A 97,700-nucleotide genomic window follows, 5' to 3' on the forward strand; every position below is an offset into this window, starting at 1 on the left:
CACGGATCGGGTACGCCAGGCCGGCGCCCTTGCTGATCAGTTCGGTCTTGTCGGCGCTGAGCTTGAGCGGGCCTTTGCAGACCGGGCAGGCGAGGATGTCGAGCAATTTGGTGTCCATGAACATTCCCTGGATAAAAACGGTTTAAGGCAAAAGACGATCCGGCAACAGGCGCATCAGCTGCGTGTCGAACCAGGCCACGAAGGCCGGCGACGGCACGGCATCAACCGCCAGGTACCACCAGTCGGCGGCAGCGAAGGCGCGGCACTTCACCGCGTCCTTTTCGGTCATCACCAATGGCAATGACGGCGTGAAACTCAAGGCCTGCACGCTGTATTCGGCGTGGTCGGCAAACGCGTGGGGCACAGGCCGCCAGTCTAGCGCTTCGAGGGTATTGAAGAAACGTTGCGGATTGCCGATCCCGGCGACCGCGTGCAGCGACTGCCCGGCTGGAAAATGTTCGAGGGGCTGGCGTTCGCCGCTGAGCAGATTGACCAGCGCCGTGGGTTGCAGGCGGAAAGCGAAACCGTCTTCGCGATCCTCAGGGGCGCCGTTGAACAGCACGCCATCGACGCTTTGCAGGCGCTCGACAGGTTCGCGCAAGGGGCCGGCGGGCAGGCAGCGCTTGTTGCCCAGCCCACGGGCGGCGTCGATCAACACCAGCTCAAGATCCCGTGCCAGTCGATAGTGCTGCATGCCGTCATCGGACAGGATCAGGTCCAGCGGTTCACTGGCCAGCAAGGCTTTGACGGCAGCGCCGCGGTTCGGGTCGATCATCAGCGGCACACCGGTGCGCTGCACGATCAGCAGCGGCTCATCACCCGCAATGTCGGCGCCTTGATCGGCTTCGACCCGCCACGGCAACTGCGGCGGCTTGGCGCCGTAGCCGCGACTGACCACACCGACTCGCAATCCGCTGCGCCGACAGTGTTCGATCAGCCACAGAATCATCGGGGTCTTGCCGGTGCCACCTACCGTGATATTGCCAACCACGATCACCGGCACCGGCGATTGATAGATCTCGCCCTCTCCGTCGAGAAAACGCTGACGCTTGCCGGCCACCACGCGGCGATACAGCCACTCCAGCGGCCGCAACAGCGTCAGGGCCGGATGCCCCTGATACCACGCGGCGAGCAGACGATCGGACATGGCCATCAGGATTTGGGCGCCGCCTCGACCGTGGTCATGCGCAAATGGCTGAAACCGAGCTTGCCGGCCGCGTCCATGGCGGTGATCACGGATTGGTGCTGAGTCTTGCCGTCAGCACTGATCGACAACGGCATATTGGTGTCGCCGTTGGCTTCTTTCTGCATGGCTTCCATCAGGGTCGCCAGGTCGTTTTTCGGCAGAATCTTGTTGTTCACCGAAAACACGCCTTCAGCGCTGATGGCGACGTCCAGTTGTTTGACCTGCTGATCCTCGGCCGGCGAGCCGCTGACCGCTTCCGGCAGATCGACGCGCAGCTGGGTTTCGCGGGTGAAGGTGGTGGTCACGACGAAAAACAGCAACAGAATGAACACCACGTCGATCAGCGACGCGAGGTTGATGTCGATGGTTTCCCGGGGCTTGCGACGGAATTTCACGCTTTGCCCCCGGCCAGATCGACGTCACGGTCGCCCTGCACCACTTCCACCAGTTTGATCGCTTCCTGCTCCATGCCGACCACCAGTTCATCGATGCGGCGTTGCAGGAAACGGTGGAAGAACACCGACGGGATACCGACCATCAGGCCCGCCGCCGTGGTGATCAGCGCCTTGGAGATACCACCGGCCAATACCGACGCGTTGGTAGTCATGCCGGAACCGGTGAAAGCGCTGAAAATGTCGATCATGCCCAGCACCGTGCCCAGCAGACCCAGCAGCGGCGACATGGCGGCGATGGTGCCCAGCGCGTTGACGTAGCGTTCCAGCTCGTGGATGACCCGGGCGGCGGCTTCTTCAATGCACTCTTTCATGATCTCGCGACCATGCTTGGAGTTGGCCAGGCCCGCGGCGAGGATTTCACCCAGCGGCGAGTTGGCGCGCAATTCCTTGAGTTTTTCCTTGTTGAGCTGCTTGTCCTTGATCCAGACCCAGACCTGACCCAGCAGATGCTCAGGGGTGACGCGACTGGCGCGCAGCGTCCACAGGCGTTCGGCGACGATCGCCATGGCGGCGATGGAACTCAGAATGATCGGCAACATCATCCAGCCGCCGGATTTGACCAATTCCCACACAGTGACAGCCCCCTCGAAAAAGTGCGCCACTTTACCATACCGGTTCGCGATAAAGACCCGTCGCCCCGACGACCGTACTCAACGGTGCGTCGCCCCCGGCTGCGGCGGGTCGCGCCAGAACCGGCGTTGCTGACGCATCGACCGGGCCGGCTGGAATCGGCCCAGTTGCAGATGAATGGCACCCTGCTCGGCGCTGTCATGGATGCGCAAACCCTGCTTGCGGTAACGGGCGATAACGGTCGGATGCGGATGCCCGAACGAATTGCCCTGCCCCCGGGAGATCAGCACGTCCCGGGGCTGCAAAACCTTGAGCAGCGCCATCGAGGAAGAACTGCGGCTGCCATGGTGCGGAGCCTGCAGCCACTGGGTCGGAACCGCCAGTGAGCTGTTGAGCAAATCCCGTTCGGCAGCGACGTCGATATCGCCGGTCAGCAGCAGTCGCTCGCCGTTGGCTTCAACCTGCAGGACACAGGAACGCTGATTGCTGTCCTGAGCGTCGGCCCATTGCCATAGATGGAAGGCAACACCGTCCCACTGCCATTGCCGGCCGCTTGCACAGGCTTCAGCATTCAGCGCTTCGGGCAGCCCCAGCGGATCGCCGCTGATCACCCGACTGACCGGCAAGCCGTTTGCCACAGCCAGAGCCCCACCGGCATGGTCGGCGTCGGCATGGCTGAGCAGCATCAGATCGAGTCGTTCCACACCCAGTTTGTGCAAGGCTGGCAGCACCACTCGCTCGCCGACATCGAAATCGCCGAAGCGCGGCCCGGTGTCGTACAGCAATGTGTGGTGGCGGGTGCGGATCAAAATCGCCAGCCCTTGGCCGACATCGAGTTGCCAGACATCCGCCACGCCTTCGGCCAGCCGCTCCCGGGGCGGAAATGCCAGCACCAGCAGCAACGGCCAGCCCAGGGGACGCAATGGAATGCCTCGGGGCAGCAATAACAACACGGTACCGATGCAGCCCAGCACCAGGATCCATCCCGGCATCGATGGCGCAACCCACGCCGGCCAGCGCCCGGCGATCAGGGCCAGGGCCCGGAACAACCCATCGACCAGCCCGCCGGCCATCCACAACAGGCCTTCGCCGACATAGGGAATCGGCAAAAACAAAGTGCCAAGCAACGCCGGCGGCAGCACCGCAAAACTGATCCACGGCACCGCCAGCAGATTGGCCAGTGGCCCGCTGAGGCTGATCGGCAAGCCCAGGATCAGCAACACCGGGCACAAACCGATTGCGATCAGCCATTGCGCTCGCGTCCAGGTCTGCCACCAGCGCCAGGGCCCCAGTCGACCGCCGAACGTGAAAATCAGCACCGCCACCGCCGTGAAGGACAACCACAATCCCGGGCGCAGACTGGCCAGTGGATCCATCAACAACACCCCGTTGAAGGCCAGCAACAACGGCCACCAGGCACCGAGATGGCGAAAGCGCAATCGCCACAGCAACACCAGCGCAACCATCACACAGGCCCGTCGCACCGGCACATCGAACCCGGCCAGCAGCCCGTAACCCAACGCCGCCACGAACGCCAGACCACAGGCCCACGGCAGCCATGGCCAACGCAACGGCCACACACCGAATCGCGCCAGCCCGGCGATCAGCCCGTACATCACCGCCGCCAGCAGACCGATGTGCTGCCCGGAAATCACCAGCAGGTGCACGGTGCCGGTGTCCTGCAGGATCTGCCAGTCCTCGCGACTGAGCCCCGAGCCATCGCCCAGCACCAACGCCGCCAGCGCCGCGCCCCGGCCCTGAGTGTCCAGCGCCAGCAGACGCTGTCGGATGCCGTCCCGCCAGGCCCACTGCGCCGCCGCCAGCCTGTTGCCGTCCTTCACCGTGCCGGTGGCACCGATGCGTTGCGCCAACAGCCAGGCCTCGTAATCGAAGGCATCGGGATTGAGCAGCCCGCCGGGACGTTTGAGTTTGACCGCCAGCCGCCAGCGCTCGCCGCTGTTGACCGCTGGCCCGTCATACCAGGCCAAACGCATCAGCGACGGCAGTTTCCTGTGACGCGAACGGGCATCGGCCAACTCAAAGCGCACAACCCCGTCGCCGCTCTGCGGCAGGCCGACTATCCGTCCTTCCACCCAGCGCGTCTCGCCGTCCAGCTCCACCGGCAGTCGATCATCCAGCGCCCACTGCGCACCGATGCACGACCAGGCGAAGCCGAACAGCAAAAATGCCAGCGGATAACTGCGAAACGGTAACAACATCAGTGCCACCACCGGCAGCCACAGCATCCACCCGACCGGCGGCAAGGCCGGCAAAAAAACCGGGGCCAGCAGACCGACTGCCAGCGCCATCATCCCTGTGCGCATACGCCCGTCCTTGAGAGTCCCCTCTTCAGGCATAGCGCTTGTGGAGCGCAGGCGTCGTCAACAATTGTCACAAAGTCTGAATGGGCGCTTCGTAGAATCCAGACATACTTGCCGCCTTAACCGACCGAGAAGCCTTATGCCCCGGCGCTTATTCAAACGTTACATGCCCGACCCGACGAGCATCAGGGAACACAAATCCTTACGCTTTCTCGGCAAGTTGCTGCATGACCCGAACCTCTGGCACCTGAACCGGCACTCGGTGGCCCGAGCCATGGCCGTCGGCATTTTTGCGGCTTTCCTGCCGATTCCCGCGCAGATGCTGGTGGCCGCCGCACTGGCCATCACCGTGCGCGGCAACATGCCGATTGCCGTCAGCCTGGTCTGGCTGACCAATCCGGTCACCATGCCGCCGGTGTTCTACTGCACCTACAAAGTCGGGGCGTGGCTGATGGACATCCCCGCCCGCACCCTGCCGGAGTCGTTGACCTGGGAGTGGATCAGCGGCGAACTCTCGACCCTGTGGCAACCGTTCCTGCTCGGTTCGGTGGTGGTCGGGCTGGCGCTGGGGGCCCTCGCCTATTGCCTCGTTATGTTGTACTGGCGCTGGTGGGTCGCCCGGCAATGGGCCCGGCGCAAGAAAAGTCGCCAGTCGTGAATGCAAAACGGCCTCCGCAGTGGGAGGCCATTTTTTATTGCAGCGCCGGATGGATCAGGTACGCATCCCGCGACCGCTCACCAGCAACCGCGCGCAACCGAAGTACAGCACCACGGTTGCCACCAGCATGAAGGTGATCGCGATACCGATACGGATGTCCGACACACCGAGGATGCCGTAACGGAAAGCGTTGACCATGTGCAGCACCGGGTTCGCCAGCGACACGGTCTGCCAGAACGGCGGCAGCAAGGTGATCGAGTAGAACACGCCACCGAGGTAGGTCAGCGGCGTCAGCACGAACGTCGGGATGATCGAAATATCATCGAAGTTGCGCGCAAACACGGCGTTGATGAAACCCAGCAGCGAGAAGATCGTCGCCGTCAGCACCACCACCAGCACGGTAACGCCCAGGTGATGCACCTGCAGGCTGGTGAAGAACAGCGACAGGATCGTCACGATGACGCCGACCATCAGGCCGCGCAGCACGCCGCCGAGGGTGTAGCCGATCAGGATCGTGTGCGGCGACACCGGCGACACCATCAGTTCTTCGATGGAACGCTGGAACTTGCTGCCGAAGAAACTCGACACCACGTTGCCGTAAGAGTTGGTGATCACCGACATCATGATCAGCCCCGGCACGATGTACTCCATGTAGGAGAAACCACCCATGCCGCCGATCTGTTTGCCGATCAGGTTACCGAAGATCACGAAGTACAGAACCATGGTGATCGCCGGCGGCAGCAGGGTCTGCGGCCAGATCCGGGTGAAACGCCGGACTTCGCGGTAAACGATGGTGTTGAGGGCGACGAGGTTGGGGCGCAGTTCGGAACTCATACCGCCACCTTCGACAGATTTTTCTCCACCAGGGACACGAACAGCTCCTCGAGGCGATTGGTTTTATTGCGCAGGCTCAGCACTTCGATGTTCTGCAGGGCCAGCTGGCCGAACAGCGCGGTGATGCCCATGGACTTGTCGACCTGGACTTCCAGGGTGTGCGCATCCACCAGACGGGACGGATAACCGACCAGTTGCGGTGCAAGCGCCAGATCGCTCTTCAGGTCGAGCAGGAAGGTTTCCACATGCAGTTGCCCGAGCAGCTGACGCATGCTGGTGTTCTCGACAATGGTGCCGTGGTCGATGATGCCGATGTTGCGGCACAGCTGCTCAGCCTCTTCCAGGTAGTGGGTGGTGAGGATGATGGTGATGCCTTTCTGGTTCAGCTCGGTAAGGAACGTCCACATCGAACGACGCAGCTCGATATCCACGCCGGCGGTCGGTTCGTCGAGGATCAGCAGACGCGGCTCGTGCACCAGCGCCCGGGCGATCATCAGACGGCGCTTCATGCCGCCGGACAACGAACGCGACGGCACATCGCGCTTGTCCCACAGGCCGAGCTGGGTCAGGTACTGCTCGGCGCGTTCCTTGGCGATTTTCGCCGGAATGCCGTAGTAGCCGGCCTGGGTCACGACGATGTCGAAGGTCTTTTCGAACTGGTTGAAGTTGAATTCCTGGGGCACCACGCCGATCGAGCGCTTGAGCGCCGCGGGGTTCTTGTCCAGGTCGTGACCGAAGATATTCACCGTGCCGCTGGTCTTGTTCACCAGGGTCGAGAGAATGCCGATGGTCGTGGATTTGCCGGCGCCGTTGGGGCCGAGCAACGCGAAGAAGTCACCTTCGGCAACGTCCAGATCGATACCACTCAAGGCCTGGAACCCGTTGCCGTAGGTTTTGGTTAGCTGCCGGATGGACAGAGCGGAACTCATATCGGATTACGCACCAAGAAGAGAAAAAGGACTGAATGACGGCGGGCGGCGAGGGAGACAACCGCGGCGCACAAGCGCAATGGTGCTTGCCGCCGCCGCACAAGTACAGTCAAGTGTGTCGATAGTAGGTATTAAGTCAACGCGGTCATGACGGCTTTGCGATACGCCGGACGCTGCCTCAGTCGCGCGTACCAGGCTTCCAGATGCGGCATCGGCGCACGCTCGATCGGCATCTCGAACCAGGCATAAATGAAACTGCCGAGCGGAATGTCGCCCATGCCGATTTCACTGCCGGACAGGTATGGCTGGTTTTTCAGGGCCTGATCGGCCATGGCCAGCAAACCTTCGCATTCCTTGATCGCGGCATGGATCGCCGGCCAGTCCTGCTTGTCCGCCGGGGTGCGCAGAACGCCCCAGAACACCGTGCGAAACGGCCCGGCAAAACTGGATGTGGTCCAGTCCATCCACTTGTCGGCGATTGCGCGGGCCTGCAGATCCGCCGGATACCACGAGGTGTTCGCCGCATGCCTGGCCAACAGGTAGCGAACGATGGCATTGGATTCCCACAACACAAAACCGTCGTCTTCGATCACCGGCACCCGACCGTTCGGGTTCATCGCCCGGTACTCCGGCGTATCGACCACGCCGAACGCGCCACCGGCATCGATCGCCTCATAGGCGAGCCCGAGCTCTTCGGCCGCCCACAACGGTTTTCTGACATTCGACGAATTCTTGCGACCCCAGATCTTCAGCATGACCGCCTCTTTTCCATTGAGTGGGCGAGCAGCATACGCCGGATCAGCGGCTGCCGACATCACCGCGCAGGTCACTGGACAGTGGCTTCTGCTGATCGTTGAACAGGTGCGGATAGCATTTCTGCAGATGTTCGAAGAAAAAGGATTCCGGTACATCGGCGAACTGGCCGTGATCGACCAGGTACTCCATCAGCAGCGCGCCATCGCTGTTGTACGGGTGGAAAACGCTGTCGTTCATGCCGTCGAACTCCAGCGGCGCAACGTTGAACATTTCGCAGAGTTTCTGGTTGAACGCGGGGGTGGCTTTCACCCAGCGATCGTTGAGAAACAGCTCGGTATAACCATGCATGGCGAACACTTCGCTTCTCAGCAGTTCAAGCAGGCGCGGCGTCGACAGGTGATTTTTCACATCCGCCAGACCGATGCGTGCGGGGATCCCGCAATGGCGCGCGCAACCGGCGAGCAGCGTGGCCTTGGGCACGCAATAACTTTCACCCGCTGCCAGCGCGTAGCTGCCGCGCAAGGTCTGCGGGTCGCGGCTGAAGGTGTACATGTTGTAACGCACCGCCTCGCGCACGGCGTAATAAAGACTGATCGCCTGCGCGCGGGGGTCGCGGCTGGCACCACGGTGCCGTTCTGCGAACTCCACCACCGAGGGGTGGTCACTATCGATGAAGCGGCCGGGGCTCAGATACTCGCGCATGACGACATTCTCCTGGGTGAACCCGGAGTCTAGCGAGAGGATCAGCACAGAGATAACGACGTTTCGGCCAAACATGGACGCAAAGCCGCGGAGTCTGCGAACGATTTCCTACGCGTGTTGCCCACCGAAACTACAAAAGCCATCCAGGGTTTCCCACGATTCAGATCAGCTTGCTCTGACCGCCCCGTTTTGCAGATGCCGTCTAAGCTCTGGAGGGTCGTTCGCCCTGGTTCACGGAGGATTGAATATGCTGTTGTTGTGGATACTGGTTCTGATCGTCGGCGTGGCGTATCTGGCCCACCGGCGCATCGCCCCGCTGCCGGCACTGGGCATCGTTGCCGCTTACCTGTTGGCGATGGGGATTTTCAGCCACGCACCGGGCTGGTTGCTACTGATCTTCTGGGTCGTACTGGCCATCGTCGCGGCTCCGTTGCTGCTGCCGGATCTGCGCCGCAAACACTTCAGCGCGCCGCTGTTCAGCTGGTTCCAGAAAACCCTGCCGCCAATGTCGCAGACCGAGCGCGATGCGATCGATGCAGGCACGGTGTGGTGGGACGGCGAGCTGTTCAACGGCCGTCCGGACTGGGAAAAACTGCTGTCCTACCCCAAGGCGCAACTGAGCGACGAGGAACAGGCCTTCATCGACGGCCCGACCGAAGAACTCTGCGCGATGGTCACCGACTGGCAGATCGGCCAGTCGATGGACTTGCCACCCGAAGCCTGGACCCACATCAAGGAACACGGTTTCTTCGCCCTGATCATTCCCAAGGAATTCGGCGGCAAGGGCTTCTCCGCCCACGCCCACTCCCAGGTGGCGATGAAACTGGCAACCCGCAGCGGCGACCTCGCCTCCACCGTGATGGTGCCCAACTCCCTCGGCCCGGCCGAACTGCTGCTGCATTACGGCACCGACGAACAGCGCAATCATTACCTGCCACGACTGGCCCGGGGCGACGACATTCCGTGCTTCGCGCTGACCGGCCCGCTCGCTGGTTCCGACGCCGGCGCCATGCCCGACACAGGGATCATCTGCAAGGGTGAATGGGAAGGCCAGGAAACCCTCGGCCTGCGCCTGAACTGGGAAAAACGCTACATCACCCTCGGCCCGGTCGCGACCCTGCTCGGCCTCGCCTTCAAGGCCTATGACCCGGATCACCTGCTGGGCGACAAGGAAGACCTGGGCATCAGCCTCGCACTGATCCCTACCGATACTCCCGGCGTGGAAATCGGCCGTCGCCACCTGCCGTTGGGCGCCGCGTTCATGAACGGCCCGAACTCCGGCAAGGACGTGTTCATCCCGCTGGACTTCCTCATCGGCGGCCAGGACATGCTCGGCAAGGGCTGGATGATGCTGATGAACTGCCTGTCCGTCGGGCGTTCGATTTCCCTGCCGGCAGTAGGCACCGGCGCGGCCAAGTTCACCAGTCTGGTAACCGGCCAGTACGCGCAGATCCGTGAACAGTTCAACGTTCCACTATCGGCATTCGAAGGCATCCAGGAAGCCATGGCCCGCATCGGCGGCAACGCGTGGATGATGGACGCCGCCCGGATGCTGACCGCCAACGCGGTGGATCTGGGCGAGAAGCCCTCGGTGCTCTCGGCGATCCTCAAGTATCACCTCACCGAACGCGGCCGCGAGTGCATCAGCCACGCCATGGATGTGCATGGCGGCAAGGCGATCATCATGGGCCCGAACAACTACTTGGGCCGCAGTTGGAATGGCGCGCCGATCTTCATCACCGTGGAAGGCGCGAACATTCTTTCGCGCAACCTGATGATCTTCGGCCAGGGCGCGATCCGCTGCCATCCGTTCGTCCTCAAGGAAATGGCCCTCGCCGGACGCGAGGACAAGGATCAGGCACTCAAGGAGTTCGATGGCCTGCTGCTCAAGCACATCGGATTTGCCGTGAGCAACGCCGCCAGCACGCTGGTGCTGAACCTTGGTTTCGGCCATTTCGAACATGCGCCGGGCGACAAGCTCAGCCAGGCTTACTTCCGCGCGCTCAACCGGCAGGCTGCCGCGTTTGCCATGCTGGCAGACCTGAGCATGATGCTGCTGGGCGGCGAACTGAAACGCCGCGAGCGGCTGTCGGCCCGTTTGGGCGATGTGCTGAGCAACCTGTATCTCGCCTCCGCAGCGCTCAAGCGTTATCACGACCTCGATTCCCCGGCGTACATGGAACCGCTGTTCAGATGGGCCATGGAGGAAAGCCTCGGTCAGTCGGAAAAAGCGCTGGACGAACTGCTGACCAACTTCCCGAACCGGGTTTTCGGCTGCCTGTTGCGGGTGATCGTGTTCCCGTTCGGTCGTCGTCACAAAGGCCCGTCGGACAGACTCGGTGCCGAAGTGGCGGCGGTCATCTGTCGGGCCAAGGGCGATCCGGCGCTGGAAGAACTGCTTGCCGGATGCTATCGCCCGCAATCGGCGGACGATGCGGTCGGCGCACTGCAACACGCCTGCGATCAGTTGAACGCAGCGCAATCCTTGCACAAAAAGCTGCATACATCGCTCAAAAGTGGCCAGGTCAAACCGGTCGCCGGCGAACACGCCATCGATGCGGCGCTGGAAGCCGGGGTGTTGCAGGCGGTGGAAGCCCAGACCCTGCGCGATGCCGAAGCCGCGCGGCGCAAGGTGATTGATGTCGATGACTTCGACAAAGAGGAGCTGAAACAGGCGGAAGGCAAAATCCGCTGATCCCTTCAATCAGTGAAAAACGGGCGCAGGGGCTTTATACTCCCGCGCCCGTTTTGCTCTTGAGGACTTATCTCGTGTCCAACGTCGTTGCCGATCATCTGGTTTTGCTCGACCACCTGCGCAGTATCCTGGTCGCCGTAGGTGAGGCCGATCAGGTTCCCGAAGAAAGCCATGCCCTGTTCCTGGAGCGTTTCGACGAACTGCTGGCGTCACTGCCGATCGAGCCGATCGAAAGCCAATACCTGGGCCAGGACATCCTGACTCAAGTGATTACCCGTTACCCGCAAATTGCCCACCTGATCCCGCGGGATCTGCTGTGGTTCTTCGCCGGCGACTGCCTGCATTACCTGTCCGATGAAGAAATCGACATGTATCAGGCACTGGAAGAACGTCGCTACGAAGCTGAACAGAACGACGAACCGTTCGACTGGAATCAGGAAAAACAACTGCTGGCGATGTCCGCCCAGGACAGCAAGCACTGATTTTCGCCAGACAATGAAAAGGCCCGCATGGTGATCCATGCGGGCCTTTTTTTGCGTCGCCGTTACAGCAGCCCTTCCCCCTCCGGCAATTCGTACTCGGCCAGCGATTTTGCAGCATTGGGTTTACCCGGCTTGCTCAATGTCGGCTCTTTCTCCAGGCACTCCACCAGATAGTCGATGAACACCCGCAACTTCGGTGGCAGATAGCGCGTTGGCGAATGCAGCAACCACAGTCCGCCGTGGTAGGACGCCAGGAATGTCCAGTCCGGCAGAACCTGCACGACCAGCCCCTGCTCCAGGGCATAGCGAGCCGTGAAATACGGCAGGCTGCCGATACCAATGTGCTGCAACACAGCGCCCAGGCGCACGCCGGTGTGATTGGCGGCATACCGGCCACGCACGCCGACCGTCACTGCTTTGCTGCCCTTCTTGAATTTCCAGCGCGCATCGCTGGGGGTTTCGCCCAGGTAGATGCAGCTGTGATTGAGCAAGTCATGTGGATGCGTAGGCGTGCCATGCTCGGCCAGGTATTGCGGCGTTGCACAGAGCAAATGGTCGATGGTCAGCAACTGCCGGCCAACCAGCCCCGCCGGCGGCCTATCCGTGATGCGAATCGCCAGATCGACATGATCGTCGATCAGGTCCACTTGCCGGTCTTCCAGCAGCAACTCCACATCAACCTTCGGATAACGGCGCAGAAATTCCGGCATATGCGGATGAATCACAAAGCGCCCGACCGCTTTCGGCACGCTGACCCGTACCAGGCCTTCGGCTTCGTGGGTGAACTGACCGCTGATTTCCATCACCGACCGGGCCGCGCTGACCATTTCCTGACAGCGCTTGAACACTTCTTCCCCGCCATCGCTCAAGCGCAATTTGCGCGTGGTGCGCTGCAGCAGCCGCGTGGCCAACGCCTTTTCCAGCCGGGAAATACTGCGGCTCACCGCCGAGGGTGACGAGCCCAATTGACGAGCGGCCTCGGAGAAGCTGCCGGTCTCCACGACCTTGACGAAAATCGCCATTTCACCGAGCAACGGCAGAGGAAGATTTATGCTCACAGCGCAACAGTCCTTTGATGTTTGAACGGATTATCACGTTATTGCACGATTCATATAATTAAAAAAGAAACTTTAATAAGGGCATGGAATATGACGCTTCGCCTCTTTTTCCATAGTGATGACCTCAAGGCCAATGTGGAAGTCCTCGACTGCACGCCCCAAGAGAACGAATTCGCTGTGGTGCTGCGCGCCACTCTGTTTCACCCGCAAGGTGGCGGGCAGCCTTGCGATACGGGCTGGATCGGCGACAGCCAGGTCTTGCGTGTCGTACAGGAACCGGACCGGATCATTCATTTCGTCGACCAGCCGGTGCCACTGGGCATGACCCAGATCCGCATCGATGAAGAGCGTCGCCGCTTCAACACCCGCATGCATTCCGCCGGGCATTTGATCGGCCACTTTGTCCAGGCCATGGGCTGGATGCCGATCAAGGCACACCACTGGCCGGACGAAGGCCGGGTGCAATTCAAGCCCGGGGATTGTGCTCAGGAAGTCGATGCGCAAACCGTTCAATACGGCATCGGGCAATGGATCGAACACGACCTGCCCCGCCTGACGTCCCTGCGCGAAGGCGCGCGGGAAATCGGCTTCGGTGAACTGCCAGCCTACGGCTGCGGTGGCACCCATGTACGCAGCCTGAAGGATCTGGGCACAGTCACGATCGCGTCCCTTTCGCAGAAGAAGGGCACGCTGTCCGTCCACTACAACGTGGATTGAGGATTTCGGACGCTGCCGGTTGCAGCGTCCGACGCCGGGGGAACCGCATTCGCCGGTTCCGTTGACTACTCGTTAGATGGACCTGAAACCATGATGCTTGACGTCGAGCGTCTCGATGAGACGTGCATAAAAAAACTGGCCAACGAAGAAGTCCTCGCTATCCGTGTCAAAGGCTTTTTGCCTGAAGACCAGGCGATCCGGATTGGCGACAAGATCCTCGAGCCCGGCTTCGAGGGTTACATCAACGCTCCCAGCATTGGCCGCATCGGCATGGCGTTCTACGAGGCGGAAAACCAGCCGTTGCTGATCGAGGATTACTTCGAACGCGCCACCGGCAACATTGCCGAACTGCGCAATCGCTGCGCGCCCTACTCCTCGCCGATCGATACCCTGCGCTGCATGCTCGACGAATCCTGGCCGGCAGGCGCCCATCTGGAAAACCTGTACGGACGCAAGATGTATGTCGGTCTGTCACGGGTAGTCAAACCCGGCGTCTGCTTCCTCGCCCACCACGACATCTTCGCCAAGGACGCGCCGGAGAGTTTCCAGGCCCGAAGCCTGGAGGCGCAATTCGCCTGCAACGTCTACCTGAACATGCCGACCGAGGGCGGCGCGTTGCAGATGTGGGAAGACGACATTTCACCGGACCGCTTCGACGAAATGCGCGGCGACAGCTACGGCATCGACCCGGCACTGCTCGGCCCACCCGCCCTTGAAGTCCGCCCGGAACCGGGGGATTTCATCATGTTCAATTCGCGTCGCATGCACTCGGTAACGCCGGGCGTGGCAGATCCGCGCTTGAGCCTTTCGTTTTTTGTCGGCTATCGCGGCAATGCATCACCCCTGACTTTCTGGAGCTGAAATGACATCGAATTACCTGGGCGAGTTTCTGGCGCTGGCCACCATCCACTTTCTCGCCGTGGTCGCTCCCGGCCCGGACTTCGCCGTGACCATTCGCCAGAGTGTGCGTTTCGGGCGGCTGGTCGGCATCTGCACGGCACTGGGCATCGGCGCGGGAATTTCCGTGCACGTGCTGTATACCCTGCTCGGCGTCGGCGCCTTGATGCACACCACGCCGTGGCTGCTGACGGTGGCCAAGGTCGTGGGCGGCGCTTACATTTTCTACCTCGGTATCTGCCTGATCCGCAGCGAACCCAAGACCACGCTGGAAGGTGAAAAGACCAGCGATGAACCGCTGGTCGAGCAATCGCTGTTCAAGGCGTTTTCCACCGGTTTCCTGACCAACGCCACCAACCCCAAGGCCACGCTGTTTTTCCTGGCGATCTTCACCACGATCATCAGCGCCAGCACGCCGCTGGAAATCCAGGCCCTGTACGGACTGTGGATGTGCAGCGTGAACGCGTTGTGGTTCGTGATTGTTGCGTTGTTCTTTTCGAGCAGCAAAGTGCGGCTGTTGTTCATGCGCATGGGCCATTGGTTCGAGCGCAGCATGGGGGTGATTTTGATCCTGTTTGCCGGGCGACTGGTGTTGTCGATGTAAACATGCTGATCGGAGAAGCCCGTTCCAGACAGATTGGACGGGCTTTTTCGATTCTGCGCCGCTTTTGCATTTCTGTGCGACGCGTCCCACTTCGGGGGCTCCCCTATCACTCGCTTGCAGTGTTAGTTTGCGAAACCGTCTGACGCATCGATCAGACACTTCCTACTCACTGCCTGCAAAGGAATGCCCTTAGCAATGGATTTTTCACTCAAGCAACTGGCCGCGTCGACCCTGATTCTGGCCAGTCTTTCGTCCGTGACACTGCCCGCCCACGCCAACATCACACCGCAGCAAAGCGCGACCATCCTCAAGACATTCAGCGATGCCAAGGTCAGCGATTTCCGCCAGTTCCTCGGCGAAGTGGCCAAGAGCGACCTGAGCAAGACCGACAACCTGCGCCCTTCCATCAGCGCGTTTCTCGACAACAAGACACTGACTGCCGAGCAGCAAAACGAAATCTATCGCCTGCTCGGCCTCTATACCCGGGCGAAATACGGTAAGGCCGCACTCGAAACCCTGCGCGAACTGGTGGAGATCCCGACTGATCGCAAAGAGGGTGTTGCCCAGCACGAGAATCCTGAATTCATCAAGATCGCCGCCAAGATCAAGGACCTGGCCGAGTCCTTTGGTTTGAACTACCGAAACATCGACAACCGCGTCTACGAAATTTCTCTCGATGGCAGCGGTAAGGAAGTCGTGGGCATTCACGCGCACGCCGATGTCGTACCCGTGACACCGGAAAACTGGGTGCTGAAGGACGGCACCAAACTCGACCCGTTCAAGGTCACGCTGATCGGCGACCGCATGTACGGCCGTGGCACCGAGGACGACAAGAACGGGATCGTGGTGACGCTGTATGCGATGAAGGTGATCAAGGAAGAAAAGCTGCCGCTGGCCCGCAATTTCAAACTGCTGGTGGACACCACCGAAGAAACTACTGGCGACGCGATTCCTTACTACTTCGAACGCAACCCGACGCCCGAATACAACCTGGCGCTGGATGGCGGCTACCCGGTGGTGATCGCCGAGAAAGGCTACGGCACGGTCATGGCCAAATTTGCCAAGCGCAAGGCCGAGGGCAAAGGCGCGGAGCTGATCTCGATGACCGGCGGCATGGCAACCAACCAGATTCCATCGGTTTCGGTCGTGACTCTGGTGACAGACAAGCCTGCCGAGCTGGCCGCCAGTCTGCAAAAGGCCGGTAACGAATACGCCAAACAACATGGCGGCGATTTCGAAGTGAATGCCAAGGTCGATGGCAAGGACGTGAAACTTAGCGTAACCGGCGTTTCCGCGCATTCGTCCGAACCGGAATCCGGCGTCAACCCGGTCGCCCGCATGCTGGACTTCATCCACAGTGTGGATGGCAAGATCGCGCTTAAACACAACCACATCACCGATGCCGCCCGTTACGCCGCCGACAACTGGGGCCTGGACTACAAGGGTGGCAAGCTGGGCGTCGGTTTCGCCGATGACTTCATGGGCCCGCTGACCACCTCGCTGACCTATGTCGGGATGGACGACAAGACCTTCAAACTCGCGGTCAACCTGCGTGTGCCAAAGGGCAAGTCGCCGGAAGTGCTCAAGAGCGAAATCGCCGACAAACTGGCGGCCTGGAGCAAGAAAACCCGCGTCGCGGTCAACTTCGATTATTCGATCGCCGAGCCGATGTACCGCAACCCTGAAGGCGAGTGGGTCAAGGCGCTGCTGGCCGTGTCCACCGAAAACCTGGGCATGAAACACGAGTTCGGCACCTCTGCCGGCGCCACCTCGGTGCATGAACTGCCTAACGGTGTGCAATTCGGCCTGGCCCGACCTGAGGTCAAATACACCGGTCACACCGACGGCGAGTTCAAGACGGTTGACCAGTTCCTGCTGGACCTGCAGATCGTCACCGAAATGATGGGGCGCATCGGGCAACTGCCGAAGCTCTGATCGCGACACCGGCCCGCCAAGGTGGCGGGCCCACAAAAAAGGACCGTGAGGTCCTTTTTTGTTGCGCGACAAATAATGCACAAACAAAAACGCCGCTCATCACTGAGCGGCGTTTTTGTTGAATATGGAGCGGGAAACGAGACTCGAACTCGCGACCCCGACCTTGGCAAGGTCGTGCTCTACCAACTGAGCTATTCCCGCAATGGCGTCCCCTAGGGGACTCGAACCCCTGTTACCGCCGTGAAAGGGCGGTGTCCTAGGCCACTAGACGAAGGGGACAGGCTACAACTTTCACTAATAAAAACGCCGCTCATTGCGGAGCGGCGCTTCTTGAATTTGGAGCGGGAAACGAGACTCGAACTCGCGACCCCGACCTTGGCAAGGTCGTGCTCTACCAACTGAGCTATTCCCGCAAATGGCGTCCCCTAGGGGACTCGAACCCCTGTTACCGCCGTGAAAGGGCGGTGTCCTAGGCCACTAGACGAAGGGGACACGCTACCCGGAACACATGGTGTGTGTTTCGGTGTCCAGATCCGCATCCGAAGACTTGGCTCTGGTTTCACTCAGCACCGCCCGAAGGCACTGCCGTTTAAAATTGGAGCGGGAAACGAGACTCGAACTCGCGACCCCGACCTTGGCAAGGTCGTGCTCTACCAACTGAGCTATTCCCGCATTGGCGTCCCCTAGGGGACTCGAACCCCTGTTACCGCCGTGAAAGGGCGGTGTCCTAGGCCACTAGACGAAGGGGACACACTACAACATTCACTCCCTGCCGCGTTTCGCTGTGTGCTTTACGCTGCAAGTGGCGCGCATTCTATGGATGGATTGGAAGGTCGTCAACCCCCTGATATAAATTTATTTAAATCAATGACTTCGCCCTGCTTTACGAGCCGATTCGGACTTTTCCGTCGCCCGACGATTGACGCCTATATTCCGACACTCGCCAAGGCGTTATAGTCCACGGCACAGGTGATGGCAATCTGTACCCCAAGGGCCAGCATTTATATAAGCAGGCTTGCGGCCGATACAGATGAAGCTTCGCTGATCCAACCCGTCGAGCGGCGCTAGGCTCCCATATGCCGAGCTACTACACTCGCACGCGAACCCTATTAAGAGGTCTTACCGGTGACACCACTCATGATCACCCTGCTAGTCATAGCCGGGATCGCAATCTTGATCGCCATTGGCTACATGAACCATGTGGTGGAAAACACCAAACTGGAGAAGGCCCGCACCAAGGTCGAACTCAACGACCGCCTGCGCCGTTGCGGCGAACTGACCGAAACCTTCCCCGGCCAGTTCATGACCCCGGCCCTCAAGCTGTTGATGACCCGCCTGGAACTGAACGTCTGCCAGCGCCTGCTGAATCTGGAAAAAACCAGCGCCACCACCAAGGCCCGCATCACCGAACTGAGCGCCCTCGTCGCCCAGGGCGAATCGATCCCGGTCAACAACCCGCCGGCGCCGATCCAGACCGAAGCCAAGGCCAAAGACGTGCGCTTCCTGCTCGAAGCCCTCCACGGCCAGATCACCCGCGCCGCCCAGGACGGTTTCCTGCCACCGAACGAAGCCAAGCACTGGATCCGCGAAGTGCGCCATATCCTGGTGCTGCTGCACATCGAGTTCTTCAACAACCTCGGCCAGCACGCCCTGCAACAAAACCAGCCTGGCCAGGCCCGCCTCGCCTTCGAACGCGGCGTGCAATACCTGCGCAAACAGCAGGACCCGCAGATCTACGCCGAACAGCTCCAATACCTGGAAAAACTCCTAGCCCGCGCCAACGCCCAGGTCATGGACAAAATCGCCCCGGTCGAAGGCGAAGAAAACCAGCTGACTGCCGGCCTCAAGGATGTCGAGGCTGATGCGGACTGGAAGAAGAAAGTGATTTACGACTGAGTGCTGATGTTGAGAGAAGCCACCGAGAGGTGGCTTTTTTATTGGCTGCTGGAAAGATCAAAATCAAAAGCGCCCTCACCCCAGCCCTCTCCCGGCGGGAGAGGGAGCCGACCGAGTTGATTGGGAGAAGTACGCCGACGTGAAATACCGAATCGCACTCGGGTTTTAAAAAGCATTCAACTCGACTCCTGCTTTGGCTTTGGCTTTCACCACTCAACACGATGAGCGTTAGCTCGAGTACCGCTTTTGACGTACCGGCCCCATCGGAAGGCTGAGTGGAGGGATTCATTCGGGGGTAGGCGCGCAGCGCCGTTCGACGAAGTCGAACACATCGAGAGGAGGTGCAGCGAAGCAAACCGGAGGCGATGCCCCCCGGATGAATCCCGGAACGAAGGAACACCGAGCCAAAGCGAGGTGCCGAACGCAGGGGCCTAGACCTTTTGGTTCCTTTTGGGGCGTTTGCCAAAAGGGACTCGCCGTAAGGGCGAAACCGCCAGCCGCAACACCCAAAAAAACGGATATTCACCCAAAACAACCCAAAACCTGGTCGGCCCAAAGGCCGCCAAGGTCAAACCCAAATCAAAGCCTGAAGTGCCCCACCATCCCCCGCAACTCACTCCCCAACTGCGCCAGCTCAACACTCGAAGCCGCATTCCCGCGCATCGCAATCGACGACTGATCCGCACTCGCCCGAATACTGGTCACACTGCGATTGATCTCCTCGGCCACCGAACTCTGCTCCTCGGCCGCCGCTGCAATCTGCTGATTCATCTGCTGAATCAACGAAACCGCCGCCGCAATACTCCCCAGCGCACTTTCAGTCTGCAATGCGTCGCTCACCGCCAGCTTCACCAGCTCGCCACTGCTCTGAATCTGCTGCACCGACGAGTGCGCCGCCGAGCGCAAGGCACTGACCAGCCGCTCGATCTCTTCAGTCGACTGCTGCGTACGCCGGGCCAGCGCCCGCACCTCGTCGGCAACCACAGCAAAGCCCCTGCCCTGCTCGCCCGCCCGCGCCGCTTCGATCGCGGCGTTGAGTGCCAGCAGATTGGTCTGCTCGGCGACGCTTTTGATGACTTCGAGCACCGTGCCAATGTTCTGGATTTCTGCGCTCAGGCTTTCGATGCTCGAACTGGCCGACGTCGCCGAATCCGCCAGTTGCTCGATCCGCGCCATGCTCTGGCGCACCACCTGCTGACCGCTCTCGACCTTGTCGTCGGCGGTCTGCGCCGCCAGTGCGGCCTCTTCGGCATTGCGCGCCACATCATGGACGGTGGCGGTCATCTGGTTCATCGCCGTGGCAACCTGCTCGGTTTCCTCTTTTTGGCTGCTGACTTCAAGGTTGGTCTGCTCGGTCACCGCCGACAGTGATTGCGCGGAGCTGGCCAACTGTTCAATGCCAGCCTGCAACCCGCTGACAATGCTGCTGAGGCCCGCTCCCATCTGCTGCATGGACTGCATCAACTGGCCGATCTCGTCTCGACGAGTCACTTCCACCGTTGCACTCAAGTCACCGGCGGCGATCCGCTGAGCGACAAGCATCACGCTGCGCAACGGCGCGACGATCAACCGCGTGATCACCCAGGCCGCAATCAGCCCGACCAGCAATGCCAGCGCCGACGAGCCGATGATCAGCACCGAGTTCTTCTTCAACTCCCCCTGCATCGCGACGTCCTGAGCGACATAGGCCTGATCGACCCGTTCCACCACCTGAGCGGCACGCTGATGCAGTTGCTCGTAGACGGTTTTTTCCTGAGCCAGAAGCCCGGTGTACTCGGCGAGCTTGTCATTGAAACCGGCGATGTGCCCTGACACCTCATTAAGAACCGTCAGATAACCTTCGTCCTTGACCGTGGATTTCAGTTGTTCGGCTTGCGTCTGGGCCTGTGCGGCCTGTTCGATGTTGCCCTTGGCGCTGTCGTCGCCCTTGCGACTCTGATCCAGACGCACCCGCGCTTCGTTCATGGCTTGCAGCATCAGGCGCGAAACCTGGCTGACCTGACTGGCCTGCTCGATGAACTGCGCTCCGTCCTTGCCCTCGCTGTCTTTCAGCGTGTAGGCGCCGTCATCGGCAAGCCCGGCCTGCAGGACGTCGAGGTTGTTGGCGACACTGGACACCGACCAACTGGCCATTTCCAGCGCCAGATCCTTGGCCTGGGTCAGCGACACGAACTCATCGAACGCCTTGCGATAAGCGCCCAGCGACTGCTGGACGTCGCTCATGACCGACTCATTGCCCGGCGATTGAGCCTTGAGCTGATCGGCCATGGCGATCAGGCCATCCACACCCTCGTGCAAGGCATCGGCGGTTTTCGGATTGCCATGCAGGGCGTAATCCTGCTCCAGCAGGCGCACTTTCAGCAGGCCACTGTTGAGCGAGGACATCTGTTTTAGCCCGTCGAAGCGCTGACTGATGGTCTGCAGGGACCAGACGCCGATGGCCGCCACCAAGGCAGTCAACAGCAATACCAGCACAAACCCGATACCCAGTTTTTTCGCCATACCGAGGTTGGCAAAACGTCCTTGCACGGCCGAAATCATTGCGCGTAGTCCCCTGCCAAAGTCTGTTGCCGAAGAGTCGCAACGGCCATGAACCAGCACAAGACTCTGGCGTCGGAATAATGGCAAAAAGCTAGGCCTGCGTCGTTTTCAGAACATTTGAGGTCGATCCACGGCCGTACTGCGAAAGAACTGCCGCGCCCTCGGATCGCACGCATAGGCCACATTGATCCGCTGCCAGTCACTGGTTTCGCCACTGGGACTGAAGGAAGAAGCGCATGACAATTGCACACCATGACGCAAGGCCTGCCTGCGCAGGTGTTCATCATTCGCCAGCGGCGAACGGGCCCAGATGAACAGGCCGCCGGTGGGTTTGCCGAACACCTCCCAATCGGCATCCTCCAGCGCCTGCAGGGCCGCCGCGCGATCGATATTGAGCCGCTGGCGCTGGCGCTGCACCAGTTTGCGATACGCACCGCTGGCCAGCAGCGCCGCCAGAACGGCCTCGCTGAACCTTGAAGTGCCCATGCAACTGATCATCTTGACCCGCGCCAGTTGCTCGATCACCTCGTGGCCGGCCAACACGAAGCCTGCCCGCAACGAGCTGCTCAGCGTCTTGGAAAAACTGCCGACGTAAATCACCCGTCCGTCTTCATCCAGCGCCGCCAGCCGCGCACCATTGCCGTTATGCAGATCGGCGTAGACGTCATCTTCGATCAGCCGCAGGTCGTAGGTTTTGCTCAATTGCAGAATGCGCCGCGCCACTGTTGGCGCCAGGCAGCTCCCCGTGGGATTGTGATGGTGACTGTTGATGAACAGCGCCACCGGCCGGAACTGCTGCAACAATGCCTCAAGCTCCTCAACGTCCGGCCCGCCAGGTGTGCGACGAACTTCCAGCATGCGCACGCCGTGCAACCGCAAGAGATCGAACAGCGGCGCATGACCCGGCGTCTCCACCACCACACAATCCCCCGCTCGAAACAGCGTACGCACGATCAGATCAAGCCCGTGGCTGGCGCCGGCCGTTGTCAGCACACAACTCTCATCGGCGGTGATATCGAGCATCCCGAGCCGTTTGACAATCTGTTCGCGCAACGCAGGGAGCCCCAGGGGCGTGTTGTAGTTGAACAGGCTGGCCATGTCGGTGCGGGCCACCTGACGGATCGCGTAGGCAAGATCATCGGGTTCTCGCCAGCTCTCGGGTAAAACCCCGTCGCCCAGTTTCAACCCGCCGCGCCATTGCGGATCCGTATCACAGCCATGGCGCTCGCCCTCAAAGGCTTTGCAACATTTCGGCAATGTGCTCGCGACCATGAACCCCGACCCTTGCCGCGAGGCCAGAACGCCCTGTGCCACCAGACGTTCGCAAGCCTCCATGACGTACGACTGGCTGAGCAGATTCAATCGCGCAATCTGTCGAATGGATGGCAGGCGCGTGGCAGGCGGCACCTGTTCCTGCACGATCCACTCGATCAATCCGTCAACAATCTGCTGTACGACCGGCACCATTGCCTGTCGGTCAATTCTCAATTCCATGAGTGCACAAACTCCTGTCCGTTTTGCCCGCAGCAGTAAATCACAGCCGCGCCGGTCAGGCTGTGCGACAACGCCGTCAAAAGCCACAGTTCTAACTATTTGAAACACATTGTTTATCAATGACATGGAACCTGGCACAGACGAAAAAACCCGCTGGCAGGCGGGTCTTTTCCTGCATCGACAGATGCCTTTTCAGAACGCGGTCACGCCTCCGTCCACGGCCAGCGAATGGCCAGTGGTGAACGCTGCGCCATCGCTGCACAAGTACAGCACCGCGCTGGCAATTTCCTCGACCTTGCCGATGCGACCCACCGGGTGCATGGCATTGGCGAATTCGCCCTTCTTCGGGTCGGCCTCGTAGGCGCGACGGAACATGTCGGTATCGATCACAGCCGGGCAAACCGCGTTGACGCGGATTTTCTTCTTGGCGTACTCGATGGCGGCAGACTTGGTCAGACCGATCACCGCATGCTTGGAGGCGGCGTAGATGCTCATCTTCGGCGCAGCACCCAGCCCGGCCACCGACGCGGTATTGACGATCGCCCCGCCGCCCTGGGCCAGCAGCAACGGCAACTGGTACTTCATGCACAGCCAGACGCCCTTGACATTGACGCCCATGATCGCATCGAACTCATCCATCGAGCCTTCGGCCAGTTTGCCCTTCTCGATTTCGATCCCGGCGTTGTTGAAGGCATAGTCGAGACGGCCGTAGGTCTTGATCACCTCGTCCATCAGATTTTTCACATCGCTTTCGACGGTAACGTTGCAACGTACGAAGGTCGCTTCACCTCCGGCTGTACGAATCAGCGCCACGGTGCCCTCGCCCCCGGCCGCATCCAGATCGGCGACCACCACTTTCAGACCTTCGGCAGCAAACGCCTGGGCGGTCGCCCGGCCAATACCATTGGCTGCGCCCGTGACGACGGCGACCTGACCGGAAAACGTCATGCTCATTGTTATGTCCTCGAATGCGGGGGATTGATGAAGGCAGCATAGCCACAGGGGCGTGAGTGACGTCAGCACTATCAAAAGGCCGGTTAGGCTTTCATGAATCACAGTGATGAAACCCCGACGTGCACTATCACCGTACTGGATCAGCCTGCATTCGCCCCGTGAGCCAACCTTGCGGCATCGCGCATGAAGGTCTATCAACAAGGCTTCATTCAATTCGAGTGCCTGTCATGACCAACCAGACCAATCGCCAGTTCCTGCTCGCCAAACGCCCTGTGGGCGCCGCCACCCGAGAGACCTTCACCTATCAGGAAGTACCGGTCGGCGAACCGGCGGCGGGGCAGATTCTGGTCAAGAACGAATACCTGTCCCTCGACCCGGCCATGCGCGGCTGGATGAATGAGGGCAAGTCCTACATCCCGCCGGTGGGTCTGGGCGAAGTCATGCGCGCGCTGGGCGTGGGCAAAGTCGTCGCGTCGAATAACCCAGGATTTGCCGTCGGTGACTACGTCAACGGTGCCATTGGCGTGCAGGATTACTTCCTCGGCGAGCCAAGAGGTTTCTACAAGGTCGATCCGAACCTGGCACCGCTGCCGGTTTATCTGTCTGCATTGGGCATGACCGGCATGACCGCCTACTTCGCCCTGCTCGATGTCGGCGCACCGAAGGCCGGCGATACCGTGGTGTTGTCCGGTGCGGCAGGCGCGGTCGGCAGCATCGCCGGACAGATCGCCAGGATCAAAGGCTGCCGGGTGGTCGGTATTGCCGGCGGCGCGGACAAGTGCAAGTTCCTCATCGATGAACTGGGCTTCGACGGCACCATCGACTACAAGAACGAAGACGTGTTGGCCGGTCTTAAACGCGAATGCCCGAAAGGCGTGGACGTGTATTTCGACAACGTCGGCGGCGACATCCTCGACGCGGTTCTGAGCCGCCTGAACTTCAAGGCCCGCGTCGTGATCTGCGGCGCCATCAGCCAGTACAACAATAAAGAGGCGGTCAAAGGCCCGGCCAATTACCTGTCGCTGCTGGTCAACCGTGCGCGGATGGAAGGCTTCGTGGTGATGGACTACGCGGCGCAATACGCCAGCGCCGCTCAGGAGATGGCCGGCTGGATGGCCAAGGGGCAGCTCAAGAGCAAGGAAGACATCGTCGAAGGCCTGGAAACCTTCCCGGAAACTCTGGGCAAACTGTTCAGCGGCGAGAACTTCGGCAAACTGGTGTTGAAGGTCTGAAAACAAATCTGAAAACAACGAAGGGAGCCATCAGGCTCCCTTCTTTGCATCTTCAGCTGTTCGGTCAGGCCAGTTCGGCAACCACCGCAGCCAGGGCCTTGGCCGGATCCGCCGCCTGGCTGATCGGACGGCCGATCACCAGATAATCGGAACCGGCATCCAGCGCCTGACGCGGGGTCAGGATGCGACGCTGGTCGTCCTGGGCGCTGCCGGCCGGACGAATGCCCGGCGTAACCAACTGCAGCGACGGATGCGCGGTTTTCAGCGCCGTGGCTTCCAGCGCCGAGCACACCAGACCGTCCATCCCGGCCTTTTCGGCCAGCGCTGCCAGGCGCAGTACCTGCTCCTGCGGCTCGATGTCCAGACCGATACCCGCCAGATCCTCACGCTCCATGCTGGTCAGCACGGTTACGCCGATCAGCAGTGGTTGCGGACCGCTGCGCTTGTCCAGCTCTTCACGGCAGGCCGCCATCATGCGCAGGCCACCGGAGCAGTGAACGTTGACCATCCACACGCCCATCTCGGCAGCGGCCTTGACCGCCATCGCCGTGGTGTTGGGAATGTCGTGGAATTTCAGGTCGAGGAACACCTCGAAACCCTTGTCGCGCAGAGTGCCGACGATTTCCGAGGCACAGCTGGTGAACAGTTCCTTGCCCACTTTGACCCGGCACAGCTTCGGGTCCAACTGGTCGGCCAGCTTCAGTGCGGCGTCACGGGTGGGGAAATCCAGGGCGACGATGATAGGAGTCTGGCAGGCGGACATGGGTGGGCTCTCAGGCAAGTCGAAATCGGCGCGCATTGTAGCGGAACCGGCGGCGGCGCGGCACCCGATGATCGGTAAATCGTCGCGCCGGACGTGATCAGCATAGCCTTGCAGGGTATTGTGTCGAAGCCGATACACAACCGACACGCCGACAACATGCGTCCGCGCTAGCCTCGCCAGCCGCAACATGTCCTTACAGCAGCCCTTCCCGCCTCACGGCCGGACGCCTATGCTGAAACCACAACCTCGCAGCCTATCTTTGTGGTTGGCGGCTTACTGGCAGATGAACAGCCTCATGCACAACTCCCAAGTCTCCGTGAATGAAGAGCAGAAAGACGACAAGCGCTGGAGCATCCGCGCCCTGATCGTCGACGATGACGTGCCGATCCGCGAACTGATGATCGACTACCTGGCCCGTTTCAACATTCACGCCAGCGGTGTCACCGACGGCGCAGCCATGCGCCAGGCGATGCAGGCCGAGCATTTCGACGTGGTGGTGCTCGACCTGATGCTGCCCGGCGAGGACGGTCTGTCGCTGTGCCGCTGGCTGCGCGCGGAGTCGGACATCCCGATCCTGATGCTCACTGCCCGTTGCGAACCCACCGACCGCATCATTGGCCTGGAACTGGGTGCCGATGACTACATGGCCAAACCGTTCGAACCCCGGGAGCTGGTGGCGCGGATCCAGACGATTCTGCGCCGGGTGCGCGACGACCGCACCGAACAGCGTGCGAACATTCGCTTCGACAATTGGCGCCTGAACAGCGTCCTGCGCCAGTTGATCGCCGACGATGGCCTGGTGGTGCCGCTTTCCAACGCCGAATTCCGCCTGCTCTGGGTGTTCATCGAACGGCCGCGCCGGGTGCTCAGCCGCGAACAGTTGCTGGACGCCGCCCGTGGGCGCTCGATCGAAGCCTTCGACCGCAGCATCGACCTGCTGGTCTCGCGCCTGCGGCAAAAACTTGGCGACGACCCGAAAGCTCCGCAACTGATCAAGACCGTACGCGGTGAGGGTTACCTGTTCGACGCACGGGACATCGGCTGATGCGGGGGCGCTTCGACACGCTGTTCGGCCGCCTGTTCGGCGTGCTGTTCGTGGCGATCGTCCTGGCGCACCTGCTGGCTTTCGCCTGGTTCCACCATTACGGCCCGCCTCCGCCCCCTCCGCCGCCGGAATTTTCCCAGGGCGTCGAAGGACAACGTCCGCCGCCGGATCCGCGCTTCGCCCATCGACCGCCGCGCCCCTGGTTCGGCGGGCCGCTGGTGCCACTGACCTTTCAGTTCATCTCGCTGATGATCGCTGCCTGGTACGGCGCCAAACTCCTGAGCCGCCCGATCCAGCGCCTGAGCGACGCCGCCGAACGCCTCAGCGAAAACCTCGACAGCCCGCCGCTGGAAGAGTCCGGCCCGCGAGAGGCCCGGCAGGCGGCCCATACCTTCAACCTGATGCAGCAGCGGATTCGCGAACAGGTTCAACAACGCGCGCGCATGCTCGGTGCAGTGTCCCATGACCTGCGCACGCCACTGTCGCGGCTCAAGCTGCGCCTGGAAAAGATCGACGACGACAAACTCCAGGGCCAGATGCGTCAGGACCTGAACGACATGATCGGCATGCTCGACGCCACCCTCACCTACCTGCACGAACAACGCACCAGCGAAGCGCTGCAGATGATGGACGTGCAGGCGCTGGTCGAATCTCTGTGCGAAAACGCCCAGGATCAGGGCGCCGACGTGCAGGTCAGCGGCCATTGCGCACCCCTGGCGGTTCAGCCAATGGCCCTGCGTTCGTGCATCAACAACCTGATGGACAACGCCTTGCGCTACGCCGGGCAAGCACATATCGAACTGCAGGATCAGCGCGAACACCTGCTGATCCGCGTCATCGACCACGGCCCGGGCATCGCCGCGGACAAACGCGAAGCCGTGTTCGAGCCGTTTTTCCGCCTGGAAGGCTCACGCAACCGCAACTCCGGCGGCGTCGGCCTTGGCATGACCATCGCCCGGGAAGCCGCGCAACGCCAGGGTGGTCAGTTGAACCTCGAAGAGACGCCTGGCGGCGGCCTCACCGCCGTGATTCGCCTGCCACGCCTGTAAGCCCGACTGTGTACCGTCCGGTACAAAACCCACATACCTGCGACACCTCACGCCTTGAGTCTGCAAGCGCCGGTTCATGAACCGGTTTTCCATTACAAGGAGTGAGCCCATGATCGGTAGCGTCAGCAACTACACGAGCTATACCAGCACCAGCAGCACTTCCACACAAAACGCCCGCAGCCAGCAACTGCAAAAGGAACTGTTCGCCAAACTCGACAGCAACGGCGACGGCGCGGTGGATCAGGACGAACTGAACAGCGCCCTGTCGCAAAAATCCAACGATGGTTTGCTGGTCAACCTGAGCAAACAATTCGGCGACCTGGACAGCGACAGCAACGGCAGCCTCAGCGCCGAAGAAATGGCCGCCATGGCCCCACCGCCACCACCCGACCACAACCAGGCCCCCAACACCGACCTGGCCGACGCCCTGATCAAAGCCCTCGACACCGACGGCGACGGCGCCATCAGCAGCGACGAACTCAGCAGCGGCCTGACCAGCGCCGGCAGCACCGCCGACAGCAGCAAAATCTTCTCCGCCCTGGACAAGAACAAGGACGGCGTCGTCAGCCAGGACGAACTCACCGCCAGCCTCACCCCGCCACCACCGCCGCCAACCCAGGTTTCCAGTGACGAACTGTTCAGCCAGCTCGACGCGGACGGCGACGGCAATGTGACGGCGACCGAGTTGAACAGTGCGCTGCTGGCCAGCGACAGCACCTCATCCTCCAACAACGACACCAGCGCGGCGCTGCTCAAAGTGCTGGATAGCGACAGCAGTGGTGGCGTGAGCAGTGGTGGCGTGAGCAGTGATGAGTTGAAAGCCGCGTTACAGGCGGGACGCCAGCGTCCGAGCGTTGAACAGACCGCCGGCACTACTCAAGCCACGACCGAATCGTTGAACCGGATGATTGCCAATCTGAGCAAGCAGTATTCGCTCGATAGTGCGGCGTCGGTGGGCAAGTATTTGAATGTGGCGACTTGAGGTACATACAAAAACAGGATGAGCGTTAGCTCGACAACGCTTTTGATCTTGATCCACCCGCCCCTTCGGAAGGCTGAGTGGAGGTGTTCATCCGGGGATTGGCACGTAGTGCCGTGCGGCGAAGCCGAACTCATCGACGAAGTCGATGCCCCCGGAGGGACACCGGAGCGAAGGAACCCGAGCCTGCGAGGGCCGAACGCCGGGGCGAGCGTTTTTTGCTTACTTTTTTAGGCGCTTGTAAAAAAGTGAGTCGCCGTAAGGGCGAAACCATAAGCCGCCGTTACCGAAGAAACGGATATGTACACAGTAGACCCGGAGCCTGGCCGGCCCGAAGGCCGCCAAGGCTAACCTTCAACGCCGATCCTCAACCCGAACCTGACTCTTGCTCCAATCCGTCAACAAACTATAGGCAACAGCCAAAAGCGTAGGCCCGATAAACAACCCGATAAACCCGAACGCAATCAACCCGCCAAACACCCCGAGCAACACAATCACCAGCGGCAGATTCCCGCCACGGCTGATCAGGTATGGCTTGAGCACGTTGTCCACGCCACTGATGATGAACGTCCCCCAGATCCCGAGAAACACCGCCATCCCGTACTCGCCCTTCCAGGCCAGCCACGCCGTAGCCGGAATCCACACCAGCGGCGGCCCCATCGGAATCAGGCTGAGCAGGAACGTCACGATCCCCAGCACCAGCGCCCCCGGCACCCCGGCAATCAGGAACCCGATCAGCGCCAGAATCGCCTGCGCCGCCGCCGTACCGATCACCCCGTTCACCACCCGCTGCACCGTACCGGCCACCAGTTCGATGTAATACCCGGCACGGTCGCCGATCAAGCGCTCCAGCAGGCTGTGCACGAACGCCGCCAGCCGCGGCCCGTCACGGTAGAAAAAGAACACGAAGACAATGCTCAGGGTCAGCTCGAGAATCCCGCCGCCAATCTGCGCACTGCGCGCCAGCAGCCAGTTGCCCACCTGCCCCAGATAAGGCTTGAGCGACACCATCAGCGCCGCCCCCTGCTGATCGACACTGTTCCAGAACCCGACCAGCCGCTCCCCCACCAGCGGAATCGTGCCGAGCCAGGCCGGCGCTTCCGGCAGGCCGTCGACCTGCACATCCTTGATGAACACCGTGGCATCGCGCACGTGATCGGCCAGGTTGAACCCCAGCCAGACCAGCGGTGCCGCCACCAGCAGCATCCAGCCCAGGGTCAGGATACTTGCCGCCAGTGATTCGCGGCCGCCGAGCCAGCGCGTCAGCAGGCGCATCAACGGCCAACTGGCAAACGCCAGCACCGCGCCCCAGAACAGCGCCGACCAGAACGGTGCCATCACCCAGAAACTGGCGCCGAACAACACCAGCAGCAGGATCTGCACCAGCAGACGATCATTATTGGGCATGTGAAATCTCGAAAAAGTCAGTCAGGCAAAGAGTAGGCGAACACGTCGGGCGTGTCCGCCGCAGACACCTTATCGCAACAGATCGATGCGCAGGCCGACACCTTCGACATTGCCGGTTTCCATGCGTGCCGCGCGCACCCCCTGCGCAATCAGTGCCTGACGCCAGGCTTCGGCCTTGAGCCCGGAAACCGTGACCCGCAACGTCGTGTCGAGGTTCAGGCCACGGGACAGCAGACGCAGCCAGGTGTCATCCGGATCGCCGCTCAGTTTCGGTAATTTCAGCTCGCCGGTGTCTTTCAACTGGCGCAACAGGGTCGCCGATGTCGGCAGCAGCTCCCCCAACGGCGTGGCGGCCTCGAATTGCTCGACATGCAGATAGGCTTTGCGATTGCCGCGAGTGATGCTGTACAGCGCCACCAGCGTGTTGTCTCGAGGTGCCGCCAGCCTCAGCAACAGATAGGCCTGTTGCTCGTCGGCACCGTACAGCTTGGCATTGCCGAACACTTCGTTGGCCCACAGGCTGCTTTCGCCGCAATCCCTGGCCTGACACCAGAACAACAGCTCGGCGTCCTGTTTTTGCAGGGCCTCGCGGGCGACGGTGAAGGCTTCATTGGCGGAATGTTCCGGCGGCAATTCGTAGGTGACCGAGGTGGTCTGCCCACGGGCGCCGACCTGGCCGTCGAAACGCAGCTGGCCGCTGATCTTGCGGATCGAGCCCATCGGGTAGATTCGCTCCAGCGTCGCGGCCGGACGATAGTCGACGATCTGCGCATCGGCCAGACGCGGCACGATCGGCAGATCCTGACTGCCCGGCAGGTCGGCAGCGAATAAAAAGGGACTGAAACAGCACAGCGCCAGCAGACTGATAGATCGCATGGACAGGCTCATCGAAGGGGCATGGCCTGGGTGCCTTGAGGGCAGTTAGAAGTCGCAGCGGTGTAGAAATCCATCTTGGTTGTCTCCCATTTCAACCCGCCCAGCCTCGACAGTTGCCCGGGGCAAGTCAAGGAATGGCGAAGAACCGATTGAAACAGTCTGCGACAAGAACCGCACCCGACTCGTCGTTCAGGTGCAGATGGTGCCCGCCCGGCAGCTGTTCCCGGCTAAAGGGTAGACGCTCCAGCAGCTCGGGGTGTTTGGCCAGCATGCCGTCGGCTGCCACCACCAATTGTGCAGGGCAGGCAATGCGCTGGATGAAAGCCATCGCCTGTTCCTGGGTCAGGCGCAGGGGCGATGGCAGGGTCAGACGGTTGTCGGTGCGCCAGGTGTAACCGCCGGGCACCGGCATCAGACCACGTTGCGCCAGCAGTTCGGCAGCTTCACGGCTGACCGCCACCAGGCCTTTCATGCGCACTTCGATGGCCCGGTCGAGAGTGGCGTAGACCGGTTTGCGTTTTTCCCGCAAATCAAGCTGTGCCTGCAGGGCCATGCCCATGCGTTCGGCGGCGTTTTCGCCTTTATCCGTAGGAGGAATCACCCCGTCGATCAATGCCAGATGAGTGATGCGCTCCGGCAACGACCCCGCCAGCACCAGCGAAACAATGGCCCCCAGCGAATGCCCGAGCAGACCGAAGCGCTGCCAGCCCAGCTGTTCGGCGACTTGCAGCACGTCATGGGCGTAATCCCACAAGGCGTAACCCGCGCCGACCGGACGATGCCCCGAATGGCCATGACCGGCCATGTCCAGCGCAACAATGCGCAAGCCTTTGAGCTTCGGTGCCAGGCGAGCGAAGCTGTTGGCGTTATCCAGCCAGCCGTGCAGGGCAATCACCGGCAGCCCGTCTTCCGGGCCGAAAATGTGTGCCGCCAGCTCGATATGCGGCAGGCTCAGGCGCACTTCTTCGACCGCCGGGCTCATGCGCAATCCTTGTGCTGGCGGTTTTCCCAGCGAGTGAACAGGTTTTTCAGCAACTGCGCGGTGTCCTGCGGCCGCTCAAGGGGAAACATGTGACCGCCGGGCATCGTCAGCGACTCGCCCTGAGGCAGGCGTCCAACGTGCCGGGCGTGATGGTTCATCACCACGCGACTCTTGTGCCCGCGCACCACCGCCAGCGGCACCTGAAGCTGTCGGGTTCGTCCGGGGCTGGTGTGCGGCACACCGCGATAAATACTGATCTCGGTGGCCGGGTCGAAGCGCAGGCGTAACTTGTCGCCAACCTGGTGCAAGCCATGTTGCAGGTAGGCGTCGAAGCATTCTGGATCGAATCCGCGGAACAGGGTCTTGCCGGCAAAGTAGCTGCGGGCACTGTCGAGGTCGGCGAACTCTTCGCGCCGCCCCAAGGTGCGACCGGCCGGGGTGAGTTTGTCGATGAAGCCGAAACGCTTGGCAGCACGGATCACCCAGCGATCGGTGCGGGTCAGCACTGGCGAATCGAGCATCACCACCCCGCGATACAGCTCCGGGCAACGCAGTGCGGCGTGCAGGTGCAGCATTCCGCCGAAGGAATGGCCAACGCCCCACACCGGTTCGTCCTGCTGTTGCAGGTGATGGATCAGCTCGTCCACCAGGTGGTACCAATTGTCACCCGCCGGAAAACGCGGATCGTGGGCATGCTGCTCCAGATGCGTCACCCGGAACTCCGGCGCCAGCGCCGAGAACAGCTTGCCGTAGGTGCCGGAAGGGAAACCGTTGGCGTGGGCGAAGAAGATCGGTTGCGACATACGGGTAAATCCATGGGCGGTAAACGTGACATTGATTGTCCGTAAGACCGCGCTTCACAGCAATGACCGTAACTGCCAGGAATGATGACAGTCCGGTCAAGGCTATGACGGATCGGTCAGCGTGCCGGCGGCTGCTCGCCCAGCGGCACCACGGCCATGGTCAGCCGCGACACGCAACTGGCCTTGCCTTCATCGCTGGTCAGGCGGATGTCCCAGACGTGGGTTGTGCGGCCGATGTGAATCGGCTTGGCCACCGCCGTCACCCGGCCGCTGCGCAGGCCACGCAGGTGGTTGGCGTTGATCTCCAGCCCCACGCAATAGAACTTGCTGGCATCGATGCACAGGTAACTGGCCATCGAGCCGACGGTCTCGGCCAGCACCACCGACGCACCGCCATGCAGCAGGCCGTAAGGCTGATGGGTGCGATGGTCGATGACCATGCTGGCCGTCAGCGATTCCTCGTCGAAGGACTCGAAGCGGATGTCCAGCACTTCGCCGATGGTGTTTTTCTGGATTGCGTTCAACTGCTCGATGTTCGGAGTGGTGCGCCACAAGGTCATCGCAGGCTTCCTTTGTTGTTTTGATCGACGCTCAATCCTGCCACAGCACCGCCTCGCTGCGCTCGCTCCATTCTTCGAAACGTGCTCCGTAGGTGTCCTCGATGACGTTGCGCTTGATCTTCAGGGTCGGTGTGAGAAAGCCGTTCTCCACCGCCCAACTGTCCTTGACCACCACCAGACGACGCAACCGTTCGTGCTTGTCGAGCACGGCGTTGACCTCCTCCAGCAACTTCTCCAGGCTCGAATGCAGTTGCGGCCGTGCGTCTTCATGCCCGGCTGCCGAGATCACACACAACCCCAGCGGTGCGCTCAGACCATCGCCGACCACACAGACCTGCTCGATCCTTGTATGCACGGCGAGACGGTTTTCAATCGGCGCCGGGGCAACGTATTTGCCCTTGCTGGTCTTGAAGATTTCCTTGAGTCGTCCGGTCAGACGCAAACGCCCTTCGGCGTCCTGTTCACCCTTGTCACCAGTACGCAGGAAGCCGTCGGCGGTCAGGGTCTCGGCGGTTTTCTGCGGCTCCTTGAAATAGCCCAGCATGTTCGCCTGACTGCGCACCTGCACTTCGCAGGACTCGTCGATTCGCACCTCGACGTCAGGACATGGCCGGCCGATCCAGCCCTCCTTGTATTGCCCCGGCAGGCAGATATGTGAATAGCCGCAGCTCTCGGTCATGCCGTAGACCTCCAGCACGTCGAGCCCGAGTTTCTGATACCAGCGCAACAAGGTCAGCGGCACCGGTGCCGCTCCGGACAGCGCCACGCGCAGGGCATCCAGCCCCAAGCCGGCCAGCACTTTGTGGCCGATCCGTTTGCCGATGAAGGGCAGACCGAGGAGGAAATCCAGACGCTTCGCCGGGATCTTGCTGTAGACGCCCATCTGGAATTTGGTCCAGATCCTCGGCACGCCAAACATCGCCGTCGGCCGCGCCCGTCTCAGATCGTCGAGAAAGGTATCGAGACTCTCGGCAAAGAAAACCGTCTGCCCGGTATAGATCGACGCCAGTTCGACGAACATCCGTTCAGCCACATGGCACAGCGGCAAATAGGACAGCAGCCGGTCGTTTTCATTGAGGCCGAACAACTGCGTGCCGCGAGTCGTCGCGAACCCGAGGTTGGCAAAACTGTGCATCACGCCTTTGGGCAGGCCGGTGGTGCCGGAGGTGTAAATGATGGTCGCCAGTTGCCCGGCGGCAGGTCGCGGATCGTCCTGGATCGGTGAATAACGTTGCAGGTCGCCCCAGTTGAAATCGAACTCGCCCGGCGGGTGCAGCGGCAAACTGATGGTCGGCAGATCCGCCGGCACCCCGGTCGACATCCCCGGCCAGTCATCCAGTTTGCCGATGAACGCCAGTACGCTTTCGGAATGAGTGAGAACCTGATGGACCGAGTCGGCCGTGAGGTTGGGATAGAGCGGCACCGAGACATGCCCGGCCATCCAGATCGCCAGGTCGGCGATGATCCAGTGGGCGCAGTTTTTCGAGATCAGCGCAATGTGGCTGCCCTGGGGCAACTCCCGGGAGCGCAGCCAGTGCGCAGCGCAGCGGGCCTGATGGCCGACGTCGGCCCAGGTCAGCGTCTCGACCTGCCCGCCGCCGACGGGCTGCACCAGAAAGCGTTGGCGCGGGTGCCGGGCCTCGCGTTCGTAGAACACGTCCAGCGGCAATCGAAAAGCAGCAGACATGCGACTCGCTCCTTTCTTTTTGGGATGGAGCAAGCGTAGTCAACCAAGCAAGTGCTTGGTTGACTATTTCATACAAAAAATTTCAGGGATGCTTGAGGCTGTTGAGCGTCATCGAGCCGATCAGCAACTCGCTGTGCTCAAGCTCGGCGAGCCCGGCGGTGCTGACCTTTTCCGGCGGATAGCCGGCGCCGTGTTGCAGGTAGCTGAGCAGATGCCCGACCAGCGGATTGTGGCTGACCAGCAGCACATTGCTCACCGACACCAGTTGCTCGGCGACACGATCCGGATCAACCTCCGGGGTCAGCCATTCGACCGTGCGGATCTCCGGTTCGAACCCCAGCGCCTCGCGCACCAGCTGCGCGGTCTGCTGCGCACGCAAGTACGGGCTGGCGTAGATCGCCGTCAGTGGCTGGCCCATCAATCGGGCGGCGCTGCTGAGCACTTCCTTGCGGCCGTGAGCGGTCAATTCCCGCTCCGAATCGGGGCGCGAGCCATAGGGCTCGGCCTCGCCGTGACGCAATACCCAGAGTTTCATAGCTTGGGTTCCTCATCCCGGGCCGGATGCGGTGCCGGCGCAACAACGTGTGGCGCTTCACCTTCCGGGGTACGCGGCGCCGGCCAGTCGGCGAACGGCCAGGGTTTCTGGTCGCTGTGGAAGCTGCCGAACCGGCCGATCTGGGCCAGGAACTGGCTCAGGCTGTCGCCGAAATTCATCAGACCGGCGCTCGGGGCGCCATAGATCAAACGATAGATCAACTGCACCAGCACCACCGCGCCGAGGATGAACTGCGCCACCTGCCAGACCACGATGTAGACGATCATCCACAACACCCGCAGCAGGATGGATTCGTACTTGGCTTCGGTTTTCGGATCGTTCATGTCTAGCTCCCCTGCCCTGAAATAAAAGGCAATCAGTTGAAACCGCTGGTGGAAATGAAGTCGACGTCGGTCTTCGGCTCGGCGCGCATCAACAGGCCGATCACCTGCTCCAGCGTGCGCCCTTCGAACAGGATCGCGTGGAGCCCGGCGACCAGCGGCATGTACACGCCGACCTCCTGGGACTTGGCCTTGAGCACTTTCAGGGTGTTGACCCCTTCGGCCACTTCACCGAGGCGCGATACCGCTTCGTCGAGGCTCAAACCCTGACCGAGTGCAAAACCGACCTGATAGTTGCGGCTCTTCGGCGACGAGCAAGTGACAATCAGATCGCCGACCCCGGCCAGACCGAGGAAGGTCATCGGGTTGGCACCCTGATTCACCGCAAACCGGGTCATCTCGGCCAGGGCACGGGTGATCAGCATGCTTTTGGTGTTCTCGCCCATCTCCAGCGCCACCGCCATGCCGGCGATGATCGCGTAGACGTTTTTCAGTGCGCCGCCCAGCTCCACGCCAAAGCGGTCGGCACTGGCGTAGACGCGGAAGGTACGGCCATGCAGCGCGGCCTGTACTTCTTTGCACAGTTCTTCGTCTTCACTGGCGACCACCGTGGCGGTCAGCGCGTGCTCGGCGATCTCCCGCGCCAGGTTCGGCCCGGACAGCACGCCGATGCGCGCCTGCGGGGCGATTTCTTCGAGGATCTGGCTCATCAGTTTGAAGGTGTGGGCTTCGATGCCCTTGGTCAGGCTGACCAGCATCTTGCCGCTCAGGCGCTCGGCATGCGCCGCCAATACCGTGCGCAGTGCGCTCGATGGCAACGCGACAAAGCACAACTCGCAGGCATCGAGGGTTTCCTGCAGGTCGGTGACGGCCGTCACGCCCGGCAGAATCTTGATGCCCTTGAGATAACGCGGGTTCTCGCGATTGACCCGGATGGCCTCGGCCTGTTCGGGGTCACGCATCCACTGCCGGACTTGATGGCCGTTCTCGGCCAACAGATTGGCCACGGCGGTACCGAAACTTCCGCCTCCCAGGACCGCAATCGGGCGCTGTTCAGTCATATGTAATCCGTTAATCCATACCAGTGGCGATGCGGGCATTATACGGAGCGGCCCCTTCTCGGACAGCCCCGGCGTCAATTACCCGCACTTGTAGGAAGAAGACCAATAAAACCGAGGAAAATGCCCGCAACGTGACTGGAAAAGTCACTGTCCTCGGTTAACATGCGCGCCAATTCTTTGCTATCAAGGCTGCGTCGTGTTTTCTGGCACTCCCTCCCCGCGTTCGTCCCTGCTGCTGGCGCTGCTGTTCAGCCCGATGTTGCTGGCGGACGACCTGTTTCTCGACAGCGAGGCCTTGCCCCAGATCCTCACGGCCACGCGCCTGAAACAGTCACCGGCGGAAGTCCCGGGCAGCATGACCGTGATCGACAGCGAACTGATCAACGCCAGCGGCGCCCGGGACATCAGCGAACAGCTGCGCCTGGTGCCGGGGATGATGGTCGGCAACATCAGCGGCAATCAGGCGGTGGTGAACTATCACGGCACCAACGCCACCGAAGCGCGGCGCATGCAGGTGCTGATCGACGGCCGCTCGGTGTACCGCGCCGGCCTGGCCACGGTGGACTGGAGCGACATCCCGGTGGCCATGGAAGACATCGAACGCATCGAAGTCTTTCGCGGCCCGAACACCGTCAGTTACGGCGCCAACGCGCTGATGGCGGTGGTCAACATCATCACCCGCAACCCGGCCGACAGCCACGGCACTCGGCTGAAAATCACCCGTGGCCAACGGGGTATCAACGACTTCTATGCCAGCCAGGGAACGGGCTGGAATGGCGGCGACCTGCGTTTGTCGCTGTCCGGCCAGGAAGATGACGGCTTCGACAGCGACCGCACCGGCGCCGATTACCGCGACAGCCGCCGCTTGAACCGCTTCAGCCTCGCGGTCAGCCAGACCCTCAGCGACAACCAGAGCCTGGACTGGCAGCTCAATGCCAAGGACGGGACCAACCAGCGGCCCTACACCTACCGCCCGGTGTTCTCGGGGATTACCGCTGCCGGGAACAATTCCGACGTGATCGCCAAGGATTACGCCGGTTCGGTGCGCTGGAACCTGGACATCAACCCCGACCACAGCCTTTATGTACAAGGCTCGGCGCAACACTGGGATCGCCAGCAGACCTGGCGAGCCTGTGATGCCGAGGTGTCGTTCAGTCCGCAACTCACGGAGCTGTGGCAACTCAATCCGAACTACACCGAGCAACTGGCACGCAACATCACCCGCTACACCGGGCCCGGTGCCGCGCCCGGCACGCCAACGGAAATGGCCCTGGCCAATCAGGTGCTCGATCAATGGCGCAACGGCGCCAGCCGGACCCTGTGCGGCGACATCGACCAGAGTGCCCGGGAATCGCGCTATGACCTGGAGTTGCAGGACACCCTCAGCCTGTCCGACAGTCTGCGTCTGGTCAGCGGCCTGAACTATCGTTACGACCGGGCCGATTCCGAGACCTATTTCAACGGAACCCTGGACGACACCACGTGGCGCGCCTTTGGCCAACTGGAATGGCGCGCCAGCGAACACTGGCTGTTGCAGGGCGGCGCCATGTTTGAAAACACTCAGTTGATCGGCAGTTCGCTGACGCCCAGGTTTGCCGTCAATTATCTGATCAACCCGCGCCACAGCCTGCGTGCGGTGTACTCGGAAGCGATCCGCTCGCCGGACATGTTCGAGAACAACGTCAACTGGAGTTATCAGGTGACCAACCTGCGCCCCTCCGCCTACGGCCAGACGTCGGCCCGTTACTTCGTCAAGACCCGGGGGCCCGGCGATCTGGACCAGGAACACATGCGCTCACGGGAACTGGGCTACAACGGCTTTTTCCCGGAATGGGGCCTGGCGCTGGACGTGAAGCTGTTCTACGACGAAATCACCGGGATGATCAGCGAGCCGCTGCGCAACAATCAGTACATCGCCAGCAACGCCAACGACTCGCGCTTTCGCGGCACCGAAACCCAGCTGGACTGGCGCCTGAGCGCGGCCGATCGACTGCGCCTGACTTACGCCTACGTCGACGCCGAAGCAAGCAACCCGCTGGACCAGCAGTTCACCGCGCGCAACAGTGGCTCGGCCGGCTGGATGCGCGATTGGGGCCAGGGCTGGAACAGTGCCCTCTTCTACTACGGAGACAATGCACTCAACGGCTATCGCTTCGAGCGGGTCGACACGCGCATCGCCAAACGCATCTCGCTGGGCAAGGCCCAACTGCAACTGGCCGGGGTGCTGCAACAGCGTCTGGACAATGAGCCGACCACGTTCGTCGACAACAACTACGACGAACGCCGGGTGATGTACTTCAGCGCCGAGCTGGAGTTCTAGATGCGTTACGCCATGTCACGGAAGATGCCAACGGCCGCCCAGTGGCTGGCCGGACTGTGTCTGTTCCTGACAGCCTGGCTGCACGGCGTGGCGGTGCAGGCGGCCGACATTCTGCTGACCGGCGCCGAGGAAAGCCCCGGCGTGCAATCGTTCGTCCAGGCCCTGAGCGAACTGCGCCCCACCGACCGCGTGCATTTCCAGCCACTGGCGAGCCTGCCGGCGCCGGGCAAGCTGCCGTCCAGCCTGCGCCTGATCCTGCTCGACCTGCCGAGCCTCGACTGGCGCATGCAGGAATCCCAGGGACCGGCGACGCTGGTCCTGCGCATCAGCCGCCTGCAGGCCCGACAACGCTTCGGCACCGCGCAACCGCCCCACTTGAGCCTGCTGTGGAGCGACCCGCCACTGAGTCGCCAGTTGCAGTTGATCCGACGGATTCTGCCCCAGGCTCAGCGGGTCGGCGTGCTGTTCGATCAGCACAGCGAGTTCCTGCTCAAGGAACTGCAATCGGCCGCCCAGCCGCTGAATCTGCTAATCGTCCCGCAGCGCTGGGACAACACCCACGACAGCCGCCCTTTGCAGACGGTGCTGAAAAACAGCGATGTGTTGCTGGGCCTCGACGACCCCGACCTGTACAACCCGAGAACCGCGAAGAATCTGCTGCTCAGCAGCTATTCGCGGCAACTGGCGCTGATCGGCCCGAACGTCTCGTTCGTGCGCGCCGGCAGCCTCGCCAGTACCTACAGCGACCAGAGTGACTGGCTGACGGTACTCGACGAATTGCTCGACCACCCACCGGCCGCCTGGCCGAGAGCGCTCTATCCCGAGCGTTTTAAAGTATCAAGCAATGCGCAGGTGGCTCGTTCATTAGGGATAGAGCCGATGAATGAAGCGTCTGTTGCCGAAGAGCTGGCCGAAGGAGAGCGCCGCCCATGATTTTCCGCCGTTGGGACATCAATACCCGCACCCAGTTGATCAGCCTGGGCCCTGCGCTGTTGCTGACCTTGCTGCTGATCAGCTTTTTCACCTTCGTGCGCATCCAGGATTTGCGCCAGGAGTTGAATCACACCGGCCAACTGATCGCCAACCAGCTCGCGCCCGCTACCGAGTACGGGGTGATTTCCGGCAACAACGAGGTATTGGAAAGCCTGCTGAAAGCCACACTGGCCACGCCCAATGTGCGCTTTCTCGAAATCCAGGACAGCGCCAACCGGATTCTGGCGTATGTCGAACAACCATCGGACACCCATAAGCGTCCGCATCAGGTCGAAGTGTTCCAGTCACCGGTGCGGCTGCAACGGATTGCCTTGCACAATGATTTCTTTCAGGACGGCAAGACCAATAACGGCGGTGCCAGCGAGGATTATCTGGGGCGGGTGATCGTCGGCCTGTCCAACGATGCGTTCAGTCAGCGCCAACAGGAAATCCTGCTCAAGGCCGGGATTCTGGCGCTGTTCGCCCTGCTCTTCACCTTCGTTCTGGCACGGCGCCTGGCCGGCAGCCTGTCGCAGCCGATCCGCGACATTGGCAATGCGGTCAAGGCGATTCAGGACGGCGACTACAAGACGCCGTTGCCGATTGTCGATGACACCGAGCTTGGAGCCTTGTCGCAGCACATCAACAATCTGGCCCAGGCGCTGGAACAGGCCAGTCGCGAACAGCACCAGGCCATGGCGCAACTGATCCAGACTCGTGAAGAGGCGGAAAAGGCCAACAACGCCAAGTCGGACTTCCTGGCCATGATGAGCCATGAACTGCGCACGCCAATGAACGGTGTCCTGGGCATGCTGCAATTGCTGGAAACCACCGACATGACCGAGGAGCAGATCGAGTACGCGGCGCTGGCTTCCGAGTCCACCGAGCATTTGCTCAAGGTGATCAATGACATTCTGGATTTCTCGCGCATCGAGCGTTCGGAACTGGAGCTGGAGCACATTCCGTTCAACCTCGCCGACCTGATCGGCGCTTGCGCGCAATCGTTCCAGCACAGCGCGGCGCAACGTGGGCTGGAGTTGCAACTGCGGATCCCCGAAGACCTGCGCGGTTTGCAGGTACAGGGCGATCCGACGCGGATCCGGCAGATTCTGGTCAATCTGGTGGGCAATGCGCTGAAGTTCACGGAACAGGGGCGCGTCAGCATCGAGGCGCAGTGGCAGTCGCTGGATCACGAATTGCTGTGGTTCACCTGCTCGGTGCGCGACAGCGGCATCGGGATTTCTTCCGAGAGCCTGGAATTGATGTTCAACGCGTTCCAGCAGGCTGACAGCTCGATTTCGCGTCGTTATGGCGGGACCGGTCTGGGTCTGCCGATCGCCCGCACCCTGGCCGAGCGAATGGGCGGCACCTTGCGCGCGCAAAGCGAAGAAGGTCGCGGCTCGGTGTTTACCCTGGAAATTCCGCTGGCTCTATATAAGCAGGCATTGCCGATGCTGACAGCGCCCAGAGCGGTGAATGGCGACAGTCACGGCGAAGGCCGCAACGTTCTGTTGGTGGAAGACAACCCGGTTAACCAGACTGTGATCGAGGCCATGCTGCGCAGTCTGGGTTTCACTGTCAGCGTCGCCACCGATGGCATGCAGGCTGTACGCAGTGCCGGGGGCAGTCGTTACGAAGCGATTCTGATGGACTGCCGCTTGCCGATCATCGACGGTTACGAGGCGACCCGACAGATCCGCCGCCTGCCCGGCTGCGGCCATGTGCCGATCATCGCCCTGACGGCCAACGCCTTGCAGGGCGACCGGGAAAACTGCCTGTCGGCGGGCATGAACGATTACCTGGCCAAGCCATTCAAACGCAATGACCTGCAGCAGATTCTGCAGCGCTGGGTGCAGTAGAGAGGCCCTTTCGAGCATCTGCGACTGGCGTGAAAAGCGAAAGTGCGGCAGTCTTAGGCACCCGAACGAGCCTCAAAAGGGGCTTGAATAAAAATTTCAGTGCACAAGTGTACATTCATGTCCTTGGTGCTGTGACTTTCACCACAACGCAATAGTCTATGAGTAGGCTGCCGGTTCGAGGCATGAACGCGTCGATCGGTCGGGAAGATTTGCCCCACCTGCCGCATGGGATTATTGAGGAGCTCGCATGACCAAACAAAACGCCTTTACTCGGGAAGACCTGCTGCGCTGCAGTCGCGGTGAGCTGTTCGGCCCAGGTAACGCGCAACTGCCCGCCCCGAACATGCTGATGGTGGATCGCATCACCCTGATCAGCGAAGAAGGCGGCAAGTACGGCAAAGGTGAATTGGTCGCCGAGCTGGATATCAACCCTGACCTGTGGTTCTTCGCTTGCCACTTCGAGGGCGATCCGGTGATGCCGGGCTGCCTGGGTCTGGACGCCATGTGGCAACTGGTCGGTTTCTTCCTGGGCTGGCAAGGCCTGCCGGGCCGTGGCCGTGCGCTGGGTTCGGGCGAAGTTAAATTCTTCGGCCAGGTTCTGCCGACCGCCAAGAAAGTCACTTACAACATTCATATCAAACGCGTCCTGAAGGGCAAGCTGAACCTGGCCATCGCCGACGGTTCGGTGACTGTCGACGGTCGCGAAATCTACACCGCCGAAGGCCTTCGCGTCGGCGTGTTCACCTCCACTGACAACTTCTAAGGGTTATTCGCATGCGCCGCGTCGTTATCACTGGTCTGGGCATTGTTTCGTGCCTGGGCAATGACAAAGAGACCGTCTCCGCTAACCTGCGTGCAAGCCGCCCTGGCATCCGGTTCAACCCGGAATACGCCGAAATGGGTCTGCGTAGCCAGGTTTCCGGCTCCATCGACCTCAACCTTGAAGAACTGATCGATCGCAAGATCTATCGTTTCGTCGGCCACGCAGCGGCTTACGCCTACCTGGCCATGAAAGACGCCATCACCGATTCCGGTCTGACCGAAGAGCAGGTGTCCAACCCGCGTACCGGTCTGATCGCAGGCTCGGGCGGTGCGTCGACCCTGAACCAGATGGAAGCGCTGGACATCCTGCGCGAAAAAGGCGTCAAGCGCGTCGGCCCATACCGCGTAACGCGGACCATGAGCAGCACCGTTTCGGCGTGCCTGGCCACTCCGTTCAAGATCAAGGGCCTGAACTACTCCATCGCCTCTGCCTGCGCCACCAGTGCTCACTGCATCGGTACCGCCATGGAACAGATCCAGATGGGCAAGCAGGACATCGTGTTCGCCGGTGGCGGTGAAGAGGAGCACTGGAGCCAGTCGTTCCTGTTCGACGCAATGGGCGCCCTGTCCAGCAAGCGCAACGACACCCCGGAAAAAGCCTCCCGTGCCTACGACGCCGACCGTGACGGTTTCGTCATCGCCGGCGGTGGCGGCATGGTCGTGGTCGAGGAGCTGGAGCACGCTCTGGCCCGTGGCGCGAAGATCTACGCGGAAATCGTCGGCTACGGCGCGACTTCCGACGGTTACGACATGGTGGCTCCAAGCGGCGAAGGCGCCATCCGCTGCATGCAGCAGGCGCTGTCCACCGTCGACACCCCGATCGACTACCTGAACACCCACGGCACTTCGACTCCGGTCGGCGACGTCGCGGAAATGAAAGGTGTGCGTGAAGTGTTCGGCGACAAGGCCCCGGCCATCAGCTCCACCAAGAGCCTGTCGGGTCACTCCCTGGGCGCCGCCGGCGTTCACGAAGCGATCTACTGCATGCTGATGATGGAAGGCAACTTCATTGCCGGTTCCGCCAACATCGACGAACTGGACCCTGAAGTGGCCGATCTGCCGGTGCTGACCAAGACCCGCGAGAACGCCACCATCAACACCGTGATGAGCAACAGCTTCGGCTTCGGTGGCACCAACGCCACCCTCGTGCTGAAGCGCTGGGAAGGCAAGTAATTCCCTCCCGCTGAGCCGCACATGAAAACGCCCCGACTGGTTCGGGGCGTTTTTTTTGCCCGGAGAAAAGCATTTTCAGCAGCGCCAAGATGAAACGTTTGTCATGCAACTTACCGCCCTGCGACTGAATGTCGCGGATTCAGCGGGCTCCAGCGCTGTTGCAGATTTCGCAAGAATACATTGCACAAATCGAGCGTTTACTTAGCAGGCTAACAAATTTTATAAAAGAGCCCTGCACACGCCTTGCTGCAGATAACAGAGATTGGAGCTAGCAGATGACTGTAAAAGTAACTGAACGCGACGATTCACACATGTCCCATGAAGGCGTAGCCGCCGGCGTACGGATCTGGGATGTGCATCAACAAGACTTGCTGGTCGGCATGTTCCACAACGAGATCGACGCCCACAACTACAAGGCCGAACTGGAACTGCAAGAACGGCAGCGGGATCTGAAATCCGCCTGAACCAAAACCACAGCATTGAAAACGACAAACCCCGCCATTGGCGGGGTTTGTCGTTATGGGGTGTTTCAGGGCCGTTTCGCAGCCCGGCACAACCCGCTTACCACATCAGATCGTCAGGGATCACATACGCCGCGTACGGATCATCCTCGGCATTGACCTCTTCGACCTTCTCGTTGAGCTGCACGATGCGCTGTGGATCGCGCTCCTGAATCTTCAGGGCCGCTTCACGAGGAATCACTTCGTAGCCGCCGGCATGGTGCACGATCGCCAGCGAGCCGCTGCTGAGCTTGTTGCGCATCAGCGTGTTGACGGAGATGCGCTTGACCTTCTTGTCGTCGACGAAGTTGTAGTAGTCCTCGGTGGTCAGCTTCGGCAGACGCGAGACTTCGATCAACTGCTTGACCTGCGCGGCACGGGCCTTGGCCTCGGCCTTTTCCTGCTGCTGACGGTTCAGCTCCTGGTCGCGCTTGACCTTCTCGGCCTGAGCTTCCTGGGCAGCACGCTGCTGGGAGTCGTCCAGTTCGATCTGACCTTTGTGGGCCAGACGCTGTTGCTTCTGTTTGTCTTTGCTGACCTGTTTGGCCTGCTTTTGGTTGACCAGTCCTGCCTTGAGCAACTGGTCGCGAAGGGAAAGGCTCATTGATGCTTACTCACTTGGGCAACGGCTCAGCCGCAGCTGGGCAAATTCTTTTCCTGACGTTTGGCTTCGCCCCACAGGGCGTCCAACTCTTCGAGGGTGCAATCTTCCATGGGGCGGTGGGTGTCGCGCAATGCCTGTTCGATAAAACGGAAGCGTCGTTCGAACTTGCCATTGGCGCCACGCAGTGCGGTTTCCGGGTCGACCTTCAAATGCCGGGCCAGATTGACCACAGAAAACAGCAGGTCACCGATCTCGTCCGCCACCGCTTGCGGGTCATTCTCGGACATGGCTTCGAGCACTTCATCGAGCTCTTCGCGCACCTTGTCCAGCACCGGCAAGGCATCCGGCCAGTCGAAACCGACCTGCCCTGCGCGCTTCTGCAACTTGGCCGAGCGGGACAAGGCCGGCAATGCGGCGGGCACATCATCGAGCAGCGACAGTTGCTGCGGCTCGGTGGATTTCTCGGCGCGTTCTTCGGCCTTGATCTCCTCCCAGCGCTGTTTGACCTGCTCTTCATTCAGGCGCGGCACGTCCAGCGGCGCATACAGATCGCCGGTGGGGAATACGTGCGGGTGACGACGAATCAGCTTGCGGGTGATGCTGTCGACCACCCCGGCAAATTCGAACCGCCCTTCTTCCCGCGCCAACTGGCTGTAATACACCACCTGAAACAGCAGATCGCCCAACTCGCCCTGCAAGTGATCGAAGTCGCCGCGCTCGATGGCGTCGGCGACTTCGTAGGCTTCCTCGAGGGTATGCGGGACGATGGTCGCGTAAGTCTGCTTGATGTCCCACGGGCAACCGTACTGCGGATCCCGCAGACGGTTCATCAGGTGCAACAGGTCTTCAAGGCTGTAGGTCGGTTTCATGGAGTCCGGTTACGCCGCGTCTCGATGATGTTCGGCAACTGGGAAATCCGCCCCAGCAACCGGCCCAGTGCGTCCAGTCCCGGAATCTCGATGGTCAGGGACATCAGCGCCGTGTTGTCCTCCTTGTTCGAGCGGGTGTTGACCGCCAGCACGTTGATCCGCTCGTTGAGCAGCACCTGCGAAACGTCACGCAGCAGACCGGAACGGTCGTAGGCGCGGATGACGATGTCCACCGGATAGGTGAGCACCGGCACCGGGCCCCAACTGACCTGGATGATCCGCTCCGGCTCGCGCCCGGCCAGTTGCAGCACCGAGGCGCAGTCCTGACGGTGAATGCTCACGCCACGCCCTTGGGTGATGTAACCGACGATCGCATCGCCCGGCAACGGCTGACAGCAGCCGGCCATCTGGGTCATCAGGTTGCCGACGCCCTGGATCTGGATGTCGCCGCGCTTGCCCGGCTTGTAGCCGGTGGCCTTGCGTGGAATCAGTTCCAGCTGTTCGTTGCCGCGCTCCGGCTCGACCAGTTGTTGCGCCAGATTGACCAGTTGCGCCAGACGCAGGTCGCCGGCCCCGAGGGCGGCGAACATGTCTTCGGCGGTTTTCATGTTGGCCTTGTCGGCCAGCTTGTCGAAATCCACCGCCGGAAGACCGAGGCGATTGAGCTCTCGCTCGATCAGGGTCTTGCCTGCCGCGACGTTCTGGTCGCGAGCCTGCAACTTGAACCAGTGCACGATCTTCGCCCGCGCCCGGGACGTGGTGACGTAACCGAGGTTCGGGTTCAGCCAGTCACGGCTCGGGGTGCCGTGCTTGCTGGTGATGATCTCGACCTGTTCACCGGTCTGCAGACTGTAGTTGAGCGGCACGATGCGCCCGTTGATCTTCGCGCCACGGCAGTTGTGACCGATTTCGGTGTGCACGCGGTAGGCGAAGTCCAGCGGCGTCGCGCCTTTCGGCAAGTCGATGGCATGACCGTCCGGGGTGAAGATGTAGACCCGGTCCGGTTCGATATCGACCCGCAGCTGTTCGGCCAGACCACCGATGTCGCCCAGTTCTTCGTGCCACTCGAGCACCTGACGCAGCCAGGAGATTTTCTCTTCGTAATGGTTCGAGCCGGACTTGACGTCGGTGCCCTTGTAGCGCCAGTGCGCGCAGACGCCGAGTTCGGCCTCTTCGTGCATCGAATGGGTACGGATCTGAACTTCCAGCACCTTGCCTTCCGGGCCGATCACCGCCGTGTGCAGCGAGCGGTAGCCGTTCTCTTTCGGGTTGGCGATGTAGTCGTCGAACTCTTTCGGGATGTGCCGCCACAGGGTGTGGACGATGCCGAGCGCGGTATAGCAGTCGCGCATTTCCGGCACCAGCACGCGTACGGCGCGCACGTCGTAGATCTGGCTGAACTCCAGACCCTTGCGCTGCATTTTGCGCCAGATCGAATAGATGTGCTTGGCCCGGCCGCTGATGTCGGCGTCGACGCCGGTGGCCTGCAATTCGTCCTTGAGCTGGGTCATCACATCGGCGATGAAGCGCTCGCGGTCGAGCCGCCGCTCGTGCAGCAGTTTGGCGATCTGTTTGTATTGGTCGGGTTCCAGGTAACGGAAGGACAAGTCCTCCAGCTCCCATTTGATATGACCGATGCCGAGACGGTGGGCCAGCGGTGCATAGATGTCGAAGACTTCCCGGGCGACCCGGTTGCGCTTTTCGTCGTCGGCGGTTTTCACCGCACGGATCGCGCAGGTGCGTTCGGCGAGTTTGATCAGCGCGACGCGTACGTCGTCGACCATCGCCACCAACATCTTGCGCAGGTTTTCAACCTGGCCCTGGGTGCCCATCACCATCGACTGGCGCGGGCTGAGACTGGCACTGATCGCCGCCATGCGCTGCACGCCGTCAATCAGTTTGGCGACCACCGGGCCAAAGCGCTGGCTGACCGCTGCCAGTTCGATCTGGCCTTCGCGCACGCCACGGTAAAGCACCGCCGCGACCAGCGAATCCTGATCGAGCTTGAGGTCGGCGAGGATCTCGGCGATCTCGAGGCCGGTGCTGAAACTGCCGCTGCCTTCGGACCAGAGATTCTTCGCTGCGTTGGACTGTTGCTCGGCCTGTCGAGCGTACTCACAGGCCTCCTTCAAGGCTTCGCGATCCAGTGCCAGATCGACACTGACCGCATGATCGAGCCAAGCCTCGAGATTGATACTGCCGTCGGTGTTGATCGGCTGGTGTGCTCTCACCTGTACCATCTTGCTTTACCTTCCCTACGACGCAGACTCAATGCGTCAAATCACTGACCTTGATTGCCCGTCCGCACTCGCGGGGCTAAGACGAGTGCTGCACGGGCCGACCAGTCGGATCAGACGAGCCATCCTAGCTCGCTTCAAATAACGCCATGGCCTCGACATGTGCCGTCTGAGGAAACATATCGAGAATCCCGGCACGTTTTAACCGGTAGCCCTGCTTGATCAATTCGACCGTATCGCGCGCCAGAGTTGCAGGGTTGCACGACACATACACCAACCGCTCGGCACCCAGGGTCGCGAGCTTGCGCACCACCTCGAAAGCACCGTCACGCGGTGGGTCCAAGAGTACCGCAGAAAAGCCGTTTCCGATCCATTCGGCATCGGTCAAAGGCTGGGATAAATCGGCCTGAAAAAACTTTGTGTTATGCAAATTGTTACTGGCAGCGTTGGCGGCGGCGCGATCGACCATGGTCTGCACCCCTTCGACCGCCACCACTTCGCGCACGGTTTTGGCCAGCGGCAAGGCAAAGTTGCCGAGACCGCAGAACAGATCGAGCACGCGCTCATCGGCAGTCGGTTTCAGCCAGTCCAGCGCCTGGGCGACCATGGCTTCGTTGACCCCGGCATTGACCTGAATGAAATCCCCCGGCCGCCAGGCCAGCTCCAGATCCCACTGCTCCAGGCGATAGCCCAAAGACTGCGTGGCATCGACCGGCTGCGGTTCATCTTCGCCGTGCAGCCACAACTGCGCCTCATGGAAGGCGCAGAAATCCTTGAGGATCGTCAGGTCGGCCTCGGACAACGGCGCCATGTGACGCAGCAGAACGGCCAGGGACGAGCCACTGAACAATTCCACATGCCCCAGCGACTGAGGTTTGCTCAGACGACGGAGCATCTCCGGCAAGCGGCTCATGATCGGCTGCAAGGGCTGTACCAGCACCGGGCATTCGCTGATCGCCACGATGTCCTGACTGCCGGCAGCGCGGAAACCGACCTCAAGGGTTTTGGCCTTGCTGTCCCAACGCACGGCAATACGGGCGCGGCGACGGTAGCCGAATTCCGGACCGGTCAAGGGTGCGGCCCACTCCTCGGGTTCAACACCGGCGACTCGTGAAAGCTGTTCGGCGAGCATGCGCTGTTTCAGGGCAAGCTGTTCGCCGTGGGGCAGATGCTGAACGCTGCAACCGCCGCAGCGACCGGCGTGCTGACAAGCTGCCGGGCGACGCAATTCGCTGGCGGTGAACACACGCTCGGTGCGCGCCTCGACCACTTTACCGTGGGCGCCAAGCACCCGGGCTTCGACTTCTTCACCCGCCAGGGCGCCGAGGACGAACCAGGTCTTGCCTTCAAAAAACGCGATGCCGCGACCGTCATTGGCCAGGCGCTCGATCTTCAAGCGCTGCTTTTTGCCGGTCGGGAGTTGCGGGGCCTTGCTGCCGCCGGTGGGCTGGAAGCGCAGGCCTCTCTCGTGCTTGGCCATCAGTTGGTCGCGTCGAAAATGCCGGTCGACAGGTATCGGTCGCCACGGTCACAGATGATCGCGACGATCACCGCGTTTTCAACTTCCCTGGACAGGCGCAGCATCGCTGCCACCGCACCGCCCGAGGACACGCCACAGAAGATGCCTTCTTCCCGGGCCAGACGACGGGTAACGTCTTCGGCTTCGCTTTGCGCCATGTCGACGATGCGGTCGACACGATCAGCCTGATAAATCTTCGGCAGGTATTCCTGCGGCCAGCGGCGGATGCCGGGAATGGCCGAGCCTTCCATCGGTTGCAGGCCGATGATCTGCACGCTGTCGCTCTGCTCTTTGAGGTAGCGCGACACGCCCATGATGGTCCCGGTGGTCCCCATGGAGCTGACGAAATGAGTAATGGTGCCCTGGGTCTGACGCCAGATTTCCGGGCCGGTGGTGGTGTAGTGCGCTTCGGGGTTGTCGCCGTTGGCGAACTGATCCAGCACCTTGCCACGACCTTCGGCTTCCATCCGCTGGGCGAGATCGCGAGCGCCTTCCATGCCCTCTTCCTGGCTGACCAGAATCAGCTCCGCGCCATAGGCAGTCATTGCCGCTTTACGCTCGGCGCTGGAGTTGTCCGGCATGATCAGGATCATCTTGTAACCCTTGATCGCGGCAGCCATCGCCAGGGCGATCCCGGTGTTGCCCGAGGTCGCTTCGATCAGCGTATCGCCGGCGTGGATCTGCCCGCGCAACTCGGCACGGGTGATCATCGACAGCGCCGGACGATCCTTCACCGAACCCGCAGGGTTGTTCCCTTCGAGCTTGAGCAATAGGGTGTTGCTGGTGACACCGGGCAGGCGCTGCAAACGCACCAGCGGCGTGTTGCCGACGCAATCGGCGATGGTTGGGTACTGCAAGGTCATGGCGTTTTTCGCAATCCGGACAGCGGGGGCGCCTATCATACCGGCAAACCTGCGCGGCCCATATCACGCAAAGTGCGGTGCTTATGGTTTCTTGGAATAAGCAGTAAAAGTCGCGCCGGTGGTGAGGCTTTTTAAAGAGTGTCAGCAGTGCTGACACTTTCGTGTGCTGTTCACACTATCTGCGGGCGACACACATCCACGGTGGGAACTGGCTTGCCAGCGAAGGCGCCGGAATGGGCGGCACTGTCATCCGCCACCAACCGCAAATTCAATCGCAACCCTGACTCGCCGTTCTCAGCCCAAAGGCTCCCGCCCTGCCGCTGCACCGCATTCCTCGCAATGCTCAACCCCAGACCGAAACCTCCGTCCCCCGGCCTCGAGCCGTCGAGCCGGGTGAATGGCGAGAAGATCCGCTCAAGATCCGCCTCGGCCACGCCGCCGCCCTCGTCCTCCAGCCATAGATGCCAGTAATCCCCGTCACGCCGGCCATCCAGCCGCACGATGCCGCCCTTGGGCGAATGACGGATCGCATTGCGCAGGATGTTTTCCAGCGCCTGGGCCAGGGTATTGAGGTTGCCGCGCACCCAGCACGATGCTTCCACCGCACATTGCAACTGCCCTGTCGGACAACAACTTTCGTAACAGGCGTTTTCCGTGAGCATTTCCCACAGCGCCTGGATCTGGATCGCTTCGTCCGGCAGCGGTGCACGTTCGGTTTCGAGCCAGGCCAGTTGCAGAGTGTCTTCGACCAGCCGCTGCATGCCATCGACTTCGCGGCCAATGCGCTCGCGCAACGGCAACAGCTCCTGCTCGCTTTCGCTGGCCACCCGCAGGCGACTCAGGGGCGTGCGCAGTTCGTGGGACAGGTCGCGCAGCAATTGCTGCTGCAGGGCAACGGTCGACTGCAGGCGTTCGGACATCGAATCGAAGGCCCGGGCCAGTTCGCCGAGCTCGTCCGGGCGCTGGGTGATGCCGCTCGACAGGCGCACATTCAGTTGATCGGCGCGCCACGCGTTGGCCTGTTCGCGCAGGTTGTTCAGCGGCACCACCAACAAACGGTAAAGGCCCACGCACAGCAGCAAAGTGAACAGACCGGGTATCACGCCATTGGTGATCACCCGCCAGAACACTCGGTACTTGCCCGGCAGGAAGCGTTCAGGCAGCTCGATGACCAGGCTGCCGGCGGCCGGTTCTGTGGGAAATGGCACGCGCAGCCACGGCCGGCCTTTCTTGTGAATCGGCCAGTCGAGCCCGCGCAGAAAGGTCAGGTGCTGGATTTCCTGTGCGTTCAGCGGTTCACTGCTCAGCGACTGCAGGTTGCCGCCGATCACGCCAACCCAGCCGGCCTCGCGCAATTCCATGCTCTGCAACCAGCGGTCAATGCCAACACGCTGATCGCGCTGCCACGCCGCTTCGGCTTCGGCGGCATAACGCGTCAACGTGCCGCGCGCCTCGTCGGAGAGGAACTGGTTGCGCTCCTCCATATAACGGCCCCAGGACCAGCTCAACCAGATCATCAGCAGACAGAACGCCACCAGCAGACACGCCAGTTTCCAGAACAGCGAATGCCGGCCCGGCAGATCAGACACCTTCATCGACAGCGCTCAGAACATAGCCCTTGCCCCACACCGTGCGCACTTCCCGCTCGGTGTAGCCGATCGCTTTGAGTTTGCGGCGGATCTGGCTGATGTGCATGTCGAGGCTGCGGTCGTGGGCCGCGTAGCCGCGCTGAAGGACGTGCTGATATAGGAAGGCCTTGCTCAGCACCTCTTCATCATTGCGATTGAGGGTTTCCAGCAAGCGGTATTCGCTGCGAGTCAGGCCGGCGGGCTGATTGAGGTAGGACACCTCGCACTGTTCATCGTCGAAGTGCAGACCGCCTGCCGCTACAGGCTCAGCGCTGATTGCCGGTCGCCGATCGAGAGCGACCCGTCGCAGGATCGCTTCGATCCGCACATGCAGCTCGGCCATGCTGAACGGCTTGGGCAGATAGTCGTCGGCCCCCAGACGGAAACCGCTGATGCGATCGGCCTCGGCCCCCAGCGCCGACATCAGCAGCACCGGCGTGGAATGACTCTGGCGCAGTTGCGTCAGCACATTCAGGCCGTCGAGCCCCGGCAACAGTATGTCCATCAACACCACATCGAACGGCTGACGCCGGGCGATGCTCAGGCCTTCGCTGCCGCTCTGGCACCAGGTGACCTGGAAGCCGCTGCGCCCCAGTTGTTCGTGAACATAGGCACCGAGGACGGGATCGTCCTCGATGGAAAGAATGCGTGGCTGGCCAACAGAGACAGGAGTCATGACTATCTGCAAATAATTCTCAGTTGGGCGATTATTCAAGATTGCCTGCCGCCCGGCAACCCAAGGTTGACCTGCCGGACAAATGACCGGCGCCGAAACGACCGATCACGACATGATTTTTCCCGGGAATGCCCGCAAGCAAATCGCTACACTGCGCCCATGCCGCGTGCCGGAAGCACGCAAGAGTCAATGATCAGCGGGATGCAGGAGATAGGCGTGCTCAAGAAACTGGGAATCAAAGGTCGCGTGTTGTTGCTGACCCTGTTGCCGACCAGCCTGATGGCGCTGGTGCTGGGCGGCTATTTCACCTGGACGCAGCAGTCCGACCTGCAGGCCCAATTGATGCAGCGCGGCGAAATGATCGCCGAGCAACTCGCGCCGCTGGTGGCGCCGGCCATGGGCCACGGCGATGCCGAACTGCTTGAGCGCATCGCCACTCAGTCCCTGGAACAACCGGACGTGCGCGCAGTGACCTTCCTTGCGCCCGACCGCTCGCCACTGGCCCACTCCGGCCCGACCATGCTCAACCAGGCCCCCAGCGGCGACAGCACACAACTGCAGCGCCGCAGCGGCAACGACGCCACCCGCTATCTGATGCCGGTGTTCGGCAAGCATCGCAACCTTGCCGGCGAACTGATCCCTGAAGAATCCGACCGCCTGCTCGGCTGGGTCGAACTGGAACTCTCGCACAACGGCATGTTGCTGCGCGGCTACCGCAGCCTGTTCGCCAGCCTGTTGCTGATTGCGGCGGGACTGGCCGGAGCCGCATTGCTGGCCCTGCGCATGGGGCGTACGATCAATCGCCCGATCAGCCAGATCAAACAGGCGGTCGCGCAGCTCAAGGACGGTCATCTGGAAACCCGCCTGCCGCCCCTCGGCAGTCAGGAGCTGGATGAGCTGGCGTCCGGCATCAACCGCATGGCCGGCACCCTGCAGAACGCCCGGGAAGAATTGCAGCACAGCGTCGATCAGGCCACCGAAGACGTGCGCCAGAACCTGGAGACCATCGAGATCCAGAACATCGAACTGGACCTGGCCCGCAAGGAGGCCCTGGAAGCGAGCCGGATCAAGTCCGAGTTCCTCGCCAACATGAGCCATGAGATCCGCACACCGCTCAACGGCATTCTCGGTTTCACCCACCTGCTGCAGAAAAGCGAGCTGACCCCGCGCCAGCTCGACTATCTGGGCACCATCGAAAAATCCGCCGACAGCCTGTTGGGGATCATCAACGAGATCCTCGACTTCTCGAAAATCGAGGCCGGCAAACTGGTGCTCGACCATATCCCGTTCAACCTGCGCGACCTGTTGCAGGACACCCTGAACATTCTCGCCCCTGCCGCCCACGCCAAGCAGCTGGAACTGGTGAGCCTGGTGTACCGCGACACGCCGTTGTCGCTGGTCGGCGATCCGCTGCGGCTCAAGCAGATCCTTACCAACCTTGTCAGCAACGCGATCAAGTTCACCCGCGAGGGCACCATCGTCGCCCGCGCCATGCTCGAAGAAGAACACGAAGACAGCGTGCAACTGCGCATCAGCATTCAGGACACCGGCATCGGCCTGTCGAACCAGGACGTGCGCGCGTTGTTCCAGGCGTTCAGCCAGGCTGACAACTCGCTGTCGCGCCAGCCCGGTGGCACCGGTCTCGGTCTGGTGATTTCCAAGCGTTTGATCGAACAGATGGGCGGCGAGATCGGCGTCGACAGCACCCCGGGCGAAGGCTCGGAATTCTGGATCAGCCTGAGCCTGCCCAAGACCCGCGACGATGCCGAAGACCTGCCCGCCGCGCCATTGCTCGGACGCCGGGTGGCGGTACTGGAAAACCACGAACTGGCGCGTCAGGCCTTGCAGCATCAACTGGAAGACTGCGGGCTCGACGTCACGCCGTTCAATACCCTGGAAAGCCTGACCAATGGCGTCACCGGCGCCCATCAGACCGATCAGGCCATCGATCTGGCGGTGCTCGGGATCACCAGCAACGACATGCCGCCGGAACGCCTCAACCAGCACATCTGGGATCTCGAACACCTCGGCTGCCGGGTATTGGTGTTGTGCCCGACCACCGAACTGACGCTGTTCCATCTTTCGGTGCCCAACCCGCACAGCCAGCTCCAGTCCAAACCGGCCTGCACTCGCAAGCTGCGCCGGGCGTTGTCGGACATGGTCAATCCGCGCCAGACCCGCAGCGAACCCGGCGAACCGCTGTCGAGCCGTGCACCGAAAGTGCTGTGTGTCGACGACAACCCGGCCAACCTGTTGCTGGTGCAGACATTGCTCGAAGACATGGGCGCCAAGGTGCTCGCCGTCGAAAGCGGTTACGCCGCAGTCAAGGCCGTGCAGAGCGAAACCTTCGATCTGGTGCTTATGGACGTGCAGATGCCGGGCATGGACGGACGTCAAAGCACCGAGACCATTCGCCAGTGGGAAAGCGAACGGCATTGCACGCCACTGCCGATCGTCGCCCTCACCGCCCACGCCATGGCCAACGAAAAACGCGCACTGCTGCAAAGCGGCATGGACGACTACCTGACCAAACCGATCAGCGAGCGGCAACTGGCGCAAGTGGTACTGAAATGGACGGGACTGGCACTGCGCAATCAGGCACCGGACCGTGGCGGTGAAAGCCTCGTGGGGCATCAGGACCTGCCAGTGCTTGATCATGAAGAAGGTCTGCGCCTGGCTGCCGGCAAGGCGGATCTGGCGGCAGATATGCTGGCCATGTTGCTGGCTTCGCTCGAGGCCGACCGTGAAGCCATTCGCACGGCCCGCGACAATCAGGATCAGAACGGCCTGCTCGAACGGGTGCATCGCCTGCACGGTGCCACCCGCTACTGCGGCGTTCCGCAATTGCGTGCCGCCTGCCAGCGCAGCGAAACCCTGCTCAAACAGGAAGATCCCAAGGCCTCGACCGCACTGGATGAACTGGAGCGGGCGATCAATCGTCTGGCGGCGCAGGCGAAGATCAGCGCCTGATCCACGGCAATGCCGGTCAACACCGATGCGGCTACAGTGGTCGCGGGTGATTCGCGCCCGCGTCGATGCTTCAGGAGGATTGCATGCGCACGATCGTTTTCAGCAGCCAGACCTACGACCGCGACAGTTTCCTTGCCGTCGACTGCCCGGCCGGCATCGAACTGCACTTTCAACCGGCCCGACTGAGTCTCGACACGGCGCAACTGGCCGACCGGCACGAAGTAGTCTGCGCCTTCATCAACGATGACCTCAGCGCTCCCGTGCTGGAACGTCTGGCGGCCGGCGGAACCCGGCTGATCGCCCTGCGCTCGGCGGGTTACAACCATGTCGACCTGAACGCCGCCAAACGCCTGGGGCTGGTGGTCGTGCGCGTTCCGGCCTACTCGCCCCACGCGGTGGCCGAGCATGCGGTGGCGCTGATTCTTGCGCTCAACCGCCGACTGCACCGGGCCTACAACCGCACCCGCGAAGGCGACTTCAGCCTGCACGGTCTCACCGGATTCGATCTGGTGGGCAAGACCGTCGGTATTGTCGGCACCGGCCAGATCGGCGCCACATTCGCGAAAATCATGCACGGTTTCGGCTGTGAGCTGCTGGCCTTCGACCCGTATCCGAACCCGGCCGTCGAAGCTCTGGGGGCGCGCTATCTCAGTCTGCCGCAACTGCTGGAGCAATCGCAGATCATCAGCCTGCACTGCCCGCTCAACGAGCAGAGCAAGCACCTGATCAACCGCAATTCGCTGGCGCACATGCAGCCAGGCGCGATGCTGATCAACACCGGCCGCGGTGGCCTGGTGGACACACCGGCGCTGATCGACGCCCTGAAGGACGGTCAGCTGGGTTATCTGGGGCTGGATGTTTACGAAGAAGAGGCACAGCTGTTTTTCGAAGACCGCTCCGATCTGCCGTTACAGGACGACGTACTGGCGCGACTGCTGACATTTCCCAACGTGATCATTACCGCGCATCAGGCGTTCCTGACCCGCGAAGCATTGGGCGCGATTGCCGCGACCACCCTGCATAACATCGCGACCTGGGCAGGGGGATCACCGCAGAACCAGGTCGAGGGCTGAACGATCAGGCGTCAGGCAGGAGGTGGTGTCGGAGAAATCGCCACACACAGAATCAACAGACCGAGCCAGCCGAAGCCGATCAGTCGCTGCTGGAAGGAATGCCCCCGGCGCAGCAGGAACCAGACAAAGATCATCGGCATCAGGAACGCCATGATCTTCAACCAGCCTTCGACCGGACGCACACCGTCGGCATTCAACCGAGATTCGGCCGCCCGCTCGGCCTGTTGCCGGCGCCGGCGTCCGGCAGCGGCGGGCATGACTTTGGGTTCCGGGGCAGGCGTGGGGGCTGCGACGAAAGCTTCGGGAACCTCCTTGTTCCGGGGCAGACTGCCAAAGGAAATCGTTGATGCAACGGAGTTCGCTTTTGCCGGTACCTGCGCGCCCGTCATCGGAGCCCCGCAATGAATGCACGCCTTCGCTTCGGGGCTGATGCTCCGCTTGCATTCATAACATTCGATCAGCGCCATGTTCCGTTCCTTAGAAATGAAGGCGGCAGTTTGCCACGACTGCGGTGTCGATTTGAACCGGATCGAAGGTCGCACGTGCGCGTTATTCTGCAATCAAGCCCGTGCTAGCATGTCGCGCATATTTGGAGGACCCATGGTCGAACACGATTTCCGCTACACCCTGATGAACCCGCAACACACCCTCACCGAATGCCGCGCCCTCGTACCGGGCCGTTATCAGGTCACCGGCAACGGTGGCTCGATCCGTATCGGTGACGTGCTGGTCGTGACCCTCAAAGGCAGCAAGGACTTGTCCATGCGCCTGACCGTCGACACCGTCCGCCACCTGATCAACCCGCCAGGTCAATGGACCGCGATGACCACCGGCCCGGTGTTCGGCGAACTGGCGATCCACACCTGGCAGGTCAACTGCGACAGCTGCGCCAAAGAGCTGAGCTTCGAATTCGCCGTGGACGCCAAACTCGGCAAACCGGCCGAGAAACCGGCCGCCACCGCACGCATCGCCGAACTGGGCTGGAAAGCCGTCGGTGACAAGCACCTGTGCCCGAAATGCCAGGAGCCTGCATGATGAAACACCTGGCCCTGACCGCCGCTGTCGGCGCCGGCCTGATGGGCTGCGCCGCGGAGCCTGTGCAACTGCAACAGGACCGCAGCTACATCCTGGAATGGATCGGCGAGCGGCCACTGATGGATTACAGCCACCTGACCGTGACCCTCGGCGAGGATGGCCGGGCCTATGGCAACGGCGGCTGCAATCACTGGTTCGCGCCCTACACCCTCGATGGCGACAAACTCAGTTTCGGCAAGATCGGCAAGACCCGCAAACTCTGCGCTCCAGCGCTGATGGAACAGGAACAGCGTTTCCTGCAGGCCCTGGAAAAAGTCGAGCGCTGGGACGTTTCGCCCATCGAGCAGATGCGCTTCTGGCCTGCCGAAGGCAAGCCGTTGCGCTGGTGGCTGGAAGAGGGCTGAGCCTTCTGATCGTTCCCGCGCACCGCGTGGGAACGATCCTCAATTGGTCGCCTTCAACGCCTCAAGCTTCGCCATCACCCCCGCCGCCGTCTGCTCGCCCATCAGCTGTTCCCGTACCTTGCCCTTGTTGTCGATGATGTAGGTCACCGGCAAAGCCTCACTGCGCGGCAGTTCGAACAGGTCCGCCGGATCCTGCGCCAGCACGGTGAACTTGATGCCGAGTTTCTCGCTGGCACCTTTCAATTCTTCACCCTGCACATTGTCGAAGTTGACCCCGAACACCCCGATCTTCTTGTCCTTGAGCTCTTCAGCCAGATGATTGAGTTCCGGGATTTCCGTGCGGCAAGGACCGCACCATTCGGCCCAGTAATTGAGTACAACCCATTGCTTGTCCAGGCGCTCGGACGCGACTTTCTGCCCGTTCTGATCGATGCCGTAGTCGTTACCGCAGCCCCCCAGCATCAACGCCCCGATGATCGTCAATGCCGCTGCCAGTCGCCGTGTCATGTCGTGTTCCTTGTGAAAAATTGAATGCGCCTGCGACCCATCGCCTCCCAAGGTTCTGGATTGCGCGCTGCACAGTTAGAATAGCCGCCACTCTACGCAAGAAGCGACCCGCCCATGACCGATCTGACGCTTTATCACAACCCGCGCTGCTCGAAATCCCGCGGTGCGCTCGAACTGCTCGAAGCCCGTGGCCTGACGCCGAACGTCGTGCGCTACCTCGAAACGCCGCTGGACGCCGCGCAAATCAAGGCCCTGCTCGGCAAGCTGGGGATCAGCGCCCGGCAACTGCTGCGCACCGGCGAAGACGAATACAAGACCCTGAACCTGGCCGATGCCAGTCTCACCGAGAAACAATTGATCGAAGCCATCGCCGCACATCCCAAGTTGATGGAGCGACCGATTCTCGAAGCTGGCGACAAAGCCGTCATCGGCCGTCCACCGGAGCAGATCCTGGAGCTGTTGCCGTGAGTGCGCCGTACATTCTGGTTCTGTATTACAGCCGCAGCGGTTCGACCAACGAGATGGCCCGGCAGATTGCCCGTGGAGTCGAACAGGCCGGCCTCGAAGCGCGCCTGCGCACCGTGCCGGCGATCTCCACCGAGTGCGAAGCCGTGTCGCCGGACATTCCGGATGAAGGCGCGCTGTATGCCACTCTGGATGACCTGAAGAACTGCGCCGGCCTGGCCCTCGGCAGCCCGACGCGTTTCGGCAACATGGCCGCGCCGCTCAAATACTTCCTCGACGGCACCAGCAACCTGTGGCTGACCGGCGCGCTGGTGGGCAAACCGGCTGGCGTGTTCACGTCCACCGCCAGCCTGCACGGCGGTCAGGAAACCACGCTGCTGTCGATGATGCTGCCGCTGCTGCACCACGGCATGTTGATCACCGGCCTGCCCTACAGCGAGTCGGCGCTGCTCGAAACCCAGGGCGGCGGCACGCCGTACGGCGCCAGCCATCACGCCGGGGCTGACGGCAAAAGCGGTCTAGATCAGCACGAAGTGGCGCTGTGCCGCGCACTGGGCGCACGTCTGGCCAAAACGGCCCAGAAGCTGGGGAACTGAGATGGCCAGAAAGCCGAAAGTCCTGCCCGCCGTCGAATGGCTGGAGCCACGGGTGCGGGCAATGCGGGTGATCACTCTGCTGTGCTTTTTCGGCCTGGCCGGACTGCTCGCCGCGTATTACCTGGTGTTCGCCGACCTGCATGGCGCACGGCCGTGGGTAATTCTGCTGATCGAGCTGATCCCGTGGCTGGTGCTGGCACCGGGCATGATCATGGGCAGCGCCCGCGGGCATTCGTGGATGTGCTTTGTGGTGAATCTGTATTTCATCAAGGGCGCACTGGCGGCGTATGACCCGAGCCGGCAGCTGTTCGGCGTGCTGGAGATGATCGCCAGTCTGGCGGTGTTCTGCTCGGCGCTGCTGTATGTGCGCTGGCGGTATCAGCTGAACCGCAAGCTGGCTGGCGAAGGGGAAGTCTCCGTCGCCTGACAGCTGTCCCAAGATCGTTCCCACGTTTTGCGCGGGAACGATCACTCGGTCTCAATGGTTGACGGTGTAGGCCAGCATCATCGAAATCTGGCTCATCGGCCGTCCGCCGCTTTCTTCATGCCACTGGTTGAACGCGTTCTGCACCGTGGCCAGATCCCGCAGACTGCTCGGCGCCTTGTCGACGATCTTCTGTGCATTCAACGCCGCGACCACATCGTAGCTCGGCACGAACGTGTCCTTGCCGACCATCCGCAAGAACCGTGGCGCCGACAGCCCGCCCAACTGATGGCCGTGCTTTTTCAGGTAGGTCCACAAACCGACGATGTCGGTCACCGGCCAGTCGGCGAGCAACGCGCCGAAACTGCCCTTCTCTTTCTCGACGTCCAGAATGAACTGCGCATTGCGCGGCACGCTTTTGAGCTTGCCCAGGTGGCGGATGATCCGCGCATCCTGCATCAATCGCTCAAGGTGTTCGGCGCTCATCAGCACGACCTTTTCCGGGTCGAACTTGAAGAACACTTCTTCGAAGGCCGGCCACTTGGCGTCCACCAGACTGTGCTTGAGCCCGGCGCGAAATACTCGCAGGGCCATGGTCGAGAGGTAGCGGTCGTCGCTGATCTGGCGCAATTGCGCCGGAGTCTTGGGAACGGGCAGATGGGCTTCCAGTTCAGCCGCCGAACCGAAGCGGTTCAGACAGTATTCGTGCAGCCACTTGTAGTCGCGCATGCCCTCTCCTAAAAAACGAATTGAAAACGGCGCCCGCGAGCGCCGTTTTTTCTCAAGCGATCGGATCGCTTACAGGTTCACCACGTTGACGAATCGCGATGCGGCGGTTTCATCAATCTTCAGGCTGGTGAAATCGAACAGGTTACGGTCAGCCAGTTGCGACGGGATCACGTTCTGCAGGCTGCGGAAGATGCTCTCGGTACGGCCCGGGGTCTTGCGCTCCCAGTCCAGCAGCATTTCCTTGACCACCTGACGCTGCAGGTTTTCCTGGGAGCCGCAGAGGTTGCACGGGATGATCGGGAATTGCTTGAAGTCCGAGTAGGCCTGTATGTCTTTCTCGTTGCAGTAGGCCAGCGGACGGATCACCACGTTGCGACCGTCGTCGGCGCGCAGCTTCGGTGGCATCGCCTTGAGGCTGCCGTTGAAGAACATGTTGAGGAAGAACGTCTCGACGATGTCGTCGCGGTGATGACCGAGGGCCATTTTGGTCGCGCCGATTTCGTCGGCGAAGGTGTACAGCGTGCCGCGACGCAGGCGCGAGCACAGCGAGCAGGTGGTCTTGCCTTCCGGGATCAGCTCCTTGACCACAGAGTACGTGTCTTTCTCGACGATGTGGTACTCGATGCCCAGCTCTTTCAGGTAGGCCGGCAGCACGTGCTCGGGGAAGCCCGGCTGCTTCTGGTCCATGTTCACGGCGACGATCTCGAACTTGATCGGTGCAACCTTCTGCAGGTGCATCAGCACGTCGAGCATGGTGTAGCTGTCCTTGCCCCCGGACAGGCAGACCATGACCTTGTCGCCGTCTTCGATCATGTTGAAGTCGGTGACTGCTTCGCCGGCCAGGCGGCGCAGGCGCTTTTGCAGTTTGTTCTGGTTGACCGTAAGAGTGCCCATGACGCGAAATCCGTGAGGTGTGACGAAAGGCGGGCATTTTACGCAAAAACACCCCGGTTGTGGCCACAGGTTGTCGCCCCCTCGAATGCCCGTCTGCACAGACCTCGACGCGATTACCCCGCCGGTTTACAGCGCGATTTGCTCTAAGACCACAATACCTGTGCGGTTAAGACCTTCCTATACTGCGACATAAGGTCGCACGCAATCTGAAGACCTGTATTTGCTCGGCCACATTGGCCCGTAGGCGCTCCGCTGGGGGGCGATGGCAATAACGAGAGGAGTGACTGGCATGATCCATCACGTAGTGGGACTTTTTACCCACCCCGATCAGGAATGGAAGGAAATCCGTGGCGACCAAGAGGAAAGCATCAGCCACATGTACCTGACGCACACGCTGATTCTGGCGGCGATCCCCGCTGTTTCGGCGTTTATCGGCACGACTCAGGTCGGCTGGGTCATCGGCAGCCGCGCCCCGGTGATGCTCACCGTCGAAAGCGCGTTGTGGATGACCATCATGTCGTACCTGGCGATGCTCGGCGGGGTCGCGGTCATGGGTGCCTTCGTGCACTGGATGGCCCGCACCTATGACGCCAACCCGAGCCTGGCCCGTTGCGTCGCGTTTGCCACCTACACCGCAACACCGTTGTTCGTCGGTGGCCTGGCGGCGCTCTATCCGCACATGTGGCTGGGGATGATCGTCGGCACGGCGGCCATCTGCTACACGGTGTACCTGCTGTATGTGGGGCTGCCGACCTTCATGAACATTCCGTCTGACGAGGGATTTCTGTTTTCCAGCTCGGTGCTGGCGGTGGGTCTGGTGGTGCTGGTGGCCATCATGGCGTTTACCGTGATTGTCTGGGGACTGGGCGTGGGGCCTGTCTACACAAATTAGAGAGCCACAAACTAGTTGGCTGCAACGCCGAGAAGAACAAGATCCGCCAACACAGGCCGCCGCAAGGCGGCCTTCTCATGCCAGGGAAAAGCGCCACGACCATTCGGCAGTTCGGCGATACGCAACGCCGGACGGTTGCGGCATACTCCAAGTCTCTGGAGATCCATCAAGCATGCCCGAGCAACTCAATACCCGCGTCGAAGACTGTTTCCAACTCGCTGAATCCTTTTTCAAACGTCCTTTCAAACGCCCCGTGGTGAGCCTCAAGCTGCGCGGGCAAAAAGCCGGAGTCGCGCATCTGCACGAGAACCTGCTGCGCTTCAATCCGCAGCTGTACCGGGAAAACACCGAACACTTCCTCAAGCAGACCGTGGCCCACGAAGTCGCGCACCTGATCGCCCATCAGCTGTTCGGCGACCGCATCCAGCCCCATGGCGAGGAGTGGCAGCTGATCATGCGCGGCGTCTACGAGCTGCCGCCGGACCGCTGCCACACCTACGAAGTCAAACGCCGCAGCGTGACCCGCTATATCTACAAATGCCCGTGTGCCGATAGCGATTTTCCGTTTTCAGCGCAGCGTCATAGTCTGGTCAGGCAGGGGCGACGGTATCTGTGCCGCCGATGCCGGAACACATTGGTGTTCAGTGGCGAGATGCGGGTCGAGTAAGTCAGGCAATCACCTTGGCTCGCCGCAATTCGGCAATGCGTTCAACACTCAAGCCCAACTCCCCCAACACCTGATCCGTATGCTGCCCCAGCGCCGCGCCGACATGTCGCGGCGCCGGCAAGGCTTCGGAGAACTTCAGTGGGCAAGCGATCTGCGCCTGCGCCGAGCCATCCCCACGGGGCACCTGCGTCACCAGTTCCCGCGCCTGCAATTGCGGATGCTGCACCGCCTCGCCCAGGCTCAATACCGGTTCGACACAGGCATCGATCCCGGCGAACAGCTCGCACAATTCAGCAAAGTCATGCTTCTCGAACTCGACCTTCAAGGCGTCCTTGAGCGCCCGCTGCTGCTCGGGTTTGGGTGACAACCCCTGCGCCGCCAGCTCCGGCCGCCCCAGCGCCGCACACAGTTGCTGCATGAACGCCGGCTCCAGACTGCCCACCGACATCCAGCGCCCATCCCGGGAGCGGTAGTAGTCGTAGAAGCTGCCGCCATTGAGCATCTGGTCCTCCCAGCCCGGCTCCTCGCCGCAGGCCAGATACCCGGCGCCGGCCATGGCATTCAGGCTGAAGGCGCAGTCGGTCATGCTCACGTCCAGGTGTGTGCCCTGCCCGGTTTGCTGCCGTGATATCACCGCAGCAAGCAGGCCGATCACCCCGTGCAGCGAGCCACCCGCGATATCCGCCACCTGCATGCCCAGCGGCAACGGCCCGCTGTCGGCGCGCCCGGTGTAGCTGGAGAGCCCGGCCAGCGCCAGATAGTTGATGTCGTGGCCGGCGCGATCCTTGTACGGCCCGGTCTGGCCGTAACCGGTGATCGACACATAAATCAGCTTCGGATTGATCGCCTTCAGCGCCTCGTAGCCCAGCCCCAGCCGCTCCATCACGCCGGGGCGAAACTGCTCCAGCACGATGTCGTAGTCCGCCAGCAACTGCTTCACCAGCTCCAGCGCCTCGGGCTGCTTGAGGTCCAGCGCCAGACTGCGTTTATTGCGATTCAGGTAGGCGTGGCTGGCCGAGACCCCGTGATCGTGGGGCGGCAATACCCGCAGCAGATCGAGGCGAGTCGGCGATTCGATGCGCAGCACCTCGGCGCCCATGTCCGCCAGCAGCAGCGAAGCGAACGGCCCTGGCAGCAGGGTCGAGAAATCCAGAATCTTCAGTGAGGCCAGCGGTGCAGACATGGGCGATCTCCATCAACGATGCATGCAGCCTAGGCAGCCATGAACAATGGGGCAATTACCGGATGCGTCAGTTGCGCTGACCGTTGCGCTCAAACAGCAGGCAAGAAAAAACCCGCCGAAGCGGGTTTTTCCATTCAAGCGATGCTTACTTCACATTGCTCGGGGTCGGGCCTTCGGCCACACCCAGGTCGTCTTCGTGACGCTGATCGACGATACCGCGACCGCCCGAGGCCAGCTCGGCGTCCAGTACGTCAGTGTCCAGTTCCTTGACCCACTTGGCCACAACGATGGTCGCAACGGCGTTGCCGACCAGGTTGGTAAGGGCGCGGGCTTCGGACATGAAGCGGTCGATACCCAGAATCAGTGCCAGACCGGCCACCGGCAGGTGACCTACCGCCGACAGGGTGGCGGCCAGCACGATGAAGCCCGAACCGGTCACACCGGCGGCGCCTTTGGAGGACAGCAGCAACACTACCAGCAGGGTGATCTGGTGAGTGATGTCCATGTGAGTGTCGGTCGCCTGAGCGATGAACACGGCCGCCATGGTCAGGTAGATCGCGGTACCGTCGAGGTTGAACGAGTAACCGGTCGGGATCACCAGACCCACTACCGATTTCTTCGCGCCCAGACGCTCCATCTTGATCAGCATGCGTGGCAGTACCGATTCCGACGAGGAAGTGCCAAGTACGATCAGCAGTTCTTCACGGATGTAGCGGATCATTTTCAGCACGCTGAAGCCGTGCATGCGGGCGATGGCACCCAGCACGATCAGGATGAACGCCAGGCACGTGATGTAGAAGCACGCCATCAGTTGACCCAGCTGCACCAGCGAGCCGACACCGTAGGCGCCGATGGTGAAGGCCATCGCACCGAAGGCACCGATCGGCGCGAGCTTCATGATCATGTTGATGATGTTGAACATCACGTGGGCGAAGCGATCGATGAAGTCCAGGATCGGCTTGCCGTAGGCACCCAGGCGGTGCAGGGCGAAACCGAAGATCACCGAGAACATCAGCACTTGCAGGATGTCACCGGTGGCGAACGCGCCGACGATGGTGGTCGGGATCACGTTGAGCAGGAAGCCGACAACGCTCTGGTCAGCACCTTGCTGCACGTAGGTGGCGACTTTCGAGGCGTCGAGGGTAGCGACGTCGATGTGCATGCCGTTGCCCGGCTGCACGATGTTGACCACGATCAGGCCGACCAGCAGGGCGATGGTCGAAACGATTTCGAAGTACAGGAGTGCGTAACCGCCGGTCTTGCCGACCGACTTCATGCTCTGCATGCCGGCGATGCCGCTGACCACGGTGCAGAAGATGATGGGGGCGATGATCATTTTGATCAGTTTGATGAACCCGTCACCCAGTGGCTTAACGGCCACGCCGAACTGCGGGTAGTAGTGGCCGAGCGCAATACCGATACAGATTGCGACGATCACCTGGAAATACAGGGATTTGTACAGTGGCTGACGAGTCGTCATTGCAAAGTTCCTCAAGAGTCCCGCGTGGCAACATCCATCTGTTGAACGCGACACTTGAATTGCGAACCCTCCTGCACTGGAGGGATTTGTTGTGTCGAACGGCGCTTGCCCGGACCGGCTCGGCGCACGCTTCTGTCGCTCTTATCGCAAACGTCGTGCCACTTTGGTGCAAATCGCTGCAAGCCTTTTGATATCAGGGGATGCAGGTTTTTCTGTGTCACCATTCGGTTACCCAAGTGTGGCGGATTTCCGCCAACGCACCTGCTCTCGTCCTACAATTTGGCGGAAATCCGCCTTGTTGCCGATCAGAGCCGCCGGCTACCATCGGTCGCCAGAGGAAGGATTTGCCGCCTATGCGCGAACGCACCATCGCCAGTCACTTCGCCCGTGCCGCCCTCGTCGGCGCACGCCGTCGCGGGTTCGATTATTCGGACCTGCTGCTGCAACTGGGCATCAGTCCCGATCTGCTCGACGAGCCCCGTGCGCGGATCGCCCCGGAACTGTTCACCCAACTGATCCAGAACCTGTGGCTGGCGCTGGACGACGAATGCCTGGGTTTCGGCAATGCGCCCAGCAAGACCGGCAGTTTCGCCATGATGTGCCACGCCATCATCCATTGCCGCAGCCTGGAAAAGGCTCTGCAACGCGGCTTATTGTTTTATAGCCTATTCCCCGAGGCCCCGCGCCTGAGCCTGACCCATGAAGACGAATGGGTGCGCCTGAGGCTCGACGATTCGCAATGGTGGGACCCGGATCACTTTCTCTCCGAGAGTCTGCTGGTGATCTGGCACCGCCTCGGCAGCTGGCTGATCGGCCAGCGAATTCGCCTCGAACAGGCATGTTTCAGCTACCCGAAACCGGCGCACGGGGCTGAATACGATTTGCTGTTCTCCTGCCCGCTGGAATTCTCTGCAACGCAAAGCAGCCTGGTGTTTCACAGTCGCTATCTGCACATGCCGCTGTTGCAGGACGAGCGCACCCTCAAGCACTTTCTCGAACGCTCCCCCGCCGACCTGCTGTCTCGCCCGGACGACGGCAACAGCCTCAGCAGCCGATTGCGCCGCTTGCTCAGTCACGACAGTGCGCGCTGGCCGGACCTGGAAGCTGTGGCGGCGCACATGCACATCAGCCCGCAAACCCTGCGCCGGCATTTGCGCGAGGAAGGCACCAGTTTTCAGGAGTTGAAGGATCAGTTGCGCCGGGACATCGCGATTTATCACCTGGGGCGGGCCGATCTGTCGTTGCAACAGATCGCCGAACAGCTCGGGTTTTCCGAGCCGTCGGCGTTTCATCGGGCGTTCAAGAAGTGGACGGGGCTGACGCCGGGGGCTTATCGGGCGCAGGAGCACTGAGAAGAATCCGTCGCCATAGAATGAAACAAACAGGGCACTTTGCCTCCCTGCCGTACCTTCCTTTCTGCTGGTAGGGTTCTCCTCCAAGACAGACACCCTCCACAAACTGACATCTCGCAGGAAGCCTGATGTGCACGGAGGTCAACGAAGGAACGACCATGCCTCAATTATCCATTTCAACCATCACCACGCTTGTTTTGCCACTCCTGCTGACGGGTTGCCTGACTCCCCCCGTACAGCCCTCCATTGATCCGGCGCCATTCGAGACACCGGAGTATCAAGCCCAGAAAGCTCTGGCAATCGTTAACGCTTCAGCTCTTTATGCGCGTGGCGGCACCGGTCAGGGCGTAGCGGTAGCCCTTGTCGATTCGGGCCTGAACGACAAACTGCCGGAGTTTCAGGGAAGGCTGGGTAGTCCGGGATTCGATTATGTAGAAAACCGGGTCGGCACCTTTGACCGAATAGGTCACGGCACCCAGATGGCCGGCATCCTGGCCGCCAACAAGGATGACAAAGGCATGCACGGAATCGCCTTCGACGCCCAATTGATCCCCTATCGCTTCGGTGACGACAACGAACCTTTTTTCTTTGACAGTGAAATTGCCCAATCCTGGCAGGCCGGTTTCGAGGAGGGTGCGCGAATCTTCAACAACTCCTGGGCCAATGCCATCCCGGCGACCGAGATCAATGAGGCACGCTATAACCAAGTGATGCCGGAGTCGTTGGCGACCGCCCGAAAAATGGTTCAGGGCGGCGCTGTATTTGTGTTCCCGACCGGTAACGAGCTGAAACGGGAACCCTTGGCTGAACCTGGTTTGCCAGTCGCCTTGCCCGAACTTGAAAAAGGCTGGATCGCGGTGGTTGCCCTGAAAAGCGATGGCAGCACCATCAATGCAAAATCCAACTACTGCGGCGTGGCAGCAGACTGGTGCATCGCTGTACCCGGTGGTGATTCGGGTACCGGCCAAGGTTTGTTGACCACCAACAAGAATGGTCAATACACCGAGACTGCTGGTACATCCCCCGCTGCCGCACTGGTCAGCGGAGCGTTGGCAGCCCTGCAAAGCCGCTATCCCGAACTCACGCCCCAGCAAGTTCGCGAACGCTTGCTGAGCACCGCGAACCGAACTGGCATTTATTCAAACAGTGAGGCATACGGACAGGGTCTGATGGATCTTGAGGCCGCTTCTCGTCCAGACCCGCAGTCCATGATTGATTGATTCATCCACACCCTGGGCCGGCGAGAGGGGCAAGAAGGCAACGACTAAACCAACGGGAAATGAATCCTGAACGCCGCCCCGCCCATCGGCGAATCGCCCAGGGTCAATTTGGCGTTGTAGCTCTCGATGATGTCCTTGACCACCGCCAGACCGATCCCCTGCCCCGGGTGCTGGCGATCCAGGCGTTCGCCGCGCTCAAGGATCCGCGCCCGTTGATGCTGCGGGACGCCGGGGCCGTCGTCTTCGATGCACAACTCGCTCCCGGCCAGGCTTTCGCGCACGCTGATGCGCACTTCGCCCAGGCACAGGCGATAGGCGTTTTCCAGCAGGTTGCCCAGCATTTCCAGCAAGGCCCCCTGCTCGATCGGCAGGTAGCAGTGTTCCGGCAGGTCGAATGCCACCCGCACGCGCTTGTCGCGGTAGACCTTGTCCAGGGTGTCGCACAGGCTTTTGAGCACCGGGCGCAGGCGCACCTGATGGCGCACCAGACCGCTTTTGCGCAGGCTGGCGCGTTGCAACTGGTAGCTGATCTGCTGGCTCATGCGCTCGATCTGGGCTTGCAGCACCCAGGCCTGATCGCGATCTTCTGGACGCTGGGCCATGTCTTCACTGACGCCCTGCAACACCGCCAGCGGGGTTTTCAGACTGTGGGCCAGATCGTCAAGGGAATCGCGATAGCGGCTGCGCTGCTGACGCTCGCTGTGCAGCAAACGGTTGAGCGAGCCGGTCAGGCGCAACAGTTCACGGGGGTGCTGTTCGGTGAGACTTTCGCGGGTGCCGCTTTCGATTTCGTCCAGTTCCTGACTGAGCCGGCGCAAGGCTTTCAGGCCCCAGGTCAGGCCGATCCACAGCAGCGAGAGCAAGACCAGCAACGCAGCGCCGAAACCGAGGTAGAGGTTTTCCCGCAGGCCTTCGAGGGTGGTTTCGTATTCGCGCACCGGTTGCAGCGCGACGATGCTGAACGCCGCATTCTTGCCGCCGAGCAGTTTGACTTCGACGTCGTAGACGAAGAACTCCTGGCCGCTGGCTTCGCGAATCCGCGCGAACTCGCTGCCCATTCCGTCGTAACGCGGTTTGTAGTTGATCTGTTCTTCCTGGGTCGCTTTCGAGCGCCAGACCAGATGACCTTCGCGGTCGTAGATGTAGCCGAGCAAACGGAAGTCGGCGAGATTGAAACGCTCGTCCGGCAACTGCATCGGCATCACCAGCCGACCGTTTTCAATCCGAGCCGCAGAAATCAGGGTGGTGACATCCGAGGCCAGGCGCTGCTCGATGGAATCCTGCAGCGCCAGGCTGAACGCCCCTTGCATCGCCGGAAGCAAGGCGAGCATGAAGAACACCGCCAGCGTCGTGGCGGCCAACATCAAGCGAACGCGAAGCGAACGGATCAAGTGCAGCGCTCATTGAACAGGTAGCCGAGCCCGCGCACCGTGTCGATCGGCTTGAACCCGGCCGGGCCTTCGAGCTTGCGCCGCAGACGCCCGACCAGCACTTCGATCACGTTCGGATCACGCTCGTCGTCGTCCGGGTACAGCTGTTCCATCAGGCGATCCTTGGGCACCACTTGCTGGTGGTGACGCATCAGGTACTCGAGAATCCGGTATTCGTAGGCGGTCAGCGCCAGCGGCTGCTCATCGAGGGTCGCCTGCTTGCGATTGAGGTCGAGCAGCAGCGGCCCGGCGACGATGGACGACTGGGTAAAACCGCTGGAGCGACGCAGCAGCGCATTGAGCCGTGCTTCCAGCTCTTCGAACTGGAACGGCTTGACCAGATAATCGTCGGCACCGGCGGCCAGGCCTTCGACCTTGTCCTGCCAGTTGCCACGGGCGGTTAGGATCAGGATCGGAAAGCTCTTGCCGTCCTGGCGCAACTGGCGGATCAGGTCTAGTCCGCCCATGCCCGGCAGGCCGAGGTCGATCACCGCCAGGTCAAAATTGAATTGCCCGGTCTGGTACAGCGCCTCTTCGGCATTGGCCACGGACTCGACCACGTGACCGCTTTCCGTCAGGCGGGTTTGCAGGTGATGGCGCAACAGCGCTTCATCTTCGACGACCAACAGTTTCATGACACTCTCCCGGGCCAATCAGCATCTCCAACAGCATACCTGCGACAACGGTGTACTGCCGCTTTTGAGGGTCCTGTTCATTTCATCCCTCGGACGTGGTTCAAGATTACTGAACCCGGCCTGTACCTGCCCTGAACGCACCCTGAACCCGGGCGCAATCAAATGAACTAGGCTGTCTTGACCTTTTATTGTCAGGAGACCCGATCATGCGCCTGTTCCTTGCCCTCACCCTGTTCGCCTTCAGCAGCCTCAGCGCGGCGGCGATCAAGACTCAGGAAATACCTTACCAGAGCGCCGACGGCACGAAACTGATCGGTTATTACGCCTATGACGACGCGATCAAGGGACCTCGCCCCGGTGTGGTGGTGGTCCATGAATGGTGGGGGCTGAACGACTACGCCAAGCGCCGCGCCCGGGATCTCGCCGGCCTCGGCTACAGCGCCCTGGCGATCGACATGTACGGTGACGGCAAGAACACCGAGCACCCGAAAGATGCGATGGCGTTCATGCAGGCAGCCACCCAGAACGCCGATGCCGCCAGCAAACGCTTCGAGGCCGGCCTCGATCTGCTGAAAAAACAGCCACAGACCGACACCGGCAAACTGGCCGCCATCGGCTACTGCTTCGGTGGTGGCGTGGTATTGAATGCGGCGCGTCAGGGTGTGCCACTGGCCGGCGTGGTGAGCTTCCACGGCGCACTGGCCACCAAGACCCCGGCGACGCCCGGCAGCGTCAAGGCGAAAATCCTCGTCGAACACGGCGCACTGGACAGCATGGTCACCGCCGACAACGTCACGGCATTCAAATCTGAAATGGACAAGGCCGGCGCCGACTATAAATTCGTCAGCCTCGACGGCGCCAAGCATGGTTTCACCAACCCCGACGCGGATCGTCTGAGCCACGGCGATCACGGTGGCCCGGACATCGGCTACAACAAGGCTGCGGATGAAAAATCCTGGGCGGACATGCAGGCCTTCTTCAAGAAAATCTTTGGCTGAGCCCACTCGTTCCCGCGCCCTGCGCGGGAACGTTCCACACCTGCGCACTATCCAGCCTCAAAGCAACCCGGCAAAATGCCCCCCATGAATTCCAGTCCTCTCCTCCCCGCCTGCTGTACTCCGCTCGATGCCCACTGGCCATTGCCGACCGTGCTGCCGGACACCGTTCTGCTGAGCACCCACTTCGATCCGTCGCAATTGCTCGGCGATGACTTCCGCCGCAGCGCCATCGAGCCGCCGCCGAGCATCCAGCGTTCGGTGGCCAAGCGTCAGGCGGAGTTTCTCGCCGGGCGGGTCTGCGCCCGGGCTGCGCTAGAGCAGCTGGAAGGCTCAGGCAGTGTCCCGGCCATTGGCGAGGATCGCGCACCGGTGTGGCCGGCACATATCTGTGGTTCGATCACCCACAGCACCGGCCGGGCGGCGGCGATTGTCGCCAACAAACAGCACTGGCGCGGGTTGGGCATGGACCTGGAAAACCTGCTCAACGCCGAACGGGCCGAACGGCTGGCCGGGGAGATTCTGACACCAGCGGAGTTGCAGCGCATGGCGGCTGGTTCCCGCGATCAACTGGCGCTGTGGGTGACTCTGACATTTTCGGTAAAGGAAAGCCTGTTCAAGGCGCTGTACCCGATCGTCCAGCAGCGCTTCTACTTCGAGCACGCCGAAATGCTCGAGTGGACCGAGCAAGGTCATGTGAGGCTGCGCCTGCTGACGGACCTGTCCAATGAATGGCGCAACGGGACCGAACTGAACGCACAGTTCGGCGTACACGACGGGCAGTTGTTGAGCCTGGTCAGCATCCAGGCTTGAGCGGTTTCAGCGCCGCTCCTGATTCCGTGGCCAGCTCAGGCTGAAACACGCCCCGCCCAGACTTTTGCTCTTGCCGATCAGCGCCCGGCCGTCATGCCAGTGAATGATCCGCCGCACGATCGACAGCCCCAATCCATGCCCACCGGACGCCCGGGTACGGCTGTCGTCCAGCCGCAGAAAGGGCGTGAAGATTTTCTCCCAGGCACTTTCCGGCACACCGGGGCCGTCGTCTTCGACATCCACCCGGCAACGCATCTGCCCGACCTGATAACTGACCGTGACCTTCGAGCGCGCATGGCGCATGGCGTTGCCCACCAGATTCTGCAAGGCCCGATGCAGGTAACGCGGCTCGGCCTCGACCCAGGCATCGTCGCAATCAGCCGCCGACAGGCACAAGCCGCGTTGCACCGTGACATCGGCGCGCAGTGGCGCCAGTTCTTCGATCACCTGATTGACCAGTGCATCGAGGTCGATGCGCTGGAAGGTCAGCGCCGGCGAGCCCTGCTCCAGCCGCGCATAGGTGAGCATTTCGTCCACCAGCTTGTCGAGATCCTCGATGTCGTGGTCCATGCCTTCGCGGTACTTTTCCAGCGCTTGTGGAGTGGTGGCCGAACCGATCATTTCCAGACCGAATCGCAGGCGCGCCACTGGCGTGCGCAATTCGTGGGATACCGCGCGCACCAGTTCACGCTGGATCGCCAGCAGCTGTTGCAGATGTTCGGCCATGCCGTTGAACGCCGCCGCCAGCTTGCCCACCGAGTCGGCGCCGCGGGCCGGCACACGGGTTTCCAGACTGCCCTTGGCGATGCGCGTGGCCGCTGCTTCGAGGCCGCGTAAACGCCGTTCGAGCTGACGCACCAATAAATAGACGATGAGGCCGATCAGGGTCAGACCCAATGCGGCAATCAGCACCAGCCATTGCGGCGGGTACGGATTCATCTGATAGAGCGGGCCGATTTCCAGAACCCACGGCGTACCGACCATTCCGGCAAACACCCGGATCGAATCACCGCCCTTGCCCAGCGCCATCACCGTATCGCCTTCCGAGACGCGACGGCTCTGGTCTTCATCCATGTCGGCCTCATCCACGGTGACCAGTCGCAGGTCGAAGCCGAATCCTTTTTCTTCCTTTAGTTGTGCCAGGCGTTTGGGTTGTTCACCCACCGGCACCCGCACCAGTTCATCAGCCAAAAGATAAATGGTCGCCCGGGCCAGTTGCTCGCTGATCTGTTGCACCTCGCCGACCAGCACCAACTGCTCCTTGTCGCTGACCAGTCGATAAACCTTTGCCGCATGCGGCCCGGTCTGCTCCACCAGGGCTTGCCCGCGCTGCACGCGGGTGCGCTGGGTGAGGTCGAGATCGGTCTGGGTGAACGTCTGCAACGTCAGCGGAATCCCCAGCAGCCGCTCCCAGACCAGCAAGGCGCGGTGGCGCTCGGTCTCGTTCATCGGTTGCAGGTTGTCCGCCATCAGCGAAAACGTGCCGTGGGCCAGACGTTCGCGGTATTGCTCGCTGCGTACCTGGTTAAGCAGGTGCAGCGCCAGTACGCCGAGCACCGCCACCAGAATCAGCGCCGCGCACATGCCGCCATAGATGCGCAGGAAGATCGAATTCACAGCGGCAGTTCTACGCAGGCTTCAGGCACGAACAGATAACCTTTGCTGCGCACGGTCTTGATCAGGCGCGGGTGATCGGGGTCGTCGCCGATTTTCGGGCGGATGCGCGAGATGCGCACATCGATCGAGCGGTCCTGGCCGTCGTAGCCGATGCCGCGCAACGCAGTGAAGATTTCTTCCCGCGACAGGATGCGTCCGGCGTTGGACACCAGCAGCCACAGCAGATCGAATTCGGCGCTGGTCAACTCGATGCCGCTGTCGCTCAGCCAGGCTTCGCGCAAGGCATTGTCCACCACCAGCGGGCCGAATTGCAGACGGCGAGGTTTGCCCGCCGCCGGCTCCGGTGCGTCACTGCGTCGCAACAGCGCCTGGATACGCGCCAGCAACAGACGCGGGCGCACCGGTTTGCACACGTAATCATCGGCGCCGATGTCGAGACCGAGGATCTGGTCGGCGTCGTCGGTGCGCGCGGTCAGCATGAGGATCGGCCCGTCGTACTGGTCGCGCACCTTGCGGCAGATGCTCAGGCCGTCTTCACCGGGGAGCATCAGATCGAGGATCACCAGATCCGGCTGTTCCTTGATGATCCGCGCCGCCGCCAGCGCCCCGTTGCCTTCGATCTCCACGCGCAATCCGTTGGCTTGCAGGTATTCGCGGGTCAGTTCGGCCAGACGCTGGTCGTCCTCGACTATCAATACCTGCCAGGCTTCTTGCTCCACGGGTGACCTCTGCTTGCCGATGCTGCGAATAAAGGAAGGATCCTCCCGTCTTTTTGTCATCTTTAAGGAGGATAAGAATGCGTGTGTCAGGGCCGATTGTATAAACGGCGTACAGCGAGAACACAAGTCGGTAAATGCGTTCGGACAAGGCCGTTTTTTGTGATAGGGTTCGCGCCCTTAAAAATCCGCTGAAGCGTTTTTCCCGGCGAAAAAACAGTGACAAACGGTCTAGCTCAGCAGGTTCACGGCCTACAAAGGTTTTCCCTGTTTCGCACACAATTTACGCACAGGGTTATCCACAGGCTGTCCGTTGCAATCGCCCCCCAAAACGCATTATCTTGTAGCCCGCGCCCAAAAAAACCCTACATGTAGGGGTTCGCGCCAAAAACCAAACACAAACCGGACAGTGAATTCAAGGCTTTTTATTGCCATTGTCGGGTTGAACCAAACGTATTTTCAGAAGCCCAAACCGCGCCTGCGGATGGCTACCGTTTTTCAGCCGATCACGGCGTAAACGGTACGGGTGTTGCAGTCCGAAACTGCTCCCCGAAAGGAATGCGGTTTCACGCGTATCGCGCGGACCGAAGACTTCGGCATGGAAGCGGCGCCCACAAGGCCCACTTCCTGAACTGTCCCGAAGTCGTTACCCGGCGCTGGCCGGTCGTAGTGCTTCAGGACGGAACGGTGGGCACCGTGATGGTGCCCAAACAAACATAGAGAACGTGGAGACACCCATGCAAACCGACACAACTCGCGAGAACCCGCAGGGCACCTTGCCGCAGGCCGCCGATTCGAATTCGGATCTGGCTGCCACCGCGCCAGGCCAACTGCGTGTGATCAAGCGTAATGGCACTGTCGTTCCTTACACCGATGACAAGATCACCGTCGCTATCACCAAAGCGTTTCTCGCAGTTGAGGGCGGCACCGCTGCCGCTTCGTCGCGAATCCACGACACCGTTGCCCGCCTGACCGAACAGGTCACCGCGACCTTCAAGCGTCGCATGCCTTCGGGCGGCACCATCCACATCGAAGAAATCCAGGACCAGGTCGAACTGGCCCTGATGCGTGCCGGCGAGCAGAAAGTGGCTCGCGACTACGTGATCTACCGCGACGCCCGTTCCAAGGAACGCGCCACCCGCACCACCGCCGATGCTCCGGTTCAGGCGCACCCGTCGATCCGCATCACCCGCGCCGACGGCAGCCTCGCGCCGCTGGACATGGGCCGCCTGAACACCATCGTCACCGAAGCCTGCGAAGGTCTGGCTGAAGTCGACGGCGACCTGATCCAGCGCGAAACCCTGAAGAACCTGTACGACGGCGTGGCCCTGAACGACGTCAACACCGCGCTGGTAATGACCGCCCGTACCCTGGTCGAGCGCGAGCCGAACTACTCGTTCGTGACCGCCCGCCTGCTGATGGACACCCTGCGTGCCGAAGGCCTGGGTTTCCTGGGCGTCGCCGAGAGCGCGACCCACCACGAGATGGCCGACCTGTACGCCAAGGCACTGCCGGCCTACGTCGCCAAAGGTATCGAGTTCGAACTGCTGAACCCTGTGCTGGCCTCCTTCGACCTGGAAAAACTGGGCAAGGCGATCAACCACGAGCGTGACCAGCAATTCACCTACCTGGGCCTGCAGACCCTGTACGACCGTTACTTCATCCACAAGGATGGCGTGCGTTTCGAACTGCCGCAGATCTTCTTCATGCGCGTGGCCATGGGCCTGGCGATCGAAGAGAAGCAGAAAGAAGACCGTGCGATCGAGTTCTACAACCTGCTGTCCTCGTTCGACTACATGGCTTCGACCCCGACCCTGTTCAACGCCGGCACCCTGCGTCCACAGCTGTCGAGCTGCTACCTGACCACCGTTCCGGATGACCTGTCGGGCATCTACCACGCGATCCACGACAACGCCATGCTGTCGAAATTCGCCGGTGGCCTGGGCAACGACTGGACTCCGGTTCGTGCACTGGGTTCGTACATCAAGGGCACCAACGGCAAGTCCCAGGGCGTGGTTCCGTTCCTGAAAGTGGTGAACGACACCGCCGTTGCCGTTAACCAGGGTGGCAAGCGCAAAGGCGCTGTGTGTGCCTACCTGGAAACCTGGCACATGGACATCGAAGAGTTCATCGAACTCCGCAAGAACACCGGTGATGATCGTCGTCGTACCCACGATATGAACACCGCCAACTGGATCCCTGACCTGTTCATGAAGCGTGTCTTCGATGATGGCAAGTGGACCCTGTTCTCGCCGTCCGAAGTACCGGACCTGCACGACCTGACCGGCAAGGCCTTCGAAGAGCGCTACGAGTATTACGAAGCCCTGACCGAGTACCCGGGCAAGGTCAAGCTGTTCAAGACCATCCAGGCCAAAGACCTGTGGCGCAAGATGCTGTCGATGCTGTTCGAAACCGGCCACCCATGGCTGACGTTCAAGGACCCGTGCAACCTGCGCAGCCCGCAGCAGCACGTCGGCGTGGTTCACAGCTCGAACCTGTGCACCGAGATCACCCTGAACACCAACAAGGACGAGATCGCGGTCTGCAACCTGGGCTCGATCAACCTGCCGAACCACATCGTCGACGGCAAGCTGGACACCGCCAAACTCAAGCGCACCATCGACGTTGCCGTGCGCATGCTCGACAACGTGATCGACATCAACTACTACTCGGTACCGCAGGCGAAGAACTCCAACTTCCGCCACCGTCCGGTCGGCCTGGGCATCATGGGCTTCCAGGACGCGCTGTACCTGCAGCACATCCCTTACGGTTCCGACGCTGCCGTCGAGTTCGCCGACAAGTCGATGGAAGCGGTCAGCTACTACGCGATCCAGGCGTCCTGCGACCTGGCTGACGAGCGCGGCTCGTACGAGACGTTCCAGGGTTCGCTGTGGTCCAAAGGCGTGCTGCCACTGGATTCGCAACAGATCCTGATCGAAGCACGTGGCCAGAAGTACATCGACGTCGACCTGACCGAGTCCCTGGACTGGGCACCGGTTCGCGCCCGTGTACAGAAAGGCATCCGTAACTCGAACATCATGGCCATCGCACCGACCGCAACCATCGCCAACATCACCGGCGTATCGCAGTCGATCGAACCGACCTACCAGAACCTGTATGTGAAATCGAACCTGTCGGGCGAATTCACCGTGATCAACCCGTACCTGGTTCGCGACCTGAAGGCTCGCGGTCTGTGGGACTCGGTCATGATCAACGACCTGAAGTACTACGACGGTTCGGTTCAGCAGATCGAGCGCATCCCGCAAGAACTCAAAGAGCTCTACGCGACCGCGTTCGAAGTGGACACCAAGTGGATCGTTGACGCCGCCAGCCGTCGTCAGAAGTGGATCGACCAGGCCCAGTCGCTGAACCTGTACATCGCCGGCGCATCGGGCAAGAAGCTGGACGTGACCTACCGCATGGCCTGGTACCGTGGTCTGAAAACCACCTACTACCTCCGTGCCCTGGCCGCGACCAGCACCGAGAAGTCGACCATCAACACCGGCAAGCTGAACGCTGTTTCCAGCGGCGGCAACCACGGTGACGATTCGGTCCTGGCAGCGCCAGCCGGCCCTGCTCCAGTACCGAAGGCCTGCGCCATCGACGAGCCGGATTGCGAAGCTTGCCAATAAGCTGAGCTGAATCGGGCGTTGCGAGACGCCTGATTCCTCCAGACAAAAGAAAACCCCCGACAGACTTCTGGTTTGTCGGGGGTTTTCTTTTGTCTGCCAAACACCAAGGCTCTAACGAACTGTGTTCAGCCGATACAAAAAAGGCCCCTTCACAGAAGGAACCTCCTTATTGGTGCTTACTATCGGCAGCCGCCGTTATTGTAAGGACCGGCAACACGAACCCAGCCACTGGCTTGCGGAACGTTGCTGCACATAGTACGGCCGGTCGAAGCCGACTCATAAAGCCACCAGGAAGCCGGAGCAGCTTGAACAACGACTGCACCCAACAGCAAACTTGCGGCCAAAGTCAGACCAAAACCAATACGCAGCGACATAACGATCTCCATTTCAAATAAATGTCTCAAACGGCCGTCAGCGCAATAACTTCATAGTTCATCATCTTGCCGACACAACCCGAGACAACAGTAAGAGCGTTGCAACCGAACACTCACCCCTTCATCAAGACCCTGATGAAAGAGCGCGCACCTTACATTGAGAAACAATTAAAAACAACAAAGAAAACAGCAACAACCAAAACTATTTTCCGGTTAAATAAATCCACAACAATTCAACAGACACACAAAACCCTACAACTTCAACTGCATATAAAAATTGATCTGAATCAAAGAAATACGCTAACTAAAACCAGACACGCGACACAATCTTCCTTAATTAAAAATAACGTTCCAACAAGTTAACGTTTGTCTGCGCAATAAATTAACGCGCGAAGCCTCCGCCCAGCGCCAGATACAGCCCCATTTGCGCCTGCAGTCGCTCGAAGCGATTCTGCGCCAGTGAAATTTGCGCAGCACGACGGCTCTCTTGCAGATCCAGCCACTCCTTGATACCCGTTTGCCCGCTGCGATAACGAATTTCGGCCAACCCTTCGGCTTTTATTGCAGCGGCCAGAGCCTGCTCTCGCCGCATCCCCTGATCAGCAAACTGCACTTGCGCCGATAGCGCATCTTCAACTTCCGCCAGCGCGACATAAAGACTTTGGCGAAAATCGATTATCGCCACCTCATAATCCACCGCCGATATACCCACTGTGTACTTGCGAACATTCCACTGAACAAACGGCAGACTGATACCAACGCCCAATAGTCCGACAGGGTTGTTGAGTACTTGGCTTAACTCCCGACTACCGCCAGTCGCCAGACCGCCAGTCAGTGTGAACGCAGGATAGAAACTGGCACGCGTTGCGTCATAGTTCGACAGCGCCTGGCGTAATCGCCACTCGGCCGCCTGCAGATCCGGGCGTCGATCAACCAGATCAGCCGGCAAGCCTGCCGGCACACTCGCCAAAGTCGTCGAAGGTAACTGCACAAGTTCTGCAAATCGATGCTCGGGCGCCTGATCAAAGACAATAGCCAGCGCGTTGCGCGCCACTTCAAGTTGCTGCAGATAATCGCTCAATACAGCACGCTGCGTGGCCAGGACCTGCTCGGCTTGCGCCTCTTCAAGCCCGGTCGCCGCACCCGCCAGACGCTGGGACTGCACCAGTTCCAACGTCTGTTCGGCGTACCGGATACTTTCCCGCGCTGATTGGGTCAGTTCGCTGAACAGGCCGATTTTCCAATACAGGCGCGCCGTCGTACCCACCAGGCTCAGCGCACTGGCACGCCGATCAAAGTCGGTCGCCAACAGCGCCCATTGCCCGGCATCGCGCGTACTCGCCAGCCGCCCCCACAAGTCGACTTCGTAACGCACCGAAGAGCTCGTGGTAAACCGACGCTGGCCTGAATTGTCTCGATGTAGATTCCTGCTCCAGTCCGCTCCCGCCCCCACGTCCAGATCGGGCGTGATATTGGTGCCGGTGAGTCCTGCCTGTAGCGCTGCCCGACGCACTCTGAGTGCAGCAACTGCAAGATCGTTATTGCGCGCCAGGGCGTCGTCGATCAAGGCGTTCAGACGTGGATCATCAAACGTTTCCCACCATCGATCTCGCACACTCAATGACCGCTCACCGGATGCGTCACCAAACCAGAAGGCCGGCGTCTTCACTTCCGGCTGACGGTACTCGCTGTGCAGCAGAGCGCTACAGCCCCCCAACAACAAAGGTAATGGCAATGCCCATATCCACTTGCGTTTCATGTACTTCATTCTCGGGACAACGCCTGAATGGGATCAAGCCGGGCGGCATTGCGCGCCGGGATATAACCGAACAACACTCCGACCAGCAGCGAACACAAGCACGCTGAAATCATGGCCAAAGCGGTGAACTCCATAACGATTGTCTGCACGAAGTAGCCGAACACCTGGCTGATCAACAACGAAAGCAGGACACCCAGCAAGCCCCCCAGCAGACAGACCAGCACAGCCTCGATCAAAAACTGCTGCAGGATGTCCGCGCGCCGCGCGCCGACGGCCATGCGGATACCAATCTCCCGGGTGCGCTCGGTGACCGATACCAGCATGATGTTCATCACCCCGATACCACCGACCAAGAGTGAAATGAACGCCACGGCAGAGATCAGCAGCGTCAGGGTGTCCGTGGTTTTCTGCACGATTTTAAGGATGCTGTCGCTGGAGCTGAGGAAGAAATCCGCGCGCCCATGACGTGCCACCAACAATGTCTGCAGCGCTTGCTCTGCTGCAGGACTGGCAACCTGCTCCTTGAGCCGAACCTTGATCGAATTGAAATGGCTCTGCCCCAACAACCGCCCCATCACCGTCGTATAAGGCAAATAGACTTGCAGGCTCGGCCCTGAAAAACCGTCATCGCGACTTTCCATGACCCCCACCACCGTGCAAGGCAGGCCACCAACCAGGATGACTTTGCCCAGCGGTTGCTCCCAGTCCTTGAACAGCCGCTGTCGAGTGTTGTGGTCGATGATCAGCGTCTGAGCGCGCCGTACCACATCACTTGCATTGAACATGGCGCCCTGGCTCACGCGGATGCCCATCACCTGAAAGTAATCCTGACTGACACCATTGACCGTGGCACTGACATGCAGATTGCGGTAACGAATCGTCCGGCTGCCACTGACCATCGCAGAAACACTGTCTACCCAGGACTGCGCCTGGATGATCCGCAAGTCGACGGGCTGCAATGTCCGGATTGAAGCTGCCTGCTCATCCCCCCAATCCTTGCCCGGATAAACATCGATGGTATTGGTGCCCATCGCACTGATATCACGCAGCACTCGGGTCTGTGCGCCCTGCCCCAGCGCTACCACCGAAACCACCGAGGCAATACCGATGACGATCCCCAGCATGGTCAGCAATGTGCGCATGCGATGGCTGCGCAGAGAGATCCAGGCCATCTTGAAGGCCTCGCTGAAGCGGCGCCAATGCACCGCTGTCGCGTCGTCCCCCTTGGTGTGCGGGCTGTCGCCTGGCTCGGTGACCGGCGCCGCCAGCACCTTGCGGTCGGCATTCAAACGATCACTGACAATTTCGCCGTCATGGATTTCGATGATGCGGTCTGCGCACTGCGCCACCTGCGAGTCATGGGTCACGATAATGATCGTGTGACCGCTGCGATGCAGCTCGCGCAGGATCGCCATCACCTCCTCGCCACTGCGCGAATCCAGCGAGCCGGTGGGCTCGTCGGCCAAAACAATCGCGCCGCCATTGATGAGGGCACGGGCAATGCTGACCCGCTGCTGCTGTCCACCGGAAAGTTGTCCTGGCCGATGCAGCATGCGCTGACCCAGCCCGAGACGCTGCAACAGCCCCCTGGCCTTTTGCCGATGCTCGGTAAACGGCTGATCGGCGTAAATGGCCGGCACCTGAACGTTGGCCTCCGCACTCAGATGCGACAGCAAATGAAAGCGCTGAAAAATGAATCCGAAATGCTCACGACGCAGCGTCGCCAGCTCATCGCTATTCATTCCGGCCATGTCGGCACCGTTGATGCTGTAGCGGCCAGCAGAGGGACGATCCAGGCATCCGAGGATATTCATCAGACTGGATTTTCCAGAGCCGGACGGCCCGACGATCGCTACCATTTCACCAGCGGCGATGGTCAGATTCACGTCACGCAGCACATGAGTCCGAGCCTCACCATCGGCGAACCAACGCTGCACGCCCTCAAGAGCCAACAACGGCATGACCGGCAGCTCGTCTTTCACGGGGCCTGGCGTCCAGCCGTGAAAATTATCGGCGCTGCTCATCGAGGCTCGGGCTCTTCGCCGATAACGACCTCATCATTTTCCTTGAGCCCGTCCAGCACCTGAACGTTCAGGTCATTTCGCAACCCGGTTGTCACCAGCACCGTCTGAGCCCGACCATCAACCAGTCGGCGCACTTCGTAGCGACCATCAGCGACACGCTTGCCCAGGGCAGCCACCGAGACCGTTGTGGCTTTGGGCACCGAGTCGAGCAGAACGCTGACCTGCGCCGTCATCGAGGTGCGCAACGAACGATCGTCATTGGGTACGTCAAACAGCGCGTTGTAATACACCGCGGCATCGGCGCCACCGGCAGTCGAGCCACCGCCACCCTGCATTTGATCCTGCCGGGCAATGGACTCGGGCGCCGGTTCTACCGCTCGTATATGGCTGGTAAAACGCCGGTCCGGATCACCCAGAATATTGAAGGACACGGTCTGGCCCGCCTTGACCCGAACCACGTCCGCTTCCGAGATTCGTGCTTCGACCGTCATCCGGTCCAGACGGGCAAGTATCAGCAATGTCGGGACACTCTGTGCGGAAACGACGGTCTGGCCCTGCCTGGTCACCACAGCAATGACCTCGCCGTCCATCGGCGCACTGATCCGCGTATATCCGAGGTTGACTTCGGCAATCCTGATTTCTATCTCCGCCTGGGAAATCTGCGCAGCCAGGGATGCCAGCTCGGCCCGTGAACTTTGCAACTGTGCCTCGGCAATTTCCAGATCGGACCGCGATCCGGCGTCACGGGCAACCAGGCTTTGCTTGCGACGAAAATCAAGTTCGTACTGGCGGATCATCGCCTGCCGGGCTTTGTATTGCGCCCGGACACTGAGCAACGCAGCCCGGGACTTGAGCAATTCATTCTGTGGCAACAACGGGTCGATCTCAGCCAACAGCTGGCCCTGGCGCACCGTATCGCCCAACCCGGCTTTCAGACTCTGGAGTTGCCCATTGACTTGTGCGCCGACGCTGACCTGCTGAAAGGGTTTGACCGTACCACTGGCCAATACGGTCTCTTCCAGATCTTCAACAGTGACGGTCGCTGTCAGGAATTTCGTTGGAGTGGTGCCCCAGCCCTGGCCCCATACAAACCAGACCAGCAAGGCAATAACGGGCAGCGTCCCGAACACGATTCGGGAGCGAGAGAAAAAAACCATGAAGTAATCGTTACATCCCTGTCTGTGGTTGGGCGAACCGCTCATTGGCGCCCGGGTATAGCGTGAGCAGGCGTGTGAATACGCCAGCGCAAATGCGAATGCTGCGGGCGAGTGGCCCCGGCGCGCGCATTAAACTAGAAAGCCCCTCAAAGAGGGGCTTTCCGTTACAGCTTTTTACAAAGCATCGATATCAGGTCATCTGAATGATGGTCTGCATGATGGTGCTCTGAGTGGAGATGGTCTTGGCGTTCGCCTGATAGTTGCTCTGGCCCTTGATCAGGTCTACCAGTTCGTTTGTCAGGTTAACGTTGGATTCTTCCAGCGAGTTGGACTGGATAGAACCCAGAGTACCGGTTTCCGGAGCGTCATAACCCGGAACCCCCGACGCGAAGGTTTCCTTCCAGCTGGTGCCGCCGATCGCTTGCAGGCCTTGTTCGTTGGTGAAGCTGGCCAGCGCAACCTGGCCGATCGCCTTGTTCTGGTTGTTGCTGAAGTTGGCGAACAGGGTACCGGTGCCGTCGATGGTCAGGTTGGTGATCTGGCCGGTGGCATAACCATCCTGAGTCGGGATCGAACGCGCGGTGTCAGCGTTGTATTGAGTGGTCTTGGCCAGGGAAATGGTCACACCATTCGGGTTGGCTGCTGCACCGTTAGGTGTAAAGACGCCGTTGGTTACGGTGCCCGGTTTCCAGTTAGTGAGCTTCAAGTCACTGCTGATGATCGGGTTGGCCGGGTCCGCCGGGTTTGGTGTGCTGACCTGCACCAATTTGCCTGCGCTGTCGAACGTCAGGGTCGACGCGACAGGAGGCGTAGTGACCGGGTTGCTGCCGGTTGCATCCGGGTTGCGTCCGTCTACCAGGGTGTAAACCTTCCAGGTGTTGTCGGAGGTTTTCACCATGTACTGATCCATGACGTGGGAGTTGCCCTGGGTGTCATAGATCGGCGTGCTGAACGACTTGGTGTACGACTCGAGCTTGGCCGGATCGAACGGGAACGCCGTCTGGTCGATCGGCTTCTCCGACGAATTCAGGTTGATGGTCGACGTCACCGACGAAGTCGACTTCGGCGCCAGGTTCGAGGTGTCGATCTTCAGGTCGGTCAGTACGCCGTTGATGATCTTGCCGTTGGCATCCACGCCATAACCTTGCAGGCGCGAGGTGTAGTCTGTGTTGGTGATGAAACCCTTGTCGTCGACCTTGAACGTACCGGCACGGGTATAGGAAATCGAGCCGTTGTTGCTCATGGTGAAGAAACCGGAGCCGTTGATGCCCATGTCCAGCACGTTACCGGTGTTGTTGATGTCACCCTGGGTGAACTGCTGGGAAACGTTGGCCAGGCGCACGCCGTTACCGATGACCTTGCTGCCGCTACCCAGGCGAGTCGCCGAGTAGACGTCTTCGAATTCTGCACGGGACGATTTGAAACCGGCGGTCGCGACGTTGGCGATGTTGTTGCCGGTCACGTCCAGTTGCTTGTTGGCTGCATAGAGACCGCTAAGGCCGATATTGAAAGACATATTCCACTCCTTTGTGCCGGTTAGTCGGCTCTATATACCAATGGTTTGTACTTTGGACAGGGCAACGGTGCCCTTGCCGGACAGGTTGAGCATCAGCTCGCCACCGGTCTGGCTGATCGTCACGCTGGTAACGGTGGCCGGCAGGTAGGTCGCCATATCGGTCGAGGTGCCATTGATCGACGCGTTGGCCTTGACGGTATAGGTACCGGTCTTGACCAGGTTGCCGTCCTTGTCCTTGCCGTCCCAGGTGAAGCTCGCGGCGCCTGCGGCGCGACTGCCCAGGTCGATGGTGCGAATCGCCGTGCCGCTGCTGTCGCTGATGGTGACAGTACCGCCGGCAATCGACGACGGAACGGTGACCGAGCCGGTCATGCCTTTGCTCGGATCGTCGAGCTGGACCGAGTTGGTCTGCACGATCACGTTGCGGCCGACCAGCGACGAAGCCTGCAGGGCTTGCGACGAGTTGTAGTTGCCGGCCAGAGAACTCACGGTGCTGTTGAGAGTGGTAATACCCTCGAGGCTGCTGAACTGCGCCAGCTGGGCAACGAATGCGCTGTTGTCCTGCGGGTCGAGCGGGTTCTGGTTTTTCAGCTGGGTCACCAGCAGTTGCAGGAACGCGTCCTTGCCCAGGGTCTGGCCGCCGGTGGAGCTGTTAGTGGCCGAAGCAATGCCATCAGCTGTCGAACTGGTCTTTTTCGACGAGTTCGCCAGGATGTCCTTCATGCTCAGGCTGCTGGTGGTATCGGTAACACTCATGGCAGTCGCCCCTTATTACTGACCGAGGGTCAGTACCTTCTGCATCATGGTTTTGGCCGTGTTCATCATTTCGGCGTTGGTCTGGAACGAACGGCTCGCAGAAATCATGTCGGCCATTTCTTCCACCACGTTGACGTTCGGGTAGTAGACGTAGCCCTTGGCGTCGGCGGCCGGATGGTTCGGCTCGTAGCGCGCCTCGAGGTTGCTCTGGTCTTCGACCACGCCGAGCACCTGCACGCCCTGGCCTGCGGCGTCCTGGTTCTGGAACAGCGAGTTGCTGCCGCCGCTCTGGCCGCCCTGGAACATGGTGGCGAACACCGGGTGACGGGCGCGATAGGTCTGGTCGATGCTCGACGAGACGGTTTCGGCGTTGGCAATGTTCGAAGCCACGGTGTTGAGACGCGTGGTCTGGGCGCTCATGCCGCTGCCGGCAATGTTGAAAACGCTGGACAGGGACATGGATTACTCTCCGCGCAGGGCTGACACCAGCCCTTTGAATTTGCTGTTGAGCAGCGTGAAGCTGGCCTGGAAGCCGACGGCGTTTTCCGCGTAGTTCGACTGTTCCAGCTGGGCGTCAACGGTGTTCTGGTCGATCGACGGCTGCATCGGCGTGCGATACATCAGCGACTCGTCGCCATTGCCCAGGCCTTCAGCTTCGATGTGACGGCTGTTGGTCATGTTCAGGGCGATGGTGCCGTTGGCGTTCTTCTGGCTCTGTGCTTCGAGCACTTTGGAGAAATCCAGATCCCGAGCCTTGTAGTTCGGGGTGTCGGCGTTGGCGATGTTGTTGGCCAGGACTTCGGCACGCTGGGCGCGGAAGCCCAGGGCTTTTTCGTGAATTCCGAGCGCTTTATCGAAGCTGATGCTCATGTCGGGAACCTTCAGGTGACCGGGTTTTTCGTAACAGGGATATAGCAAGCGTCGTGCCAGTTTTAAAAAGCCCCGGTTTCCGGGGCTTTGCAGGGGATCGGCAAGGCGGCAATGCCAGAAAAGCGGCAACGGGTTTCCGCCGGATGCCGCTTTTCTGCCGCTTGCCGCCACCGCAAAAAACCTCAGGCATAAAAAAACGGGAGCCCCTGAGGACTCCCGCTTTTTTGTATTGCCGGTGTCAGTCACTTCGCCTGGTAAATGATCCCCGGGCTGCACTGGACCATCTGGTAATGGTCCGGCAAACCGTTCAGCGCTTCGGATGCGCCGAGGAACAGATAACCGCCCGGCTTCAGCGTGCTGTGAATGCGCAACAGGATGTCTTTCTTCACCTCGGCGGAGAAGTAGATCAGCACGTTGCGGCAGAACACGATGTCGAACTTGCCAAGACTGGCGTAGCTGTCGAGCAGGTTGAACGAGCGGAACTCCACCCGGTTCTTGATCGGCGCCTTGATCACCCAGCGCCCCGGCCCTTTCGGGTCGAAATAGCGCTGCAGGCGATCGGCGGACAGACCGCGACCGATCGCCAGGCTGTCGTACTCGCCGGTCTTGCAGTTGGTCAGCATGCTGCCGGACAGATCCGTGGCGACGATCTGCACGCCCATCTTCAACTGACCGATGTTGGTCCGCTCGAACTCGTCGATCGACATCGACAGCGAATAGGGTTCCTGACCCGACGAGCAGGCCGCCGACCAGATCCGCAGACGCTGGTTGGGAGCGGCCTTGATCGCCTCGGGCAGCACCTTGTTCTTCAAGACTTCAAACGGATAGGTGTCGCGAAACCACAGGGTTTCGTTGGTCGTCATGGCATCGACCACCTGCTCGCGCAAACCGCTGCGCGGCTGGGTCTGGATGCGCTGTACCAGCTCACCCAGGGACTTGATGCCTTGCTGCTCCATCAGTTTGTTGAGACGGCTCGAGACCAGGTACTGCTTGTTTTCACCGAGCAAAATGCCACAGGCTTTTTCCAGGAAGACCCGGAACTGTTCGAAATCCAAATTACCCGTAGACAAATGATGCCGCCTCTTAAATCGTGTTGACCGCCAGGGACGGAAAGTCCCTAGCTGATATCTGCTGCTTTGATCCGGTCGACTACCCGGGATGCCAGGTCATCAGGACGGAATTTGGCCAGGAAGTCATCGGCACCGACCTTCTTGACCATCGCCTGGTTGAACACACCCGACAACGAAGTATGCAGGATGATATGAAGCTTTTGCATGCGAGGGTCGCCGCGGATTTCCGCCGTCAGGGTGTACCCGTCCATCTCCGGCATCTCGATGTCGGAGATCATCATCAGGAACTCTTCTTCCGGCTTCTTGCCCTCATCGACCAGCTTGCGCAGGTAATCCAGCGCCTGCTTGCCGTCGTTCAGCGCCACCACTTCGACGCCGACCGTCTGCAGGCAACGCGTCACCTGCTTGCGCGCCACCGACGAGTCATCGACCGTCAGCACCCGCAACGACAATGCCTTGCTCTGTGTCTCGACATCAACAACGCCGACCGAAATCGCTTCCGGCGTCGGTGCGACTTCCGCCAGCACCTTCTCGACGTCGATGATTTCGACTAACTGATTGTCCACCCGAGTCACAGCGGTCAGGTAATGATCGCGACCGGTGCCCTTGGGTGGCGGATGGATCTCTTCCCAGTTCATGTTGACGATACGTTCCACCGAGCGCACCAGGAAACCCTGGGTCTTGGTGTTGTATTCCGTGATGATCACGAACGGACTGTTCTTGTCTTTCAACGCACCGGAGCCGGTCGCCATTGCCAGATCGAGGATCGGAATGGTCGCCCCCCGGATATTCGCCACCCCGCACACGACAGGACTGGACTTGGGCATCAACGTCAGTTGCGGGCACTGCAGCACTTCCCGAACCTTGAACACGTTGATCCCGTAGAGCTGCTGGCCGTCGAGACGGAACAACAACAGCTCCAGGCGATTCTGCCCTACCAGTTGCGTGCGCTGGTTCACCGAATCCATTACACCAGCCATGCCCAGACTCCTACACCAACGCCAAGTGTTGTTGCGACGCACATTCATTGCTAAACGGCACGGCGCTTGCTTTTTAACTCGTATGAACACTCAAACGACATTTTTCCGACGCCTGACATCCCCTATCCGCAGAGGACTTTGCGCGATGTCCGCCGTTTGCCTGTTTTTTGCGGGCAGCCCTGCCAGTGCTGATGCGGTTACCTTGCCTGACATGCTTATCGGCGTCACTCAGGGCTTTCTTGAATTCACCGTAGAAGACTATCTGGCCACCAGTCAAACGGAAGGGCGTTATGAAATCGAGGTCAAGCAGCTCGATCCGCGCATGCGCATGCCTATGTGCGACAAGGAATTGACAGCGTCCCTGGAGAGTCCGGGGCGTCCTTTGGGTCGAGTGACAGTCAAGGTCCGTTGTGAAGGCGCATCGCCCTGGACCGTGTTCGTACCCGCTCAAGTCCGCCTGTTTCGCGAGGTCGTGACCACCACTCGCCCGCTCAAGCGCGCCGGGATCATCGAGCCCCAGGACGTGACCCTGCGCGAGCATGATGTCAGTCAGATCAATCAGGGCTTCCTGACGTCGGTGGATGAGGCGATCGGGCAGAAATTGACCCGACCAACGGTCGCCGATCAGGTGATTACCCTTGTGCATCTGGAACAGGCGGAAGTCGTTCGCAAAGGCGATCAAGTGGTGATTACCGCCCGTAGCGGCACACTGGCCGTGCGCATGCCGGGCGAAGCCCTGTCCAATGGCGGCCTGAAAGAACAGATTCGAGTGAAAAACCTCAATTCCCAACGGGTCATCAAGGCGCAGGTCATGGCGCCGGGCCAGGTGGAAGTGGCCATGTAAAACAGGCTAGGAGAAAACTGGCGCCGACCCCGGCTGTTCCCTAAACTGTGCCGCAGCAGGATCTGTACGGCGCATGCAGGCTCATTGGTAAAAGAGCCTAAAGTTTTCCAGGGGATGGCCGAGAACATGGCAAGCGTCCAAATTCCCAGAGGTTTTTAACATGGTCATCGATTTCAGCCGTTTGAACAGCTCCTCGTCACTTACGGGCAGTACACGTACCAGCGCGCCCAAGGAAACCGCCGAAAGCGGCACCTCCGCGCCGCTGAATACCCCGGCCGAACAGGCCAGTACCGCAAAAAGCGGGGAATCGGTACACCTCAGCAATGAGGCTCAACAGTTGCAGAAGGTCACTGACAAGCTGCGCGATCAGCCTGCCGTCGACAAAGCCCGCGTGGCCGAGTTGAAAGCAGCGATTGCCGATGGCAGCTATAAAGTCGACAGCAACCGTGTAGCCAGCAAACTGCTCAACTTCGAAGCCCAGCGCTAGGCCTCGGCCTGCGCCAGGCTTTTGGACGCTTAAAACCCAAGGCCAGCCATGCACGACACTACTTTATTGCAACTGATCACCGACGACTTTGCTCCAGCTCAACAACTGCTGGAGTTACTGCATACCGAGTCCCTCGCCTTGCACGGTCGCGACATGCCCCTGCTGGAAGAAATTCTGGCGCGCAAACAGGCATTGATCATTCTGCTCGAGCAGCATGGCCGCAAGCGCAGCGAAATCCTCGCCAGCCTCAATCTGTCGCTCGACCGCCAGGGCCTCGAACAACTGGCCAGCCAGTCGAGCATCGGCGAGCAGTTGCTGAGCCAGAGCGAAGTCCTGACGGACCTGATCGCCCAGTGCCAGGCGGCTAACGTCAAGAATGGCCAGTCGATCGTGATGCAGCAGGCCGCCACGGCCAATCAGCTGAAAATCCTCACCGGTGGCGAGCCTCCCGCGCTCTACGATGCCAGCGGCACATTCTCCAAACTGCAGAAACCGCGCGCGCTCAGCCAGGCGTGATGCTTTCTTCTATGCTTGCGCCCTATCAACGCGCGATACATGCTGGCAAAATACTGGCCAGCCGTAGTCAAAATTTGTCTGGAGATTGATTTAACGTGTCCAATGATGACGCTCCGCAGCCCCCAAAGGTGCTTACCACGCCCCTGGAGATCTCCAGCAATCTGCGCCAGCTGCAAGAGAGCCACGATCCGCTGATCATCACCTTTCACGAGCGCAGCCAGCGCTTCCAGAGCTACCTGATCAAGGTCGACCGGGAAACCGCCACCATTGCCCTGGACGAAATGATCCCGCGCGATGGCGAGCGCTTCCTGCTGGCCGGCGAGCCGTTCAAGGTCGAAGGCTTCCACGAAGGCGTGCGCATCGCCTGGGAATACAACGGCACGCTGGACATCAAGGAATCCGACGGTGACCGCTTCTATGTCGGCGAGATGCCCACCGAAGTGGTCTATCACCAGCGCCGAAACGCCTTCCGCGCGGCGCTGAAGCTGACCGATCTGGTGAGCGTCGAACTGGGCGGCGAAAAGCTCAAGTCGCCGATCGGTGGCAAACTGCTGGATATTTCCGCCACTGGCTGCAAGCTGCGTTTCGAAGGCGACATCACCGACCGTCTGCAACTGGGCCAGGTCTATGATCGCCTGATCGCCCCGCCGCTGTTCGGCAACCAGCCAGCAGCGGTCGAGCTGCGTTACCTGCACTTCGAAGAAAAACTCAACATCACCTTCGCCGGCCTGCGCTTTCACAACATCAGCGGCCCGGCGGCGCGCAATGTCGAGCGTTTCGTCTATCAGTTGCAACGTGAAGCACGGCGCTTCGACAAAGACGATCTCTGATTCGTACGCACCATGAAAAACGGGCAGCCCCTTGCGGTGACTGCCCGTTTTTTTATGCCTGATGTTTTTTCAGGATCAAGGCCTGGCGCCACTGATGTCCGGCGCAGGATTGTCGTTGCCGGCATCAGGGTCCACAGGTGATTCAGGCTCAGTGGTGGCCTCGGGTGCCGGTTCAGGTGCGACCGTGGTCTGCATCTGCTCCTGCACCACTTGCTCGTCGACCCGTGGATCGAGCGCCGCCACCAGCGGCGAACTGGACATGCTGTCCGGCATCGCCACGTGATGCAGCGGTGCGTCGTCGACCTGGTGCAGATTGGTCACGGCTTTCGGCCGGATGCGCCACACCAGTACCAGGGCAAAAAAGGTGAAGAAAGCATACAGGCTCTGGCTGCCGAACATTTTCATCAGCACACCGGCGAGCAACGGCCCGATGCTGGCACCCACCCCGTAGGTCACCAGCAGCATCGCCGTCAGCGACACCCGCCGATCGCCTTCGACATGGTCGTTGGAGAACGCCACGGCCAGCGGGTACAGGCAGAACTGCACCAGCGAGCACAGGAAGCCGACAATGAATAAAATCTCCAGCGGCACCTGCGGCATGATCGCCAGTGGCAATGCGGCTATAGCCAGAAACCCGGCGAAGCAGCGGATCAGCAAGGCCCGGTCATAACGGTCGGACAACCAGCCCAGCGGCCACTGCACCAGCAGCCCGGCAAAAATGCAGGTACCCATGAACAGACCGACCTGCTCGGTGGACAACCCCTGCTGCGATGCATACAGCGGTGCCAGACCGTAGAACGAGCCGATGATCAACCCTGCCCCGAGCACCGTACTCAACGACTGCGGCACGCGCTTGATAAAGAAACGCGGCTCCATCGGCGCCGGATGCAACGGTGCCGGGTGAATCCGCCGGGTCAGCGCCACCGGCACCAGACACAGGGCAAAACACAGGGCGACCAGCATCAGCAGTTCCAGGCCCAGGCCCGGGTGCATGACCAGAATCAGTTGACCGAGCACCAGCCCCAGATACGAAGCAATCATGTAGCCGCTGAACACCACGCCGCGCTGGTTGGCGTCGGCCTGCTCGTTCAGCCAGCTCTCGATCACCATGTACTGGCACATCATGCCGAGGCCGACGATGGTCCGCAGCACCAGCCAGGCCGGCAGCCAGTCCACCAGGCCATGACCGAGCACCGCCGCGCCGACGATGCCCGCACACGCTGAGTAGGCACGGATATGGCCGACCCGGGCAATCAACCGGTGACCGATCTTGCCGCCCAGCACCAGACCGAAATAGTTGGCCGCCATCAACGCACCGACCCACAGTCCGTCGACATGGTCGGCCGCCAGGCGCAACGCCAGATAAGTAGAAAGAAGGCCCGAGCCGATCAACATCATCAGCGAGGCGAAATACAGCGCTCGAAAGGATTTCCAGATTTGGCGCATCGGCGTTCCGAGCGGCTCCTTGCGGTGAGTGTCGGGCTATCGAACGATAGCCCGATGACGACATTTCGTCAGGCCTGGGCTGCCAGAACGCGCCGTTCCCAGGGGGTGATCTCATCAAAGAAACTGGTCAGCTCCATAGTCTTCGAAGCGATGTAGCCTTCGATGAACTCCTTGCCGAACAGTTCCTTGGCCAACTGGCTGCGCTTCAGACGCTCGAGCGCGGCGTGCAACGTACACGGCAGCGAAAGATTGTCCGGCACTTCGAATTCACCCTGGATCGGTGCACTCGGTTCCAGCTCATGCTCAATGCCATGCAGGCCGGCTGCCAGGCTCGCGGCAATCGCCAGGTAAGGGTTGGCATCGGCACCCGGCAAACGGTTCTCGACCCGACGGGCGACCGGCGAACTGGCCGGAATCCGCAGACCCGCCGCGCGGTTGTCGTGGGACCAACAGGCATTGTTCGGCGAGGCGAACGGATGGCACAGGCGCTGGTAGGAATTGACGTTCGGCGCAAACAGCGCGGTGAAGTCCGCCATGCCCGCCTGCTGCCCGCCGATAAAGTGGCGGAACATCGCGGTCGGCTGACCGTTTTCATCGCTGAACACATTCTTGCCGCTGCCGGTCTCGACGATGCTCTGATGGATGTGCATCGAACTGCCCGGCGTATGCGCCAGCGGCTTGGCCATGCAGACCACGGTCAGGCCATGCTTGAGCGCGACTTCCTTGAGCAGGTGCTTGAACAGGAAGGTCTGGTCGGCCAGCAACAGCGGATCACCGTGCAACAGGTTGATCTCGAACTGGCTGACGCCCATTTCGTGCATGAAGGTATCGCGCGGCAGTCCGAGGGCCGCCATGCATTTATAGACTTCACTGAAGAACGGCCGCAGACCGTTGTTGGAACTGACGCTGAACGCAGAGTGACCGTCCTCGCGACGACCGTCGAGGCCGACAGGTGGCTGGAACGGTTGCGTCGGATCCGTGTTCGGGGCGAATACAAAGAATTCGAGTTCAGTCGCCACCACCGGCGCCAGGCCGAGGGCAGCGTAGCGGGCAATGACTTTCTTGAGCTGGCCACGGGTCGACAGGTTGGAGCTCTCGCCGGTCAGCTCATCGGCATCACAGATGGCCAGCGCGCGCGGCTCCTGGCTCCACGGTAGAGGATGGATCTGCGCAGTGTCAGCCACCAGCGCGAGGTCGCCGTCATCGCTGCCGTAGAACCGCGCAGCGGGATAGCCCCCCATGATGCATTGCAGCAGCACCCCCCGGGCCATCTGCAAACGCCGCCCTTCGAGGAAACCCTCGGCGGTCATTACCTTGCCCCGTGGCACGCCGTTCAAATCCGGCGTGACACATTCAATTTCATCAATGCCCGTCAATCGCTGCGCGAGTGAACGCTGGCCATCGGTTGTCATGACGCAATCCTTGTTATTGTGCGAGCCGCGAACGGCGACCCGGACAAAATAGGCTTCAGCTGTTCGGAATATCAAGCAGCGGCCAACAAAAAGAATGCCAGTCGATGAATCCGTGAATCAGGGCAAGTAAATACTGAACACGCCGCCACCCAATGGCCCGCCATTGCGGATCTCGGTACGACCGCCGACACCGTTGCGCTGATGCAGTGCCGCGATGCGCCCGGCAAAGTACAGACCGAGGCCGGTACTGCCACTGCTGTGATTGATGCCCTGCACATAATCGGCCTGGCGCTCGAGCATCTCGACCGGGTAACCGTCGCCGTCGTCGTTGATGCTCAACACCAGTTGCCCGGCCTCGTCGCTGACGGTGATCAGCAGCGATTCACGGGCATAGCGGATCGCATTGTTGATGCAGTTGCCGAGCACCGAGGCGATCAGTTCACGATCGAAGAAACCCAATGGACTGAGCGGGTCGACTTCGTAAGTCGCAACGATGCCGCGACTGGCGAAAACCTCTTGATGTGCCGCCAATTGCGCCTCGATGAAATCGTCCAGTTCGTGATACGCCGGCTGCAACGGCATCTGGTTGACGCCGAGCTTGTACAGCCCGAGCAACTGAACCAGCATGCCGTTGAGGTGGGCGAACTCGAAGTCGATCACGCCCTGCTCCGGCACCTGACGCTGGTCCTCGGGCAGGCGCGCCAGCCATTGGCTGTGGGCCTGCATCAGCATGGCCAGAGAGTTCTTCATGTCGTGCACGGTGGAGGCGATCACCGTGGAAAAATCCAGTGCCTGCTCGTCTTGATTCATTCGCCAAACGCCTTGCTTTTCAGCTTCTGATAACGCGGATAACGCGCGTCGGTGTCGGGCATCAGGCCGACCATTTTCAGGCAGGCCCGACATTCTTCCAGCTCCGCCGAGGGCACACTGGTGTCGGTGCCGTGCAGCAGCGACTGCGCCATGTTCAGCGCAATGCTGATGTTCTTCGGTTGCATCTTCAGCGCCTTGCGGAATACTTCGCGGGCTTCCACCAGGTTGCCGGTCTTGTACACACGCACGCCCTGACGGTTGAGGTCGGCGGCGGCATTACTGGAGCTGAGAATAGTCGGGTCGTCGGTGAGCTTGGCGATGTCTTTCATTACCGTCGGGTCATCACCGTAGATTTCCGCACAGCTCTTGAGCATCGACGTACCCGCCTCGGCCTGCCCCAGCATCTGCAATTGCTTGGCGACCAGCAGCGCCGCCTCGGGACTCATGAACTGCTCCATGCCGTCGAGACGCATCAGCGCTTGCTCGGTGAGCTTCTCGGCAGTTTCGGCGTCGTTGAGCAAGAGACTGGTGGCCTTCATCAGGCGCGCCCGAATCTGCAGGCCTGGATCGGTCGGGTTTTCCTTGGCCACTGCACTTAGGGTGGTGTTGATTTCCAGCCGCGTGCGGGTATCAAGGCCCTTTTCGCTGCCCTTGCTGATCAGCGCGTGGGCAAGACCCAGGTTGCTTTCCGGATCCTTGAAGCGCGACTGCGCACCCTGCGCCACAGCCTGACGGTAGGCCCGCGACGCCGTGTCGAAATCCTCGTTGGCCATTGCCAGTTTGCCGAGCAACGCTTGCCGGCGCACCGCCAGCGGCGACAGGCGAATCGCCTCTTCAAGTGTCCTCTGTGCGCCTTTGGTATCGCCTTCGGCCACAAGGACATCTGCCATGCCGTCGTACAGTGCCGGCATCATCGGAAACACTTTCAGGGCTTTCTCATACACGCCTTTGGCCTGGGCCACCTGACCGCGCTTGAACAGCAACTTGCCCAGTCCGGCAAAGGCCCACGGCAACGGCCGGTCGGCGATGATGCTGTCGTAGAGACGCTCAAGCGCTTCGTTCTGATTCATGTCGCGCAAGGCATCGGCGCGATAGCGCAGGCACAGGGGTGAATAGCGGATGTCCTGCTTGCACAGAGCAATACAGGCGTTGAGCACCTCGACCGGTTTGCCGCGATCGAGGGCCTGCAGAATCGGCTTGAGCAGGGTTTTACGCTGTTCCAGACGTTCCAGACGTTGAGCCAGGCCGATCCGGTTGAACGGCTTGGTCAGGTAGGCGTCCGGCTCATGCTCCAAGGCACTGAGCACCATCGCTTGGCTGGTCTCGGCGGTGACCATCACAAACACGGCTTCGTGACTGATCAGCTTCTCCATCATCAGGTCTTCCAATACCTGCTGACCATTTTTTTTACCGTCACCCAGGTGGAAATCCTGAAGGATGAAATCGTAGGACTTCTGCGCGCACATTTTCAGCGCCTGCTCACCGGTGTCGGCGGTGTCCACGTCCTTGACGCCCAACTCGCGCAACATCGAGCGTACGGAACTGCGGAAATCCGAGAAATCATCGACGATCAGAAAACTCTTTTGGTGATACGACAGCATCGAGGATTTCCAGACAATTGAAGTAGAAGAACCGAGGGCTTTCACAAGCGCGCAGATAATAACTGGAGGCTAAATGCTATCAAGCGATTTCATGCGCAGCCGATGAGATTGCAAGTGCCGATCGGGTTATCGGCCAGAAGTGACGTTCTCTGAAGCAGACACTTCAAGATTCCTTATGCAACAACTGGCCTGCTCGGCTGCTCCCCCTCATAAAAGGCTTGGATCGTGTACATCAAAGGACGCTACATCGTGTCCGCTGGCATTCTGCTGTTTTTCCAGCAGGCAATGGCGACCGGAATGGACTGTACAAAAACGGTAAACGTCGTCGAAAACACCATTTGTGCTGATAAAAGTCTGTATGAACTGGATGCACAAATGGGAATGGTTTATCGGGGATTGATGGAAAGCATCATTGATTTGGCGAGTAAACCTCGGCTAGATCTGGCGCGTTCAATGGATAAGCAGAAATAGAA

At 60.8% G+C, this 97,700-nt stretch carries 91 protein-coding genes, 6 tRNA genes and 1 pseudogene (1 of these 98 only partly in view); 37 read left to right on the forward strand and 61 right to left on the reverse strand.

What is annotated here, in order from left to right:
* The 5 genes from ACKLNA_RS20290 to ACKLNA_RS20310 form a co-directional block, all read right to left on the reverse strand.
* Positions 1–118, reverse strand: the 5' portion of a protein-coding gene (locus tag ACKLNA_RS20290) for a Trm112 family protein (RefSeq protein WP_003179363.1). It extends 68 nt beyond the left edge of the window; only the first 118 of its 186 coding nucleotides appear in the window; the start codon lies at positions 116–118; its stop codon lies beyond the left edge, outside the window.
* 24 nt (positions 119–142) lie between these two features.
* Entirely contained in the window at positions 143–1,153 is a 1,011-nt protein-coding gene (lpxK, locus tag ACKLNA_RS20295) for a tetraacyldisaccharide 4'-kinase (protein WP_408986885.1), read from the reverse strand.
* Positions 1,153–1,581, reverse strand: coding sequence for a biopolymer transporter ExbD (locus ACKLNA_RS20300; protein ID WP_007950767.1), 429 nt, complete (start codon positions 1,579–1,581; stop codon positions 1,153–1,155). The genes lpxK and ACKLNA_RS20300 overlap by 1 nt, the downstream gene beginning before the upstream one ends.
* Positions 1,578–2,213: a MotA/TolQ/ExbB proton channel family protein gene (locus ACKLNA_RS20305; protein ID WP_162803506.1), complete on the reverse strand. Its 636-nt coding sequence runs from the start codon at positions 2,211–2,213 to the stop codon at positions 1,578–1,580. The genes ACKLNA_RS20300 and ACKLNA_RS20305 overlap by 4 nt, the downstream gene beginning before the upstream one ends.
* Positions 2,214–2,291: 78 nt before the next feature.
* The gene (locus ACKLNA_RS20310; protein ID WP_408986886.1) at positions 2,292–4,535 is read right to left on the reverse strand and encodes a DNA internalization-related competence protein ComEC/Rec2; all 2,244 of its coding nucleotides are present in this window, start codon (positions 4,533–4,535) and stop codon (positions 2,292–2,294) included.
* A 136-nt stretch (positions 4,536–4,671) separates the two neighbouring features.
* Here ACKLNA_RS20310 and ACKLNA_RS20315 point away from each other — a divergent pair, with 136 nt between their 5' ends.
* Positions 4,672–5,190, forward strand: coding sequence for a DUF2062 domain-containing protein (locus ACKLNA_RS20315; RefSeq protein WP_408986887.1), 519 nt, complete (start codon positions 4,672–4,674; stop codon positions 5,188–5,190).
* Between the two features lie 54 nt (positions 5,191–5,244).
* On the opposite strand, the gene ACKLNA_RS20320 is transcribed toward ACKLNA_RS20315, so the two are convergent.
* The 4 genes from ACKLNA_RS20320 to ACKLNA_RS20335 all read right to left on the reverse strand — a co-directional run bounded on the left by ACKLNA_RS20320 (position 5,245) and on the right by ACKLNA_RS20335 (position 8,411).
* Complete coding sequence (locus ACKLNA_RS20320) at positions 5,245–6,024, reverse strand: ABC transporter permease (protein ID WP_085710947.1); 780 nt, start codon at positions 6,022–6,024, stop codon at positions 5,245–5,247.
* On the reverse strand, positions 6,021–6,953 hold the full coding sequence (locus ACKLNA_RS20325; RefSeq protein WP_408986888.1) for an ABC transporter ATP-binding protein: 933 nt from the start codon (positions 6,951–6,953) through the stop codon (positions 6,021–6,023). Before ACKLNA_RS20325 ends, ACKLNA_RS20320 begins: the two co-directional genes overlap by 4 nt.
* Positions 6,954–7,084: 131 nt before the next feature.
* On the reverse strand, positions 7,085–7,708 hold the full coding sequence (locus ACKLNA_RS20330; RefSeq protein WP_408986889.1) for a glutathione S-transferase family protein: 624 nt from the start codon (positions 7,706–7,708) through the stop codon (positions 7,085–7,087).
* Between the two features lie 43 nt (positions 7,709–7,751).
* Positions 7,752–8,411 (reverse strand): transglutaminase-like domain-containing protein, encoded by a 660-nt coding sequence (locus ACKLNA_RS20335; protein WP_408986890.1) that lies wholly within the window; start codon positions 8,409–8,411, stop codon positions 7,752–7,754.
* Between the two features lie 247 nt (positions 8,412–8,658).
* Here ACKLNA_RS20335 and ACKLNA_RS20340 point away from each other — a divergent pair, with 247 nt between their 5' ends.
* Positions 8,659–11,106: an acyl-CoA dehydrogenase gene (locus ACKLNA_RS20340; protein WP_408986891.1), complete on the forward strand. Its 2,448-nt coding sequence runs from the start codon at positions 8,659–8,661 to the stop codon at positions 11,104–11,106.
* A 74-nt stretch (positions 11,107–11,180) separates the two neighbouring features.
* Positions 11,181–11,588, forward strand: a complete 408-nt coding sequence (locus ACKLNA_RS20345; RefSeq protein WP_007950758.1) for a PA2817 family protein — start codon at positions 11,181–11,183, stop codon at positions 11,586–11,588.
* Between the two features lie 62 nt (positions 11,589–11,650).
* Here the strand turns inward: ACKLNA_RS20345 and ACKLNA_RS20350 are convergent, their stop codons facing one another.
* Positions 11,651–12,646: a LysR family transcriptional regulator gene (locus ACKLNA_RS20350; protein WP_408986892.1), complete on the reverse strand. Its 996-nt coding sequence runs from the start codon at positions 12,644–12,646 to the stop codon at positions 11,651–11,653.
* A gap of 90 nt (positions 12,647–12,736) precedes the next feature.
* Here ACKLNA_RS20350 and ACKLNA_RS20355 point away from each other — a divergent pair, with 90 nt between their 5' ends.
* The 4 genes from ACKLNA_RS20355 (at position 12,737) to ACKLNA_RS20370 (ending at position 16,799) form a co-directional block, all read left to right on the forward strand.
* The gene (locus ACKLNA_RS20355; RefSeq protein WP_408986893.1) at positions 12,737–13,363 is read left to right on the forward strand and encodes an alanyl-tRNA editing protein; all 627 of its coding nucleotides are present in this window, start codon (positions 12,737–12,739) and stop codon (positions 13,361–13,363) included.
* A 90-nt stretch (positions 13,364–13,453) separates the two neighbouring features.
* Positions 13,454–14,224 (forward strand): 2OG-Fe(II) oxygenase, encoded by a 771-nt coding sequence (locus tag ACKLNA_RS20360; RefSeq protein ID WP_085710954.1) that lies wholly within the window; start codon positions 13,454–13,456, stop codon positions 14,222–14,224.
* A 1-nt stretch (position 14,225) separates the two neighbouring features.
* Entirely contained in the window at positions 14,226–14,864 is a 639-nt protein-coding gene (locus tag ACKLNA_RS20365; RefSeq protein WP_408986894.1) for a LysE family translocator, read from the forward strand.
* A 195-nt stretch (positions 14,865–15,059) separates the two neighbouring features.
* Positions 15,060–16,799 (forward strand): dipeptidase, encoded by a 1,740-nt coding sequence (locus ACKLNA_RS20370; protein WP_408986895.1) that lies wholly within the window; start codon positions 15,060–15,062, stop codon positions 16,797–16,799.
* A gap of 125 nt (positions 16,800–16,924) precedes the next feature.
* Here the strand turns inward: ACKLNA_RS20370 and ACKLNA_RS20375 are convergent.
* The 6 genes from ACKLNA_RS20375 to ACKLNA_RS20400 form a co-directional block, all read right to left on the reverse strand.
* Positions 16,925–17,000: transfer RNA gene (locus ACKLNA_RS20375), tRNA-Gly, on the reverse strand.
* 2 nt (positions 17,001–17,002) lie between these two features.
* Positions 17,003–17,078 (reverse strand) — tRNA-Glu (locus tag ACKLNA_RS20380).
* A gap of 58 nt (positions 17,079–17,136) precedes the next feature.
* A tRNA-Gly gene (locus tag ACKLNA_RS20385) sits at positions 17,137–17,212 on the reverse strand.
* Positions 17,213–17,215: 3 nt separating this feature from the next.
* Positions 17,216–17,291: transfer RNA gene (locus tag ACKLNA_RS20390), tRNA-Glu, on the reverse strand.
* Between the two features lie 104 nt (positions 17,292–17,395).
* Positions 17,396–17,471 (reverse strand) — tRNA-Gly (locus ACKLNA_RS20395).
* A 2-nt stretch (positions 17,472–17,473) separates the two neighbouring features.
* Positions 17,474–17,549, reverse strand: a tRNA-Glu gene (locus ACKLNA_RS20400).
* 387 nt (positions 17,550–17,936) lie between these two features.
* On the opposite strand from ACKLNA_RS20400, the gene ACKLNA_RS20405 reads away from it, so the two are divergent.
* A complete protein-coding gene (locus tag ACKLNA_RS20405; protein ID WP_065261849.1) occupies positions 17,937–18,695 on the forward strand; it encodes a hypothetical protein in 759 nt (252 codons plus the stop codon).
* A gap of 579 nt (positions 18,696–19,274) precedes the next feature.
* Here the strand turns inward: ACKLNA_RS20405 and ACKLNA_RS20410 are convergent.
* The 4 genes and pseudogenes from ACKLNA_RS20410 to ACKLNA_RS20425 all read right to left on the reverse strand — a co-directional run bounded on the left by ACKLNA_RS20410 (position 19,275) and on the right by ACKLNA_RS20425 (position 23,684).
* A complete protein-coding gene (locus ACKLNA_RS20410) occupies positions 19,275–20,156 on the reverse strand; it encodes a methyl-accepting chemotaxis protein (RefSeq protein WP_371320994.1) in 882 nt (293 codons plus the stop codon).
* Between the two features lie 27 nt (positions 20,157–20,183).
* Positions 20,184–21,236 (reverse strand): annotated as a pseudogene (locus ACKLNA_RS20415) (methyl-accepting chemotaxis protein); the annotation flags it as partial.
* Positions 21,237–21,344: 108 nt separating this feature from the next.
* Positions 21,345–22,730 (reverse strand): PLP-dependent aminotransferase family protein, encoded by a 1,386-nt coding sequence (locus ACKLNA_RS20420; protein ID WP_408986896.1) that lies wholly within the window; start codon positions 22,728–22,730, stop codon positions 21,345–21,347.
* Between the two features lie 192 nt (positions 22,731–22,922).
* Positions 22,923–23,684: an SDR family oxidoreductase gene (locus tag ACKLNA_RS20425; protein WP_260520574.1), complete on the reverse strand. Its 762-nt coding sequence runs from the start codon at positions 23,682–23,684 to the stop codon at positions 22,923–22,925.
* A gap of 227 nt (positions 23,685–23,911) precedes the next feature.
* Here ACKLNA_RS20425 and ACKLNA_RS20430 point away from each other — a divergent pair, with 227 nt between their 5' ends.
* A complete protein-coding gene (locus ACKLNA_RS20430) occupies positions 23,912–24,916 on the forward strand; it encodes an NADP-dependent oxidoreductase (RefSeq protein ID WP_408986897.1) in 1,005 nt (334 codons plus the stop codon).
* Positions 24,917–24,980: 64 nt separating this feature from the next.
* Here ACKLNA_RS20430 and pyrF read toward each other — a convergent pair whose 3' ends face one another.
* Positions 24,981–25,679 carry an orotidine-5'-phosphate decarboxylase gene (gene pyrF, locus ACKLNA_RS20435; RefSeq protein ID WP_162803507.1) on the reverse strand — a complete coding sequence of 233 codons (699 nt, stop codon included), beginning with the start codon at positions 25,677–25,679 and terminating at the stop codon, positions 24,981–24,983.
* Positions 25,680–25,962: 283 nt separating this feature from the next.
* On the opposite strand from pyrF, the gene ACKLNA_RS20440 reads away from it, so the two are divergent.
* The 3 genes from ACKLNA_RS20440 to xopAW all read left to right on the forward strand — a co-directional run bounded on the left by ACKLNA_RS20440 (position 25,963) and on the right by xopAW (position 28,755).
* Positions 25,963–26,724 carry a response regulator gene (locus tag ACKLNA_RS20440; protein ID WP_371320993.1) on the forward strand — a complete coding sequence of 254 codons (762 nt, stop codon included), beginning with the start codon at positions 25,963–25,965 and terminating at the stop codon, positions 26,722–26,724.
* On the forward strand, positions 26,724–27,773 hold the full coding sequence (locus ACKLNA_RS20445) for a HAMP domain-containing sensor histidine kinase (RefSeq protein WP_248740101.1): 1,050 nt from the start codon (positions 26,724–26,726) through the stop codon (positions 27,771–27,773). The genes ACKLNA_RS20440 and ACKLNA_RS20445 overlap by 1 nt, the downstream gene beginning before the upstream one ends.
* A 109-nt stretch (positions 27,774–27,882) precedes the next feature.
* On the forward strand, positions 27,883–28,755 hold the full coding sequence (gene xopAW / locus ACKLNA_RS20450) for a XopAW family type III secretion system calcium-binding effector (protein WP_408986898.1): 873 nt from the start codon (positions 27,883–27,885) through the stop codon (positions 28,753–28,755).
* Positions 28,756–29,106: 351 nt separating this feature from the next.
* On the opposite strand, the gene ACKLNA_RS20455 is transcribed toward xopAW, so the two are convergent.
* The 9 genes from ACKLNA_RS20455 to ACKLNA_RS20495 all read right to left on the reverse strand — a co-directional run bounded on the left by ACKLNA_RS20455 (position 29,107) and on the right by ACKLNA_RS20495 (position 37,004).
* Positions 29,107–30,159, reverse strand: coding sequence for an AI-2E family transporter (locus ACKLNA_RS20455; RefSeq protein ID WP_085710965.1), 1,053 nt, complete (start codon positions 30,157–30,159; stop codon positions 29,107–29,109).
* A gap of 69 nt (positions 30,160–30,228) precedes the next feature.
* A complete protein-coding gene (locus tag ACKLNA_RS20460) occupies positions 30,229–31,035 on the reverse strand; it encodes a DUF4892 domain-containing protein (RefSeq protein WP_408986899.1) in 807 nt (268 codons plus the stop codon).
* Between the two features lie 127 nt (positions 31,036–31,162).
* Positions 31,163–32,017 (reverse strand): alpha/beta hydrolase, encoded by an 855-nt coding sequence (locus ACKLNA_RS20465; protein WP_408986900.1) that lies wholly within the window; start codon positions 32,015–32,017, stop codon positions 31,163–31,165.
* Positions 32,014–32,820, reverse strand: coding sequence for an alpha/beta fold hydrolase (locus tag ACKLNA_RS20470; protein ID WP_408986901.1), 807 nt, complete (start codon positions 32,818–32,820; stop codon positions 32,014–32,016). The genes ACKLNA_RS20465 and ACKLNA_RS20470 overlap by 4 nt, the downstream gene beginning before the upstream one ends.
* A gap of 116 nt (positions 32,821–32,936) precedes the next feature.
* Positions 32,937–33,380, reverse strand: a complete 444-nt coding sequence (locus ACKLNA_RS20475; protein WP_007957810.1) for a hotdog fold thioesterase — start codon at positions 33,378–33,380, stop codon at positions 32,937–32,939.
* A gap of 31 nt (positions 33,381–33,411) precedes the next feature.
* On the reverse strand, positions 33,412–35,067 hold the full coding sequence (locus tag ACKLNA_RS20480) for an AMP-binding protein (RefSeq protein ID WP_408986902.1): 1,656 nt from the start codon (positions 35,065–35,067) through the stop codon (positions 33,412–33,414).
* Between the two features lie 82 nt (positions 35,068–35,149).
* Positions 35,150–35,602 (reverse strand): phosphohistidine phosphatase SixA, encoded by a 453-nt coding sequence (sixA, locus tag ACKLNA_RS20485; protein WP_085710970.1) that lies wholly within the window; start codon positions 35,600–35,602, stop codon positions 35,150–35,152.
* The gene (locus ACKLNA_RS20490; RefSeq protein WP_085710971.1) at positions 35,599–35,946 is read right to left on the reverse strand and encodes a DUF4389 domain-containing protein; all 348 of its coding nucleotides are present in this window, start codon (positions 35,944–35,946) and stop codon (positions 35,599–35,601) included. The genes sixA and ACKLNA_RS20490 overlap by 4 nt, the downstream gene beginning before the upstream one ends.
* A gap of 32 nt (positions 35,947–35,978) precedes the next feature.
* The gene (locus ACKLNA_RS20495; RefSeq protein WP_408986903.1) at positions 35,979–37,004 is read right to left on the reverse strand and encodes an NAD(P)H-dependent glycerol-3-phosphate dehydrogenase; all 1,026 of its coding nucleotides are present in this window, start codon (positions 37,002–37,004) and stop codon (positions 35,979–35,981) included.
* A gap of 256 nt (positions 37,005–37,260) precedes the next feature.
* On the opposite strand from ACKLNA_RS20495, the gene ACKLNA_RS20500 reads away from it, so the two are divergent.
* The 6 genes from ACKLNA_RS20500 (at position 37,261) to ACKLNA_RS20525 (ending at position 44,614) form a co-directional block, all read left to right on the forward strand.
* A complete protein-coding gene (locus tag ACKLNA_RS20500; protein ID WP_408986937.1) occupies positions 37,261–39,324 on the forward strand; it encodes a TonB-dependent receptor plug domain-containing protein in 2,064 nt (687 codons plus the stop codon).
* Complete coding sequence (locus ACKLNA_RS20505) at positions 39,325–40,257, forward strand: ABC transporter substrate-binding protein (RefSeq protein ID WP_408986904.1); 933 nt, start codon at positions 39,325–39,327, stop codon at positions 40,255–40,257.
* Complete coding sequence (locus ACKLNA_RS20510; RefSeq protein WP_408986905.1) at positions 40,254–42,155, forward strand: ATP-binding protein; 1,902 nt, start codon at positions 40,254–40,256, stop codon at positions 42,153–42,155. The genes ACKLNA_RS20505 and ACKLNA_RS20510 overlap by 4 nt, the downstream gene beginning before the upstream one ends.
* A gap of 247 nt (positions 42,156–42,402) precedes the next feature.
* Positions 42,403–42,918 carry a 3-hydroxyacyl-[acyl-carrier-protein] dehydratase FabA gene (gene fabA, locus ACKLNA_RS20515; RefSeq protein ID WP_003227150.1) on the forward strand — a complete coding sequence of 172 codons (516 nt, stop codon included), beginning with the start codon at positions 42,403–42,405 and terminating at the stop codon, positions 42,916–42,918.
* An 11-nt stretch (positions 42,919–42,929) separates the two neighbouring features.
* Positions 42,930–44,150, forward strand: coding sequence for a beta-ketoacyl-ACP synthase I (gene fabB / locus ACKLNA_RS20520; RefSeq protein WP_007974551.1), 1,221 nt, complete (start codon positions 42,930–42,932; stop codon positions 44,148–44,150).
* 275 nt (positions 44,151–44,425) lie between these two features.
* Positions 44,426–44,614: a hypothetical protein gene (locus ACKLNA_RS20525; RefSeq protein ID WP_007957795.1), complete on the forward strand. Its 189-nt coding sequence runs from the start codon at positions 44,426–44,428 to the stop codon at positions 44,612–44,614.
* 97 nt (positions 44,615–44,711) lie between these two features.
* Here ACKLNA_RS20525 and ACKLNA_RS20530 read toward each other — a convergent pair whose 3' ends face one another.
* The 7 genes from ACKLNA_RS20530 to ACKLNA_RS20560 form a co-directional block, all read right to left on the reverse strand.
* On the reverse strand, positions 44,712–45,254 hold the full coding sequence (locus tag ACKLNA_RS20530; RefSeq protein ID WP_007957793.1) for a DUF2058 domain-containing protein: 543 nt from the start codon (positions 45,252–45,254) through the stop codon (positions 44,712–44,714).
* 26 nt (positions 45,255–45,280) lie between these two features.
* Positions 45,281–46,123: a nucleoside triphosphate pyrophosphohydrolase gene (gene mazG / locus ACKLNA_RS20535; protein WP_408986906.1), complete on the reverse strand. Its 843-nt coding sequence runs from the start codon at positions 46,121–46,123 to the stop codon at positions 45,281–45,283.
* Positions 46,120–48,363: a GTP diphosphokinase gene (gene relA, locus ACKLNA_RS20540; RefSeq protein WP_085710978.1), complete on the reverse strand. Its 2,244-nt coding sequence runs from the start codon at positions 48,361–48,363 to the stop codon at positions 46,120–46,122. The genes mazG and relA overlap by 4 nt, the downstream gene beginning before the upstream one ends.
* A 124-nt stretch (positions 48,364–48,487) precedes the next feature.
* On the reverse strand, positions 48,488–49,840 hold the full coding sequence (rlmD, locus tag ACKLNA_RS20545; protein WP_408986907.1) for a 23S rRNA (uracil(1939)-C(5))-methyltransferase RlmD: 1,353 nt from the start codon (positions 49,838–49,840) through the stop codon (positions 48,488–48,490).
* The gene (gene cysM / locus ACKLNA_RS20550) at positions 49,840–50,742 is read right to left on the reverse strand and encodes a cysteine synthase CysM (RefSeq protein WP_408986908.1); all 903 of its coding nucleotides are present in this window, start codon (positions 50,740–50,742) and stop codon (positions 49,840–49,842) included. The genes rlmD and cysM overlap by 1 nt, the downstream gene beginning before the upstream one ends.
* A gap of 170 nt (positions 50,743–50,912) precedes the next feature.
* The gene (locus tag ACKLNA_RS20555; protein WP_408986909.1) at positions 50,913–52,337 is read right to left on the reverse strand and encodes a histidine kinase sensor domain-containing protein; all 1,425 of its coding nucleotides are present in this window, start codon (positions 52,335–52,337) and stop codon (positions 50,913–50,915) included.
* Entirely contained in the window at positions 52,324–53,046 is a 723-nt protein-coding gene (locus ACKLNA_RS20560; protein ID WP_408986910.1) for a response regulator transcription factor, read from the reverse strand. The genes ACKLNA_RS20555 and ACKLNA_RS20560 overlap by 14 nt, the downstream gene beginning before the upstream one ends.
* A 216-nt stretch (positions 53,047–53,262) precedes the next feature.
* On the opposite strand from ACKLNA_RS20560, the gene ACKLNA_RS20565 reads away from it, so the two are divergent.
* A complete protein-coding gene (locus ACKLNA_RS20565) occupies positions 53,263–56,016 on the forward strand; it encodes a response regulator (protein ID WP_408986911.1) in 2,754 nt (917 codons plus the stop codon).
* 83 nt (positions 56,017–56,099) lie between these two features.
* On the forward strand, positions 56,100–57,089 hold the full coding sequence (locus ACKLNA_RS20570) for a 2-hydroxyacid dehydrogenase (RefSeq protein WP_408986912.1): 990 nt from the start codon (positions 56,100–56,102) through the stop codon (positions 57,087–57,089).
* Positions 57,090–57,100: 11 nt separating this feature from the next.
* Here the strand turns inward: ACKLNA_RS20570 and ACKLNA_RS20575 are convergent, their stop codons facing one another.
* On the reverse strand, positions 57,101–57,556 hold the full coding sequence (locus tag ACKLNA_RS20575) for a hypothetical protein (RefSeq protein WP_408986913.1): 456 nt from the start codon (positions 57,554–57,556) through the stop codon (positions 57,101–57,103).
* Between the two features lie 133 nt (positions 57,557–57,689).
* On the opposite strand from ACKLNA_RS20575, the gene ACKLNA_RS20580 reads away from it, so the two are divergent.
* Together ACKLNA_RS20580 and ACKLNA_RS20585 are read left to right on the forward strand one after the other, a co-directional pair.
* The gene (locus tag ACKLNA_RS20580; protein WP_007957770.1) at positions 57,690–58,124 is read left to right on the forward strand and encodes a hypothetical protein; all 435 of its coding nucleotides are present in this window, start codon (positions 57,690–57,692) and stop codon (positions 58,122–58,124) included.
* Entirely contained in the window at positions 58,124–58,528 is a 405-nt protein-coding gene (locus tag ACKLNA_RS20585) for an META domain-containing protein (RefSeq protein ID WP_085710985.1), read from the forward strand. Before ACKLNA_RS20580 ends, ACKLNA_RS20585 begins: the two co-directional genes overlap by 1 nt.
* Positions 58,529–58,567: 39 nt before the next feature.
* Here ACKLNA_RS20585 and ACKLNA_RS20590 read toward each other — a convergent pair whose 3' ends face one another.
* The gene (locus ACKLNA_RS20590; RefSeq protein ID WP_408986914.1) at positions 58,568–59,035 is read right to left on the reverse strand and encodes a TlpA disulfide reductase family protein; all 468 of its coding nucleotides are present in this window, start codon (positions 59,033–59,035) and stop codon (positions 58,568–58,570) included.
* A gap of 114 nt (positions 59,036–59,149) precedes the next feature.
* On the opposite strand from ACKLNA_RS20590, the gene arsC reads away from it, so the two are divergent.
* Genes arsC through ACKLNA_RS20605 form a run of 3 tightly spaced genes read left to right on the forward strand, consistent with a single transcriptional unit; the run spans position 59,150 to position 60,523 of the window.
* Complete coding sequence (gene arsC / locus ACKLNA_RS20595) at positions 59,150–59,503, forward strand: arsenate reductase (glutaredoxin) (RefSeq protein ID WP_011335489.1); 354 nt, start codon at positions 59,150–59,152, stop codon at positions 59,501–59,503.
* Positions 59,500–60,096 (forward strand): NAD(P)H:quinone oxidoreductase, encoded by a 597-nt coding sequence (gene wrbA / locus ACKLNA_RS20600; protein ID WP_085683574.1) that lies wholly within the window; start codon positions 59,500–59,502, stop codon positions 60,094–60,096. The genes arsC and wrbA overlap by 4 nt, the downstream gene beginning before the upstream one ends.
* A 1-nt stretch (position 60,097) precedes the next feature.
* Complete coding sequence (locus tag ACKLNA_RS20605; protein WP_408986915.1) at positions 60,098–60,523, forward strand: DUF2069 domain-containing protein; 426 nt, start codon at positions 60,098–60,100, stop codon at positions 60,521–60,523.
* A 51-nt stretch (positions 60,524–60,574) separates the two neighbouring features.
* Here the strand turns inward: ACKLNA_RS20605 and ACKLNA_RS20610 are convergent, their stop codons facing one another.
* Positions 60,575–61,249, reverse strand: a complete 675-nt coding sequence (locus ACKLNA_RS20610; RefSeq protein ID WP_085730411.1) for a DNA-3-methyladenine glycosylase I — start codon at positions 61,247–61,249, stop codon at positions 60,575–60,577.
* 69 nt (positions 61,250–61,318) lie between these two features.
* The gene (gene ttcA, locus ACKLNA_RS20615) at positions 61,319–62,143 is read right to left on the reverse strand and encodes a tRNA 2-thiocytidine(32) synthetase TtcA (protein ID WP_085647384.1); all 825 of its coding nucleotides are present in this window, start codon (positions 62,141–62,143) and stop codon (positions 61,319–61,321) included.
* A 289-nt stretch (positions 62,144–62,432) separates the two neighbouring features.
* On the opposite strand from ttcA, the gene ACKLNA_RS20620 reads away from it, so the two are divergent.
* Positions 62,433–63,035, forward strand: a complete 603-nt coding sequence (locus ACKLNA_RS20620; RefSeq protein ID WP_085710991.1) for a Yip1 family protein — start codon at positions 62,433–62,435, stop codon at positions 63,033–63,035.
* Positions 63,036–63,207: 172 nt separating this feature from the next.
* Positions 63,208–63,702 (forward strand): SprT family zinc-dependent metalloprotease, encoded by a 495-nt coding sequence (locus ACKLNA_RS20625; protein ID WP_007957760.1) that lies wholly within the window; start codon positions 63,208–63,210, stop codon positions 63,700–63,702.
* A gap of 1 nt (position 63,703) precedes the next feature.
* On the opposite strand, the gene ACKLNA_RS20630 is transcribed toward ACKLNA_RS20625, so the two are convergent.
* Together ACKLNA_RS20630 and ACKLNA_RS20635 are read right to left on the reverse strand one after the other, a co-directional pair.
* Positions 63,704–64,885 (reverse strand): CaiB/BaiF CoA transferase family protein, encoded by a 1,182-nt coding sequence (locus ACKLNA_RS20630; RefSeq protein ID WP_408986916.1) that lies wholly within the window; start codon positions 64,883–64,885, stop codon positions 63,704–63,706.
* A 145-nt stretch (positions 64,886–65,030) separates the two neighbouring features.
* Positions 65,031–66,365, reverse strand: coding sequence for a dicarboxylate/amino acid:cation symporter (locus ACKLNA_RS20635; protein WP_085710993.1), 1,335 nt, complete (start codon positions 66,363–66,365; stop codon positions 65,031–65,033).
* A gap of 353 nt (positions 66,366–66,718) precedes the next feature.
* On the opposite strand from ACKLNA_RS20635, the gene ACKLNA_RS20640 reads away from it, so the two are divergent.
* The gene (locus tag ACKLNA_RS20640) at positions 66,719–67,717 is read left to right on the forward strand and encodes an AraC family transcriptional regulator (protein ID WP_408986917.1); all 999 of its coding nucleotides are present in this window, start codon (positions 66,719–66,721) and stop codon (positions 67,715–67,717) included.
* Positions 67,718–67,875: 158 nt separating this feature from the next.
* Complete coding sequence (locus ACKLNA_RS20645; protein ID WP_408986918.1) at positions 67,876–68,937, forward strand: S8 family peptidase; 1,062 nt, start codon at positions 67,876–67,878, stop codon at positions 68,935–68,937.
* A gap of 44 nt (positions 68,938–68,981) precedes the next feature.
* Here ACKLNA_RS20645 and ACKLNA_RS20650 read toward each other — a convergent pair whose 3' ends face one another.
* Entirely contained in the window at positions 68,982–70,328 is a 1,347-nt protein-coding gene (locus ACKLNA_RS20650) for an ATP-binding protein (protein WP_408986919.1), read from the reverse strand.
* Positions 70,325–71,002: a response regulator transcription factor gene (locus ACKLNA_RS20655; protein WP_085710996.1), complete on the reverse strand. Its 678-nt coding sequence runs from the start codon at positions 71,000–71,002 to the stop codon at positions 70,325–70,327. Before ACKLNA_RS20655 ends, ACKLNA_RS20650 begins: the two co-directional genes overlap by 4 nt.
* A gap of 206 nt (positions 71,003–71,208) precedes the next feature.
* Here ACKLNA_RS20655 and ACKLNA_RS20660 point away from each other — a divergent pair, with 206 nt between their 5' ends.
* Together ACKLNA_RS20660 and ACKLNA_RS20665 are read left to right on the forward strand one after the other, a co-directional pair.
* Entirely contained in the window at positions 71,209–72,000 is a 792-nt protein-coding gene (locus ACKLNA_RS20660) for a dienelactone hydrolase family protein (protein WP_408986920.1), read from the forward strand.
* 84 nt (positions 72,001–72,084) lie between these two features.
* A complete protein-coding gene (locus ACKLNA_RS20665) occupies positions 72,085–72,810 on the forward strand; it encodes a 4'-phosphopantetheinyl transferase (RefSeq protein ID WP_408986921.1) in 726 nt (241 codons plus the stop codon).
* Between the two features lie 6 nt (positions 72,811–72,816).
* Here the strand turns inward: ACKLNA_RS20665 and ACKLNA_RS20670 are convergent, their stop codons facing one another.
* Positions 72,817–74,427, reverse strand: a complete 1,611-nt coding sequence (locus ACKLNA_RS20670) for an ATP-binding protein (RefSeq protein WP_248740072.1) — start codon at positions 74,425–74,427, stop codon at positions 72,817–72,819.
* The gene (locus ACKLNA_RS20675; protein WP_085711000.1) at positions 74,424–75,146 is read right to left on the reverse strand and encodes a response regulator; all 723 of its coding nucleotides are present in this window, start codon (positions 75,144–75,146) and stop codon (positions 74,424–74,426) included. Before ACKLNA_RS20675 ends, ACKLNA_RS20670 begins: the two co-directional genes overlap by 4 nt.
* A gap of 734 nt (positions 75,147–75,880) precedes the next feature.
* Here ACKLNA_RS20675 and ACKLNA_RS20680 point away from each other — a divergent pair.
* Positions 75,881–78,775, forward strand: a complete 2,895-nt coding sequence (locus tag ACKLNA_RS20680) for a ribonucleoside-diphosphate reductase subunit alpha (protein ID WP_114884855.1) — start codon at positions 75,881–75,883, stop codon at positions 78,773–78,775.
* A gap of 179 nt (positions 78,776–78,954) precedes the next feature.
* Here ACKLNA_RS20680 and ACKLNA_RS20685 read toward each other — a convergent pair whose 3' ends face one another.
* The 10 genes from ACKLNA_RS20685 to ACKLNA_RS20730 form a co-directional block, all read right to left on the reverse strand.
* Positions 78,955–79,149: a hypothetical protein gene (locus ACKLNA_RS20685; protein WP_408986922.1), complete on the reverse strand. Its 195-nt coding sequence runs from the start codon at positions 79,147–79,149 to the stop codon at positions 78,955–78,957.
* A 382-nt stretch (positions 79,150–79,531) separates the two neighbouring features.
* A complete protein-coding gene (locus tag ACKLNA_RS20690) occupies positions 79,532–80,908 on the reverse strand; it encodes an efflux transporter outer membrane subunit (protein ID WP_408986923.1) in 1,377 nt (458 codons plus the stop codon).
* 5 nt (positions 80,909–80,913) lie between these two features.
* On the reverse strand, positions 80,914–82,869 hold the full coding sequence (locus ACKLNA_RS20695; protein WP_408986938.1) for a MacB family efflux pump subunit: 1,956 nt from the start codon (positions 82,867–82,869) through the stop codon (positions 80,914–80,916).
* A 59-nt stretch (positions 82,870–82,928) separates the two neighbouring features.
* Positions 82,929–84,089, reverse strand: coding sequence for an efflux RND transporter periplasmic adaptor subunit (locus tag ACKLNA_RS20700; RefSeq protein ID WP_408986924.1), 1,161 nt, complete (start codon positions 84,087–84,089; stop codon positions 82,929–82,931).
* Between the two features lie 190 nt (positions 84,090–84,279).
* On the reverse strand, positions 84,280–85,605 hold the full coding sequence (gene flgE / locus ACKLNA_RS20705; protein WP_408986925.1) for a flagellar hook protein FlgE: 1,326 nt from the start codon (positions 85,603–85,605) through the stop codon (positions 84,280–84,282).
* 30 nt (positions 85,606–85,635) lie between these two features.
* Positions 85,636–86,361: a flagellar hook assembly protein FlgD gene (gene flgD, locus ACKLNA_RS20710; RefSeq protein WP_408986926.1), complete on the reverse strand. Its 726-nt coding sequence runs from the start codon at positions 86,359–86,361 to the stop codon at positions 85,636–85,638.
* A gap of 15 nt (positions 86,362–86,376) precedes the next feature.
* Positions 86,377–86,820, reverse strand: a complete 444-nt coding sequence (gene flgC, locus ACKLNA_RS20715; protein ID WP_054593596.1) for a flagellar basal body rod protein FlgC — start codon at positions 86,818–86,820, stop codon at positions 86,377–86,379.
* A gap of 3 nt (positions 86,821–86,823) precedes the next feature.
* Positions 86,824–87,231: a flagellar basal body rod protein FlgB gene (flgB, locus tag ACKLNA_RS20720; RefSeq protein ID WP_025112931.1), complete on the reverse strand. Its 408-nt coding sequence runs from the start codon at positions 87,229–87,231 to the stop codon at positions 86,824–86,826.
* Between the two features lie 242 nt (positions 87,232–87,473).
* Entirely contained in the window at positions 87,474–88,301 is an 828-nt protein-coding gene (gene cheR / locus ACKLNA_RS20725) for a protein-glutamate O-methyltransferase CheR (RefSeq protein ID WP_007960327.1), read from the reverse strand.
* Between the two features lie 47 nt (positions 88,302–88,348).
* Positions 88,349–89,281 (reverse strand): chemotaxis protein CheV, encoded by a 933-nt coding sequence (locus ACKLNA_RS20730; protein ID WP_065258844.1) that lies wholly within the window; start codon positions 89,279–89,281, stop codon positions 88,349–88,351.
* An 82-nt stretch (positions 89,282–89,363) separates the two neighbouring features.
* Here ACKLNA_RS20730 and flgA point away from each other — a divergent pair, with 82 nt between their 5' ends.
* From flgA to ACKLNA_RS20750, 4 genes are all read left to right on the forward strand, one after another.
* Positions 89,364–90,125 (forward strand): flagellar basal body P-ring formation chaperone FlgA, encoded by a 762-nt coding sequence (gene flgA / locus ACKLNA_RS20735; protein WP_408986939.1) that lies wholly within the window; start codon positions 89,364–89,366, stop codon positions 90,123–90,125.
* A gap of 160 nt (positions 90,126–90,285) precedes the next feature.
* The gene (gene flgM, locus ACKLNA_RS20740; RefSeq protein ID WP_065258846.1) at positions 90,286–90,612 is read left to right on the forward strand and encodes a flagellar biosynthesis anti-sigma factor FlgM; all 327 of its coding nucleotides are present in this window, start codon (positions 90,286–90,288) and stop codon (positions 90,610–90,612) included.
* 48 nt (positions 90,613–90,660) lie between these two features.
* Positions 90,661–91,128: a flagella synthesis protein FlgN gene (locus ACKLNA_RS20745; protein WP_408986927.1), complete on the forward strand. Its 468-nt coding sequence runs from the start codon at positions 90,661–90,663 to the stop codon at positions 91,126–91,128.
* Positions 91,129–91,223: 95 nt separating this feature from the next.
* Positions 91,224–91,958 (forward strand): flagellar brake protein, encoded by a 735-nt coding sequence (locus tag ACKLNA_RS20750; protein WP_114884861.1) that lies wholly within the window; start codon positions 91,224–91,226, stop codon positions 91,956–91,958.
* Between the two features lie 75 nt (positions 91,959–92,033).
* On the opposite strand, the gene ACKLNA_RS20755 is transcribed toward ACKLNA_RS20750, so the two are convergent.
* The 4 genes from ACKLNA_RS20755 to ACKLNA_RS20770 form a co-directional block, all read right to left on the reverse strand.
* Positions 92,034–93,404, reverse strand: a complete 1,371-nt coding sequence (locus tag ACKLNA_RS20755) for an MFS transporter (RefSeq protein WP_408986928.1) — start codon at positions 93,402–93,404, stop codon at positions 92,034–92,036.
* Positions 93,405–93,472: 68 nt separating this feature from the next.
* Entirely contained in the window at positions 93,473–94,714 is a 1,242-nt protein-coding gene (locus ACKLNA_RS20760; protein ID WP_408986940.1) for a glutamine synthetase family protein, read from the reverse strand.
* A gap of 219 nt (positions 94,715–94,933) precedes the next feature.
* Entirely contained in the window at positions 94,934–95,626 is a 693-nt protein-coding gene (locus ACKLNA_RS20765; RefSeq protein WP_085711010.1) for a sensor histidine kinase KdpD, read from the reverse strand.
* Positions 95,623–97,227, reverse strand: a complete 1,605-nt coding sequence (locus tag ACKLNA_RS20770) for a tetratricopeptide repeat-containing response regulator (RefSeq protein ID WP_085711011.1) — start codon at positions 97,225–97,227, stop codon at positions 95,623–95,625. The genes ACKLNA_RS20765 and ACKLNA_RS20770 overlap by 4 nt, the downstream gene beginning before the upstream one ends.
* Positions 97,228–97,452: 225 nt before the next feature.
* Here ACKLNA_RS20770 and ACKLNA_RS20775 point away from each other — a divergent pair, with 225 nt between their 5' ends.
* Positions 97,453–97,698 carry a hypothetical protein gene (locus ACKLNA_RS20775; RefSeq protein ID WP_408986929.1) on the forward strand — a complete coding sequence of 82 codons (246 nt, stop codon included), beginning with the start codon at positions 97,453–97,455 and terminating at the stop codon, positions 97,696–97,698.
* Positions 97,699–97,700 lie beyond the last annotated feature (2 nt).

Origin of the sequence: Pseudomonas sp. UV AK001 (assembly GCF_046097675.1) — a bacterium.
Lineage (GTDB): Bacteria > Pseudomonadota > Gammaproteobacteria > Pseudomonadales > Pseudomonadaceae > Aquipseudomonas > Aquipseudomonas kribbensis.

Bases quoted from the DNA above. Each gene is read 5' to 3' on its own strand.
- ACKLNA_RS20370 (WP_408986895.1), top strand. From the start codon at position 15,060: ATGGATTTTTCACTCAAGCAACTGGCCGCGTCGACCCTGATTCTGGCC.
- ACKLNA_RS20335 (WP_408986890.1), bottom strand. From the start codon at position 8,411: ATGCGCGAGTATCTGAGCCCCGGCCGCTTCATCGATAGTGACCACCCC.
- flgA (WP_408986939.1), top strand. From the start codon at position 89,364: ATGAACACTCAAACGACATTTTTCCGACGCCTGACATCCCCTATCCGC.
- ACKLNA_RS20480 (WP_408986902.1), bottom strand. From the start codon at position 35,067: ATGTCTGCTGCTTTTCGATTGCCGCTGGACGTGTTCTACGAACGCGAG.
- ACKLNA_RS20745 (WP_408986927.1), top strand. From the start codon at position 90,661: ATGCACGACACTACTTTATTGCAACTGATCACCGACGACTTTGCTCCA.
- ACKLNA_RS20500 (WP_408986937.1), top strand. From the start codon at position 37,261: ATGTTGCTGGCGGACGACCTGTTTCTCGACAGCGAGGCCTTGCCCCAG.
- mazG (WP_408986906.1), bottom strand. From the start codon at position 46,123: ATGAAACCGACCTACAGCCTTGAAGACCTGTTGCACCTGATGAACCGT.
- ACKLNA_RS20770 (WP_085711011.1), bottom strand. From the start codon at position 97,227: ATGCTGTCGTATCACCAAAAGAGTTTTCTGATCGTCGATGATTTCTCG.
- ACKLNA_RS20625 (WP_007957760.1), top strand. From the start codon at position 63,208: ATGCCCGAGCAACTCAATACCCGCGTCGAAGACTGTTTCCAACTCGCT.
- ACKLNA_RS20475 (WP_007957810.1), bottom strand. From the start codon at position 33,380: ATGACCTTGTGGCGCACCACTCCGAACATCGAGCAGTTGAACGCAATC.
- ACKLNA_RS20590 (WP_408986914.1), bottom strand. From the start codon at position 59,035: ATGACACGGCGACTGGCAGCGGCATTGACGATCATCGGGGCGTTGATG.
- ACKLNA_RS20755 (WP_408986928.1), bottom strand. From the start codon at position 93,404: ATGCGCCAAATCTGGAAATCCTTTCGAGCGCTGTATTTCGCCTCGCTG.
- ACKLNA_RS20445 (WP_248740101.1), top strand. From the start codon at position 26,724: ATGCGGGGGCGCTTCGACACGCTGTTCGGCCGCCTGTTCGGCGTGCTG.
- xopAW (WP_408986898.1), top strand. From the start codon at position 27,883: ATGATCGGTAGCGTCAGCAACTACACGAGCTATACCAGCACCAGCAGC.
- ACKLNA_RS20570 (WP_408986912.1), top strand. From the start codon at position 56,100: ATGCGCACGATCGTTTTCAGCAGCCAGACCTACGACCGCGACAGTTTC.
- ACKLNA_RS20620 (WP_085710991.1), top strand. From the start codon at position 62,433: ATGATCCATCACGTAGTGGGACTTTTTACCCACCCCGATCAGGAATGG.
- ACKLNA_RS20510 (WP_408986905.1), top strand. From the start codon at position 40,254: ATGATTTTCCGCCGTTGGGACATCAATACCCGCACCCAGTTGATCAGC.
- ACKLNA_RS20640 (WP_408986917.1), top strand. From the start codon at position 66,719: ATGCGCGAACGCACCATCGCCAGTCACTTCGCCCGTGCCGCCCTCGTC.
- ACKLNA_RS20695 (WP_408986938.1), bottom strand. From the start codon at position 82,869: ATGCCGTTGTTGGCTCTTGAGGGCGTGCAGCGTTGGTTCGCCGATGGT.
- ACKLNA_RS20490 (WP_085710971.1), bottom strand. From the start codon at position 35,946: ATGAACGATCCGAAAACCGAAGCCAAGTACGAATCCATCCTGCTGCGG.
- flgM (WP_065258846.1), top strand. From the start codon at position 90,286: ATGGTCATCGATTTCAGCCGTTTGAACAGCTCCTCGTCACTTACGGGC.
- flgD (WP_408986926.1), bottom strand. From the start codon at position 86,361: ATGAGTGTTACCGATACCACCAGCAGCCTGAGCATGAAGGACATCCTG.
- flgB (WP_025112931.1), bottom strand. From the start codon at position 87,231: ATGAGCATCAGCTTCGATAAAGCGCTCGGAATTCACGAAAAAGCCCTG.
- ACKLNA_RS20325 (WP_408986888.1), bottom strand. From the start codon at position 6,953: ATGAGTTCCGCTCTGTCCATCCGGCAGCTAACCAAAACCTACGGCAAC.
- ACKLNA_RS20530 (WP_007957793.1), bottom strand. From the start codon at position 45,254: ATGAGCCTTTCCCTTCGCGACCAGTTGCTCAAGGCAGGACTGGTCAAC.
- fabA (WP_003227150.1), top strand. From the start codon at position 42,403: ATGACCAAACAAAACGCCTTTACTCGGGAAGACCTGCTGCGCTGCAGT.
- ACKLNA_RS20495 (WP_408986903.1), bottom strand. From the start codon at position 37,004: ATGACTGAACAGCGCCCGATTGCGGTCCTGGGAGGCGGAAGTTTCGGT.
- ACKLNA_RS20355 (WP_408986893.1), top strand. From the start codon at position 12,737: ATGACGCTTCGCCTCTTTTTCCATAGTGATGACCTCAAGGCCAATGTG.
- ACKLNA_RS20665 (WP_408986921.1), top strand. From the start codon at position 72,085: ATGAATTCCAGTCCTCTCCTCCCCGCCTGCTGTACTCCGCTCGATGCC.
- arsC (WP_011335489.1), top strand. From the start codon at position 59,150: ATGACCGATCTGACGCTTTATCACAACCCGCGCTGCTCGAAATCCCGC.
- rlmD (WP_408986907.1), bottom strand. From the start codon at position 49,840: ATGGCCAAGCACGAGAGAGGCCTGCGCTTCCAGCCCACCGGCGGCAGC.
- ACKLNA_RS20320 (WP_085710947.1), bottom strand. From the start codon at position 6,024: ATGAGTTCCGAACTGCGCCCCAACCTCGTCGCCCTCAACACCATCGTT.
- ACKLNA_RS20660 (WP_408986920.1), top strand. From the start codon at position 71,209: ATGCGCCTGTTCCTTGCCCTCACCCTGTTCGCCTTCAGCAGCCTCAGC.
- relA (WP_085710978.1), bottom strand. From the start codon at position 48,363: ATGGTACAGGTGAGAGCACACCAGCCGATCAACACCGACGGCAGTATC.
- ACKLNA_RS20310 (WP_408986886.1), bottom strand. From the start codon at position 4,535: ATGCGCACAGGGATGATGGCGCTGGCAGTCGGTCTGCTGGCCCCGGTT.
- ACKLNA_RS20470 (WP_408986901.1), bottom strand. From the start codon at position 32,820: ATGTCGCAACCGATCTTCTTCGCCCACGCCAACGGTTTCCCTTCCGGC.
- ACKLNA_RS20365 (WP_408986894.1), top strand. From the start codon at position 14,226: ATGACATCGAATTACCTGGGCGAGTTTCTGGCGCTGGCCACCATCCAC.
- ACKLNA_RS20505 (WP_408986904.1), top strand. From the start codon at position 39,325: ATGCGTTACGCCATGTCACGGAAGATGCCAACGGCCGCCCAGTGGCTG.
- flgE (WP_408986925.1), bottom strand. From the start codon at position 85,605: ATGTCTTTCAATATCGGCCTTAGCGGTCTCTATGCAGCCAACAAGCAA.
- ACKLNA_RS20765 (WP_085711010.1), bottom strand. From the start codon at position 95,626: ATGAATCAAGACGAGCAGGCACTGGATTTTTCCACGGTGATCGCCTCC.
- ACKLNA_RS20340 (WP_408986891.1), top strand. From the start codon at position 8,659: ATGCTGTTGTTGTGGATACTGGTTCTGATCGTCGGCGTGGCGTATCTG.
- ACKLNA_RS20440 (WP_371320993.1), top strand. From the start codon at position 25,963: ATGAACAGCCTCATGCACAACTCCCAAGTCTCCGTGAATGAAGAGCAG.
- ACKLNA_RS20680 (WP_114884855.1), top strand. From the start codon at position 75,881: ATGCAAACCGACACAACTCGCGAGAACCCGCAGGGCACCTTGCCGCAG.
- ACKLNA_RS20425 (WP_260520574.1), bottom strand. From the start codon at position 23,684: ATGAGCATGACGTTTTCCGGTCAGGTCGCCGTCGTCACGGGCGCAGCC.
- ACKLNA_RS20430 (WP_408986897.1), top strand. From the start codon at position 23,912: ATGACCAACCAGACCAATCGCCAGTTCCTGCTCGCCAAACGCCCTGTG.
- ACKLNA_RS20460 (WP_408986899.1), bottom strand. From the start codon at position 31,035: ATGCGATCTATCAGTCTGCTGGCGCTGTGCTGTTTCAGTCCCTTTTTA.
- ACKLNA_RS20655 (WP_085710996.1), bottom strand. From the start codon at position 71,002: ATGAAACTGTTGGTCGTCGAAGATGAAGCGCTGTTGCGCCATCACCTG.
- ACKLNA_RS20330 (WP_408986889.1), bottom strand. From the start codon at position 7,708: ATGCTGAAGATCTGGGGTCGCAAGAATTCGTCGAATGTCAGAAAACCG.
- ACKLNA_RS20555 (WP_408986909.1), bottom strand. From the start codon at position 52,337: ATGAAGGTGTCTGATCTGCCGGGCCGGCATTCGCTGTTCTGGAAACTG.
- ACKLNA_RS20455 (WP_085710965.1), bottom strand. From the start codon at position 30,159: ATGCCCAATAATGATCGTCTGCTGGTGCAGATCCTGCTGCTGGTGTTG.
- ttcA (WP_085647384.1), bottom strand. From the start codon at position 62,143: ATGGGCACTCTTACGGTCAACCAGAACAAACTGCAAAAGCGCCTGCGC.
- ACKLNA_RS20580 (WP_007957770.1), top strand. From the start codon at position 57,690: ATGGTCGAACACGATTTCCGCTACACCCTGATGAACCCGCAACACACC.
- ACKLNA_RS20645 (WP_408986918.1), top strand. From the start codon at position 67,876: ATGCCTCAATTATCCATTTCAACCATCACCACGCTTGTTTTGCCACTC.
- fabB (WP_007974551.1), top strand. From the start codon at position 42,930: ATGCGCCGCGTCGTTATCACTGGTCTGGGCATTGTTTCGTGCCTGGGC.
- ACKLNA_RS20575 (WP_408986913.1), bottom strand. From the start codon at position 57,556: ATGGCGCTGATCGAATGTTATGAATGCAAGCGGAGCATCAGCCCCGAA.
- ACKLNA_RS20465 (WP_408986900.1), bottom strand. From the start codon at position 32,017: ATGAGCCCGGCGGTCGAAGAAGTGCGCCTGAGCCTGCCGCATATCGAG.
- ACKLNA_RS20560 (WP_408986910.1), bottom strand. From the start codon at position 53,046: ATGACTCCTGTCTCTGTTGGCCAGCCACGCATTCTTTCCATCGAGGAC.
- ACKLNA_RS20585 (WP_085710985.1), top strand. From the start codon at position 58,124: ATGAAACACCTGGCCCTGACCGCCGCTGTCGGCGCCGGCCTGATGGGC.
- ACKLNA_RS20410 (WP_371320994.1), bottom strand. From the start codon at position 20,156: ATGCAGTCCATGCAGCAGATGGGAGCGGGCCTCAGCAGCATTGTCAGC.
- cysM (WP_408986908.1), bottom strand. From the start codon at position 50,742: ATGACCTTGCAGTACCCAACCATCGCCGATTGCGTCGGCAACACGCCG.
- ACKLNA_RS20760 (WP_408986940.1), bottom strand. From the start codon at position 94,714: ATGACCGCCGAGGGTTTCCTCGAAGGGCGGCGTTTGCAGATGGCCCGG.
- flgC (WP_054593596.1), bottom strand. From the start codon at position 86,820: ATGTCCCTGTCCAGCGTTTTCAACATTGCCGGCAGCGGCATGAGCGCC.
- ACKLNA_RS20525 (WP_007957795.1), top strand. From the start codon at position 44,426: ATGACTGTAAAAGTAACTGAACGCGACGATTCACACATGTCCCATGAA.
- lpxK (WP_408986885.1), bottom strand. From the start codon at position 1,153: ATGGCCATGTCCGATCGTCTGCTCGCCGCGTGGTATCAGGGGCATCCG.
- ACKLNA_RS20630 (WP_408986916.1), bottom strand. From the start codon at position 64,885: ATGTCTGCACCGCTGGCCTCACTGAAGATTCTGGATTTCTCGACCCTG.
- ACKLNA_RS20700 (WP_408986924.1), bottom strand. From the start codon at position 84,089: ATGGTTTTTTTCTCTCGCTCCCGAATCGTGTTCGGGACGCTGCCCGTT.
- ACKLNA_RS20420 (WP_408986896.1), bottom strand. From the start codon at position 22,730: ATGGAATTGAGAATTGACCGACAGGCAATGGTGCCGGTCGTACAGCAG.
- ACKLNA_RS20690 (WP_408986923.1), bottom strand. From the start codon at position 80,908: ATGAAACGCAAGTGGATATGGGCATTGCCATTACCTTTGTTGTTGGGG.
- ACKLNA_RS20610 (WP_085730411.1), bottom strand. From the start codon at position 61,249: ATGCGCGACTACAAGTGGCTGCACGAATACTGTCTGAACCGCTTCGGT.
- ACKLNA_RS20315 (WP_408986887.1), top strand. From the start codon at position 4,672: ATGCCCCGGCGCTTATTCAAACGTTACATGCCCGACCCGACGAGCATC.
- ACKLNA_RS20685 (WP_408986922.1), bottom strand. From the start codon at position 79,149: ATGTCGCTGCGTATTGGTTTTGGTCTGACTTTGGCCGCAAGTTTGCTG.
- pyrF (WP_162803507.1), bottom strand. From the start codon at position 25,679: ATGTCCGCCTGCCAGACTCCTATCATCGTCGCCCTGGATTTCCCCACC.
- ACKLNA_RS20730 (WP_065258844.1), bottom strand. From the start codon at position 89,281: ATGGCTGGTGTAATGGATTCGGTGAACCAGCGCACGCAACTGGTAGGG.
- ACKLNA_RS20360 (WP_085710954.1), top strand. From the start codon at position 13,454: ATGATGCTTGACGTCGAGCGTCTCGATGAGACGTGCATAAAAAAACTG.
- ACKLNA_RS20635 (WP_085710993.1), bottom strand. From the start codon at position 66,365: ATGACGACTCGTCAGCCACTGTACAAATCCCTGTATTTCCAGGTGATC.
- ACKLNA_RS20605 (WP_408986915.1), top strand. From the start codon at position 60,098: ATGGCCAGAAAGCCGAAAGTCCTGCCCGCCGTCGAATGGCTGGAGCCA.
- sixA (WP_085710970.1), bottom strand. From the start codon at position 35,602: ATGAAACTCTGGGTATTGCGTCACGGCGAGGCCGAGCCCTATGGCTCG.
- ACKLNA_RS20405 (WP_065261849.1), top strand. From the start codon at position 17,937: ATGATCACCCTGCTAGTCATAGCCGGGATCGCAATCTTGATCGCCATT.